Raw genomic sequence first — 115,343 nt, 5'->3', positions numbered from 1 at the left:
AACATCAACTACTATTCGGATTTCCTCTACTGCCAGTTCGGCCGGCGCTACGGGCTGGTCATCGACCATGACCGGCTGACGACCGTCAGCGCGGGCATCGACGGCGGCCAGCCCTGGCGGCGCACCTTTGGGGGCGGCAACCTGACCTACACGGACTGGCAGAAGGACAACTACTTCCATGCCGTCCGCCAGCTCATCCCCGGCGTGAAGCGGCTCGGCATCGAGTTCGACCACGTCACCATCGACACGCTGAACCTGCTGCGCTCCGAGTTCCCCCATGTGGAGATCGTGGACATCGCCCAGGCCGCGATGCGCCTGCGGATGATCAAGTCGCCCGAGGAGATCGCGCATATCGAGAAGATGACCCGCATCGCCGACCTGGGCGGCGCGGCGGTGGTCGAGGCGGTGGCCGTGGGCGTCCCCGAGCACGAGGTGGCGCTGCATTCGACCGCCGCCATGGTGCGTGAGATTGCGAAGGTCTGGCCGCACGGGGAGCTTCTGGACACCTGGACCTGGTTCCAGTCCGGCATCAACACCGACGGCGCCCACAACCCGGTCACCAGCCGCCGGATCGAGCGCGGGGACATCCTGTCGCTGAACTGCTTCCCCATGGTCGCGGGCTACTACGTGGCGCTGGAGCGGACGCTCTTTGCCGAGGAAGCCTCGGACGAGCACATCCGGCTTTGGGAGCTGAACTGCCGGGTCCATGACCGGGGCAAGGAGCTTCTGGTTCCGGGCAACCGCTGCTCGGACATCGCCAAGGAACTCAACGAGATGTACGCGGCCGAGAACCTGCTGCAGTACCGCAGCTTCGGCTACGGCCATTCCTTCGGGGTCCTGTGCCACTACTACGGCCGCGAGGCGGGGCTGGAACTGCGCGAGGACTGCGACACGGTGCTGGAGCCCGGCATGGTCGTGTCCATGGAGCCGATGATCACCATTCCGAACCACCTGCCGGGGGCGGGCGGCTACCGCGAGCACGACATCCTCGTCATCACCGAGGGCGGCAACCGCAACATCACCGGCTTCCCCTACGGGCCCGAGCACCTGATCGTGCCGCGCAAGCGCAAGGCGGCCTGAGGCGCTGCGAGGAACAAATCCTCATGAACCCTGGTGTTGCGCGGTCCGCCAAGCCTCCGGGGTAGTGCCTTCGGCGTCGCGGAAGGTTCGGATCAGGTGGGATGCGTCGCAGAAGCCGGTTTCGGCGGCGATCCGGTTCACCGAACGGTCGGTCCGCGACAGGAGGTGCCTGACCTGCGCAAGCCGGATGCGGCGGTCCGCCTCACGCGGGGTTACCCCGAGCGCCTGGTCGAAGTGCCGCTCCAGCTTGCGCCGGCTGACGCCCAAGCGTCGCGCCAGCTGCTCCACCTTGGGTGGAGCCTCCATCGATTGCTGCATGGCAAGAAGGGCGCGCCTCACCAAGGGTTCCTGGGTGGTCAGTTCCAGCGGCAGACCGGGCTGGGGCCGCTCCGCGCTCAGTTCTTCGTCGATGATCATGATGGCGAGGCTCTTGCGCGCAGCAGCCCGCCCGATGTGGCGATCCACCAGGAACGCCGCGATGTGAGCCGACGACGCCCCGCCCGAGCAGGACAACCGGTCACGGTCCACCACGAAGATCTGGTCCGACACGGGCAGGAGGCCGTCGAACTCGTGGAGGAAGTCCTCGTGGTGAAACCAGCTCACGCAGGCCTTGTAGCCGTTCATCAGGCCCGCCCGGTGCAAGATGAACGTGCCGGTGCAGACGCCCACCAGAGGCACGCCCGCTTCGGCGGCGCGGCGCAGGAAGGCCGTGTGGTCAGGGTGCAGGCGCTCGATCTCGTCCACGAGCCCGCCCACCACGACGATGTAGTCGAACTGCGTCGTGTCGCCGAGCCGGTCCTCGGGGTTGATGCGGATGCCGCAACTCGACTCCACGGGGTCCATCGTGGGGGACAGCACACGCCAGCGGCACAGGATCGGGCGCGAGCGGTCCCCTTCGTCCGCCGCCAGCCGCAGCACATCCACGAAGTTGGCAAAGGCGCAGAGCGTGAAGCGCGGCGCCAGGATGAAGCCGATGCGCAGGCGTGGGGCAGGGGGGGACATAGTGGGCTCCCGAACGAGGTGATGTCGCAAGGATACAACGCGCTTGGCGCAAGCGTACAGGCGTCGCGCATGGCTTCTGTCATGATCGTCCGATCCGGTACGCAACGGCCGAAAGCTTCCCCATGACCCAGTACTCCGCCTTCGCGCTTCTCAAGAACGCCTTGTCCGGCCACAAGAACTGGCGCGAGCAGTGGCCCGACGCGCAGCCCAAGGCCGAATACGACGTGATCATCGTCGGCGCGGGCGGCCATGGCCTGGGCGCGGCCTATTACCTCGCCAAGGAGCACGGCATCACCAACGTCGCGGTGATCGACAAGGGCTGGCTGGGCGGCGGGAATACGGGGCGCAACACCACCATCATCCGGTCGAACTACCTGTATGACGAAAGCGCCAGGCTTTACGACCACGCGCTCGACCTGTGGGAGGACCTGAGCCAGGACCTGAACTACAACGTCATGTACTCGAAGCGCGGCGTGATGATGCTGGCGCACAACGTCCACGACGTCCAAAGCTTCAAGCGCCACATCCATTCGAACCGGTTGAACGGCGTGGACAACCGCTGGCTGTCGCCGGAGGATGCCAAGGTCTTCTGCCCGCCGCTGAACATCTCCAGAGACGCGCGCTACCCCGTCGTGGGCGCGGCGCTCCAGATGCGGGCGGGGACGGCGCGGCATGACGCGGTAGCCTGGGGCTATGCGCGGGCGGCGGCGGCGCGGGGCGTGGACATCATCCAGAACTGCCCCGTCATCGCGATCCGGCGGGGCCCTGATGGTGCGGTGCAGGGCGTGGACACGGCCAAGGGCTTCATCCGGGCGAAGAAGGTCGCGGTGTCGGCGGCGGGGAACACATCGGTCGTGATGCAGTCGGCGGGGCTGCGGATGCCGCTGGAAAGCTACCCCCTTCAGGCACTGGTGTCGGAGCCGATCAAGCCCGTCTTCCCCTGCGTCGTCATGTCGAACACGGTGCACGCCTATATCAGCCAGTCCGACAAGGGCGAGCTGGTGATCGGCTCGGGCACCGACCAGTACGTCAGCTACTCCCAGCGCGGCGGCCTGCCGCTGATCGAGCACACGGTTGCGGCGATCTGCGAGGTGTTCCCGATCTTTTCGCGGATGCGGATGCTGCGGAAGTGGGGCGGGATCGTGGACGTGACGCCCGACCGCTCGCCCATCCTGGGCAAGATGCCGGTCAAGGGGCTTTACGTGAACTGCGGCTGGGGGACCGGGGGCTTCAAGGCCACGCCCGGGGCGGGGCACCTGCTGGCTTGGACCGTCGCCAAGGACGAGCCGCATCCGATCAACGCGCCCTTCACGCTGGAACGCTTCACCACCGGCCGGCTGATCGACGAAGCCGCCGCCGCCGCCGTCGCGCACTGAGGACTCCCCGATGCTCCTGATCCACTGCCCCTATTGCGACGAAACCCTGCCCGAACCCGAATTCACCTATGCGGGCGAGGCGCATGTCGCGCGGCCCGCCGACCCGATGGCGCTGTCGGACGAGGAGTGGCGGGACTTCCTCTTTGTCCGGTCGAACCCGCGCGGCACGCATTACGAGCGCTGGCGGCACATTAACGGCTGCGGGCGGTTCTTCAACGCGATCCGCGACACGGTGACGGACAAGTTCGCGATGACCTACCGCGCGGGCGAGCCGCGCCCGAACCTCGACGCGCTTAAGGAGGCTGCCGAATGACGCAGGCGTTCCGCATCCCCGGCGCGGGCCGGGTCGATCACGCCAAACCCGTCCGCTTCACCTTTGACGGCAAGACCGTGGAGGGGCGCGAGGGAGATACCGTCGCCTCGGCGCTGCTCGCGAACGGCATCCACCTCCTGGGCCGCAGCTTCAAGTACCATCGCCCGCGCGGGATCGTCTCCGCCGGCTCCGAGGAGCCCAACGCCCTTGTCGGCACCTCGCGGGGGCCCGGCCGGTCCGAGCCCAACACCCGCGCCACCATGCAGGAGGTCTGGGACGGGCTGACGGTCGAAAGCCAGAACCGCTGGCCGGGGCTCGACTTCGACGTGGGCGCGATCAACGACCGCTTCGGGCGCTTCCTGCCGGCCGGATTTTACTACAAGACGTTCATGTGGCCGCGCTCCTTCTGGGACAAGGTCTACGAGCCCTTCATCCGGCGGGCTGCAGGTCTGGGCCGCTCGCCGACCGAGCCCGACCCCGACCATTACGCGAGCCGTCACCTGCATTGCGACGTCTTGGTCGTAGGCAGTGGCCCGGCGGGCCTTGCCGCCGCGCTGTCGGCGGGCCGGTCCGGCGCGCAGACGGTGCTGGTGGACGAGCACGCCGAGATGGGCGGCACCCTCCTGTCCGAGCCCGGTGTCCGCATCGACGGGCAGGGGGCCTGGGGCTGGTTGGACGCCGCCCTCGCGGAACTACGCGGGCTCCCCAACGTCCGGCTGATGACCCGCACGACGGCCATCGGCTACTACCACCAGAACATGGTGGGTCTGTGCCAGAAGCTCACTGATCATATGGCCGCGCCTCCCGAGGGGGCGCCGCGTGAACGGCTCTGGCGCGTCCGGGCCGGGCAGGTGGTGCTCGCGCAGGGGGCCATCGAAAAGCCGCTCGTGTTCGACGGCAACGACCGGCCGGGGGTGATGCTGGCGGGCGCGGCGCGGACTTTCCTCCACCGCTTCGGCGTCAAGGTCGGCCACCGCGCCGTCGTGGTCACCAGCCATGACAGCGCCTGGCACGCGGCCTTCGACCTCGCCCGTGCGGGTGTGGCAGTCGCGGCCGTCGTGGATGTGAGGCCAGAGGTGTCCCGCGTCCTGACGGGGCAAGCCGAGGCTCTGGGGATCGAGGTATTGACGGGCCATACGGTCACGGGCACGACCGGGCGGTTGCGTGTGGCCTCCGTCCGCGTGAACCCGGTGCGCGGCGGCCGTGTGGGCGCGGGGCGCACCATCGCCTGCGACGCGCTCCTCATGTGCGGGGGCTGGACGCCGTCGCTGCACCTCTTCTCCCACACCAAAGGGTCGCTGGCCTGGGATGCGGGTGCAGGGGCCTTCCTGCCCGACCGCAAGACCGAGGAGTGCGAGATCGCCGGGGCGGGCCGGGGCCTTTGGGGCATCGCCGCCGCGCTGGACGACGGGGCGAAGGCGGGTGCCGCCGCCGCCAAGGCCATGGGCCGCGTCGCGGGCGTGGGCACCTTCGCGGTCGAGGCGGACCGGACCGGTGACGGCGTGGTGGTCAAGGAACTGCCGACCGACCGGAACGCGGGCCTCGCCAAGGCCTTCATCGATTTCCAGAACGACGTGACCGCCAAGGACATCCGCCTCGCCGTGCGCGAAGGGATGCGGTCGATCGAACACGTCAAGCGCTACACCACCAACGGGATGGCTACCGACCAGGGCAAACTGTCCAACATCAACGGGTTGATGATCGCGGCCGACGCCCTGGGCAAGGAGGCACCGCAGGTGGGCCTCACCACCTTCCGCCCACCCTATACGCCCACGACATTCGGCGCGCTCGCGGGGTACCACAAGGGCAGCCACTTCGAGGTCACGCGCAGGACGCCCATCGACGCCTGGGCCGAGGCGCAGGGCGCGGTCTTCGAGCCCGTCGCTCTCTGGCGCCGGGCCTGGTACTTCCCGCAGTTCGGCGAGGACATGCACGCCGCCGTCGCCCGCGAATGCCGGGCGGTGCGGACCCAGGTCGGCATGTTCGACGCCTCCACGCTCGGCAAGATCGAGGTGGTGGGGCCGGACGCCGCCGCTTTCCTCGAACGGATGTACACGAACCCCTGGGCGAGGCTTCAGCCCGGCCGCTGCCGCTATGGCCTGCTGTTGGGAGAGGACGGGTTCATCCGCGATGACGGCGTGATCGGGCGGTTGGCCGACGACAAGTTCCACGTCACCACCACCACCGGGGGCGCCGCGCGCGTCTTGAACATGATGGAGGACTACCTCCAGACCGAATGGCCTGATCTGGATGTCTGGCTCACCTCCACCACCGAGCAATGGGCCGTGGTCGCGCTCCAGGGGCCGAACGCCCGCACGGTGCTGGAGCCGCTGGTCGAGGGGTTGGACCTGTCGGACGCCGCTTTCCCGCACATGGCCGTCGCGGAATGCACGGTGGCCGGGTTCCCCGCGCGCCTGTTCCGCGTGTCCTTCACCGGAGAGCTGGGCTTCGAGGTCAACGTCCCCGCCCGCCACGGCCTCGCGCTGTGGGAGGCGATCTGGGCCGCCGGCCAGCCGCACGGGATCACCGCCTACGGCACCGAGACGATGCATATCCTGCGGGCCGAGAAGGGCTTCATCCTCGTGGGGCAGGACACGGACGGGACCGTGACGCCGGGCGATGCGGGGCTCGACTGGGCCATCGGCAAGCAGAAGAAGGACTTCGTGGGCAAGCGGTCGCTGCAGCGGCCGGACATCGTGGCCAAGGGCCGCAAGCAGCTCGTCGGCCTTCTGACCGAGGACCCCAAGGTCGTGCTGGAAGAAGGGGCGCAGATCGTCGCGGACCCGAACCAGCCCCTGCCCATGACGATGATCGGCCATGTCACCTCCTCCTACTGGTCCGAAGCGATGGGCCGCTCCATCGCCATGGCCCTGATCGAGGGCGGGCGCGACCGGATGGGCGAGGTGCTGCACATCCCGATGCCGGGCCGCACGTTGCGAGCCACCGTCGCAGCCGCCAACTTCGTCGATCCCGACGGCTTGAGGCTCAAGGTCTGAGAGGCACCCCATGACCGCGCAGATTCACTCCTTCCCCCCCTCGCCCGCCATCACCGTCGAGACGCTTCCGCTCGCCGCGCGGTTCTCCCTCCGCCTCCGTCCCGAACACCGGGAGGAGGCCAAGGCCGCCCTCGGGTTGCCGCTGCCCGACCGCATCGGGCGGACAGCGACCGAGGGCGCCCGCCGCGCGCTCTGCCTTGGCCCCGACGAATGGCAGATCGACGCGCCCGAGGCCGAAGCGGATGCGATCCGCCGCGCCCTGCCGCGCGGCCTGGCCCACGCCTTGGTCGAGGTGACGGACCGCGAGGTGACCTTCCGCCTGCAAGGACCTGCGGTTCTCGACCTCCTTGCCGTCGGGATTGCGCGAGATGTGTCGCGCATGGAGGTGGGGCGCGGCACGCGCACCGTCTTCGACGGCGTGCAGGCCGTGCTGGTCCGCGAGGCCGAGGACCGCTTCACCCTGGCGGTCTGGCGCAGCTTCTCCCCGCATGTGGAGGAACTCCTCCAACGCGGAGCCCGAGAGATCGCGCTCGGGCTCTGAGCCTCGTCGACCCCGAGAAGCCGGCCATCACCTCGGGCATCCGCCTCGGCAACCCGGCCGGCACGACGAGCGGTTTGGGCGAGGCCAAGTTCGTGCAGGTCGGGACGCTGATCCTTCGGGTGCTCCGGGCGTTGTCCGACAAGGGTGATGAGGGAGATCCGGCCGTCGAGGGCGAGGTCCGGGCCGAGGTGCATGGCCTTTGCAGTGCTTTCCCGATCACCGCCGACTGAACGCCGGGGCCCCACGATCTCGGTGCCCGGTCAGGATGGGCGCCGAGGCCGTGACCCGGCCAAGGTCGCGGACCCCTTCGGTCTTACCGCTGGCCCATGCGCGCGGTTCGTGGTCCGCTCCGACAGCGTGCGGGCAGTGTGTTGGCCCGTGGAGATGTGCGGCAGGGCGCGGAACATCGGGTTCCTGCCCGCGTTTCGAAGTGGCCTGCCCGAGGCGTTCATAGTTCGTTCATCATGAGGGTCGATCACCACGCGGGCCAGTAACGGCTCATTAGGTCCTATGTGCCAGTGATCATGGCAACCGCCCGACCATGATCGGGCCGTGTCTCGTGACCCAAGGACCGTCAAATGCGTCTCAACCTCAAGCTCAAGCTCGCTGCCGTGTTCGCGGTGATCATGCTCGCCGCGGGCGGCATCGTCGTGCTCGCTTTGCAAAGCCTTCAGGCTCTGGACAAGCGTGTCGACATCATCGTCGACAATGACGTCGAAACCCTGCGTCTGGCCGAGGAACTCGAGAACAAGACCCTTGTGATCCAGCGCGAGGCGCGCAATCACATCCTGTATGACGACCCGACTGGGATGAAGGCCATCGAGGATCGGATCGCTACGGCGCGCCAGGAAGCCAGCGCCATCAAGGACAAGCTTCTCACCCTTGAGGATGAGGCCGGTCGCGCGCTGATCGAGCAGTTCTGGGCGCTCAATATGCAGCTGCGGGAGATCAACAACCGAGGGACCGAGGCTTCGCGGCTCAGCACGCCCGAGGGAAATGCCCGCGCCTTCGCGCTTCTGTCCGGCGAGGGCGAAGAGCTCTGGACCCAGATGCAACCCCTCCTCAAGCAGTTGATCGACAAGGCGCGGGCCGACATGGCCGCTGCAGTGTCGGAGACGGACGCCACCTATGCCCGGTCCCGCACCCTGCTCATCGGCATCGCTGGCCTGAGCACCCTGATCGGCGTAATGGGCGCGACCTGGATCACGGTGGGCATCTCTCGTGGCATGGCCCGGAACCTGCGCATCTCCCGCGCTGTGGCCGAGGGCGACCTGTCCGAAACGACCGAAGTGCGTGGCACCGACGAGATCGCGGACGCGCTGCGCAACCAGAACGCCATGATCGAACGGCTCCGCCGCGTCGTCGGGGATGCCATGGCGAATGTTCGTCAGGTGGCGTCCGCCTCGGCCGAGCTCGCCTCGACGGCATCGCAGCTGAGCCAGGGAGCGAGCGAGCAAGCCGCCGCGACCGAGGAAGCGTCGGCGGCGATGGAGCAGATGGCCGCCAACATCAAGCAGACCGCGCACAGCGCCGCGGAAACCGAAGCGATGGCCACGCGCTCGGCCGCGGAAGCCCGTGACTCGGGGCAGGCCGTGACCGAGGCGGTCGCCGCCATGCGGACCATCGCCGAGCAGATCCTGGTGGTGCAGGAGATCGCGCGCCAGACCGACCTCCTTGCGCTCAATGCCGCCGTGGAGGCCGCGCGGGCCGGGGAGCATGGGCGTGGCTTCGCCGTCGTGGCCTCCGAGGTCCGGAAGCTTGCCGAGCGTACTCAGAACACAGCAGGTGAGATCAGCCGGCTGTCGGGCAACACCGTGCAGGTGGCCCAGTTGGCCGGGCGGCGGCTCGAAACGCTGGTGCCCAGCATCGAGCGCACCGCCCAGCTTGTCGGCCAGATCGCGCATGCCAACCAGGAGCTCGACACCGGCGCCCAGCAGGTGACCCAAGCCATCGAGCAGCTGAACGGAGTCACCCAGCAGAACACCTCCGCGTCCCAGCAGGTGTCCTCGACCGCCGAGGAGCTTGCCGGTCAGGCGGATGCACTGCAAAGCGGCATGGCCTTCTTCCGGCTGGACGGCGGAGCTTCTCGCGCTCCGCAGCCCATGCCTGCGGCCACCGTTCAAGCGCAGCCCGAACCGGTCGTGGCCTCCCCCGCTCCGCGCCAGCCGCCAGCCAAGGGGTTCGCCCTCGATCTCGGCGGCGAGGACGACCTCGACAGCCAGTTCACCCGAACGGTCCGTCGGGCCTAAGCACGGCTGCTCGTTACAGCACGAAAACCGGGCGCGGATCTCTGGAGGGGATCCGCGCCCTTACCTATTTCCTTTGTTCAAAAGCCGTCATGCGCGGGCGGGTACGGTGGACTGGGGGCTTCCACGGCAGGGTTCGGCGCTTTCCATCGCGGTTTGCGCCGACATCCGTACCCTGACGGCAGGACCAAACCCCAGGCCTGGAAACAGATCTCTGGCCTTGCCCCCAGCCCACTGACCGCCCTGTCATCGGCGGGTCTGGCATCGAAGCTGTCCCAAGCTCAGCCCAACTCGGACCCGGCACTGTGCGCGAACTCCTGTTCAGCTAACGAGCGGCCTCGCGCTGTGCGACCCTGTTGGCGACTGGCTCCCCTTGGACAGCGGCCGAACGCGGCAAGGGCGCGCCCTGACGACCCAAGCGGGTCAGTGCACGCTGCTGAGCTCAAGGGAGCATCCCAGCTGGTCGCCCTGCCGAGGGCTGGATCGGATCATCTGATCGCGTGACCGGCTGATGACAGGGGCCCGACCCGGTCCCGTCAGTCCGCAACTTCGCGAGGACCACGGGGCAGGCATGGGCGTGGGATGCAAGACGTCCAAGACCACGGACAACAGCGATCCCCCATGGAACACTTCGCCACGGGCCCTCTTCAGCGCCGTGCTTGGGACGGCACAGGCTGGGACTTCTTCCAGCGCGGAGCCATGTCAGCGCGATCGCGGACATCGGAGCTGTCACACTGGCGACTCCCCTTCGTGCTGCGACAGCGCCGATCAATGACGGAAGGCCTTCGGCATCCGGCGAAACGGAGCGCCGCAGTGCAGGTTGCCCTGGGGCGTCCGCGCCTCAATCTCGAAGCTTCATTTAATCCATTTTGCAACGTTAACTATCGCTTCATGCGGCTTGGAAAAAGCAAGGACGCATTAACACACCTCTCCTTAGGGTTTCCATGGGGTGAGTTCGTCGGCTTCCGACGTCAGAATGGCGCGCTTAATCGGTCAACGAAACATCGGGGTAATCGATGTGCAAGGATGTCCGATCATGTCGGCGCAAAACGGATCCAATTCCGAACTGATTAAATATCTCGTCGAAGGTTTCTGGCAGGATCGAGGGCAGATCGCGCGTGACTGGACTACGACTGACATCATCGAAGTCGACCTGACAGGGCTGGATCGCGAAGGGGCGGCTCTGGCGCGGGCCGCTCTTTCGGCCTGGGAAAGTGTTGCCGACCTTGAGTTCGAGGAGGTCGACGACGGTGGGCATATCCGATTCACGGACAGCGGCCTTTCGGCGACGACGTCCGGCGACCATGATGCCAATGGGCACATGAACTGGGCCACCGTGGCGATCGGTCGTTCATGGCTGGATTTCTCGGGCACGAAGGTGGGAACCTATGCGTTCCAGGTTTACCTTCACGAAATCGGCCATGCCCTTGGATTGGGGCATCCGGCTCAATACCGGGGCAGCGACAATTTCAAGGAAGCGCTGTTCCGTAATGATTCCTGGCAGCAAAGCGTCATGTCCTATTTCGATCAGGACGAAAATCCGAATGTTTCGTCAGCAGCATTTCCCTCCTTCGTCATCACGCCCATGATGGCGGATATCGCGGCCATTCAGCGGATTTACGGCGCGCCGAAAGGAGGTGCGACTGCAGGAGACACGGTTTACGGCGTCGGGACCAATCTGGTCGGTTATCTGGGCGATATGTTCCAAGCTGGAAGCAGTTCCCCGGCAAAGCTGGCTCGGAATGTCATGACCGTCTATGACGAGGGCGGCCACGACCGCCTCGACTTCAGCGATGACCCGGCCTCTCAGCGCGTGGACCTGCGGAAAGGCATGTTCTCGACCGTTTATGGCCACAAGGACTGCTTGGGCATCGCGCAGGGCACCGTGATCGAGGATTACAGCGCCGGCAGCGGAGCCGACTGGATCGGGGGAAACGCCGCGGCGAACAGGCTTCGGGGTGGAGGCGGAGCCGACGTGATCCGCGGCCGCGATGGGGCCGACACGATCGATGGGGGCTCGGGCGACGACTCTCTCTGCGGGGGTCGGGGGCGCGACCTCCTCATGGGCGGAGCCGGCGACGACACCTATGTCCAGGACTCCTCGGATCGGTTGGTCGAACGAGCCGGCCAAGGGTTCGACACGATCGTATCCCGCGGTTCGGCCCGTCTCCCGCCCGAGTTCGAGGCGTTGCGGCTCATCGGAGCCTCGGCTGCGTGGGGTACGGGCAACGACGCTGCCAATCGCATCGTCGGGAACAAGGGCTCTAACGTCCTGGCTGGTCTCGCCGGCGACGATGACCTGATCGGGGGACCGGGCCGGGACCGGCTCCTGGGCGGGTCGGGGCAGGATCGGCTCAGTGGCGGTCTGGGGCGCGACATTCTCGACGGCGGCAACGATCGGGACAGGGACGTGTTCATCTTTACCAGCGCGGCCGAAACTCTGGCCGGACGAGAAGCGGACGTGATCCGGGGCTTCGTTCCCGGCGTGGACGATCTGGATCTGCAAAGGATCGGTGCTGGTGGATCGGCAGCCCACTGGAATGGAAACCTCGCATTCGCGGACGATGGGCCCGCCGCCTACTCGGTCTGGTGGGCAGCCGGATCGGACGGGGTGACCCTGCGGGGCGACGTCTCTGGCGATGGCCGGGCCGACTTCGAGATCCGCATTCTGGGTATCGAGGCCCTGGGGGCCGGAGACATACTGCTCTGACCTTGTGGTCCCGAGGCGTGTTTGTCCCAGGGTCCGAAGGGCGACGTCCCTTACCAGAGATAGCGGGCGTCAAGGACCGCCAGGACCTCTTCGGGGCTGACCAGAGCGCTGTTGACCCCATCCTCGGCATAGGCCGATTCGCCACGGTGCAGGCCGGTCACCAGCGGCAACGAGGCCCATACACCGGCCAGGCAGTCGGCCAGCAAACGGCTGTCGCGGTCGGGATCGTAGAAGCCGCATTCGGACATCAGGGCCCGCGCGAGGAAGGTCTGGACCTCGTCGTCGAACACCAGGTCGGGGGTCAGCCCCAGCTCATCCACCAGGCGGCGCAGCGTGTCGTGGATGAACTGGTAGCGTCCCACCGCGCTCGAGATCGTGCCCATGGCCCGAACTTGGCGTTGGTAGGACAGCACCTCGCCGATCGTCATCTCCTCCAGCCGCTCGGGCGGCAGCAGGGGAACGCCGTTGAAGACGTCCCCGAACCCATCCGGCGCCTCGACGTTTCCCATCAGGTTGAGAAAGTCGACATCATTGGCGCCAAACCCTGCATCGACCTCCCCGGTATCGGAACGGGCGGTCCCGGACCAGCCGCAGAGGGTCAGGGACAGGGTCAGGGCTGCGACCCACGGTCTCATCGCAGCACCGCCCGGATCCGGACCTGGCCGGTGGAGTTGGCCGCCAGGCGGGCCTTGTCGAGGCGGATCGTGCAAGTCGTTGCCGTGCAGGCGGTCCCGGACGACGGCACAAGCAGCGCATAGGACGGATCGCTGGTGTCGAAGCCCGTGGCCGCAGCACCCATGAAGGTCAGCCCAGCCGCAAGCACGTCAGTCATGAGGATGTCGCGCGCGACGGACCCTGTCGGATTGGTCAGGCCAATCAGGTACTCGACACAGGACCCCGGGATGAAGGCCTGAACGCCGGTGTCGGGGGTCGAGGGGCGGGTGGCGCAGTTGGCTGACTGGTTCGAGAGGAGGGTCACCGTCTTGGTCGCCCGCACCATCGGGGCCTGAAGTACGAGGACCGAGGCCGAGAGAACATCGCCGGCCGTTGATGGATCCGGCTGATCCCCGATTGCGGCCGTCGTCGTGTTGGTGACCGTGGTATTGGAGGCCGCCATGGTGGCCGTACCCGTAAGCGTGAGAGTGGCCGCAGCCCCGTTGGCGAGGCGTGGGACGGTCCAGAGCCCGGTCGCGGTGTTGTAGGTGGTTTCGGCCGGAGCCGTAACGGTCACGCCCGTCAGGGTCGGGGGCATCAGATCCGTCAGTTGCACGTTGCTGGCCGCCGACGGACCGGTGTTGGTGACCGTGATCGTGAAGGTGGCCGTCTGGCCCACCTCGATGCTGGCGGCCGAGGTCCGGCCCTTGACCGTCCGGAGGTCGGTGCGCAGGCAGCCGCCGTCGCGACGCGCGCCGTAGAGCGCGGCGTAGTCGGTGACGTACTGGCGCAGGAACACGTATCCTTCGGACGGCATGGTGAAGGAGAGCACGAGATCCCCGTCTGCGTTGTTCGAGCCGGATGTTGGAGCCCGGGCGATCATGCCGCCCGCCGCGTTCTCGATGGTGAAGACATCGTGGTCCTCGTCCCCGGCATCCGACACCGTGACCGTCATGGACGATCCCGCCCGGCCAACGATGCGGGAGGTGACGACGACGATCTCGCCTCGGCTGGACGCCCCCAATGCGGGAAGCCCCAGCGTCACCTCCTCGTTCGGTTTGAACAGGGCGCCGGGAGACATGGTGATGGTCTGCGTCGTGGGGGTGCCGCTGGCGGTCATGAGCACGGGTTTGCCGTTAACGTCAAAGGAGAACGGCGAGTGGGAGATCAGGTCATACCCCGATCCGGTCTCGGTTCCGCCCGCGCCGGGGAAGGCGAAGCTGAGCACGTTCGCCGTGGCGGAACAGGTTTGGCCGGGCTGCGACGGCGCATAGGGGCTTCCGGTCACTGTCGAGGCCGGAGCGCGCTGGTTGTTGCCGAGTGTCGTCGTGCCGCCGTTCCTGTCGTTCAAGCCGCCTGTGGTCGTCGTGAAGGTAACGGGAGCGGAGGCGGGGCCGTTCGGGTTGTAGGCTGGCGCGGTGTAATCGAAGGTGCAGGTCAGCGCGGCGTCGACGGCCAAGGCGCTCCCGGGGGCGGCACCGCACACTGGGGTCGTCATCGTGCCGGCCCCCGACATGGTGACGGCACAGGTCGGGTTGCGGACGGTGTTGGGGCCGGCGTTCGTGCAGGTGGCCGTCAGACCGCGGTAAGTCTCTCCCCAAAGGAGGTCGGGGAGGGTCAGGGTGGGCACCATGTCCGCGACCTCGCCGGACAGGCTCAGGGTGAAAGCATCAACGCCGGTATTACCCCAGGCTTCTGAATCGCGGCTGCGCAGATAATGGTGCAGCACGATCTTGGTGATCGCTTGACCGCTCGCGGCAACGATTGCCACAGACCCGCAGGCGCCCCCGTTTCCACAATCGGCCCCCAGGGATGTGGCCGAGTTGCTGATCACCGTTCCACTGACGGCGAAGTTCGAAGTACCGGATAACCGGCTGAGGCTTTGTGCCCCGGCCGACTGCGCAGCGTCGAATACGAACTCCGAGGAGAACCGCTTGCCGGCGATGCCCCCGAGCCCGGCAAAGTGCAGCACTACATTGGTCATTGGGACCTGTAGCCTGATCACGAGGTCGGCTACCAGATAACTGCCTGTATCCCTCACGTCTGCAGCGGCAAGTCCCCGAGTGCGGGCTTCTACGAACCAGGCATAATTGGCGTCCACCGAGATTCCCTGCCCAGCCGTAATGCCTGGCAGCGAGGTGAAGTTGCCGCTGGCAGGTGTCCCACGCACGCCTAGGGGCGCAAGCCGGGCAAACTGGTTCTGGGCATCGCCGACGTAAACGCCATGAGTCGTGAAGTTGGTAGTGGATGAGTAGTAAAGCCTCCCCACTTCCAGGGATGCCGTGGGCGCCTCCGCCGAGATTGGGACGAATGTGGACCCGGTCGGGTTGTTGCTGTTGTTCTGCAAGGTGACAGTCACGGGTTCCAGAGTGGGGGCCGTGATAGATGTCTCCGAGCCCCCGCCCTGGGTCATTTCGGTGGATGCCTGTGCCAGGGCAAGGGCCGGTGCGAAGGCCAGGAAGGCTGCTCCGACGAGGCGAATAAGGGCCGGGCGGACTAGAGCAGGGCGGAGGGGGATCGGGCAGACGGGAGGAGGGAGGAAGGGCATCGGGATCAACGGAATGCCCTCCGGAAGCTCTCCTGGTCGAATTTCATGCGGTACTCCAGGAAGAAACCCTTGTTCGTGGTGCCGTGCTCCGAGAAGGCTTCGTCCTCGAAGCCTTCGACGTTGTAGCCCAGCTCCAGATACCCGTTCTCGAACGGTGTCATGCCCACGGACACGCCATAGCTCGACCGGGTGTTGCCCGTGCGGGCCGAGCGCATCAGCGATCCGTGGCCGCCGAGGCTCCAGGTCTCGTTCAGTTGGTGGCGGTACTCGGCCCCCAGAAGGGTCAGCGCATCGGTGGCGCGGGCGCCATCCGCCTCGGTTGCCAGCCCCTTGAGGGAGGCGCGCAGGACCAACTCGCCACGCTCGCTCAGATAACGGGAATGCAGGGCGGTCGCCTGAAGGCGCCGCGTGTCCACCCCATCGTCGAGAGAGCCTTCCGCCTCCAACTCGAACAGAGTGATCGGGGCATATCCGCCCAGGCGATGCGCGAAACTGATCTTGGCTTCGGTGTCGCGGCGGTCCTTTCCATTCTCGTCCGACACGCCGTGCTGGATTTCGGCGCCGTAGGTCCAGCCGTCGCCCAGTTCTCCGTCACCCGACAGGCGCAGGTTTGCGCGATCCCCTTCGGGGGCGGTGCGTCCCTCCACCTCGATGCCCAGCGACCAGGTGTCCGCCGTGTAGCGCAGGCCCGTTCGCGTCGCGGTGAAGGAGGACTCGATCCAGGGATTGTCGGACCCGAGCCCGAGCGGAATCTCCGAAGCCCCGAGGTCGTTCTGAGAGTCGAGGCCGAAGCTGAGCTCCAGGCCAGGCCGCATCTTCCAGGACCGGTCGAGGCCCAGGAACAGCGCCTGCCCGGACGTCCCGTCGCCATAGGCGCTGGCCAAACCCGCGCGGACCTCCCCGTCCTCGCCCCAGGCCCAGACGGCCCCGACCGACACGACGCCCGAGTCGCTCCCGTCAGTGTCCAGGGGGCTCGCGCCGTCCCAGGTCGCCGTCAGGGCGAAGCGGTCGGACAGGTCGATGGCGGCGCTGAGGAGCATCTCGCTTTCGGCGTCCGCGTCCCCCTTCTCGGACAGGGGCTCGCGCAGTTCCAGGCCATAGGCGACGCGGCCCTCGTCGGGGCTCCAGGCAAGGCGGGCGGTGGCATGAAGCGTGCCGCTGGCTGCATCGCCGGTTTCGGTGTTGTGGAAGGACAGACCCAGCGCGCTTTCGTTGCCCCCGGTCCGGCGCAGGATCTCGAGATCGCCGCTGGCCGTCCGATCGTCCTCCAGTCGGTTCCGCTCGGCATGGGCCTCGCCCGAAAGCCAGAGGCCGTCGTCCGGGTTCTCCTCGCTGCCGCGATCCAGCAGGCGCACCTCGCCCTCGGCGCCCAGGCTGTCGATCCGGCGCTCGTCCATGCTGGAGGCGAGGCTGACGTCGCCATCCTCGCTACGCAGGTAAAGGCGGGCGCTGCTCGTGCCGTCGTCGAACTCGGCATGAAGCTCGTCCGCCTTGCCGCGCATCTCGCCCTCGGGGCCGTTCCGGAGGGCCTGAAGCACCTCGGCGCCCACCGCGAGGCTGTCGCTGAGCATGACGGCAATGTCCGCCCCCAGCAGGGTGACGTCCACCATTCCGCCATCGGCGTTGCCGGCATGGACCAACGTCGCGCCCACTCGGACGCGGTCGCTCAGTTGCCGTTCGGCCCGGATGCCGGCCAGAACGCCGGACTGGATCTCCTCGTCGGTCTCGTATCCGACCTTCAGGACGAAGCGGTTCATGTCGGGGGTGAAGGCCGGGACCGGGCGGCGCAGGAACAGCCGGCCGGTGGTGGCGCTCAGGACGTAGTCCTGGCCGGGCACGAGTGTTTCCTCGGACACCACGCGCGAGATGTCGTCGCCGTCGACCTCAAGAAGGGTGACCGTCTCGGACCGCGGCACGATGTCGGTGCGGCTGAGCTCATACGGCCCCGACGTGCCGTCGAGAGCGATGCGATCCTCCACGTAGCGCTGGGTGGTCCGGGCCGCAAAGGCCATGACGCGGTAGGTGGGGGTCTCGCGCGTGACACGCAGGCCGGTGACCTGCCGCGACAGATCGACAAGGCGGGTGTCGATCTCGGCCGCGAAGTCGCCGACGAGGGTTTCGGCCTCCTCGCTCCGCAGCCGAAGATACAGGGGAAAGCGCGATGGCGCGGCGTCGTCCTGATAGGAGGCATCGCCATAGACGACATAGTCGCGCTCGGGGTCGATGGCCGAGAACGGCCCGGTCCCGTCGCGGGCAGTGTCGAGGCGCAGGGTCAGGAGCCACTTGCCCGCCACCACGCCTTCGGCGAACAGCGACACGCGCCCGGCGAGGTCGTTGCCGATGTCGCCCGAGCGCCGCAGATGCGATCGGATGGTGCGTTCGGCAAGGGTGCCTTCGGCCAGACCCACGAGGACCCAGGGCCGCTCGGCGGCCGAGATCGGCACGTCCACGACGATCTCCTGTCCCGGCGCGCGGTCGGGCGTCATGACGGTCACATGGGCGGTGCCGGTTTCGCGGACAGGGGCCAGGCGCAGGCGCACGAGCCCGTCCTCGGCCACCACGGCGGTGGCCGATGGCTGGGGACCGCGCGCGGAGCCGGGCTGGGAATCGCGCTCGACGGGGTTTTCGAAGCCATGGGGTTCCGCCACCGAGAACTGCACCCGCGTTCCGGGCCGGACCGGCCCGCCCGATCGTCCCAGGACGCGCAGCTGCAGGACCGGCGTCGTGCGCCCGTCGCTTTCGAGCACGGAACCGGCCGTGACCAGCTCGGCCCGGAACGGAATCGTTTCGTAGTACAGGATGCGCTGTTCCCGCAGGATCTCGTGGCCGTCCGCATCCTTCATCACCACGTCCAAAACATTGCGGCTCTCGCGGAGGCGCAGGGCGTGCCACCGCTCAAGGCTCGCGCCCGAGATCGGGTCCAGAATGGGCTGGTCGAGTTGCATCTCGGGCACGGGCTCGCCGTTGAGGCGCAGCTCGGTCACGGCCCCGGCGGGCTTCAGGATCACGGCATCGATGGCATCCGAGCCGGGCGTCCAGCCTTCGGCCGGGGTGAGAAGGGCGGGCTCGGGATCTAGGCCCTGCCGCGCGAGCCAGTCCCGGTCATAGATCTGGGCAGGGTCGGCGGGTTCGGGGATCTCGGCCAGGGCTGCCTCCGTCGCGGACTCGGCCGTTTCCGCCGCCTCGTCGAAGTCGACGTGGAACTCGACACGGGCCATCATGCCGGGCCGCAGGTCCACGAAGGAGGAGATCGGGCTCCCCGCGTTGCGGGTGTCGCGGCGGCAGAGGATCGGGGTGGCATGGCGGGGCAGGGTGGTCTGGTCGAGCTGGACCACATGCGGACGCGGCGCGATTCCCTGAAAATGGAAGCGCCCCTGAGAGTCGGTCACGGCCATGTCGCCCGACTCGAGCAGGATGCGAAGGCCGGACAGGTCGCGGCCGTCCGTGGGCGCACCGCAGGGTCCGGCGATCACCTGCCCGAGGATGACCGTCTCGTCGGTGCCGAAGGGGGCCTCGATGTCGATCAGGTGATCGTCGGACATCCGGGCCGAGCCGGTCAGCGCCTCGGTCACGGTGGTCGTCGTGGGAAGGCTGGCCCCTTCCGCCGCGCCGACCGACACTTGGGCCAGATAGGTCATGACCACGTCCCGGCCGTTGACGGGCACCTCCTCGATCACGAAGCCGTCCCGGACCTCGCGCGGGGTCACGGCCTTGCCGTCGAGGCGCAGGGTGCCGGGAACCATCCTGATCTCGGGCAGGAGAGTGTCCGAGATGGTGATGGCGGCGACCGGCGGGGGTTCGATCGTGACCGTGTAGGTCACGAAGTCCCCGGCCTGAGCCAGGGAGATCGATCCGTCGCGATCCACGGAGCCTTCGCCCATGCGGTCCACGGGCACGCCCAGCGCCACCGGCCGGCCCGCCCTGATCGTGAACGGCTCCCCGCGGGAGCCCAGCGTGACGTCCATGCCTTCGGGCGCCTCGGCGTTGATCTGGTCGTCCGACCGGGTCGACGGGGCCACATAGCCTTCCGGAGCCGAAACGATGATGCGGTAGGTGCCGGGCAGCACGAAGGGGAAGCGGTACTCTCCGGGCTTCAGGTCGTAATCGCGACCTGCCCCGTCCGACACGGTGCCGCCCGTGATGATCGTGGCCGGATAGGATGAACGGAGATCCTCGCCAAAGACCTCGGCGGGTTTTCCGGTCCGCATGTTGATCAAGGTGACGCGCGCCCCGTTCACCGGCGCGCCGGTGGAGCTGTCATAGACCAGGCCGTGCGGGTCCATCGGACCCACGAGCACCTGCGTCGCAAGCCGTGTGGATGACGGGGCCGCGTCCGTCCAGACGCCGTCGATGGTCGAATGCCCGCCGGTGGCGAGTCGCCCATCGCCATGCGTGGGAGAGGTGCGGCGCGTGTCGGTCCAGCCGCCGAACTGGCCCGAATCCGGGGCGGTCTCGTAGAGGCGGAGGGTCTCGCTGTCGCCCGTCAGGCGGTCGGTGACCGTCAGGATGGCCGTCTCGACCGAACTGGGGCTGCGGTTCAGGGCTTCGGCGGTGAGGACGTAGAACAGCGGCGCGCCGTAGCGGATGCGCTGGGTCCGGATCACGTCGAGCGGGCCGGACAGGTTCACCGGACCGGTGCGGTCCGCAAGGCCCGACGCATCGGCCGGCATGGCCGACCGGTGGAAGCGCCCACCCTTGAGGTAGTCGGTGCGGCGGAAGTGGAAGCTGCTGGAGGTAGGCCGGCCTTGTGCGGCCTCATAGACCCGCAGCGTGGGCGGTGCGGGCGCCTCCTGTACCACGATGGTCGCGGAAACGTCGCCGTTGGTCGAGCCTTCGCCGATATCGGCGCGCCAGTAGGCGGTGTTGGTGATGACCTGACCGGACGCCGCATCGCCCACACCGACCCGAGTGTCCGCCTGACCAGGAATGGCCTGCGTCAGGACGAGGGCGAGAAGGGCCGCCTTTGCGAAGGCGCGCCACGGGCGGGGTATTGGCATTCGGGACCAGAGTGCGGCAAGGGAACGGGGCCTGAAGGCCCCGCAAGGTGGTCCGAGCGGCAGACCCGCTCGGACCTGTGTCATGGCTTCGGCGCGGATCAGTTGCTGACGGTCGCGCGGATCGTGAAGGACGCCGTCCCGCCGGGGGCCAGGTTCGTCAGGTTCCCCGTGACGGTTCCAGCCGACTGCGTGACGGTGCTGAAGCCGCCCCGGTCCAGCCTCGCGAAGGCCACGCCAGCCGGCAGGGCGTCGGTGATCGTCAGGTTGCGCGCGGGCAGGGTCGCGGTGGCGGCGTTGCTGATCGTGATGGTGTATTCGATGCAGGCGCCCGGGATGGCAGCCTGCGCGCCGCTGTCGGGCTGGCCGTTCGCGCAGTTGAACGTGCCGTCACGGTTTTCCGAGATGACGGTCACCGTCTTGCTGGCGGTCAGGGCCGGGGCGTTGATCCGCAGGGTCTCGGCCGCCGTCTGCCTGCCGTCCGTTCCCGGGTCGGCAAAGACGGTGTCGACGCCGTTCAAGCCTTGGCCGAGCAACTGAGCCACCGCGTTCGCGGTCCCGCTCTCGAGCGCCGTCGCCGTCACGTCGAAGTTCCGCGACTGGCCACTGGCGGCGTTGTTGGCGACGTTGGCACGGACGTGAACGTAGAACTTGCCATTGGGCGCGAGATCGGCCGCGTTCACGAGGCCGTTCGCGTTGTAGACGGGCTCGTTCGCGCCGACCGCCTGGGTCGTGCCGATCGTGATCCAGAAGGTGCCTTCGGCCCCGGTCCCGGCCGGGTCGTAGGTCAGTCCGAGCGCGCCCGAGGAGGCGACGTTGATGTCGAAGCCCTGGGTGGCGTTGCCCAGGTTGTCGACCAGGAAGGTCAGCACCGGGTCGTTCGCGCCCTGTTCGGCAAAGACCGTCGCGCTGGCGTCAAGGCCGGTGACGTTCAGGTTGATCTTGCGGTCCACCCTGAAGCTCGCCGTGGCGGCGCCGGTCGTCGAGATCGTGGTCCCGCCCGAGCTGTAGCTCAGGTCGATGGAGTTGGTGACCGTCGTGCCGGGCGCGGCCTGCGCCGAGGCCAGGGTGGTCGAAAAGGCCAGAGCCGCTGCAGCGGAAAGGGCCATGTTGAAGAAACGCATTCAGTTCTTCCCCTTGTTCGAGGTTTTGAGGGTGCTTCGGAGGTCAGCGGACGACGAGGTGATAGGTCACCGTCGCCGTCTGCTCGGACGGGATGCGCTGGATCCGGGCATAAAGCCGGTCGAAGCGCTCGGGCGTTGCGGCCCATTCGGGGTTCGGAACGCTGGCGCCATCGACCTCCACAAAGAGGGGCAGGCGCAGGGTTGCGTCGGTGGTGGAGCCCAGCTCGAAGACGGCGTCGGTCGAGGCGACGACGGTTTCGGGAAGGAGGCGGCTCGCGGAAGGGACGTCGAGGCCGATCTCGATCGCCTCGGCATCCGGGCCATCGTTCACGAGTTCGGCAATGTAGCGGAACTCGTCGCCCGGCAGGAGCGACAGGTCGTAGGCCACGGGCTGGAACCCGAGGACGGGCTGGCCGCTGGCGTCGAGGACGGGTTGGCCCGACTCGTCCAGGGTGGGCTTGAGGACTTCGATCCGCAGGCCGGCCTGGACGCCTTCTGTTGCGGCCGGCGGCGCGGCCGGCGCGGGGGCGGCGTCCTGGGCATGGAGCGGAAACGCCATCAGGGCGGCAAGGGCGGTCGCGAGAAGTCGCATGGATGTCATGGGATTGAGCCTCATCGGCTGAGGTGGCCGGCCATCGGCCGGGAACCGGTGGAAACGATGCATCCGATCCAGACGATGGGCCGGACGTCGGGGGGAGGCGGATCTCTGGCCGTTCGCGGTGCGAGGTTTCATTGCTACCGGGAGGCGAGTAATCGCTCAAATTTGCCGAAGTTTGTCGCGTTTATGGTGACATTGTGACTGACGGCTCGGCTGGCTCGAACCCTTCGCCCAGGTCCGGCGTGCGCTTCGGCTGTTGGACCGGGATGCTGCAGAGAGGATGAGGAAGGGGCCGCCTTGGCGCGACGGAGGCCTGTTCGATGGCCCACCCGGCTTCTATATCCAGGCAGATCTTCCCTGAAAGGAGCGGCCTTGGTCGAGCGAGCGAGCAAAGAGGCCAAGATCGGCGTCGTGGGTCTGGACGACGTGCTGGGCGGAGGCCTCGAACGGGAGCGTGTGTTCCTCCTGGAAGGGAGTCCCGGAACCGGCAAGACGACGATCGCCATGCAGTTCCTGATCACGGGCGCCGCCGCCGGTGAGCGGGTGCTCTACATCACCCTGTCGGAAACCGAGGAGGAGTTGCGGACCGGGGGTCTGTCGCATGGCTGGGATCTCGAAGGGGTGACCGTCTTCGAACTGGTTCCGCCCGAGAACCTGCTCGACGAGGACCAGCAGCAGAGCCTGCTTTATTCCTCGGATCTCGAACTGGGCGAGACGATCAAGCGGATCCTCGATGCCTTCGAGAGGGTCCGGCCGCAGCGCGTTGTGCTCGACAGCCTGTCCGAGATCCGGCTCCTGGCGCAAAGCTCCCTGCGCTACCGACGGCAGATCCTGAGCCTCAAGCATTACTTCGCCCAGCAGAAGGCGACCGTCCTGCTGCTTGACGACCTGACCTCCGAAGCGACCGACCGCACGGTCCACAGCGTCGCGCATGGCGTGATCCGGCTAGAGGAGATGGCCCCCGAATACGGGGCCGAGCGGCGGCGGCTGCGGGTGCTCAAGTATCGCGGCCGCGGGTTCCGGGGCGGCTTCCACGACCTTGCCATCCAGCAGGGCGGCGTGCGCGTGTTCCCCCGGCTCGTTTCGGCCGAGCACAGGACCTCGTTCGTGCGCGATGTGCTGCCCACCGAGGCCACGGAGCTCAATGCGCTGCTTGGGGGCGGAGTGGAGCGGGGCTCCAGCACCCTCATCCTGGGGCCTTCGGGCACCGGCAAGTCGCTCCTGACCCTCACCTTCCTGCAAGGTGCCATTCATCGCGGGGAAAAGGCCGCCCTGTTCGTCTTCGACGAGGAGCTTGGCCTGCTGTTCAACCGCGCCCTGGCGCTGGGTATCGACCTTCGGGCGATGGTCGAGTCGGGAAGCCTGACCGTCGAGCAGGTGGACGCCGCCGAACTCACGCCCGGCGAGTTCTCCGAGCGGGTCCGCCGCACCGTCGAGGAGGGGCGCGCCCGGACGATCGTGATCGACAGCCTAAACGGCTATGAGGCCGCGATGCCGGGCGAGCACGCGCTGGTGCTGCACATGCACGAGCTTCTGCAATACCTGAACCGGCAGGGGGCCACGACGTTCCTGACCGTGGCCCAGCACGGCCTTGTCGGAGAGATGAAGGCGCCCGTGGACGTCACCTATCTTGCGGACACGGTCATCCTGCTGCGCTACTTCGAGGCGCTGGGCCGGGTGCGGCGCGCCATCTCGGTCATCAAGAAGCGCACGGGTGCCCACGAGGACACGATCCGCGAGTTCCGCATCGGCGGACGAGGGATCCATCTCGGTGAGCCCCTGGTCGAGTTCCAGGGCGTGCTGCGCGGCGTGCCGACGCTGGTCGGCGATGGTGCCGGTCTTCTGCGAGCCGAGCCGAAGTGAAGCGGATCACAGTCTCGGAGCGGGCCCTCGTCCTGACCCCGCGCGGGCGGGACGCCGCCATCGCGACCTCCCTCCTGCGCGAGGCTGGAATCTTGGCCGAGCCGTGCGCGTCGTTGCCCGACCTGATAGGGCAACTCGACCGGGGGGCGGGCTTCGTCCTTGTCACCGAGGAGTCGCTTGCCACCGCTGACCTGTCGGCCCTGTCGGACTGGCTGGCCGACCAGCAGGAATGGTCCGACATGCCGTTCGTGCTTCTCACCAGCCAGGGTGGCGGGGTGGAGCGCAATCCGGCCGCCCGGCGTTTTCTGGACATCCTGGGCAACGTGACGTTCCTGGAGCGGCCCTTCCATCCGACGACCCTGGTCAGCCTGGCCCAATCCGCCCTCCGTGGCCGTCGCCGGCAGTACGAGGCCCGCAGCCGCCTGGAAGCGCTCCGCGACAGCGAGGAGCGGTACCGGACGCTGTTCGACTCCATCGACGAAGGGTTCTGCGTCATCGAGTTCCTGGACGGGCCCCATGGGCCGCTCAGCGACTACGTCCACCTCGAAGCGAACCCCGCCTACAGCGTTCATGCGGGCTTGGCCGATGCCGTGGGCAAACGGGTGCGCGAGATACTGCCGGACGAGGCCGAAGGCTGGGTCGAGCTCTACGGCCGCGTGCTGCGGACCGGTGAGCCCGTCCGGTTCGAGCGCGAGTTGGTGGCCACGGGGCGGCATCTGGAGCTGTCGGCCTTTCGCGTCGAGCCCGCGAGCCGCCGTCAGGTCGCCGTGCTGTTCCAGGACATCTCGGCCCGCAAGAGCACCGAGGTCCAGCTCCGCGACAGCGAGGCGGCCCTGCGCAAGCTCAATGAAACGCTTGAACTGCGTGTCGAGGAGCGGACCACCCAGCTCAACCGGCTCTGGCGCCTGTCCGAGGACATGCTGGCGCGGGCCGCCTTCGATGGCATGATGTCGGCCGTAAGCCCCGCTTGGACGCGCGTGCTGGGCTGGACAGAGGCAGAGTTGCTGGCCCGCCCTTACGCAAGCTTCATGCATCCCGAGGACGCCGGGGCGACGCTTGCGGCCCTGACCCGCATGGCCGAAACCGGGGAGCCCGCGCGCTACGAGAACCGGATCGCCCGCCGCGACGGTGGCTGGACCCCCATCGAATGGACCGTCGCGCCCGAGCCTGACGGCAGCAACTTCATCGCCGTGGGCCGTGACCTGAGCGATGTGCGCCAGCGCGAGGCCGACCTGCAGACCGCGCAGGAGGCGCTTCGCCAAGCCCAGAAGATGGAGGCCATGGGCCAGCTCACGGGCGGCGTGGCGCATGACTTCAACAACCTGCTCACTCCGATCATCGGCTCCTTGGACCGTTTGCTGGTGCGGGGGCTTGGCACCGACCGCGAACGGCGGCTCATGGCGGGCGCGCTCGAATCGGCCGAGCGGGCCAAGACACTGGTCCAGCGGCTCCTGGCCTTTGCCCGCCGCCAGCCGCTTCAGGCCACCGCCGTCGATCTGCCGCGGCTCGTGCAGGGCATGGCCGACCTCATCGGCGCGACGCTCGGACCCAAGATCCAGATGCGGCTCGATGTCGTCCCCGACCTGCCGCCGGCGCGGGCCGATGCCAACCAGGTCGAGATGGCGTTGCTCAACCTCGCGGTGAACGCCCGCGACGCCATGCCGGACGGGGGCACGCTGAGCGTCGCCGCCTCGGTGGAAAGCGTGCGCGGGGGGCACCGCTCGGGCGTGAAGGCGGGCCACTACATCCGGCTATCCGTGGCTGATACCGGCACGGGCATGGACAAGGTCACGCTCGGACGTGCCGTGGAGCCCTTCTTCTCCACGAAGGGAATCGGAAAGGGGACGGGGCTGGGGCTCTCCATGGTGCACGGGCTTGCGGCCCAGCTTGGGGGCGGGCTGACCATTCGGAGCGCGGTGGGGCAGGGCACGACGGTCGAGCTTTGGCTTCCGGTCAGCAGCGAGCCGATCGCCGAAGCGGTTACCGCCTCGGCCGTGGCGTCCCGGCCAAGCACGAGAGGATGCGCGCTTCTCGTCGATGACGAGGACCTGGTCCGCATGAGCACGGCCGACATGCTCGTCGATTTCGGGTTCGACGTGATCGAGGCCGGGTCAGCCGAGGCGGCCCTGCAACTGATCGAGGACGGAGCGCCGTTCGACCTGCTGGTCACCGACCACCTCATGCCGGGGATGACCGGCGCCCAGCTTGCGCGCGAGGTCAAGGTGCGGCGCCCAGGGCTGCCGGTCCTGATCGTGTCTGGCTATGCGGAGGTCGATGGTTTGGCCCCTGACCTTCCGCGGCTCGTCAAGCCGTTCCGGGCGGCGGAGCTTGCGGAAAGGGTGGCCTCGATCCTGCCCGACGAGGAACGGGTCGGCTGAGCGCACCAGAGGAAGGCTAGGGGCGTCTGGCCCGAGGCGCTGCCCTGCGCGTCCCGCGAGCCGTGCCTGGTGCTACCGTCGTGCGGCTTGCGGCTGGGCAGGGACCATGTGCTGCGCCTCGAAGACTGGGGCCGCGCTGGGCCGGCCGAACAGGTATCCCTGGCCTTCGGAGCAGTAGGCTTCCATGAGCGCGGCCTGCTCGGCCGTTTCGATTCCTTCCGCGATGACGTCGAGGTCGAAGCCCTTGGCCAGCCGGACGATCGCCTCCACGATGGTCTGGTCCGCACGGCTGCGGTCCACGGCGCTGACGAAGGAGCGGTCGATCTTCAGCCGGGTGACCGGGTACTGCTTCAGCATGGTCAGCGAGGCATAGCCGGTGCCGTAATCGTCGAAGGCTATGCCGACCCCCATCGAACGCAGTGCTGCAAGGTCCGTCAGCATCCGGTCGTCGCTCCGCAGGATGATGTTCTCGGTGATCTCCAGCTCCAGAGCCTCGCCGGGCAGGTCGAAGTCGGTCAGCGCGTCGGCGACCATCTCGGGAAGGTCGCCAGAGCGGAACTGCGCCGCGAACAGGTTCACGCCCATCTGGAAGTCGGGAAAGCCTGCCCGGCGCCAGCGGCTGGCCTGAGCACAGGCGGTGCGCAGGATCCACTCCGCCACTGGCATGGCGAGAAGGCTGGACTCGAGGACCGGCAGGAAGGCGGCGGGCCCGACCAGCCCACGGGTTGGGTGGTTCCAGCGGATCAGCGCCTCGGCCCCCGTCAGGGTTCGCCCGGCCAGCTGAACCTGAGGTTGATAGTACAGCTCGAACTCGCGACGCTCCCAGGCTTCACGGAGGCTGGAGCTGACCGAGGAGCGTGTCCGGGACACGGCGCGAAGCTCGGGGGTGAAGATCCGGACAGTGCTGCGCCCATCGCCCTTGGCGCGATAAAGCGCAAGGTCGGCATCGCCCAGCAGGTCGTCGGGCGTCCAGGAGCCGGGCGGGACCAGGGCGACGCCTGCGCTTGCCCCGACATAGATGCAGCGTTCCTGCACCTCGATGCTCTTCTCGATGGAGGCGACCAGACGGCGGCCGAGGGCCTGGACCTTTGCGGGGTCATGCAACCCCGCCAGAAGGACGGCGAACTCATCCCCGCCGAGCCGGGCCACGAAGCCCTCGTCCTCCATGGCCTCCGCGAGCCGGTCCGCCACGTGCCGCAGAACTTCGTCGCCCGCCGCATGGCCGAGGCTGTCATTGACGTCCTTGAAGCCGTCCAGATCGAAGAGCAGCAGGGCCGCCGCCTCACCGCGATCGCACGCGGCCTGCATCCGGTCGGCCAGGAACTTGCGGTTCGCGATGCCCGTCAGATGATCGATCTCGGCCTCGCGCCGAAGTTGCGCCTCGGCGGCACGCCGGTCCGACACGTCCCGGGCGATGGCGCCGAACTGATGCGCGCCGTTCTCGATCCAGTGGGTGAGGGACAGTTCCAGCGGAAACTCCGCCCCATCGCGGCGCACCGCCGTTACCGTCACAAGCGATCCCACCAACCGTGCCCGATGGCCAGCCGCCAGGCGGCCCAGGCCGGTCTCGTGAGTGGCGCGCAGGGCGGGTGGAACGATCAGGCTCAGGGACTGGCCCAGCATCTCCTGAGCGGAATAGCCGAAGGTCGCCTCGGCCGCGCGGTTCCAGAAGGTGACGCGGTTGTTTCCGTCGGCGCAGATGATCGCGTCGAGCGACAGCGCCGCGATGGATTCGAAGCGCTTGCGGTCGTCGGACGATTCTCCAAGGCCAGAGGCTGCCGTGCCTTCGTCGACGGATGCCGGTCCGAGCGGCTTGTCCGATGCCTCGGGGCGAACCGGCTCGCCGGAACTGTCGCTTCCGGAGGTCAGGAGCACGACATCCTCCATCGTGGCGCGTTCGGCCCGGGCGTCTCGTCCGATTGGTCAGACCAGCCAGCAGCATTCCGCGGTGCAAAGACGGACAAGGAGATGCCATCCTTTCTGATCAAGGCACTTTATCGGGCTTTACAGCCTGAGACTGAAGAAATGATGACCTCGATGCTCGCCGGGCAAATCCGGGCTCGGACGATCGGATCACCGGCGCTGGGTCAGCAGGGGTCAAGTGGACGAGCCACCATCGCGGGCTGTGGAATGGCCGACCCGTCCCAGATGTGGTGAGTCCACCGTCCTGGTCGACCTGAGGCCGAGGCACCGTGAACCCGAAGAACCGGGACTGCCTGGCCGCATAGCCTAGGATACACGCAGGAGGAACTTTGCTAAGGCAAAGCCGGGCCGCAAGGGCCGACCACCTTCCCGCCTGGGACAGGTCGGCCACCCCTTCACTATGGCGCTCAGCCAACCACGGCGACTCGAACGGCTCTCAGGGCGTATGTTGTAAAGGCTTTGAAGCTGCTGTCGGGGATGAAGTCCGTTCGAGGGCCGTCACCAGCCCTGAAACGACGGATGCTTTTCAACCATCACCAACTGCACGCCACCCATCCGCTCACCCCCGACACGGGCCAGTCTTGCGCATATCGTTCGCGCGTCATCCTTCGATCGCAGGATAAAGCATCAGGTCCGGTCGGTGCGGCGCAGTTCCAGCACGAGGCGCACCAAATCGACCTGCCGGTGAACGGACGCTTTTCCCATGGCCGCGCGAATCTGGTCGCGCACCGTGACGCGGGCGACGCCCCGGCCTTCGGCGATCTCGGCCAGCGTGGCGCCCTTGGCCAGCGCGAGCGTCACCTCGGCCTCGCTCCGGCTGAGGCCCAGACGCGCCATGAGGGGGCGAGCCTCGTCGGTCAGGCGGTGAGCGGGACGCACGACCACGAGGAGGGCGGGGCTCCAGGCCCGCAGGAACGCCGGCAAGGCGAGCTGACCCAGCGTCTCGTCCGTCACCCGAGCGAGCCGCACCTCGTGGCCGCCCTGAGACCGCTCCAATTGAAAGGTCAGGTCCCTTGTCCGTGCCTGGCCGCGGAGAGCCGCCCGCAGCCGGGCGGTCGGGCTGGCTGCAACAAAGGCGAGGCGGCCGCTCCAGTCGTGGCGCAAGAGGTCTCCCTCGGCCAGCATCGCCTCGGCCCTGGCATTGGCATGGAGGATGATGCCCTCGTCGCTCAGGAGAAGAACGCCGGCGTCCTGCGGCTCGACGCCCTGACGCAGCAGGACGGCGTCGAGCCGCAGGCCCAGCAGCATCCGGTTCATGTCGAGCGCATGCATCATCTGCGGAACAAGGTCGCGGGTCTCTTGGAGCAGCCCGGCCATCCGGCGCTCGGCCACGTGCAGTTCGAGCTGGGCCGTGAACAGGAAGAACTGACCGGGGCCGCGGCTCAGGACGGTCATGGCCGCGTGCCGCAGATCGCCCTGCGGGCGGAGCCAGTCGTTGTAAAGCTCGGTCGCGAGCAGATCCGCCTCGGCGATGATCTCGAAGCTGTGGGCCACATATCCGACGGGCAGGCTGGTCCAGGCATCGAGGCCCTGAAACTGCGCCCCGTAATGCGCCGCGTAGCTTTGGACGAAGTCCGGATCATAATTGGCTTGTACGCCGGGCCGGTTGCGATGAAGGGCAGCGTCATATCCCACAAGGCCCGGCTTCAGCCCCGGAAGGCTGGCGGCCAAGCTGTCCATCACGCCCTGCCAGGCGTCGGGATCGATGGCAGCCCGGTTGACCGCGGCAAGAAGGTCGCGCCGGTATGCCCTCATGTCGCCCCATGTAGCCCCTGATCAGATCGGCCAAGACTGAACCACGGCCCTGACCTTGGCAAGGTCGGGACCTTGCGCCGTTCGGGCCGCAGGGCATCGTTCCGCTCTCCTGCCGGGAACGGAACCGGGACCGGGCCGTTGAGGCGGTCCAGCGAGCAGGAGACTTCCATGACCGACACGACCGTGACCAAGGTGAGCGGCGAGCATTCACCCCGAGGCCCCGAGGGCGAGGTCTACCTTGCCTCTGGCAAGAGCCTTGCGATGCGGCTTTGGACCAACGAGGAGCCCACGGTGGCCGCGCCGCGCCGCCGGGACTACGAAACCGTCGGCTACGTGATCGCGGGCCGGGCCGAACTCGTGACCGAAGGCCAAACCGTGCGCCTCGAACCCGGCGACTCCTGGGTCGTGCCCGCTGGTGCCGAGCACAGCTACCGCATCCTGGAGGCCTTCACGGCGGTGGAAGCCACCTCGCCGCCCGCTCAGGCCCATGGCCGCGACGAGGCCTGAGGGCGCAGTCAACCAATCGCAGGCAAGCGCCCTGGGGCAGGTGCCTCAGGCCCGGCCAGCCCCTATCCTCCGCAAAGGTCACCAATCCGAGGTTGGACCGGACCGGCGCAGCGGAACAGTTCTTGTCCGACCCCGCCTTGACCTTGCCTGCCGGAGGGCTTCGGCGTGCTGGGCGTGGCACTGATCCGGGACGCCCCGGGGTTGGCCAAGGCCATGAGCGCCGGACCCGGTCTTCCCAACGCTCACGGACGGTCGTCAGGGCGGCCCCGACCTTGTCGGGACTGTCATGGCCAGCATGCAAGCGACGGACGTGGCGGGACAGGAACCCGTCCCGCATGACGCCGCAGCCCCATGAGGTCTCTCGGGCATCGGTGTCACAGAGGTCATGGCCAACCATGAGCCGACCAGCTGCAAACGCCGCATGAACGACCCCATGGGTCTCAAGCCGCAGCCCGATCGCATGGTCCAGTTCCACCGCGCTGCCATCGGGGTGTCGGCTTCAACGGTTCGCCAGAAGCTTGAGAAGGGGCCGCGCCGGGTTGGGCCGGGGCAGGTCGGGTCAACCTGCCGTCGTCCTCGCTCCTGGTTCAGCGCCCCGCTGCAGCCAGCATCTCCGACAGGGTGGCTGCCAGCTCGACCGGGCGGAACGGCTTGGGCAGCACGGGAAGGCCCCTTGCCCGCTCGGGCGACAGATGGGCGTAGCCGGTGATCAGGAGAACAGGGAGGCTTGGCTGCTGCCGACGCAGCTCGCCGGCCAGATCGGCCCCTGTCATCCCCGGCATCATGTGGTCGGTGACGACGATGTCCGCTCGGAGGCCATTGCCCACCAACTCGAGCGCCGTTGCCGCGTTCACGGCCTCGACCACCTCATAGCCCAGCTCGCGCATGCCTTCGGCCGCCACGGTGCGGACGGCGTCCTCGTCGTCCACCAGCAGAACCTTGACCGAGCGGCCTGTCCCAAGCCACTCGTGCGGCTGCACCGCTTCGGCCTTGGGTTGCTCGTCCGCCACGGGCAGCCACAGAGCGGCGGTCGTGCCTTCGCCGGGGCGGCTTTCGAGTTCGAACAACCCGCCCGACTGCGCCGCGAGCCCATGGACCATGGAAAGCCCCAGGCCCGTGCCTCGACCTACCGCCTTGGTGCTGAAGAAGGGCTCGATCGCCCGCTTCAGGGTATCGGCATCCATGCCGGATCCGGTGTCGCTCACCATGAGGCGGACGTAGCGGCCCGGAGCAAGACCGGAGCGCGTCCTGGTCCCGACATCCATCACCCGAGCCGCAATCGAGAGCCGCCCCCCATCCGGCATGGCGTCGTGAGCGTTGAGGCTGAGGTTCAGGAGAGCGAGCTCCAGCTGATTGGGGTCCACGAGAATGGACGGCAGGTCGGCCGGCAGATCGAGGCGAACCTCGATCAAGGGCCCCAGGCTCCGCTCGATCAGGTCGCGCATGCCCAGGACCAGCTTGGCGGGCACGACGGCTTGCGGCTGAAGCGTTTGGCGACGCGCAAAGGCCAGCAGGCGCTGAATGAGGGTCTTGGCCCTGTCCGCCGACTGCAGGGCGCCTGTGATCAGCCGCTGCGCGCGGTCATCCGTGACCCGCCGGCTCAGGATGTCGAGCGCGCCCACGATGGGGGTCAGGAGATTGTTGAAGTCGTGCGCGACGCCGCCGGTGAGCTGGCCTATGGATTCCAGCTTCTGCACTTCATGGAGCTGGGCCTGGACCTCTGCCAGCGCCTGGGTTTGCGCCCGCTCGCGCGTGATGTCGCGCCCGACGCCGTAAAGCCGCCCCCCGTCCGGCTCCATGTTGAGCGTCCAGTCGATCAGCCTCCACTCGCCATCCTGTTTCAGGACGCGGTTTTCATAGCTGACCGAGCGGCCGCTGCGCTGCAATGCCTCGAGCTGATCCCGAGCCAGGTCGAGGTCATCGGGATGGATCAGGTGGACATAGCCGTCCCGCAGCAGCGTCTCGCGGTCCCAGCCGAGCAGCCGGGTCCAGCTTTCGCTCACTTCCAGGAGCCGCCCCGTGAAATCGGCCGTGACGAAAAGGTCCTCGCTCACGGCCCAAAGCCGGTTGCGCTCATTGACGGCCTCGCTCACGCGGCGCTCGAGGGTGGCGTTCAACTCGCGGATGCGCGCCTCGGCCCGCGTCCGTTCGAAGGCGTCCCAGGTGCGTTCAGCGGTGGCGCGGACCAGCTCGACCTCCTCGCGCGTCCATTCCCTTGGAGCGGGGTGGTTGACGGCCAGGATGGCCACAAGGCGTCCCTGCCGGACGAGTGGCATGTCGAGCATGGCGCGGGTGCGCATGGCCAGGGTGTCCGGCCGGGCAGCGAACGCGGCCGTTCGAGGGTCTTGGCGGCTGTCCGTCACGATGATGGGCTGGCCCCGACGATAGTGGTCGAGCGCCGGCCCCAGACCGGAGAGAGGGTAGGTGCCCGCTGCCGATGGCATGCCGGCCGCCAGATACTCGCGTGAGACGGTCAGGCTGTCCGTGGCCTCGTCGATCTCGGCATAGGTGACGCGGCCTGCGTCCAGGCTCCGGCCGAGGAGTTCGGATGCCCCTGCGCTTGCCTCCTCGGGGGTTGCGGCGCGGCCGAGCAGGTCCTCGAGAGCCAGCAGGAAGGCGTCGCGCCGTTCTCTCGCGCGTTGTTCGGTCACATCCGTGTGGACGCCCACCCATTCGCGGATGGACCCGTCCGGCCCGAGCAGCGGAAGGGCGCGGATCGCGAAGCGACGGTACTCGCCCCCCCGGGTCTTCACCCGGTGCTCGAAGATGAACGGCTCGCGGAGGGAGACGGCCCTGGTCCAGGCCATGATGCTGGGCTGCGCGTCGTCGGGATGGACTGCCGAGGACCAGCCGTAACCTTGGTATTCGTCCTCGGTCTGTCCTGTCAGGGCGGCCCAGCCCGGCTGCTCGCCCGACATCCGTCCTTCGGCGTCATTGGTCCAGACCACGCCCTGCACCGCTTGGACCGCGGCCCGGAAACGCTCCTCGCTGTCCCTGAGGCGCCGGGCCGTCGTGGCCTGCTCGGTGATGTCCTGGACCACTACCGTGACCTCGGGTTCCCCCGATTCCTCCCGCCCCGGCTGGTAGGTGACGGCATAACGCCGCTCCTGCAACTCGCCATGAGCGGGCGTCACGAGTTCGTAGCTGACCGTCTCGCCGGTTAGGGCCCTGTCCAGGCGAGGTCGGATCTGCGTCTCGTAAACCTCGGGGAGGACGTCCGCGACCCGCTGGCCGACCAGATCCCCCGTCGGCAGGCGCAGGAGGTCGGCATAGGCTTGGTTGGCGAACCGGTACCGATGGTCGGGTCCGGTGACCGCCAGGCCGATGCGAACCTGTTGGGTGACGGCCCGCAGCCGGTCCTCGGCATCGCGCAGACGCACCACCAGCTGCTCGAGCCCGGCGTCCGATGCCGGTGAGCCCTGTGTATCGCGCTGATCCATGCCGTCGTTTCCGTCTCTCGTTGCAGGTTCGCCAGGTTGTGGGGTCAGGGTGCTGCGGATCCACGGAAGGCCGGGTCGGCCCCGATCCGGCTCAGGCCCACCCTGACGAGAGCCGCTCTCAGGATTTCCAACGAACTCATGACATCCTCCAAGGACATGACTGTCCATCCTTGATCATCGTCGCGGCTCGTGGGGCCGGTCCCTGTGATCCGCGCCGTACCCCATCAGCATCTTGCAAGTAAAGGTTGTGGGGAACAATCCTGTTCCCGGACTCCGTGGCGTCGCAGTGACCATGGGCGTCTTGCGTCGGTCCGGCCTGACGCCCGGGACGGGCATCATGCGGGGCTCCAGACAGCTGCGGGTCCAGACCGCCCGGGCCGCTGTCTTGGAGAGAGTCGCGGCCGAAACGAGACCATGCATCCTGTGGATCACCCTCGACCTCGTGCGATCCAAGGACCGGGCCGTCGCCACGGCGACGAACGGTTCCGGCTCGGGCGTCCCACCAGCCGCGTCAGACGCCGTCCTGCAAGCCTGCCCTGAGCGGCATCCGGAACGTGAAGCAGGTCCGTTCGGGCGTCGAGGTGGCACTGAGCGTTCCTCCATGCGCCCGAGCGATCTGGGACGCGATGAAGAGCCCCAGCCCCAGGCCGAACCGGCCCGAGGTCGCGCGGGGAGCGAAAGGCTGGAACAGGCGCTCCTGCACGGCCGGCGGGATCGGCGCGCCCTGGTTGGCGACCGACAGGGTGAATGCCTCGTCCTCCGTGCTTGCCGTGACTTCGACCGGCTTGCTGGAGTCGCCGTGCATCCGGGCGTTGGCGATGAGGTTCGAGGCCAACTGCGCCAGCCGTTCAGGGTCGCAGGTGACCGGACGGCTCAGGTCGAGCCTGCTCTCGATGCGCGCTTCGGGATGGGCCAGCCGCAACTCTGCGATGACCTGCTCCAGCACTGGCCCCAGAAGCACGTCGGTGGCGTGGACGACATCGAGGCCGCCCCCGAGGCGCGCGCGCGCGAAGTCGAGCGTGGTCTCGATCAGCCGGGTCATCCGCATCACGCTCTGCTTCAGCATGGTCACGACAGAGGCGACGTGCCGGGGACCAGAGTCTCGGGACAGGAGCCGCAGCCCGGCGTCGAAGGCCGCGAGCGGATTGCGGAGATCGTGGCTCAGAACGGCGATGGACCGCTCGCGCCGTTCGGCCTGGTGCCGCTCATCCATCAGCTCCGAGGTAAGGCGGACATGCTCCTCCTTGATCCAGCGGCCCTGTTCCAGCAGGCGGCGCCGCATTTCCAGAAGCGCCGACACCTGCCGCGCGAGCGCATGCAGACCCGCGGCCTGGGATTGTGTGAGGCCGCCGGGTCGCGGCGCGGTGTCGATCACGCACAAGGCCCCGACCGGAATGCCCCCCGCATCGTGCAGCGGCGCGCCGGCGTAGAAGCGCAGGAACGGGCTGTCGGTCACCAGCGTGTTGCCCGCCGTGCGCGGATCGTGCCGAAGATCCGGAATGACGAGCACGTCCGTCCCGGTCAGGGCGTGCCGGCAGACGGACTGGTCGAGCGCGGTCTCGTGGCGGGGGAACCCCAGGCGAGCCTTGAACCACTGCCGGTCTTCGGCCACGAGAGTGACCAATGCCACGGGGGTCTGGCAGATCTCGCTGGCCAAGAGAGCGGCGTCGTCGAAGTCGATCTCGGGTGGAGTGTCGAGGATCTGCAGGCGGGCTAGCGCCGCCATCCGTTCGGCTGCGGTCACGTCCGAAGTCTGGGCGTCCATCATCGATCCAAACCAATCCAGAAGCCCGCAGGCCAGAGACCGTGCCAACACGGGACCGCCCATCGGGCGGGCGACCGTGCAGAACGACTGCGCCGCGTGCCCCAGGGGATGTTTTTAGGTGGGAACTAACCACGAAGCAACCTGGAACGCCGGATCGGGCGGCCCATGCGCACGAGGCGGGTCGGCCGGACCGCCGGACGGGATGGCGAGGATCCGGGCCTGGACGAGATGGCATGGGCGGATCGGCCGACCGGGGCACGGAGCCTGCCGGTCTCGGACGGGACCGGTCAGCACGCCAAATCCGCCTTTCACCGGATAGGCCGAATGGCAGCCCCGGTTCTGGCGGCTGTCCCACCTGACCATCCTGCAAGGCAGCGCAAGTCTTCTGGAGCATGAGATCGGCGACCACGCGACCGACCGCCAGACCGCCAGTTGCGCGACAGCGAGTCCCGCCTCCGCCAGGTCCTCGACGCGTCGGGGGCGGGAACCTGGGCCTGGGATGCCTTGGCTGGCACCGAGACCTTTGACGCCATCTTCCGCCAGCAGTTCCCAGATCCGACCGAGGCGCGCGCCGAAAGTGCGGGCATCGGGCCGAACGAGTTCTACGTCTGCCGCACAGGCCAGTCCCTGGCGCCTGTCACGACCTGATACAGAAGGATGCATGATGACCACGCTCTTCCGCCGCCGCTACACCGTGACGCTCTATACCAGCGAGGCCGGCCTCGACCTGCGGGACGAGATCGGGGAGGTTCTCATGGACATCGAGAACGACAGCATCGTCCGGGGCACCGTCGAGAACCAGGGCGACGAAACGGAGGTCTCCGACGAGGAATCCGAGCGGGAGCTCGACGCTGCCGAAGTGGGCTTCACCTCGCTGAGCGAGGAGGAATATGCCGAGTTGCAGAGGGACGACGATTGAGCATTCAGCCGCGCCTCATCCAGCCAGGCTGGCAAACCGCCCTGTCAGGCAGGCCGCTCACCTGCCTGCCATGAGATGAAGGATGCGGTGACAGGCTTCTGGGGACCTGACCCATGGGTTCGGCCCCCAGCGGGTGATCGCGCGATCGGAGCCTCCAGGGCGTGGCCAAGAGGCAATGACGGGCACAATCTGCGCGCCCGTCACCTCGCCTCGGACGCGCTCCAGCCCAGGGTGCTAAGGGTCCGGAGGTCGAGCGCGGTGCGGGCGCTTTGCCCGCACCCACCCGAGCATCGTCCAGGCTGGGCCGGAGAAGCGATGGCTGCGGCTCGCGGAAAAGGGAGCGCGCAGCCGCGTCGACTGCCTGGTGCTACTGGTCTGGATCACAGCAGGATCGGCGCGGTCGGGCCAGTCGCCGGCTGGCACCCCGCATACTAGGTTCGCGATCGGACGCGGCTTCCCTTGGTCTCGGCAAAGGCCTTCGTGAACTCGGCCCCGAAGAGCAGGATCAGGGAGGAGTAGTAGATCCACAGCAGGATGGTGATGATCGAGGCAGCCGCCCCGTAGCTGGAGGCGATGCCGCTGCGGCCGACATAGAAGCCGATCAGGAACTTGCCCAGCGTGAAGGCGAGGCCGGTGACCAGGGCCCCGGTCCAGACGTCCCTCCAGGCCAGTCTGATCGCAGGCAGGATCTTGAAGATCATCGCGAACAGGAGAAACGCGATCACGAAGGTGAAGGCGCTGTTGAGGATGCTCAGGATCGCGATCTCCTCGGCCAGGCCGCCCTGCAGATAGGCCCCGACAGCGTTGGCTCCGGCGTCGATGATGAGCGACACCAGGAGCAGGAAGCCGATCCCGACCACCAGTGCCAGGCTGAGGATGCGGGTGCGGATGAACGCCCAGACACCGGTGCTGGAAGACTGAACCTTCCAGATGAGGTTGAGCGAGTCCTGAATCTCCACGAAGGCCCCCGTTGCCAGCACCAGAAAGGCGACCACCCCCACGGAGGTGCCAATGATGCCGGACCCGACATCGCGGGCGCTGACGATCATGGCTTCGAGCGCCACGGCGGCGTCCTCGCCCAGAAGGCCGCCCAACTCACCGACCACGGCCCCTTGCGCGGCGTCATGACCGAAGGCCAGCCCGGCCACGCTGATGGCGGCCAGGAGCATCGGCGCCAGCGAGAAGATCGTGAAGAAGGAGATGGACGCCCCAAGGCTCATGGCACGATCGTTCCACCACCCGGCAGCGGCCATCCTGACCAGACGCGGGAAATCGGAAAATACGCGCATGTTCCTGTCCTTGTTCAACTGATTGAACGGATGCGGCTGAACAATCCATACATCGAAGGCACGGCCCGCCGGCTCCGTTCCGTTGGACCCGAGATGCGATCTAGCTCTCCCGGTCGCGTGATGTCGCTCCGAACCTGCTACCTGGGTCGCATCCCCCCCTGTATCGGCGCTGATCCGGCACCGATCTACGGCATTTTGGTCAGGCCTTAGACGAAGGGCTTCGGCGGAGGTCGCGGTCGCACCCCAGTCCAATGTCTTGAGAGCCCTTCCAAGCTCTGGGGCCAGAGTTTTGTCCGGTCCACCGCAGACGGCTGGTGCACCGTCATCAGGTATCCTGCTTGATCGGCCTTGCACCGTCGGCGGCCCCTGAGCCGTGCCTGATCCAAGGCCTGGGATCGCATGAGCTCACCGGCAGCCTACAGGGACTGAATCAAGGATTGGCAACGGCGGCCCGTCACGTGATGTCGGCCGGCCTTGATCAGGCCCAGGCTCGCTTCTTCCTCAGGCGGCGAAGGCGTTCCGACATCCAGCGACGGGACCGGATCATCAGGGCGGAAACCCCGGGCCGCAGCATCGGAAGATCGACGGCCAGCAGCAGAAGCCCAAGGGGCAGCATCCATAGCCCCAGGAACGGCAGCACCGCGAACAGGCCACCGCACATCAGCAGAAGCGCGACAGGCAGGCGGACCACCACCGGGCTATGGCGCACCAGAAGGCGGATGAGCCGCCGTGCCGGAGGCACACGGCGTTCCAGCGCTGCGAACTGACGAAGAAGGCGGCGTTTCTGGCGGACACGCGGGCTGAGAGGCATGCTGGCTTGGGTTCTGCTGCAAACGTTATTGACGTCCAACTCGGGGACCCGAAGGTTAGTTCCTGTCGCGACCCCCTGGGACATCAGGATAGGACAGTTGCGGTCGGTGTGCCCTGCAGGCGTCCTGAAAGCAACGCGCGGGATCGAAGCGGCCAGACCGTCTTGACCTTGCTTGACGGTCATCGCCCATCTTTCCTTAACGATCACAGAAGTGGTCCAAGCCGCAATCGCCGGAGCGCGGGTTCCTTTCGCTGGCAGGCCCGATGTTCACACCCACCGGCCTGTGCCGCCTGGACAGCGCCGCTTCCCAAACCTCGTCCGCTTGGATGAAGCGACCAACGGCAGGCAGATGGCAGCCTCGGCTCAGCCTGTGGCCTCAGTATGCATGAGGTACCAATCGCATGAGGGTGCGGCGAGTGGCCCGTGATCTATCGAGGGTTTAGGCGACAGGGCACTACGCGGAACGATCGCGCACGGACTGCTATCCCCATCCGCCCTTTTGGGGGCGACGGCCCGGCGCGTGCCCGTACGGACCCCAAGGACTGGACGGTCCGGCGGGACGCCAGCACGAGGCTGCGTTTCGCCCCAGATCTGCACCTAGTGCCCGCCGGACACCATACCGGATTGGGGCAGAGGTCGGGCTGTCGCTGAAGCCGGGCGCGGGCGCGCTTGCCTCGGTCGGTCGGCCAAGCTGATCCGCCGTGAGCGTCAGGTCGGAGGCAGCGACGGCCTCGTGGAGCTGCTCGACTTGGCGCGCCCACCAAGGTGGAGGTCACGCCGGGCCATGGCTATCTGCGCGGGCGGGCGGCCGCCCCCGTCGGCCACTTGGCGCAGCGCGTCGGGAAGGGCCCAGTTGCGGTCGGTGAGCTCCCTGTCGCCGAACGGGTTGACGCCGCTGAGCCGGCTGCCGGTACTTGCCCGTGAAGAAGCCGCTGGGACCGGGCTCCAGGGCCCCACAGGCATCCCCGCTTCGCATGCGATCCGCACGTGCTCCCGCTCCACATCGCGCGACCAGAGAGTACTCCACTTGCATGGTGATGGGACTGGGTTACGCGGCGCTCTGCTGCGATCGCGACCGCGTTCATGACCAACTCGGCGGGCATGTCCGAGAACCCGAAGTATCGGATCTTGCCGGCCCGAACGAAATCGCCCAGCGTTTGCAGGATTTTGTCGGCAGGGGTCACCTCGTTCCAGACGTGCATCCCCTGGATTTTCTAGGCCGCGAGAGTGCTCCGACCTTGGTGCAGGCCGTTTACACGCCGCCGTCCCGAGTCATAGGATGGGCCCACGGACCCAAGGCCGATATCCCTTGAGCCCGCTCCTGGTTCGCTTGGCTGTCGCACCCGGTTCAAACGGATCGGGGCCCGTGCAGGAAGGGCATCTGGTGGGTGAAATCAGCGCCGATCCTGAGAAGTGCGGATCACCAGCCGTCCGGCTTGCTCCAGAGTGGTCGAGCGGCACCGGCCCGCAACTTCCAGGGCGCGCCGCCCCCGATCATCGCAGTCACATAGGAAGGAGGCTCCACCATGGCCGGAACCGCGGACGTCACGGACGCACCCGACTCCAACAACGTCTGGCTGAGGACCTTGATGTGGGACACCCGATGGTCCTCACCCGGCGATGGAACGGTCATATCGGTCTATATCGCTGGGACGGATGGCCAGGAGCAGGTCGCGCTGCCTCCATTCGAGCCTTTGACCGCTGTCACCGCGCTGGAGCCCTATCCCCGAGAGGTCGCCGCCATGAGAGCGGCGATGGCGTCCTTCGAGGCCGTCTGCAACATCGACTTTCGGGCTGTCTCGTCGCAGGCCGATGCTGACATAATCTGGGCGACGGTCAGCAACTTGGATGCAGATGGAGCCGGCGGGATTGGCTACTTCCCAGGTGATTACTACAACCGAGCTGTTGGCGACGAGCAGAGCCTAATCCTCATGAACGGAGAGGCCCAGTCACCGAGTGACGATCCCGCATATCTGGCTCGGGGCGGCGCCGAGTGGTTAGTCTTCATTCACGAGTTGGGCCATGTGGTAGGCCTCGTTCACCCGCATGATGGCGGCGACGGCACCACTGTCTTTCCCGGTGTGATCCCCGAGGTGTCCGAAACTCCGGGCGCCTTTGCCATGAACCAGGGCATCTACACGATGATGTCCTATAACGATGGGTGGCACACTGGCCCCTCAGGGCCGAGCCCCGATTGGGCCTGGGGCTACCAAGCCGGGCCCATGGCGCTCGACATCGCCGCGCTCCAAAGAATGTACGGCAGGAACATGTCTTACCACGCCGGGGCGGACACCTATGAGTTGCCTGAGGCCAACCGGGGCGGGACCTACTACCTGTGCCTTTGGGATGCTGGCGGGACGGATCGCATTCTGGGGGCGGAGGCCCGCGCCAACACCATCGACCTGCGCGCCGCTACGCTGGGGTTCGAGGAAGGCGGCGGAGGGTGGGTGTCCCATGCCAAGGGCATTCATGGCGGCTTCACGATCGCCAACGGCGTGGTGATCGAGAACGCCACCGGCGGGAGCAGGGCCGACCTGATCCGCGGCAACGGGGCGGCAAACCGGCTGGACGGGCTGGGGGGCATGGACACGCTCTTGGGTGGCTCGGGGGCCGATGACCTGCGGGGCGGGTCAGGGAACGACACGCTGTCGGGGGGCACGGGCGACGACATGATGCGGGGCGGCGCCGGAGCCGACCACTTACGTGGCGACGACGGAGCGGACGATTTCGTTTTCACCTCCGTGCGCGACAGCGTCGCAGGCGAGGGGCGCGACCGGATCGCGGGTTTTGCCAAGGGGCTGGACGACATCGTCCTGACCGCCATCGATGCAAACGGCAGCGGCGCGGGGAACGGGGTCTTCCGCCTCGATGCCGGCGGTGCGTTCAGCCGGGGCGAGATACGACAGAGCGTCACGAGAGACGGCGATCTCCTGGTCGAGATGAACCTCGACGGCGACGGGCAGGCCGAGATGTCGATCTTGCTTCTGGGCCTGACAAGCCGCCTTTCGGCTGCGGACTTTGCACTCTGAGGGTTCCTGGCCGCCGGAGGGCCCAAGATCGCGCTCGGCCATCCAAGCGGAATCAGCGCCAAACCGGTGGGAATCAAGAGGCCAACCGCTCCGGTCCGCTGTTCCGTCCGCGGTCTAGGCCCGGCCGTGGCCTTGCGCTTGGGCCAGGGCGAGAAGGGGGCTGCCGTGCAAGGCACACGATCCCACCGGCCGGTCAGACTTTGCTGCGTGGTAAAGTCCTGAACATCTCGAGTGGCATGCGGCGTTGGCATTGGCAGGCACAGCTGTGGCTTCGTCTGCTCGCTGACTGAGCAAAAGCGAACGTCATGATCAGTGACGTGCGGTAGACCTTAAGCGACAGGTTTCCCGACAGCCTGCCTACCCATGATGCGCAGTGTGCGGGAGGGCTTTCCGACGTTGCTCGCCAGAGCAGGTCTATCCATTTCGTTCTAGTGAAGCGGACCTGCATTCTTTATCAGACGTTTAACAATGGCAAAATACACATCCGACCGGTCCAGCCAAGCACGTCGAATTGCCTTATAGAATATCAGCTGGGTCTTTTTCTCGATAATAAGCTTGGACGCCGCTTCCTCGGTAAGGGGTTCCTCAAACTGACCGTCAAGTGGTTGCATTCCGAGCGCACGATATGAAAGCTGTGTTCTCAGGCACTTCTCGCACGCGCCGCAGTTCGAGCCCACCCTGTTTTCGGCATTACAAACAACGATGTGCCCATCGAGCCCAATGTTCCTCAGGTGGCGGATCTTGGAGATTCTCGGAACATCGTTCCCAACGGGGAGTATCTCGAAGTCGTAGGAAGAGAAAAGGCGATCATTGCCATCTAGATTTCCCCAAGAGCCGAGGGCGAACTCTTCGGCTGCCGTAAAGTCTAGACCTACGTATCCTCCTCCGGCAACATTCGACTTCAAGCCCAAGACCGCCGAGATGCCCATGACATGCAGTATTGCATACTGACCGACGATCTTAGACCAATTGCTCTCTACTGAGTGGAGCTTTATATCCCCCACAGCCGAGCAAAACGCACTTCCCGTACCAAATGCCCTCTGATATGGCGATTTATTTTCCAAGTTATAGCCGAATCCATCTATCATTACGGCTGAATCTATCCTAGGAAACGGCGAAAGGTCGTTTTTTCGCCCATACTTCTCTATCATATACGAAGAATCGTATCCACCGCTGAATGCCGCAACAAAGCTTTGTTCGTGGTTTCCTTCGCCGTGGAGGTAGGAAGGGGCGGCAATTCGCGATGCCTTTTTGAAGCGCCACGGCCGGTACTGGCACCAAGCGGTCGAAAACTTCTCTAGGTTTCGCGCCAAACGTGCATCGACTGGAACGTCTACTTCAAGGTCGGCTCCGTCATTCATGGCCGCTCCGAAAGCCGTCCTGACCAGGAAGTTTGACATAGAATGATCGTCCAGAGCTGGCGAGAATGCATCGCCAAAGTCAAAGAAGATCTTCTCCTTTCCACTGATCTGCACTGTAATTCTGCTGCTGTCTGCCCTGGTGATCTTGGCCCTCACAGCGTTCTCCTTCAATTGCTCGCCTGTTTAACCAAGAGCCTCTCGGCCTGCTGGCTCTCAAGATCTACGATGAGCATGACGGATTTCCATTGGATAACTTGACCAGAGCCCCGGCCCCCGCGCCTGGTTGCCGATTGGCCTGCCTCTTCGCGTCGGGCCAGACCCGCCGTCTCCGCTCTTCCATACCCTAGCTCTCATGACTTCCCAACAGCCATGGCCACAGGCTCCGCTCCGACGGCACCGGTCAGCAGCGCAGTCAGACTGAACGCTTAAATCATCGGCCAGATCGAGTTGGCTGCCGGGGGGCCGTTCAGGGGCCTTCCCGGTTCTCGGGCTCCCGTGTCGGAGGGTGGTCTTGTTCGATGGATGACGTCAAGCCGGCCTACAAACCCGCTGAAGGTCAGGCGTTTTGCTGTCGGTGGGATTGTTGCTGGAGAGATCGGCACGCCGGACCTCTCCGCCTTCCGGCAAGAGAAAGGTCGACGAGCGCGGGTTCGTGATGAGATGTCTTTTCGCCCCGTCACGGCCATGTCAGGATGCAGCCGACTCATGTGCATCCCGAACGGGATCCAGGCACATGGTCAGGGCCGAGGGGTGCAAAGACATCTCCCGTGAAATGGTGGGGAGGACTTAAGACCATGATGACCAGACTGATGACGGCGACCGCCGTGCTGGCGCTCGCGACTCCGGCCTTGGCGGACACCGCCGAGCGGCGGATCGCCCTGTCCAACAACTATGCCGGTAATTCCTGGCGCCAGGCGATGCTGGAAAGCTGGGAAAAGGTGACGGGCCAAGCCGTCGCGGACGGGGTCGTGGCCGAGGCGCCCGCCTTCACGACCGCCGAGAACCAGGCGACCGAGCAGGCCGCGCAGATCCAGAACATGATCCTCGAAGGCTATGACGCCATCGTGGTCAACGCGGCCTCGCCCACGGCGTTGAACGGCGCCGTCAAGGAGGCCTGCGACGCGGGCATCGTGGTCGTGTCCTTCGACGGCATCGTGACCGAACCCTGCGCCTACCGCATCGCCGTGGACTTTCAGGAGATGGGCCGCAAGCAGGTCGAGTATCTCTCCGGGCGGCTGCCGGAGGGCGGCAACCTCCTCGAAATCCGTGGCCTCGCCGGCGTGTTCGTGGACGACGAGATCAGCGCGGGCATCCATGCGGGCGTGGAGCAGTTCCCTCAGTTCTCGATCGCGGGCTCGGTCCATGGTGACTGGGCGCAGGACGTGGCGCAGCGGGCGGTTGCGGGGATCCTGCCCAGCCTGCCGGACGACATCGTCGGCGTCGTGACCCAGGGCGGCGACGGCTACGGTGCGGCGCAGGCCTTTGCCGCCGCAGGCCGCGAGATGCCGATCATCGTCATGGGCAACCGGCAGGACGAGCTTCTTTGGTGGAAGGAGCAGCGGGACGCGAGCGGCTACGAGACGATGTCCGTGTCCATTGCACCGGGTGTGTCCACCCTGGCCTTCTGGGTGGCGCAGCAGGTGCTGGACGGGCAGACCGTCCCGCAGGACCTGATCGTTCCATTCCTGGAGATCCAGCAGGACGGGCTTGATGCCGCGCTCGAGGCGACGCCCGAAGGTGGCGTGGCGAATGTGGAGTACTCGCTGGAGGATGCGCAGGCGGTGATCGCCGGCGCTTCGAACTAACGGGCTGGACGGGAGCGGACGAATGGAGTCGGCTGCTCCCGTTGTGAGCTTGCAGGCGGTCGGGCGTGCCTTCGGAGCGGTCCGCGCCCTGTCGGACGTGACGCTTTCCATCGCTCCCGGCGAGGTCCTGGGCCTGGTAGGTCACAACGGCGCCGGCAAATCCACCCTGGTCAACATCGTCACCGGCGTCCTGCCGCCGTCGGAGGGCCAGGCGATCTACGCTGGCGGCACCCCGCGCGAGGCAGGGGTGAGGGTGGTCGCCCAGGAGCTTGCTCTGGCGCCGAACCTCACGGTGGCCGAGAACCTGCGCATCCCGCAACGCGACCTGCGGGGTCTTATGTGGCGCGGCAAGGCGCGAACCCGCATCCGGTCGGCACTGGATGAGGTGTTTCCCGACCACGGGATCGGTGCGGATACGGTGGTGGGCGACCTGCCATTGGCCAAGCGCCAGATGGTGGAAATCGCGATGGCCTTTGCGGAAGGTGGACCCGCGCCGCGCCTCGTCATCCTTGACGAGCCCACGTCCTCGCTCGACGCCAGCCGGGCGGACCAGCTGCTTCGTCACGTGCACCGTTTCCGCGAATGCGGCGGGGCCGTCATCTTCATCTCCCACATCCTCCACGAGGTCTTTGCCGTGGCGACGCGGGTCGTCGTCATGCGCGACGGGCGCGTCGTGGACGACCGCCCCGCCGGGGGCTACACGCGCACGAGCCTCGTGGAGGCCATGGGACACGTCGCGCGGGAGGGCGCGCGGGAGCGGCGCATCGCTGCTTCGGGCGTGGAGGTCGTCTCCACTCCCGAGGGGCTTCGCGCCGGGCAGGGCGAGATCGTGGGGCTCGCTGGCCTTGCCGGGCACGGGCAGGCCGAAGCCCTGGCGCGGCTTTACTTGGAGCGGACCTCGGACTGGCGGGGCAGAAGCCCGGTGCCTGCGGCCTTTGTGGCAGGGGACCGGGCCCGCGATGGGGTCATGCCGATCTGGTCCATTGCCCGGAACCTGTCGCTCGCAGGGCTGGCGATGCTTCGCCGGGCGGGCTTCGTAGATCGTGCCAGGGAAGCGAGGCTCGTTGCGGACTGGCGCGAGCGCATCGGCATCCGCACCGATGACACCGGCCGGCCCATCCTGTCGCTATCGGGGGGCAACCAGCAGAAGGTTCTGTTTGCGCGGGCCCTGGCGACCGGGGCACCGCTGATCGTCATGGACGATCCCATGCGCGGCGTGGACGTGGGTACCAAGGGAGACGTCTACGAGATGATCCGTTCCGAGGCCGCAGCGGGCCGAACAATCCTCTGGTACTCCACGGAAGCCGAGGAGATGACGCTCTGCGACCGCGTCTACGTCTTCAGGAACGGCCGCATCGCGGCAGAGCTTCGGGGCGAGAAGATCACCGAGGAGCGGATGCTCGCCGCCTCCTTCGACATGGGCGAAGCCGCCGCATGAGACGCATGGACCTGCGCCTTCTGTTGCCGACGCTGTCGCTGCTGCTGCTTCTCGGGGCGGTGTTCTGGATGCAGCCCCGGGCCATGAGCTACACGGGGCTGAACCTTCTTTTCAACCTGTCGGTGCCCATCGCCCTGGCCACCATCGCGCAAATGCTGGTCATCATGGTGGACGACATCGACCTGTCCATCGGGACGTTCGTGGGCTTCTGCGCCTGCGTCACGGCGACGTTCCTCCACGACACGCCCCTCCTTGGCGTCCTGATCCTTGGCGCAGCGGTCGCAGCCTATGCGGCCTTGGGTGCGCTGATCGAACTGCGCGGTCTCCCCGCCATCGTCGTCACCCTGGGCATGTCCTTTGTCTGGAGCGGGCTCGCGGTGCTCATGCTGCCTGCCCCGGGGGGATCCTCACCCGCCTGGATCACTGCGCTGATGAAGGCACGGCCGCCGCTCGTGCCCATGGCCATCATTGCCTGCGTGGTTCTGGCCGTCGTGGGTCACCTGCTCGTCACCCGGTCGTCGCTTGGCACGCTTCTGCGCGCGGTAGGGGGCAACGCGCGATCGGTGTCGCGCGTTGGCTGGTCGGTGGTCCGGCTCAAGGCCACGGCCTACGGACTTGCCGGGGTCTTCGGGGTGCTGTCAGGCATGGCGCTTGTCGGGCTCACCACCTCGGCCGACGCCAACATCGCGCTGCGATACACGCTTTTGTCCATCGCGGGCGTGATCCTGGGCGGCGGCGAGTTCACGGGGGGCCGGGTGTCGCCGGTGGGCGCCGTGATAGGGGCGCTCACCCTCACCCTCGCGGGGAGCTTCCTGACCTTCATCCGCCTGTCGCCCGACTGGCAGATCGGCGCGCAGGGGGTGATCCTGATCGTGGTCCTGGCCGCGCGTCTTCTCGTGCGGCGGAGGGCTGTGCGATGATGGCCACGACATGGACCCGGCCCTGGTTCTGGGCCTTTGCCGCCGCCGCGCTCGCCTTTGCCGCGACGGTCGTCCTTACAGGGGTGCAGGGAGCCGGGGGCCTCCTCGTCGCGGCGCTGACCTTTGCCTCGTTCTCGGTGTTGGTGGGGCTCGGGCAGATGGCCGTCATCACCATGGGGCCCGGCAACGTCGACCTGTCGATCCCGGCGGTCATGACCCTGGCCGGGACCCTGTCGCTCAAGCTGATGGGCGGAGCGGCGGGAACTGAACTCTGGGGGCTTCTGGCGGCGCTGGGGATCGGCCTCGGGGCGGGCGTGGCGAACTACGCCCTGATCTGGCTCCTGCGCATTCCGCCGATCATTGCGACGCTGTCGGCGTCCTTCGTGTTCCAGTCGGTGGCGATCTGGTCGAACCGGGGCCTGCGCATCAAGCCACCCGTCTCGCTCGCGGAGTTCTCGACCGGCTCGACGCTTGGCGTGCCGAATGCCGCTTGGATCGGGCTGGCTGCGGCGCTGGTGTTCTGGATGCTCATCGAGCGGACGGCCTATGGGCGCAGACTCTCGGCCATCGGGCAGAACGCGAGGGCGGCGCGGCTTGCCGGCGTTCCGGTGGAGGGGGTGAGGGCCGCGACCTACGTGCTTTCGGCCGTCATGGCGGCGCTGGCAGGGTTCCTCCTGTCGTGCTTCTCGGGGGGGGCCGCGTTGAACATGGGGGCAGAGTACCTCCTCATGTCCATCGCCGTGGTGGTGATCGGGGGGTCGTCCATCGCGGGGGGAAACTCCAACGTTCCGGGGATCTGGGGCGCGGCGCTGTTCATGTTCCTGATCGTGTCGATGCTCAACTCCTACGGGCTTGGCGCAGGTGTGCGGCTCATCCTGACCGGGGTGATCATCGTTGCCATCGTCGTCGCGGCCAGCGGTCGGCGCCTGACGCCCTGAGCAGCTCCCCGAATGCCGAAGTCTTGGCGGCATCGGACTTCAGCGCCGAAGTGCACCCAGATGCTTTGCCTTGCACGAGCATCGTCTCGGTGAGTGAACCGCAGTGCCTGGCCAAGGCGCAAGCTGCCGGAGCGACTCGGCCTTGCATCAATGGACAGCATCAAGTGGCCCTGCCGTAAAATTGGATGTGCCCTGCAAGAACAAGGCGGGAGGAGCGGGGGCGCCATGACCTCGATGTTTGCCGGGCCGATGCCTGTGGGGTCCGGTCGCACGTGCCCACGGCGCCCCGGCCACTGACATGAGCTGCCAGGCAGACTGCCGTCCGGCGATGCGGCCGATCTTCGACGCTTGGTCGCCCCTGCCGGGGCGCTCAGGAGCGGTGATCGCCCAGCTTGGCTATGGCCGGACCGGTCACGGAGGCCGACGCCCGCAGGGCGGTCCTTCGAGGCCCCCGAAGGTGAATGCCGATGCCCGGACCTTCAACTCCGATCCGGAGACCGTGGCGGGCCGATGGAGGCTGTTTCCCGGAACTCCATGGGCCAGATGGTGCGGATGCGCGGAGCGGCAGTCCGATCCTTGGCGGCGATGCTGGCGATCGCGTTCGCGACATGCTGGCCAAGTTCGTCCAACGCGAGGGCAAAGCAGGTCGGCGCGGGCGACAGGTAGCGGCAGTGGGGATTGTCCCGGAAGCCGATGACCGACATGTCCCGACCGATCCGCAGTCCCGCTTGCAGAAACTCCGAGTACAGGCCGGTCGTCATCGGCTCGGAGCAGCACATGATGGCCGTGGGCCTTTCCGGCCGGGTCAGCAGATCCCGCGCCACCATGACTCCGCCGCCTTCGCTGGGCTCGGCCCGAAGGATCAGGTCGGGTGGGCCGTCGATGCCATGTTCGGCAAGCGCGCGGACGGCGGCGTCGGCATAAAGAAAGGCCAGGTTCGCATCGCCGGTGGGGGTCACCACCGCGATCCGCCGATGACCGAGGGCCACCAGGCGATCGACCGAAGTGCGCGCCACTCGTTCGAAATCCAGGTCGATCCAGGAGTAGTCCCCAGGCGTCTCGGAGCGTCCCAGCGTCAGGAACGGCACCTTCGAGCCGAGCAGGAGTTCGATCCTGGGGTCGTTGCGGCGCGTCGCTGTCAGCACGATGGCATCGACCATCCCCCGACGGATCATCCGCCGAAAGGAGTCGAGGGGATCGGCCGCGTGCCGGGTGGGCAGCAGAACCAGATCGTAATCCTGTTCGGTCAGGACCTCCTGCATGGCATCGAGCAGGGCGAAGAAGAAGTTGTCCCCACCCAAAGCGGACGGACTTCCGGTTTCGATCACCACCCCGATTGCGCCGGTCGAACCCCGGCGCAGCGATCGGCCCGAGGCGTTGGCGAAGTAGCCGATCTCGTCCGCCATCTGCAGGACACGGGCCCGCGTCTCGGCGTTGACACCGGGGCGGTCGTTCAGCGCGCGGGACACCGTTCCAATGGAGATGTCGAGCCGGCTGGCCAGTTGTCGAATGCCGGTCATGAGCCCCTTCTGTCGCGCGGCGGACAGGACAGCCCTGCCGTAAACGTTTCCGAAATAGATGTTGACAGATCGGCCGGTCGCCTTCTAGCCTCGTAAACGTTTACGGCCGGGCTGCAAACATGCTGGTCCGGGCTTCTGGGGAGGAGCTTCCGTCGATGCTGCGCGCCGTGATGGTGGGCTGCGGAGCCATGTCCAATGGCTGGCTCCGGGCGATACGTGACACCGAGACGCTGTCCCGGACCGTGGAGATGGTCGGGTTCGTGGACCTCGATCCGGGCCTGGCCCGGACCCGCGCGGACGAGTACGGCTGGACCCAGGCGCAGGCCGGCCGTGATCTCGGGGCGATGCTGGCCGAGCTGAGGCCTGACCTCGTCTTCGACATCGTGGTGCCCCCGGCGCGGCGCGGCGTGGTCGAGACCGCCCTGAACCACGGCTGCCACGTCCTGTCCGAAAAGCCGATGGCGACCTCGCTGGCCGAGGCCGAGCGGCTGATCGACCTGGCCCAGGCGGCGGGGCGGCTGCACGGGATCGTCCAGAACCGGCGTTGGCTGCCCGGCATCCGCCGTGCCCGAAGCCTCCTTGCCTCCGGTGCTCTGGGCGATCTCACGGCCGTGCATTGCGACTTCTTCATTGGGGCCCATTTTGGCGGCTTCCGCGACGCGATGGAGCATGTGCTCCTGCTCGACATGGCGATCCACACATTCGACGCGGCCCGCTACCTGACGGGGCTCGATGCGACCGGGGTCTACTGCCGGGAGGTGAACCCCAAGGGCTCTTGGTACGCGCACGGAGCCACGGCCGACGCCCTGTTCGACCTGACCAGCGGTGCGACCATGACCTACCGGGGCTCGTGGTGCGCCGAGGGCCTCCGCACGGCCTGGGAGGCCTCCTGGCGCGTGATCGGCACGCGGGGCACCCTGCTCTGGGACGGGAACGAGGGCTTCCGGGCCGAGCGTGTCGCCGAGAACGAAGGCTTCCTGCGCGCCGTGGAGGAGGTGGAGGTGCCTCCGCTATCCGAGGCCCTGACCGAAGGGCACGCCGGCGTCATCCACGATTTCGTGGAGGCCGTCCGTCTGGGTCGCAAGCCACTGACCCCCGGCACCGATAACATCCGCAGTCTGGCCATGGTGCTGGGCGCCATCGAGAGCGCCGAGACCAGCCGGCGCGTCGCCATCGAAACGCTGAAGGAGGCCGCATGACGGACCCGCTCAAGACCATCCGCATCGGCACCATGATCCAGGCCACGGGCGGTCAGGCTGCCACCCGGATCGCCGAGATCGCCGACATGGGCTTCGAAAGCTTCGAGCCCTTCTTCTGGCAGACCACGCGGGGGCAGGACCTGGCCGAGCTGGGCAAGCGCTGCCGCGACGCCATCGGCGACCGGGACATCACCATCTCGACCCTGGGAATGTTCGGCAACCCGCTCGAGGATCAGCCCATGGACCGCGAGACGCTCCAGGGCTGGAAGGACTGCATCGACAACGCCCACCACTTCGGCGCGACCTGCGTGGCGGGCTTCACCGGCCGCGTCCGGGGCAAGTCGCTGCCCGACAGCCTGCCGCGCTACCGCGAGGTCTGGTCCGACCTGGCCCGGCGCGCCGCCGACAAGGGCGTCCGCATCGCCTTCGAGAACTGCGCGATGGACGGCAACTGGCAGACGGGGGACTGGAACATCGCCCACAACCCCGACGCCTGGGATCTGATGTTCAACGAAACCCCGGACGAGAACCTGGGCCTTGAATGGGAGCCCTGCCACCAGCTCGTGTACCTCATCGATCCCCTGCCGCAGATCCGGAAGTGGGCGTCCAAGATCTTCCACGTCCACGGCAAGGACGCGACCGTCCGGTGGCATGTCATCCGCGAGCACGGGATCTTTGGCCGCGAGCCCTTCGTGTTCATGCGCACGCCGGGGTTCGGCGACAGCAACTGGACCGACGTGATCAGCGAGCTGCGGCTCGCGGGTTACCAGGGCTCGATCGACATCGAGGGCTGGCACGATCCCGTCTACCGGGACGAGCTGGAGATGACCGGCCAGATGGCGGCGCTCCGGCATCTCAAGCAGGCGCGGGGAGGGGCGGTCCATGTGAACGCCAGCGGCGCCTACGAGGGGGGCGATCCGGCCATCGCGGCCCAGTGAACGACCCCTTGGCCGGCGACCAAGACCGGCGGCGGGGACAGACCAAGCATCAGTGGAGGAGACTGAACCCATGACCATCAAGGCGATGCTGGCCGGCTCGGCCGTCATCCTGGCGACCCCGGCCCTGGCGCAGGAGCAGGTGACGCTGGACCTGTGGACCATCGACGACCCGGGCGAGTACCACTACGTCATGGCCGAGGAATACATGGCCGCGAACCCGAACGTGACGATCAACGTCCGGACGGTGCAGTTCGAGGACATGGTGAACGACCTCGCCCGGTCGATCGCGACGGGGGACGCTCCGGACATCACCTACATCGACAACCCCGAAGTGGCGCTCTTCGCCTCCAGGGGCATGCTCCTGGACCTCACGCCCTACATCGAGGCGTCCGAGGTGGTGAAGGTCGAGGACATCTATCCCGGCCCGCTGGCCTCGGTCACCTATGAGGGCGGCATCTACGGCCTGCCCCGCGGCGCCAATACCATCGCCCTCTACTACAACGCCGACAAGTTCCGCGAAGCCGGCCTGAACCCCGACGACCCGCCCGCGACCTGGGACGAGCTCTACGAGACCGCCAAGGCCCTGACCGACCCGGAGAGCAACGTCTACGGCCTCGCCTTCTCGGCGGTCGGGACGGAGGAGGGGACCTTCCAGTTCCTGCCCTGGCTGCAGATGACCGGGGGCGACTACAACAACATCAACACCGAAGGCGCGGCCCGGGCGCTGAACCTTTGGAAGCAGTTCATCGACGAAGGCATCGCCAGCCCCGACACGCTGATCCGCAGCCAGTGGGACAGCACGGGCACCTTCAACGCGGGCAACGCCGCCATGGCGATCTCGGGCCCGTGGGAGATCCCGCGCATGAGCGAGGAAGCCCAGTTCGAATGGCGCGTGGCGCTGCTGCCCGTTCCGGAGGACGGGGCCGAGCGGGCCTCGGCGCTGGGCGAGGGGGACAACGTCATCCTGGCCAACACCGACACCCCCGATGAGGCCTTTGCCTTCCTTGAGTTCCTGTACGGCGACATGGACCGGGTCTGGAACGACTTCGGCTACCTGCCGGCCAGCGCCGTCGAAGTGACCGATCCCAAGTACCCCGAGGCCTATGCGGTCTTCGAGGAGTCGATGAAGTACGCCCGCAACCGCGGCCCCGAGTCGGACTGGCCCCAGGTCTCGGGCGCGATCCAGACGGCGATCCAGTCCACGCTGACCGGGCAGGCCACCGCCGAGGAGGCCCTGGCCGAGGCCCAGGCCGAAATCGACGACGTGCTGGGGAACTGACCCCATGCCCTCGCGCGCAGTCCCGGGCGGCCCCGAGGCGCCGCCGTCCCGGGGCGGCCGCCGGACGCGGTCCTCTCCCACCGCGTCCGGTTCCCCTGCTGCCCCCGGACATGCCATGACCTCCTCCAGATCGAGCTTCCGGGACGGGCGCGGCTTCGACCGGCTCCTGGTCGGCCTGACGCTCGGCTTCCTGCTCGTCTTTTCGGCCTTTCCTCTGGTCTACAACCTGATCATGTCCTTCCAGGAGGTGGACCTGTTCACCCTGGGCAGCTTCGACCGGCCTTGGGTGGGTCTGGAGAACTATGCCGACGTCACCGGACACCGCGTGTTCGGGCTCATCGCGACCAACACCGCCATCTTCGTGGCGGTCTCCGTCGCCGCGCAGCTGGTGATCGGCTTCGCGCTCGCGCTGTTCTTCCAGCAGTCGTTCCCCGGAGCGACCTGGCTGCGGGGGCTGTTCCTGGCGGGCTGGATCATGCCGGGCCTCGTGGTCGGCGCGGTGTGGAGCTTTATCCTGTCGGGCGACTTCGGCGTGCTGAACTGGGGGCTGATGACGCTGGGGATCACCGACGGGCGGGTCTTCTGGCTGTCGAGCCCGGACACCGCGCTTTATGCCGTCATTATCGCGAATGTCTGGCTGGGCGTGCCCTTCAACATGATCCTGCTGTCGGTGGGCCTCTCGGCGATCCCCGAGGACGTCTACGAGGCGGCCGAGCTCGATGGCGCGGGGCGCGTCCGGCGGTTCCTGACGATCACGCTGCCGCTGATGCGGGCGCAGATCGGCGCGGTGCTGTCGCTGGGCATCATCTTCACGCTCCAGCAGTTCGACCTGTTCGCGGCGCTCACGCAAGGGGGCCCGGCGAACGGCTCCAACGTGCTCCAGTACTGGTCCTGGGAGCTGAGCTTCACCGACTACCGCATCGGGCAGGGATCGGCCGTGTCGGTGCTGATGATCCTTCTCGTGGTGCTGGTCGCCGTCGTCTATGTCCGATCCACGAGGCACGAGCATGTTGCGTGACGACCGCTTTGCCCGGGCCGGGCTTCTGGCCATCGCGCTGGTGCTGGTGGGGCTCTACCTCTTCCCGCTCTACTGGATGTACGTCACGGCCCTGAAGACGGGGACCGAGATCTCGGCCTGGCCGCCGCGCTTCTGGCCCGAAACCCCGGACGTGGCGGTGGTCGAGGTCTGGGAACGGCTCCGCATGGGCACCTTCCTTTGGAACTCCCTGATCATCGCGCTGGGAACCACGGCGGTCGTCGTCCTGCTGGGCACCGGCTGCGGCTATGCGCTGGCGCGGGTCCGCGGCCTGTGGATGGACGTGGCGCTATTCCTGATCCTGATGATGCAGGTCCTGCCGTCGAGCCTGATGATCACGCCCATCTTCGTGGCCTTCAGCCAGTTCGGCCTGCTCGAATATCCCCGCCTGTCCGTGATCCTCGCTCAGGTGGCCAAGCTCCTGCCCTTCTACGTCGTGCTGGTCCGCGCCACCTTCCTCCAGGTCCCGCGCGAGCTGGAGGAGGCGGCGCTGGTGGACGGCAACTCGCGCCTCGGCGCCTTCCTCAAGATCAACGTGCCCCTGGCGCGCAACGGTATCCTTGTGGCGGCGGTGCTCATCATGCTCCAGGCGCTCGGGGAGTACGTCTACTCGCGCAGCCTGATCCAGGAGCGCGCCTTCCAGCCCGCGACCGTGGGGCTCCAGAGCTTCATGGGGCCGAACACCTCGGACTGGCAGGGGGTGATGACCTACGCGGCGATCTACGTGACGCCGATCCTGCTCTTCTTCGTGCTGCTCCAGCGGCAGATCGTCAGCGGGCTGACATCGGGGGCCCTCAAATGACCTACCAGATCGAGATCGAAGGCGTGGACAAGCACTATGGGGCGTATCACGCGCTCCGCGACGTGGATGTCCGCATCCCCACCGGGCAGTTCGTGGCCCTTGTCGGGCCGTCAGGCTGCGGCAAGTCCACGCTCCTGCGGACCATCGCGGGGCTGGAGACCATCAGCGAGGGACGCATCCGCATCGCGGGGCGCGACGTTTCCTCGGTCCCCCCACGCGAACGCGACATCGCGATGGTGTTCCAGTCCTACGCGCTCTACCCGCACATGACCGTGGCCGGGAACCTGATGTATTCGCTGCGGCTCAAGGGCATGTCGCGGGCCCAGGCGCGGGCGCGCGCCGAGGAGATCGCCGCCATCACCGGCCTGTCCGACCTCATGCACCGCTACCCGCGCGAGTTGTCGGGCGGCCAGCGCCAGCGGGTCGCCATGGGGCGCGCCATCGTGCGCTCCCCCGCGGCCTTCCTGTTCGACGAGCCGCTGTCCAACCTCGACGCCGCGCTCCGGGTCCATATGCGCTCCGAGATCCGCAAGCTGCACAACCGGATCGGCGCGACCTCGGTCTATGTGACCCACGACCAGATCGAGGCCATGACCATGGCCGACCATGTCGTCGTCATGCGCGCGGGCCGGATCGAGCAGCAGGGCGCGCCGCTGGAACTTTACGATCGGCCCGTGAACCGCTTCGTGGCGGGCTTCATCGGCTCGCCCGCGATGAATTTTGTCGAAGGACTGGTGACGGAGGACGGGCGGCATGTCCGACTGGCCCTGCCTGGCGAGCCTGCGTTGGCGTTTACCGGTCGGCGTCCTCCAGGGGAGGTGGTCGTGGTGGGGCTGCGCCCCGAGCACCTGACGCCTGTCGGTGGTGACCAAGCGGGCGGAAACCGGCTGGAGCTGCCCGTGGCCTTGGTCGAGAGGACCGGCTCGGCCAGCTATGTGGTGAGCGACACGGAACCCTCGATCCTGATCGCCGCGACGGAACGGCTGGCCGGGCTCAGGGACGGCATGTTCGCGGTCGCCATCGATCCGGCCTGCGTCCACCTGTTCCATTCCGACACGGGCCTCGCGCTTGATCGTATGGGGTGACGCTCTCGGCCCAGGCAGAACCGGGGCCGACCTCGTGATCTTCACATAGACGCGGAGCGCTGGACGACCGGGGATTGCGTGGGTCGTGGCGGTTGGCCCTTCCCATGGAACTGCGGTTCGCTCGCCGGGGTTCGCAGCAGGACCCGCCATGCAAGCCCCCGGAGCCCGTCATGACACTGGATGCGCCGCCCTCGCCGGACCCGTTCGACGCTTCCCTGGAATCACCGGCCCCGGACGAGGCCGACACCGGCTCCGCCCTGAACGCGTCCCTCCGACGGATCCAAGAGACGACGTTCACCGACTACGGCCATGCCGTGCGCAGCGTTCATGCCAAGAGCCACGGCTTGATCGAGGGTGACCTGCGCGTGCTCGACGACCTGCCCGAGGAACTGGCGCAGGGAATGTTCACCCGGCCGGGCACCTATCCGGTGGTTCTGCGCCTTTCGACCAATCCCGGCGACATGCTCGATGACAGCGTGTCGGCTCCACGGGGGCTGGCGATCAAGGTCATCGGAGTCGAAGGCGAACGCTTGCCCGGCTCCGAAGGCCACCGCATCCAGGACTTCGTGATGGCGAACGCTCCTGCCTTTGCCGCGCCCGACCCCAAGGCCTTCGCGTCGAACCTTTCGCTTCTGGCGGCCACGACGGATACGGGGCAGGCATGGAAGAAGGCCTTCTCCGCCACTCTGCGTGGCGCAGAGGCAGCGGTCGAGGCCATGGGCGGCAAGAGCCCGCTCCTGACGAACATGGGCGGCCAGCCGACTACCCATCCCCTGGGCGAAACATTCTACAGCCAGACGCCGTACCGCCATGGTCGCTATGTGGCCAAGCTGTCGCTGGCGCCGGTTTCGCGCGACCTCGCGTCTCTGAGTGGCCGACCGGTCGAGGTTCGCGGCCGTCCGAACGGCCTGCGCGAGGCGGTGGTCGCGTTCCTGCAAGAGCATGACGCCGAATGGGAACTCCGCGTCCAGCTTCGCACCGATCCCGGAGCGATGCCCATCGAGGATGCCTCGGTTCCATGGTCCGAGGAAAGCAGCCCCTACGTCGCCGTGGCCCGGATCACCGCGCCGCGGCAGCCCGCCTGGAGCGAGGAACGGGCGCGGCAGGTTGATGACGCCCTGGCGTTCAGCCCTTGGCACGGGCTGGTCGCGCACCAGCCGCTCGGGGGGATCAACCGGGTGCGCAAGGCGGCCTATCAGGAGGCGGCGGCGTTCCGGGGACAGCGAAATCGCTGCCCCATCGCCGAGCCCTCGCTGGACCTGCGCCTCGCCCAAGCGCCGGCCACGGTCTACGGGACGGCTCCGGGCCGTGAGGGCCGCCGTCCCGGCACCCCGGACGCGCGGGTCGGACGGATCGGGCAGCCCATGAACGAAACCATGCGCCACGTGGTTGCCGGGGCGGCCGGGGGCCTTGCGGCGGGGGTTCTCCTGTCGGGGGTCATCGCGGGCATGGGAGCGGCGCAAGGGCAGGCTTCGGAACTGGTGACGCTCGGGCGTCGGACGCTGCACCGGGACCAAGGTCCGGACCAGCCCGGCACCGCAACCGAGGAGGCGCTTGCCCATGGCGGTCATCTGGCGCTGTCCGCTCTCGCCGGTGCGGGATATGGAGCGGTCCACCGAGGCGGAGGCTCGTCCCTCGGCGCCGGATTGGCTTTCGGGCTCGGGTTCTGGGCCATCGCCTATGGCGTCGTCGGGCCGAGCCTGGGCATGACGCCCAAGCCCTGGCGCGATGCGCCGTCGAGCCTGGCCCAGCACGCCCTCCTGCATGGCGCCTTCGGAGTCGCCACAGCCGTTGCGGCCGATCGCATCGCGGCGCGGTTGTGATCGAAGCATCCGGAAGGCCGCGGACCCGGGTCGTCAGGTCGCGAACTCGGCTGGCGCGCTTGCGACCTGTCAAGCGTTGGGTATCGAAGACCTCATCCCCGGTACTCCTCGACCGAAGGAATGGCAGCCTGTGGTGCTCCGCAGGGCGCCGATGCCGCACCGTCCCGATATGCTCGACTGGGCGACCGGCTGGGCGGGGCGATCGGGCGTGAACCGGTCCCGGCTTGCGTGAGTTGAAGTAGTGCCTTGCGGGTCTCGTTTGTGATGGGCGAGGCTGCCGGACTGCCCAAGGGGAGCGCAATGCCCGAGAGATCCCGGTTCGATGGTGCCGCATCCTCGCTGCGGGGAGAACGCGTTCTGGTGGTCGAGGACGAATACATGCTGGCCCAGGACCTTCGCGCGGACCTGGAACGCCGGGGCGCGGCGGTGGTGGGACCGGTGTCCACAGTGGCCGAAGCCCTGGACCTGCTGGGACGCGGCCCGGCTCCGTCCATGGCCATCCTCGACATCAACCTGCAAGGCGAGATGAGCTACCCTGTGGCCGAAGTCCTGCGCGCCAGCGGCATCCCCTTCCTGTTCGCCACGGGCTACGAGCCCTGGGCCATTCCGGACGACTACGCGGACGTGCCCCGAGCCGAGAAGCCCATCGAGTTGGGGCAGGCCCTGCAGATGCTGGGGAGATGACCTGAGCCGGACTCCCTCGGCCCTCCCCAAGCTGCTCCTGGTCGAACTGGATCAGGCGCAGCCCTGCCCGCAGGGAACTGGCTAGGCGGGTGCCGGCACGGTGCTGCTCCATCGTGAAGGCGCTGTTCGCTGGCCCGAACGGCTCACGGCCCGACTTGACCGGCCGCCGGAGCGCCCCACTCCGGAGAACGGCTGGTCAGACTGTGAGCGCGACCGTGATCGACGACCGCGAAGCGGGGCTGCCGATCCGGGCGGGGGGTTGGATGTCCCGGGCCAGGTGATCGTCAGCACCCCGATAAAATCGACGGCGGCCCGAGCAGCATCGGTGTGTCTTGGCCGCAGGGCAAGCGGGCTCGGAGCGTCAGGCACAGTCCTGAAGTTCATGCAACGGCCCTTGGCGAGCGTCACGTCCGAATTCGCAGGCCCGCCAGCCGTAAGTAGTTGGAGTGTGGCGAAAGCGTGGTAAACCTTGCCAGGGCTCTGCCAATGGTTGAGCGACGTCAGGGGCAGTCACGTGTACCGGAAGTTTTCAGGGTCTTGGCTTTCCAGCCGTCCGATCTCCATGCGCAGTGCGGCGGCCCTGGCTCTGGGCGCCGTGGGGATGCTGGGAACCGTCCTCGCGACCGGCGTCGTCACCCAGGCGGCGAGCCGGAGGCTCGAGGCCCAGATCGGGGGAGAGGTCGCGGCCGCCGCCGGCTTCATGGCGGGGGAACTCGATCGCGGAATGTTCGCGCGATGGCGCGATGTCCAGGTGCTGGCCTCCCTCGATCAGGTCCGCCAGCCCGACGCTGACCAGGCCGACCGTCAGGCAGCCTTGGATGCCCTGAAGACCACGCTCCGCGATTACGCCTGGATCGGGATCGCCGACACGGAGGGACGGGTGGTCGCGGCGACGGACGGACTTCTCGTGGGAGAGGATGTCCGAAGCCGCCCTTGGTTCCACGCAGGCCTCCAAGGTCCCACCGTCCAGGATGTGCACGAAGCCAAGCTTCTGGAACGCTACCTGGGCGACGGGGGCGAGCCACTTCGGTTCGTGGACGTGGCAACGCCGCTCCGGGCTGAGGATGGCACGGTGACGGGCGTCCTGGCGGCCCATCTCTACTGGGACTGGGCGGCCGAGGTGGAACGCTCTCTCAGGAGCATGCTCCCCGTGGACGCGGAAGGCGCCGACATCTCGATCGTTTCACGTGAGGGGCAGGTGTTGCTGGGGCCCCCACCTGTCGCGGAGGACACCCCTGTGGACCTGCAGGGCGTGGCCGGACCGCGACAGTGGCGGCTCGACGAGATGCCGGACGGCGAGCGCTTCGTGGGGATCGCGTCGACGCAAGGGTATCAGGATTACCCCGGCCTTGGCTGGACCGTCCTTGTCGCGAGGGACGCGGCCTCGGCGCTGGCGCCGGTTACCCAACTGCGTCGCGAGGTGCTTGGATGGGGTTTGGGCCTCACGGCCTTCATGGCGGCCCTGGCTTGGCTTGCGGCTGGCCTGCTCACCCGCCCCTTGGCCCGACTCGCCAAGGAGGTTGCGGTCCTCACCGACGGCAGCCCCCCGAGGCTTTCGGCTGATGACCCTCGCGAGGTGCGCGATCTGCGGCAGGCCCTGTTCGACGCCGTCACCGCCTCGCGCCGGTCGCGGGCGCTCATCGACAACCTTCTCGAGCACGCGCCCGCAGCGATCTACGCGCATGACCGGGACGGACGCTACCGCGTTCTCAACGAGGTCACCGAGCAGCTGATCGGCCGCGGGCGTCAAGAGGTGCTGGGCCGTCGCCTGAGCGAGCTCTGGCCTTCGGAGGCCGCGGATCAGGTCGAGGCCGAGAACGCCGCCATCCTGGAGTCGGGCCAATCCGCCGAGTTCGAGGAGTGGGTGGCCACGTCGGCGGGACGGCGTCTGTTCCATACGGTCAAGTTCCCCCTCCACGATGCCGGAGCCGAGGGGGACCTGCTCTGCGGCCTGTCCTTCGACATCACCGACCGCGCCCAGGCCGAGCAGCACCACCGCGAGAGCGAAGAGCGCTTTCGCGGCCTGGTCGAAGCATCGAGCGAAGTGGTCTGGACGATGAACGCCGAGGGGTTGGTCGTCGAGGACTCCCCTTCGTGGCGGAGCTTCACGGGCCAAACGCTCGAGGACTGGTTGGGCGGGGACTGGCTGGCGGTCATTCACCCGGACGATCGCGAGCGGACTGCCGCGCTATGGAAGGCCAGCCTGACCGATAGGGTCGTCTACGACAATCAGTACCGCCTGCGCCTCCATGACGGAGTCTGGCGATGGGTCCACGCCCGCGCCGTTCCGCTCCTGGACGGGGAAGGTCGGGTCAAGTGCTGGATCGGCATGAACGCCGATATCACGGAGCGTAAGACCGCCGAGGTTCGGCTGCGCCAGCAGGCCGACCGGCTGGCCTATCTGGCCGGTCTCGCCTCCCACCTTGTCCTGGACAAGGACTGGGCGAATTCGACCGAGTGGCTGGGCGAGGTTTTCGCAGGACTGGCACAGACGTCGAATGTCGAGCTGTTCCTGAACTTCCTGGTCGGCCCCGAACCCGGCACGATGCATCTCGCCTCGAGCCAGGGCCTCGATGGCGCCACGCAGGAACGCTTTGCCACGCTTCGGTTCGGTGAGGGGCTGTGCGGCACCGTCGCTCGGACGCGGACACCGCTGGTCATCGAGGATGTTCCAGCCGGGTCCCGTCCCGATGCGACCGGGATCCAGGCGCTGGGGGCCATGGCCTATGCCGGCTTTCCCGTGCTTGCGGGCGATGAACTCATTGGAACCATCGCCCTCATCTCCACGTCTCGGCCCCGCTTCGGAGACGACGAGATCGAACTCATGCAGACGGTCTGCGACCTGGTCGCGGCGGCGATCGCCCGAGGGCGGCTCGAGACCGAACTGGCGCGTGCCAATGCAGAGTTGGAAGACCGCGTGGCCGCCCGGACCGCCGAGTTGCAGGACGCGAACAGCCAGTTGGCCGAGACCAGCGCGCGGTTCCGGGGCATCTTCGACTCGTCGCTTCAACTCATGGCCCTTCTCGACGGCCAGGGGCGGGTGCTCGAATTCAACCGCAGCGCGCTCGACCGGCATCAGGCCACGCGCGAGCAGGTCGTCGGGCAGCTGTTCTGGGACACGTTCCCGCCCGACGAGGAACTGCGGACCAGGGTGCGGGCCCTCATCGACGGAGCGGTTCAGGGCCGGATCATGCGGGTGGAACTGACGACCGCCCTCGAGCCCGGAGGCCGCATCACCACGGATCTGTCGGTGACACCCATCCGCGACGCCGCCGGCCGGATCATCCAACTCATCGCAGAGGCGCGCGACATCACCGAATTCAAGGCGGCGCAGGCCCAGATCCACGAGATGCAGAAGATGGAAACGGTGGGTCAGCTTACGGGTGGGGTCGCGCACGACTTCAACAACCTTCTCACGCCCATCGTGGGGGGCCTCGATATCCTCAAGCGCCGCCTGTCTGGAGACGAGCGCAACCTCAGGCTCATCGACGGCGCCCTTCAGGCAGCCGAGCGGGCGACCGTCCTCGTTTCACGTCTGCTGACCTTTGCCCGTCGTCAGACCCTCGAGGTACGCCCTGTCAGCATCGGCTCCCTTGTGCATGGCATGGCCGACCTGATCACCCGGTCCATCGGGTCGAACATCCAGGTCGCGCTCGATATCCCCTTGGCCCTGCCTCCGGCCAGGGCCGACGCGGCGCAGATGGAACTCGCCCTCCTGAACCTGTGCGTGAACGCCCGGGACGCCATGCCGGACGGAGGAACTCTTTCCATCGCGGTGGACGAGCAGGAGACGAAGGCGGGACAGGTGCCAGGGCTCGGGGCCGGCCGTTATGTGCATCTTGTGGTGTCGGACACGGGAACCGGCATGGACGCCGAGACGCTCCGCCGCGCGACGGAGCCGTTCTTCACGACCAAGGGCACCGGCAAGGGCACCGGCCTTGGGCTATCGATGGTCCATGGCCTCGCGGCCCAGCTGGGCGGGGCCTTCATCCTGTCGAGCGTGCCCGGACGCGGGACACGGGCGGAGATCTGGCTGCCCGTCGCCACCGATGGCATCCAGCCCGTGGCCGCAGGGGACGGCCAGTCTCCGGCGGTTCCGCGAACCCTCTCCGCACGGATCCTCCTTGTAGACGACGAGGATCTGGTGCGCTCCGGCACCGCGAACATGCTGTCTGATCTTGGGCATGACGTCATCGAGGCGGCCACCGGCCACCAAGCGCTCGACCTGCTTCGGACCGGTCCGGGGGTGGATGCCGTGATCACCGACCACATGATGCCGGGCCTCAAAGGGGCCGACTTGGCCCGCGAGATCCAGGCGAGGCGGCCGGGTCTGCCGGTGTTGCTCATCTCGGGGTACACAAGCCTCCACGAGGCCGAGGTCCAAGGCTTGCCGCTGCTCCACAAGCCGTTCCGCCAAGCCGATCTGGCCATCCGCTTGGCCGAGATGCTGAGCCGGGCGGCCAATGTCGTCCATCTCGATGATCGGCGCTTGCGCCAGGATCAAGGGGACTGATGCGACCTGAGACTCATTCGGCATTTCTGCGACCCCGGCCCTCGGGCGGTTGTCGAGGCGTTCATCGGACGTAGGCCCTAGCCAGCGATCACAGTAGTCCGGACGACGAGGTGCGGCACTTGCCACGCGCGTCGCGGGCATCCGCCGGCGACGGATCAGGCCAGCTTGGGCTCGCGCGTCAGAAGCGACGGCCCCAGCAGGGCCCAGACGCCGCCGCAGAGCGCCGGAAGGGCGTAGGCCACGAAGCGGAAGGCCAGAAGGCTGGCCAGGAGGTCATGCGCGTCCAGACCCGGCAGGTGAAGTGCCATGGCTGCTTCGAAGGGGCCCACGCCTGCCGGCGAGCCCGAGGCCAGCCCCGCCCCAAGGCCCAGGAGGAAGGTTGGCAGGAGAACGAGGAAATCCGGGCGGACCGCCGAGGGCAGAAGGCTCCAGAACGCCAGACACAAGGCGAGGCAGTCTACGAAGATCCATGCCGCCAAGCGCATGACCGTGGAGCCGCCCGGCTTGCGCAGGCCGAACATCGTTCGGGCAGGGAGGGCGCACAGACCCGCTCCGATGAGGGCCACCGCGACAAGGGCCGCCCGCGCTTCCCCGCGCGTGCCCGTTTCTGGGCCGAACGCGACCGCGCCCAAGGCCAAAAGCGCCAACCCTGCGAAGAAGGCCAGCGTGATCCCTGCCGAGACCGCGAAGGACTGCGGCAGGGACAGGCAGGGCAGAAGGCGCTTGCGGACGATCGCGCCCACCACAGGGCCGAAGCCGACCGTCTGCGCCACCGCGGCCGCAGCCATGGCAGCACCGAAGGCGCGCCGCGGCTCGGGTCGGAGCTCAAGATGCGCCATCACCGCCCGCTCCTGGGCGGCTGCCGCGATGTAGGCTGCCAGCGTCGCCGCCAAGCTGCAAAGCCATTGTGCGGCCGAGAGATCGCGCAGGCTGTCCGACAGGTCCATGACGTTGATCTGCATGACCTGCTCGCCCCCAAGCCAGACGAGCACGGCCAGGACCGCGACAGGGATGGCAAGTCGGGCCACGAACGAAACTTGACGGCGCCGGTGGCGCGAGATCGTGAACACGAAGGAAACCCCTGGGCCGACGGACGCCCATCACACTCCCTCGTCGGCGTTGACAGGGTCTTAAGACCGACCGTCCCAAGACCGGCATCGGGGCCCGTGGTTGATGCCCCGTTTACCGGACCATCGGCTCAAGGGTCGCGCTCTCCTGGATCGCAGTTCCGATTCGCCGGAAGGCGGCCCGTGACTCGGGCGTCCAAGTGGCGGCCATGTAGATGTGGATGCCGCCCGGCACCTCGACGTAATCGATCGGATGGCCGGCCACTTCGGCGCGGTACGCAAAGCTGCGGGCATCCACGGCAAGGAGGTCGCGGGAGCCCTGGAAAAGCTGGATGGGCGGCAGACCCTGCAGGTCCGCATGCAGGGGGCTGAGGTATGGTGAGCTCGGGTCCGCGCCATTGGCCCAACGCTCGCCGTCCTGGCGCAGCGTCTCGATCCGGAGCATCGCATCCATAGGCTCGACGTCCCGGACCGCAGGGTCCGTGAGCGTCAGGTCGAGCCACGGGGAGAAAAGGATGAGGCGGCTCGGAAGCGGCTGGCCCGTGTCACGGAGCTTGAGAGCCAACCCGAGGGCCAGCCCGCCACCCGCCGAATCCCCGGCCAGGATGGGTCTGGCGTCCGGCTTTGTCCGGAGCATCTCGGCATAGGTCGCGAGCAGGAACCGGTAAGCCTCCCGATGGTCGCTTTCTGGCGCAAGCGGATAGTGGGGAACGGAAACGGCACTGCCCGTGGCCCGGATCAGCCGGTCCACGACCCACCAGTGGGGGCGGATCAGTGGTCGACTGTAGGCGCCACCATGGAGATACAGGATGTGCGAGGATGCCCGGCCGGTCCGGGGCCGGACGGTTACGACGGCTCGCCCTTGGATTTCATGGCGCGAGACGTCATAACGGGCCCGCATCCAGGGGGATGGTCCAGCCTCGGCACGCTTGGATCGCGAAGGCACCCGGTCCGACAGGCGGTGACCCCGGAGCCGCAGCACGCCTTCCGTGATCCGCATGACAAGGCTTGCCTGGTCATCGGGAGCAGGCGCGCCGTTTGGGCGCCAGAGGGTGGACGTCAGCGGAGCCACGGTGCACCTTTGGACATGGCCCCAAGGATGAGCGCATCGGGACAATCGAACAAGCATCGTTCTGCCGCCAAGGTGAACGCCGGGCTCCGTCAAGCCCAGCTCGATCCCTGCTTCGTCGCTGGCCGATATCTGTCGGCTTCGGGATGAGGGGGCTTTGTCGCACTGACGTCGGTGCAGCAGACCGGTTGCCGTCTCCGGCACAGGGATCATGCGTACGTCCCGGAGGAGCAGGGCCGGGGAATACCGTGGCCCCCGCGCTTCCCTCTCTTTCAAGGGCGCGCGGGGGCCAGGTCGCTGCCAGCGTCAGGACTCGGCTCGAGCCTGGAGGCTTTCAGGGGAAAGGACCGCGACCAGCCCTCAGTGATGCAACACTGGCAGGGCATGTGCGTTCCATCCTGGCGCTTTTTCTTCTCCCTGTTCCGACGGGCCCGAGGCGTTGGGCCTGTCGGCGTGCCCGGCTATTCGTTAGACTGCGGCGAGCGTTGGGCCGCAGGGAGTGTAGCCTTGAAGCCTTGGTCAAGGTTGCTTGAACGGGGCACCGAACACGCTCGCCGGAGCGAGCCGGGCGGCTAGGTGGCGACGGGGCGTCCGCACCCGCCCAGTGACGTCAGTCGGAGGACACCCACCATGCCGCCCCAGGTTCCGCTCAAGGGTCTTCCCGTCCCGTCAGGACGGTTCGCGCGTCTGGCCCGCCTTGGAGGTCTGGCGGCGGGGGTGGCGGGCGGGGCGCTGGCGCAGGGGGCCCGGCAACTGGCGCAGGGCGAGCGCCCGAGCCTGCCCGGCCTTGTCTTCAGCCCCGGCAACGTCCTGCGCATCACGGAACGGCTCTCCGAGATGCGCGGCGCCGCCATGAAGATGGGGCAACTTCTGTCAATGGATGCGGGCGATCTCCTGCCGCCCGAAATGGCCGAGGTCATGGGCCGGCTGCGCGCCGACGCCCGACCCATGCCGCCCCGCCAGTTGGGACAGGTCCTCGACGCCGAATGGGGGCCGGGTTGGCGGGGACGCTTCGTTGACTTCACGACGCAGCCCATGGCCGCGGCCTCCATCGGGCAGGTCCACCGCGCCCGCCTGCGGGATGGGCGCGAACTGGCCATCAAGGTTCAGTATCCCGGGGTGGCTCGCAGCATCGACAGCGACGTGGATAACGTGGCCAGCCTTCTGCGCCTGTCGGGTTTGGTGCCCGAAGGCTTTGACGTGGCACCACTTCTGGCCGAAGCGAAGCGGCAGCTGCACGAAGAGGCGGATTACCTGCGCGAAGCGGGGCATATCAACCGATTCTCGGGCCTTCTCCGTGACGATCCGGGGTTTCGCGTGCCCGATGTCGTTGCCGACCTGTCCTCCGCCCGCGTGCTGGCGATGTCCCATGAGGCGGGCGAGCCGCTGGAAGCTGTGGGGGCGGGGCTGCAGGACCTTCGCGACGGCGTTGCGTCACGCCTGCTGGAGCTTGGGATGCGCGAGATGTTCGAATGGGGCTGGATGCAGACCGACCCGAACCTTGCCAACTACCGGTGGGATGCAGGGCAGGGCCGGATCGTGCTGCTCGACTTCGGGGCGACGCGCGAAGTGCCGCCTGCAATCGTTGCCCGCTACCGGGCGATCCTGCGCGCGGCGTTCAACCGGGACCGCCCGGCTGCCCTGGCCGCCCTGGAGTCGTTTGGTGCGCTGGACGCCCGCACCCCGGCTGCGGTTCAGGCAGAAGCTCTTGCGCTGTTCGACTTGGCGTCCGGTGCGATGTTGCACGAAGGGCCGTTCGACTTTGGGCGGAGCGACCTGCTCGCGACCCTGCGCCAACGCGGAATGGCGCTGGTCCAAGATCGCGATACCTGGCGCGCGCCCCCGCCCGAGACTCTGTTCGTACAGCGCAAGCTCGGTGGGCTTTATCTGCTGGCGGCGCGTCTGCAGGCGCGTGTGGACCTGCGCAGGCTCGTCACGCCCTATCTCTGAGACGGACGCGACGGCCAGCGATCCTTGGCCGAAGCAAGGCCGAACTGCAGGAGAAGTCCGGCCCCCAGCATCCCCGAGTCGAGCAGCAGGTTCTCGCCCGTCTCGGTCTTGATGCCTTGGAACAGGAACGCCAGGATGGAACCCAGCGCAAAGACGGGCAGGGAGTAGCGCCCCAAAAGGCCCAGGGGTGCGGCCCAAGGCGACGCGCAAGCTCGCCGCACGACCGGCAGGGCCGAGACCACATAGGCCAGCGCGAGGATATGCAGCAGGCGCGGGGCGGTTTCCCAGACCTTTTGAAAGGAGGTCAGAACCCAGGGCACGCCTGCCTGGTTCAGGAGCCACAGCCCATGGTTCATCACATCCGCGACCGGAGTGATGAGCCGCCACGCCAGGGACAGGATCAGGAAGCCGGAGGCCAAGGCGACCAGCCATCCCCGGAGCGGGACGAAGCGGCGTCCTTCCTTGAGGCGGATTCCGGTGAACAGTCCCAGCACGAAAAGGATCTGCCAGGAAAAGGGTGAGAACTGCCAGCCGCGCGCCACGGGCCAGGTCGGCACGTTCAGCTGCAGTTGGCCCGACACGAACCAGAGCGCCACGGATCCCAGCAGGAGCGCCAGCGGCCAGCGCCAGGCCGCCCAAAGAAGGAACGGCGCGACCATCAGCAGCGAGCAGTAGAGCGGCAGGATGTTGGCATAGCCCAACTGGTCGAACAGCAGGGGAAGCGCCACCATGGTTTCGAGAGGGTAAAGGTAGATCGAGTCGATCCCGTTCAGGTGCAGAAGGCCGGGGATGCCCGCCCACAACGCCAGGCCCGCGGCGATGGCGAACGCCATCGCGGTCACGAGCAGGTGCACGAGGTACAGCGTCCAGACCCGGTTCCAGACCCTGGCAAGGCCGCTCCAGGCGTCGCCTCCGGGCCGGAACGCAGGGCCGTAGGCCAGACCCGCCGATACGCCGGACATCAAGACAAAGGCCTCGGCCGCGTCCGAGAACCCCCAGTTCCGCAGGGTCAGCGCCTCGTAGGCGTTGCCGGGGACGTGATCGACAAAGATCGTGACCAGGGCCGCCCCGCGCAGCACGTCCAGCCTTGGGTCGCGAGGCGTGCGCAGGCGAGTGGCTGGCTCGGTGACGACGGGCTTGGCCACGACCGGCTTGGCGGGCTGCAGATGCTCGGGTGCCATCTCAAGCATGATGCGCCCGCTTGGCCTTTGCTGTCGAGCGGAGGAATGGGAGACGATCCGGCGCGGACCAGCGCGCCCGCTCCGTTGCGGCGCGTCGGATCACGGTCGGCACGGAGAGTTCTTCGGGGGTCGTGAACAGGCGCGATCGCGCGGGCCGCGATGTCCACGTGATAATCAGGGGCGCCAGGACCATCGGCCCCGCCAAGGGCAGCAGCCAGGGGAGGAGATGCACCGCAAGGCTCCAGGCCGCCAGCAGGAGGCCCAGGCCCCACAGGGTGATCCACCACCCCGCCCGCCAGCCGTCGGCCCAGCCCAATGCGCCATCCCCCCTGGTCTGGGCGGGCCAGCCGCCATCGCGGCCCATCACCACCTGAAGAACCGAGCGGGCCTGGAACATCAGCAGCACGGGGGCCACGAAGCTGGACTGAAGGGTTTCCGCGACGACCGAGGCGAGTGCCAGGGGCCATCCGCCAAAGCGTCCCACTCGACCGCCGACCGTTGCGGCGACCAGGAGTTTGGGGAGCAGCAGAAGCACCAGCACCAGCACGGCAAGCCCGAGCGTTCCCTGGGTCTGCGAGCCCCCGGCGAGACCGAGCAGCACGAAGGAGAGCCACAGCACCGGCACGAAATAGGCGAAGATGCCCTGGGCAAAGACGAAGCGGCTCCAGGGGTGGAGCCCGGGAGCCATCAGGATGCGAAGGTGCTGAAGGTTGCCCTGGCACCATCGCCTGTCGCGCTTGGCATGGGAAAGGATGTTCTCGGGGCCTTCTTCGTAGGAGCCGCCGAGATCGGGGTCGAGCCGCACGGTCCAGCCGGCCCGGGCGAGAAGCGCGGCCTCGACGTAATCGTGGCTCAGAACATGGCCGCCGAAAGGCGGTGGTCCTGACAGTTCGGGCAGGCCGCAGCTTTCCGCGAAGGCGCGGACACGCACGGCCGCGTTGTGACCCCAGAAGGGCCCCGCCCGTCCTTGCAGCCTTGCTAATCCCCGCGCGAAGACCGGGCCGTGGAAGGCCCCCGCGAAGGCCATCATCCGCCCGAAGCGCGACTGCGCCCCGATGATCGATGGGGCTGTCTGCAAAAGGCCCAGACGGGGTTCGGCTTCCATCCGGCGCAGCATCCGCCCGATGGTATCGGCCGTCATCAGGCTGTCTGCATCCAGGATCACCGCATAATCGTAGGCCCCGCCCGAACGGCGGATGAAATCCTCGATGTTGCCGGCCTTGCGCCCGCGGTTGCTGGTGCGGCGCCGGTAAAAGAGCCGGCCCTCACCCGAGGTTTCGACCAGAAGGCGCAGGAACAGGCGCTCTTCCTGATCGGCCAGATCCTCGTTCCGGGTGTCGGACAGGACGGCGATGTCGACACGCCGCCAAAGCCCAGCTAGATGCAGGTCCGAGTCCATGGCCGCGATGCGGGCGAAGATGTCGGCGGGATTCTCGTTGTAGACGGGGATGAGCAGGACTGCCCGTCCCCGAAAATCGGCCTCGGGGCGGGGGGCGGGGCGCGACACGAGGCCCAGCACCACCAGAACCGTGCCGAAGGCGAGCCAGAAGGTTGCGACCAGCACTGCGATGGCCTGGATCAGGCTTATGGCTTCGGTTCCCTCGCCGCGCAAGAGCAGCCCAAAGGCGACGACGGCCAAGGCCGCCGCCGTTCCCAAGGTCACGGCGCGCAGGAGAGCAGTTCGGTCCATGGTCAGCGGGTGCGGGGGATCAGCAGGGTCAGCCAGCCCCGATACGCCGGGCTGGGCCGGCGTTCAAGGACTTGCGGAGGCATGGCCAGCGGAGCCTCCGGCGGAAGGAGCCGCACGACGTGCTGCGCCTCCTCCTCCAGAAGATAGGCCAGGTTGCTGTCGTCAAGCATCAGACATTCACCCACTGATAGGCCCAGGTCTCGGTCAGACGCTCGTCGAAGCCCGCGATGTGGAGCGTGATCTCCACCACGGCCTCGCGCTCGGCCGCGACATCGAGCACGACGCGCCAGTCGCTGCTTTCGGGCAGCCGCTCGAGGACCGAGGACACGACATGCCCTCCGGACACCGTCACCACGGGCTGCAGCGAAGCATCGCCGGGCAGGGACGCCAGGCGCCCGCCGCGGAAATCCACGGCAAACTTGCGCGCATTCTCCAGGGCCGCGATGCCGGCCACGCCGGCAGCGCCGGCCCGCGTCTCGACGACCATGGCCAGCGGGCCATCGAAGTCGGGCGGCAGTTCGCCCCAGCGGAGCGTGTAGGAGAACTCCCGGGCATCCCCGGCAGCGACGGCTCCTTCGGGAACCCAGAAGGCCACGATGTTGTCGTTGGCTTCCAGGGCCGAGGGAATCTCGACCAGACGAACGGCGCCCCGGCCCCAGTCGCCCTGGGGCACCACCTCTATGGAGGGGCGCAGATCGTAGCGCGCGCCGGGATCCTCATAGCTTTCGAACTCGCGCTCGCGCTGGAAAAGGCCAAAGCTGCGAAGCGACGGCTCGCCGAAGTAGGACGAGGCCAGCTTTTCCGGATTGCCAAGCGGACGCCAGACGGGGTCGCCGTTGGACCGGACGATGCGCAGGCCGTCGCTGTCATGGACATTGGGCCGGTAGTCGTCGAAGGCAGCGCGGTTCTGGCCTGCGAACAGGAACATGGAGGTGAGCGGCGCGATCCCCAGCTCTTCGACCGCGTCACGGAAGAACAGGCGGGCGGTCACGTCCATCTCGGTCACCGCGCCGGGTCGGATAGCGAAGCGGTAGGCTCCGGTCACGCTCGGCCCTTCAAGGCACGCGTGAACGATGGCGCTGTCGCCGTTGCGGGCGACATAGAACCGGGAAAAGCGCGGAAACTCCTCGGGTCCCTTGACCCAGGTGTTGAGAGCGAGGCCGCGCGCGCTGGCGCCGTAGACGTTGTCGCGTCCCAGGGCACGGAAGTAGCTCGCCCCTACGAAAGACACGACCTCGTCGAGTCGGTCGGGCCGGTTCAGCGGCCAGTTGAGCTTGAAGCCCGCCACGCCGGGCAGATCTCCGTGGGCGGGAACCTTTGCGGCCAGGTTGCCGAAATACTCGAAGTCGTCGGTGGAGAACCCCAGTTCGGTCACGTTGCCGTCGGTCACGTCGAAAAGACGCACCGGCTCGGGGAACAGCCAGCCCATGTGGAAGGCCAGAAGCCGCCAGTCGTCCGGTCCGTCCTGCCAGCGGGCCTGATCGTCGCGGAACCGGATCAGGCGGTAGCTGTCGTAATCGAGATCGCCCCACCAGGCTTGCGCCGGCTCGGCGGGGGCCCAAGGCTGGCCTGCAGCGGCGTGCATCTCCTCGGAAAGGGCGTCGAAGGAAAAGGGCTGACGCTCCTCGGCCTTTGCCGGACGCACAAGGCGTGGCAGAACTGCGGTCAGCGCCGCAAGCTGAAGAAGGTGCCGCCGCGAAGGGGTCAGTGGGGAATTCAGACGCATGGATCTCTGGTTTGTCGCAGGACGGGCGCAATCCGCCCGCGCGGATCAGTTGCTATATAATGCTGCACCTGCAAGAGGGCTGCGACGGAACACCATAGCTCGACATCGGTTCCGCCCGATCTATACAGTTGAAAGAGGCGGGAATTCGCTTGCCGCCGCTTCAGCAGTCATTCGGCGGATGCATGCCGGTTATGCACTGGAATGAACCGGATGCGGACATAGAGGCTCCGGACGACGGTGGTTCCGTGCGGCTGATTCTCTTTCCGGGCGTCGACAAAGCCTCAAGTAACAGATGCTTAACCATGCTTGGTGGCATGTCCATGCGATCGGTTAGCGGTGCATATCAGGGCAGCCTGTTCTTTCCTGCGCTGACTGGCATCACGAATGGACAACCAGAGATTGTTTATTGGCCGCTGGATTGAGCGGAAATGAAGCGCGCGTCGGATCGAATCTGAAACCAAGATGTGATGTGTTGTTTCTTAACGGCCCTCGACCCCGGCAAGCCTTGACCAAAGAAAGCCCCTTGATAGCGTCGGGCTACAGGGGACAGCCAAGGACATGTCGCAATGGACCTGATCATCCGCAACGCCCGCCTGCCGGACGGGCGCGGACCCCTCGATATCGGCATGGTGGGCGGGCGGATCGCGGCCCTCGCGCCTGGGCTGGGTGCGCAGGCCGCGCGCGAGATCGATGCAGGGGGACGGCTGGCCAGTCCGCCTTTCGTGGATCCGCATTTCCATATGGATGCGACCCTGTCCCTGGGTCTTCCCCGCCTGAACCGCTCGGGCACGCTGCTCGAGGGGATCGCGCTTTGGGGCGAACTGAAGCCGATGCTGACGCCCGAGGCCGTGATGGAACGCGCCTTGCGCTACTGCGACCTTGCGGTGTCGCAGGGTCTCCTTGCGATCCGCACCCATGTGGATGTCTGCGACGACAGCCTGACCGCCGTCGAGGCGCTGATCGAGGTCCGCGCCCGCGTGAAGCCCTGGATCGACCTGCAACTCGTGGCATTCCCGCAGGACGGTCTTTATCGCTCCCCCAATGCCGAAGCGAACCTCCTGCGGGCGCTCGACATGGGTGTCGACGTGGTGGGCGGCATCCCGCACTTTGAGCGAACCATGGAGGATGGGGCAGCCTCGGTGCGTCGCCTATGCGCCATCGCAGCCGACCGGGGACTGCCAGTGGACCTCCACTGCGACGAGAGCGACGACCCCCTCTCCCGTCACATCGAAACCCTGGCCAGCGAGGCGACCCGGCTGGGCCTCGGTGGTCGCGTCGTGGGCTCGCACTGCACGTCCATGCACTCGATGGACAACTACTACGCCACCAAGCTCATCCCCTTGATCGCCGAGTCGGGCATCCACATCGTCCCCAATCCGCTGATCAACATCACGCTCCAGGGCCGTGCCGACACCTACCCCCGCCGCCGCGGCCTGACCCGCATCCCGGAACTGCGCGCCGCTGGGGTCAACCTGGCCTTCGGGCAGGACTGCTGCATGGACCCGTGGTATTCTCTGGGCTCGGCCGACATGCTGGATGTTGCGCATATGGGGGTGCACGCCGTGCCCATGACCTCGCGCGAGGCGATGCGGTGGGCTTTCGACGCGGTCACCGTGAACGGCGCGGCGGCCATGGGACTGCCCGATCCAACGCTGCGCGAAGGCGGCCCGGCCAGCCTCGTGATCCTTCAAGCCCGCGACTCCATCGAGGCCGTGCGCCTCCGGGCCACGCGGCTTTGCGTCATCCGCGACGGCAGGGTCCTCTCCGAGACCGCACCCCGCACCGCCCGCCTCTCGCTCGAGGGAAGGCCCCCGCTCGTGGACGCTGCCGCCTACGCGCCCGACGCTCTCGACTGAACAACAAGAACCGACAGGGAAGATCCCAGATGCTCCGCACCAATCGCCGTCACCTCCTCCTGGCCGCCGCCGCCTCGCTGGCGCTGCCCACGCTGCTGCGTGCGCAAGGCACGCCCGTCCGGGTCGCTGGGGTCCACGCCTCCCCCGTGGAGAACGCCTGGAACAGCCGCGTCCACCTCGCGCTCCAGCAGGCGGCCGAGCAGGGCCTCATCTCCTACGAGTTCTCCGAAGGCATCGCCGCGACCGACTACCCGCGCGCCCTGCGCGAATACGCGGAGTCCGGCGCCCAGCTTGTGTGGGGCGAGTCCTACGCCGTCGAGAACGAGGCCCGCGAGGTCGCCGCCGACTACCCGGAAACAGCGTTCCTCATGGGCTCCTCGGGTCAGCCCGCAGGCGACAACTTCGGCACCTTCGGCACCTACAACCACGAGGCGGCCTATCTTGCTGGCATGCTCGCGGCCCACATCTCGCAGACGGGGCGCTTCGGCTCGGTCGGCGCCTATCCGATCCCCGAGGTGAACCTCCTCATCAACGCCTTCCGCGCGGGCGTGCGCGAGGTGAACCCCGAGGCCACCTTCTCCAACGTCTTCATCGGCGCCTTCTTCGATCCCGCCAAGGCCAAGGAGGCCGCGGTCGCCCAGATCGACGGCGGCGCCGACATCCTGTTCGGCGAACGGATCGGGACGGCGGACGGCGCGCAGGAACGGGGGGCCAAGGCCATCGGCTCGCTGGCCGACTACGCCTCGCGCTACCCCGAGACGGTCTTCGCCAGCGCCGTCTGGAACTTCGGGCCGACCGTCGAGGCCGTCGTGGCGGACATCCAGGCGGGGAACCCCGTGGGCCGCGACTACACAGAGTATTCGTTCATGCGGCACGGCGGGAACGAGTTGACCTTCGATGCTGCCCAGGTTCCCGCCGACGCGATCCCGGCAATGGAAGCCCGACGCGAAGAGATCGTCTCGGGCGCGTTCGAGGTGCCCATCGACGCGAGCGAACCGGCCTGAGCAGGGCCTCCCGGCGTGGTCCCGCCCTACGGCGCGGACCACGGCCTCCGCTGCCCTTGAAAGGTGCGCCCCTCATGACCCCCGTCCTCGAACTCGAGGCCATCACCAAGCGCTTCGGCCCCCTCCTGGCCAATGACGGGATCAGCTTGTCGCTGGGCGAGGGCGAGGTGCTGGCCTTGCTGGGCGAAAACGGGGCGGGCAAGACGACGCTGATGAACATCCTGTTCGGGCACTACCGGCCCGACAGCGGCGAGGTGCGGGTGATGGGTCGCCCCTTGCTGCCCGGACGACCACGCGCCGCTCTCGCGGCGGGGGTGGGAATGGTCCACCAGCACTTCACGCTGGCCGGGAACCTGTCGGTGCTGGAGAACGTGATGATCGGCTCCGAGCCGCTGCTCCGCTTCCGGTCCCGCCGGGCCGAGGCGCGCGCCCGGCTCCTGTCCCTGGCTGAGCGCTTCGGCTTGCCCGTGACTCCCGAGGCGCGGGTGGGCGACCTGTCCGTGGGAGAGCGGCAGAGGGTCGAGATCCTCAAGGCGCTTTATCGCCAAGCCCGCATCCTGATCCTGGACGAGCCGACGGCGGTGCTGGCCCGCCCCGAAGCCGAGCGTCTGTTCGAAACGCTTCGCGGCATGGCGCGCGAGGGCCTGTCGGTGATCTTCATCAGCCACAAGCTGCACGAGGTCATGGCAGCCTCGGACCGCGTCGTGGTGCTGCGCGCGGGGCGCATGGTGGCGGAGCGGGCCACGCGGGACACCACCCCCGCCGAACTGGCCGAACTGATGGTCGGGTCGCGCGTCGTCCGGCCCCGTCGCGACCGCAGGGCCTCCGGCGACGTCGTCCTGGAGGCGCAGGCTGTCACCCTGCGCGAAGGCGAGACGACGCGGCTCGACTGTATCGACTTCACCCTGCGCGCGGGCGAGATCCTGGGCATCGTCGGCGTGTCCGGCAACGGGCAGGCTGCCTTGGGCCGACTTCTGTCGGGGCTGGCCCGACCGACCGAGGGGCGTCTGCTTCTCGACGGGCAGGACCTCTCGGCCCTGGGACCCCGAACGCTCGGGCGCGCGGGTCTCGGCCGTATCCCCGAGGACCGCCATGCCGAGGGCGTCATCGGCGATCTCCCCGTCTGGGAGAACGCCACGCTGGAGCGCCTGCGCGAGCCCGCCTTCTCTTCGGGCGGGTTCGTCCGGCGCGGGGCGGCCCGGACCCATGCCCAAAGCCTGATCGAGCGGTTCGACATCCGGGGCGCGACGCCCGACACACGCACGCGGCTCCTGTCCGGGGGAAATATGCAGAAGCTGATCCTGGGGCGTGTCCTCGCCTCCGGGCCGCGCGTCATCGTCGCCAACCAGCCTACGCGCGGCCTTGATGAAGGGGCCATCGCCTCCGTTCACGCCCGGCTGCTCGAAGCCCGGGCGCAGGGGGCAGCGGTGCTGCTGATCTCCGAAGAGCTGGAGGAGGCGGTGGGCCTGTCCGACCGGCTCCAGGCGATCGTGAAGGGTCGCCTGTCCGCACCCATCGCTGCCGAGGAGGCAGACGCCCGACGGCTCGGGCTCATGATGGCCGGAGTCTGGGACGCACAGAATGCGGCTTGAGCGGCGCAGCCACGTCCCCTTGGCGCTCGCGGCCACGACCCCCCTCGCGGCGGTCGCGGCGGCCCTGGTTTTGGCTGGCGCGTTCATTGCCTTGGCCGGGGTGAGCCCGCTCACCGCCTATGCGGAGATGCTGCGGGGGGCGCTGGGCTCGCGCCTATCGCTGACCGAAATGCTGACGCGCGCCACGCCGCTGATGCTCACGGGACTGGCCGCTGCCGTGGCCTTCCGGGCGCGGGTCTGGAACATCGGGGCCGAGGGCCAGTTCTACGCCGGTGCGCTGCTGGCCGCCTGGGCTGGGCACTCGCTGCTGGCGGGTTGGCCGGCGCCGTTGGCCATCGCCCTGCTGATGCTGGGTGGGATGGTCGCGGGGGCGCTACTGCTTCTCGGGCCCTTGGCGTTGCGGCTCGGCTTTGGGGTGGACGAGGTGGTCACGACGCTGCTCCTCAACTTCGTCGTCGTGCTGTTCGTGGGGCTGATGATCGAAGGGCCGCTGAAGGACCCCATGGCATTTGGCTGGCCGCAGTCGGTCCCGGTGCCGGGCGACCTGAGGCTGCCCGACCTTGTGCCCCGGTCGCGGCTGCATGTCGGGCTGCTCGTGGCCCTGGCCGCCGCAGCGGTCGTTTGGCTGATCAACGCCCGCACCGTCTGGGGCCGGGAGATGAAGGCGGCGGGGCTGAGCCCCCGCGCGGCAGCCTTCGCGGGCGTGTCCCTGCCGCGCACCCTGGTGGGCGTGGCCCTGCTGTCGGGTGGCCTTGCGGGACTGGCGGGCGCGGTCGAGGTGCTGGGCAGCACCGGCTATGTCACGACCACGCTGTCGCCCGGCTTCGGCTATGCGGGGATCGTGGTCGCCATGCTGGCCGCGCTCCACCCGGCCGGGGTCGTGGCCGCAGCGGTCTTCGTGGCGACCATCTTCGTGGGCGCCGACGCCATGAGCCGCGCCACCGGCGTCCCCAGCTTCATCGCCGATGTCATCATGGCGCTTGCGCTGCTGTCCATGCTGGTCGCGCTCCTCTTCACCACCCACAGGATCGCGCGATGAACGACCTTCTCGGCCTGTTTCTGACCGCGAGCCTTTGGGCCGCCGTGCTGAACATCGCCACGCCCCTGATCTTCGGCACCCTCGGTGCGCTCTTGTGCGAACGGGCGGGGGTGCTGAACCTCGGGATCGAGGGGATCATGACCATGGGGGCCATGATCGGCTGGCTGACCGTGTATGGCGGGGGCGGGCTCTGGACGGGTCTCCTGGTTGCGGCAGCGGCGGGGGCGCTGCTGGGCCTGCTGCATGCGGGGCTCACGGTGCCGCTCGGGCTGTCGCAGCACGTGGCGGGGCTGGGCATCACACTCCTGGCCTCGGCGCTGGCCGCGTACCTCTACCGTCTCCTGGTCGAGATCGGAGATCTTCCGCCCACCATCGTGCCCTTCCAGCCCCTCCGTATTCCCGGACTGTCCGACATTCCCTTCCTGGGCGAAGTGCTGTTCTCGCGGACGCCCCCCACTTACCTCGCGCTGGTCGCGGCGCTGGTTCTGGGCCTCGTGCTGGCGCGAACGCCGCTGGGGTTGGCGGTCCGCATGACCGGAGAGAACCCGCATGCGGTGGAGGCGCAGGGGCTCGACCCGGTGCGCATCCGCATCGGGGCGGTGGTGGCCGGATCGGCGCTGATGGGCGTCGGCGGCGCCTTCCTGACCACGGCGGCCTTCAACAGCTTCTTTCCGGCCATGGTGCAGGGGCGGGGCTGGATCTGCATCGCGCTCGTGGTCTTTGCCTCGTGGCGGCCAGGGCGGGCGCTGCTGGGGGCGCTGCTGTTCGCCCTGTTCGATGCCTACCAGCTCCGGCTTCAGGCGGTGGTGCCGGGCGTCCCGTACCAGCTCTTCCTCATGGCGCCGTATCTGCTGTCCATCCTTGCCCTGACTGTCGTGGCCCGCCGGGCCCAGGTGCCCGAGGCTCTTATGGCCCCTTACCGCCGCGGCGAACGCTAGCAAGCGACGGCCGAACGCCCGGTCCGGCGACGTTCCGTCAAACGGAGCGATCTTGGTTGGCGGGTCGCACGCATTACCTTAAGCAACGACGGACCGTACCGCTGGCGACTGCCCCATCCGGCGGGCCCAGGACGATGGGCGCTGCAGGGGGAGCAAGGAAGAGTCGCTTGAAGAAGCCTATCGGACGCATTTCGGCGGGGGAAGCGACGCTCGACGCCGAGCGGATCCTTGCCGTCATCGGGGGACTCGACGAGGGCACGGATCCGTTCGTGGCGGCGGTCCGAGCGACCCGCATGCCGATGATCATCACGAACCCCCGGTTGCCGGACAATCCCGTGATCTTCGCCAACGACGCGTTCTGCCGTCTTACGGGCTACGGCCGCGACGAGATCCTGGGCCGGAACTGCCGCTTCCTCCAGGGACAGGAGACCGATCCGGCCGTCCGTAGCCGCATCCGCGAGGCGGTGAACGGCGCCCGGTCCATCGAGGCCGACATCCGCAACTACCGCAAGAACGGCGAGCCGTTCTGGAACCGCCTCCTGATGGCTCCGGTCTGGGACGCGAACGGCGACCTCGCCTACTTCTTCGCGAGCCAGGTCGACGTCACCATGGAGCGCGAGAGGCTCGCGAACCTCGAGACCAGCAACGCGGCTCTGCTGGCCGAGCTCAGCGGCCGCCTTCTCGACCAGCAGGCCCGAGAGGAAGAGTTGCGCTTCACCCTCGAAGCCGGACGCTTCGGGGCCTGGAGCCTCGATCTGACGTCCGGGGCGTTCGTGTCGTCGCCGACCTGCCGGGAGACGTTCGGCCTCGATCCGGAGAGGCCCTGCACCTATGCCGAACTTCAGGAGGCCGTGCATCCTGCCGACCGGCCCCGGCTGGAGGCCGCCACCGCCCGCAACCTGGCCCAACGGACAGACTTTGAGATCGAGTTCCGCGTCCTCAGCCCCCAAGGCGACGTGCGCTGGGTGGCCGTCCGCGGTCGGCCAGCGATCGCCGAGGACGGCACGCTGCTGCGCCTGACCGGCGTGTCGCTGGACATCACGGACGGCAAGCGGGCGCAGCGGATGCGCGAGGCCCTGGTCCGGCTTGCCGACGCGTTCCGCGACCTCGACGATCCTACCGACATTTCCTACATCGCCGGCCGCATCCTGGGCGAGACGCTGGACGTGGACCGGGCGGGCTATGGAACGGTCGATCTGGTGAGCGAGACGATCCTGGTCGAGCGGGACTGGAACGCTCCGGGCATTGCCAGCTTGGCTGGCCTGCTCCATTTCCGCGACTACGGCTCGTACATAGATGACCTCGCTCGGGGCGAGATGGTGGTGATCGAGGACGCCGAGACCGATCCGCGTACAGTCGCGACGGCTGACGCGCTTACGGTCATCAATGCCCGAGCAGTGGTCAACGTGCCGGTGGTGGAAGGGGGGCGCACGGTCGCGCTGTTCTACCTCAACCATTCCCGGAGCCGGTCCTGGCTTGTCGAGGAACTGGCCTTCCTGCGCGACGTGGCCGAGCGGACGCGGGTCATGGTCGAGAGGCGCCGCGCCGAGCAGGCCCTCCGGCTCGGGAGCGAGAGGCTGCGCTTCCTCGATGCGCTGGGCCGCGAGACGGCAGCGGCGCCCGACGCCGATGCCGTGATGGCCATCACCACGCGCATGCTGGGCCTCCACATGGGCGCGGCGATCTGCGCTTACGCTGACATGGACCCCGACGAGGACGGTTTCACCATCCGGGGCGACTGGGCGGCGCTGGGGTCGAAAAGCATCGTCGGACGCTACAAGCTCGCGGCCTTTGGAGAGACAGCCGTGCGCAACCTGCGGGCGGGCCTTCCCCTGGTGGTGGGCGACGTCCAGGCCGAGCTGTCCCCGGACGCCGCAGCGACCTTCGGCAGCATTGGCATCGCTGCCACGATCTGCATGCCGCTGGTCAAGGAAGGGCGGCTGGTCGCGTTGATGGCCGTTCACCACGCAAGGCCGCATGGCTGGGCCGCGGCCGAACGTGCCATGGTCCGTGACGTCACCGACCGGTCCTGGGCCCATGTCGAGCGGGCCCGCGCCGAGGCCGAGCTGCGAGCCAGCGCGTCGGCCCTGCGCGAACTCAACGAAACGCTGGAACAGCGCGTGCAGGAGCGGAGCAGGCAGCTCCTTGAGGCCGAGGACGCCTTGCGCCAGTCTCAGAAGATGGAGGCCGTGGGCCAGTTGACCGGTGGGCTGGCGCATGACTTCAACAACCTGCTCACCGGCATCGGCGGCAGCCTCGAGATGATCGGCGCCCGGATCGAGCAGGGGCAGCCCCATGCGGTCCAGCGCTATCTGACCGCCGCGCAGGGCGCGGTGAAGCGGGCGGCGGCGCTGACCCATCGGCTCCTGGCATTCTCGCGACGGCAGACGCTCGATCCCAAGCCCACGGACGTGAACCGGCTGGTGCGGGGGATGGAGGAGCTGATCCGGCGCACCGTGGGGCCCTCGGTATATCTGGAGGTCGTGGGAACCGGCGGGCTCTGGCCGACGCTCGTGGACCCAAATCAGCTCGAGAACGCCCTGCTCAACCTGTGCATCAACGCCCGCGACGCGATGCCGGATGGCGGACGACTGACCATCGAGACGGCGAACCGCTGGCTCGATCCACGCATGGCCTCGCAACTCGACCTCGGGCCGGGCCAGTACATCTCGCTCAGTGTGAGCGACACGGGAACAGGCATGTCGCCCCACGTCGCCGCCAAGGTCTTCGAACCCTTCTTCACCACCAAGCCCCTGGGCCAGGGGACCGGGCTTGGCCTTTCGATGATCTACGGATTTGCCCGCCAGTCGGGCGGGCAGGTCCGGCTCTACTCGGAGGAAGGGCAGGGCACGACCGTGTCCATCTACTTGCCCCGCCATGCCTCCGAGATGGAACTCGAGGTGGACCTGGACGGCGACCGGGACAGGCCCGCCTCCACCGGCGATGGCGAGGTGGTGCTTGTCATCGATGACGAGCCGACGATCCGCATGCTGGTGCGCGAGGTTCTGGACGAGGCCGGCTACGCGGCGCTCGAAGCGGCCGACGGGCCGTCAGGACTTCGGATCCTGCAGTCCGACGCACGGGTGGACCTGCTCATCACCGATGTGGGGTTGCCGGGCGGCTTGAACGGACGGCAGGTCGCGGATGCGGCCCGTCTGGTCCGGCCCGAGCTCAAGATCCTGTTCATCACCGGCTATGCCGAGAACGCGGTGATCGGCAACGGCCAGCTCGACCGCGACATGTCGATCATCACCAAGCCGTTCCAGATGGAAGCCCTGACCCGCAAGATCCGCGAAAGCATCGAGGGCTGACGGATGGGTGGCAGGGCCGCGCCGTCCCCCTAGGTTCCCCGATGACCGACGGCGGGCTTTGCGTCCAGCCCGGCGCGCGAAAGGGCAGGGACGCCGGATGAGCCGATACCACATCGTCACCACGTGGCGCATCGAGGCGTCCTTGGAGGAGGTGGCCGCGATCCTTTCGGACATCGCCGGCCTCACGACCTGGTGGCCCTCAGTCTACCTGGCTGTTGAGGAAACGGCCCGTGGCGATGCAACGGGCGTCGGCAAGGAAGTCGCGCTCCTTACCAAGGGCTGGCTCCCCTATACCCTGCGCTGGAGCTTCCGGGTGATCGAGGTGGACCCGCCACGACGGGTCGTGCTGGTGCCCGTGGGGGATTTCACCGGGCGCGGCGAATGGACCTTTGCGCAGGAAGGTCCGGTGGCGGTGATCCGTTACGACTGGGAGGTCGAGGCGCGCAAACCCATGCTGCGGGCGCTGACCTGGCTTCTTCGCCCGGTCTTCACCGCCAACCACAACTGGGCCATGCGCAGGGGCGAGGACAGCCTTCGGCTGGAGGTGATCCGCCGCCGCGCCGGCACCGCGGCCGAGCGGGCACGCGTCCCGCCGCCGCCCGGCCCGTCGCGCTTGACCTTCCGCCGGGCGATCAGGTCGGTCGGCGCAGCGCGAGGGAGCCCAGGAAAAGGTGCAGCATGAGGGGGTCGAGCGGCTTGTAGAGCGTCTCGACCCCGATCCGCTTGGCTTGGGCGGCCAGCTCGGGCGCGCGGTTCGCGGTCACGATCCGGGCGGGCACCCGGCCGAGCCTGCGACGTAGCGCGCGAATGGCCTGCACGCCCGTTTCCTCGTCGTCGAGCTGGAAGTCCACCAGCAGCGCATCGGGCCGCAGGCCTGTCTCGTCCAGCCGCTCCATGGCTTCCTGCTCGGAGCCCGCGTCCAGGACCTTCACGCCCCAGCTGCCCAACAGAAGGCCCAGGGCACGGCGCATGTCGAGGTCGTTCTCGATGACCAGGACGGTCAGGCCCTCGTGGCGCCACCCTCCGCCGGACGCCCGCCGGGGCGCGGCGGGAAGGTGGCTGCTCCGCTCGGCCAGCGGCACCGTCACCGTGAACACCGTGCCCCGTCCCGGCTCGGAGGCCAGGGTCAGGGGATGGCCCAGCATGGCGCAGGCGCGATCCACGATGGCAAGGCCGAGGCCCAGCCCTTCGCTGGCCGACGCGCGGCGGCCCAGGCGATGGAACTCCTTGAAGACGCTCTCCTGCTCCGCTTCGGGGATGCCGGGGCCGGTGTCGTGGACCCCGATCCGCACGGAACCACCGACCCGTCGCACCCCGACAAGGACGCGCCCACGGTCCGTATACCGGATCGCATTACCGATGAGGTTCTGGAGGATGCGCCGGATATAGGTCGGGTCGGTCGTGATGCGGAACGCCGACGGGCGGATCGTGAGCTGTAGCCCCTTCAATGCCGCAGCCGGCGCGAACTCGTCCCGAAGCTGCGTCAGGAGAGCGCCCAGGTCCACCGTGCGGATGTCGGCGGCGGCGCGCCCGGACTCCAGCTTGGAGATGTCCAGCAGCGCCTCGATGATGTCCTGCACGCTGCTCAGCGCGTTCTGCGCCTTGTGCACCACCTCGCGGTGATAGCTGTCGGACAGTTCCTCTCCGATCGAGGACAGGTAGAGCTTGGCCGCCGAGAGCGGCTGGAGCAGGTCGTGGCTTGCTGCCGCGACGAAACGGGTGCGCGAGGCGTTGGCCCGCTCGGCCACGGCGAGCGCGTCCTCCAACTCCAGCGTCCGTGATGTGACGCGCGCCTCCAGGAGCTCGTTGGCCTCGTGCAGGGCGCGCGCGGCTTCCCTTTCGGCGCTGACATCGGTCAGGCTGATCACGAAGCCGCCGTCGGGCATCTCCTCAGCGAACACGTCGAACCACTGACCCTCGCCGCGCCTGATCTCAAAGCGGAGCGGCTTGCGCCCGCCGTCCTGACGGACCCAGGCCAGGACGTCCTTGGGCGAGACGTCGGGTCCGAAGCTCGTGCCCGACTGGAGCCGGCTCAGGATCAGGTCGAAGTCCATGCCGGATCGCAGATGGGTGAGGGGCAGGCCCAGGAGCGAAGCCATTCGCCGGTTGACCCCGGCCAGCCGTCCCCGAGGGTCCACGATGCAGACACCCTGCACGATGTGTTCGAGGGTCGCTCGGATCAACCGCGCCTGGTCATCGAGGACCTTACCATGCTCTTGCCGCTCGGCCCGGATGATGTCGGACACGTCGGTCTGCATGATGACCGTCTGCCCGCCCGCCATCCGGTGCTCGCTGACCTGGACCCAGCGTTCTCCGGCCATGCGGACGTTGAAGATGACGTGCATCTCGCCATGGCGGGCCATGCGGTCCACGGACCATTCGGCTCGCGTCATCCCGGGCGGCAGGTCCAGATAGGCGCTGCGGCTGACCTCCTCGACGTAGCCTGCAAAGGTCAGGCCCGGCCGAAGCGCGTGCCGGATGTCGGGCAGGTGCATGGCAAAGCGCGAGTTGCACAGCACCATGCGGTCGTCGGGGTCGAAAAGGGCAAACCCCTCTTGGATCGTCTCGATCGCGTTGGCGAGGTCCGAGCGCGCCCGCTCGGTCTCTCGGCTGGCGGTGGCAAGGCGGGCGTTGGACTCATTGAGGAGATCCAGCGCGTGCTCGAGGTCGCGCGTCCGCTCGCGCACCTGATCCTCAAGAAGGACGGCGCGCTGGAACTGGCTGTAGGCCACGCCACGGTCGTCGTCGATCTGCTCCACCCGCTTCATCAGCGCCTCGCAGATGCGCAGGAGCTTGTCGTTCTGCCGTTCCAGCGGTTCGGACGGGTCGATCAGCGCATTGGGTGGCATCCGTCAGGCCGGCTCGCGCGGTGGGAAAATGGCGACGCCGGTCATGGTCTGGTTCACATGCATGCCGTTGATCTGTTCGCCATAGGTGGAAAAGCCCACGACGCGGTGCTTGGCCAGGATCGACGACAGGGCGCGGGTCTGCTGGGTTTCCTGGGCCTCGACGCGCCGCAGGATGCAGTCGCAGGCCCAGATCGCCTCGGGCTCGCGGCCTTGGCGGATGCGCGACAGCTCTCGGTCAAGATGCTTGGCCATGTCCTCGGCCTCGGCCAAGGTGAGCACCAACCCCTCGTCGATGGCCGAGAAGAAGACGAGGTCGCCGTTGTCCAGCACCTGCTGGATCGCGCGGACATGGTGCGTGCCACCAAAGCGGACCACCACCGGATGAGCCGCGAAGGTCATGGGGGTGAGCTGGTCCGGGTCCTTGCCCAGCACGCGGGCGTATTCGCGGGCAGCGGGCTCGGCATTGATCTGACGCACGATCCGGCGGGCGGGATCGGCCTCGGTCACGACCATTCGGGTTTGCGACGGCTGCAGGTGATCAAGGCTGAAGACCTGCACCTCGCAGTCGGTGCGGATCATGCACAGCACGGCCGCATGGCGGCGCGGCTCGGCCCCCAGGGCCACGAAGGTCTCGCGGAAGTGGCTGCCGTCGCCCGCCGATCCGCCAAACAGCGGCACGGCCCCCGCCCCGGCTGCCAGGGCCGATACGAGTTCGTCCTCGCGGACAGACAGCCCGTCGACTAGCAGGAAGGCGAACTCGGTGGGCCAGCGCGGCTCCTGCGCCATGAGGGCGGTGCGGGCGCGGATCATGTCCGCCACCAGATGCTCGCTGTTGATGGCATCAAGGTCGGGGATGAGGATCGGGGCCGCGATGAAGTTGCTGCGCGGCAGCCCGACGGCAACGATCGCCCCTTCGGCATAGCCCTGGCCGCCGAGCTCGCCTGCCGTGGTGCAGCCGACGGTGACCGCGCCGGGAAAGCGCCGGACCGCTTCCGCCATCACCGCGGGGAAATCCGCATCGGGGCTGACGAACAGCGCGACGAAGGCCAGGTCCGGACCCAGGTGCTCGGAAAGGCGGGTCAGGGCTTCGGGGTGGTCATGCGCGACCTGCGCCGAGCGAACCCGCGGCATGTCGGGGCACGGCGCCAGACTCAGGGCCTCGCTCCCTTCCATCGTTTTCCTCCCCAGCGGACCTGTTATGATTGTGGTCCGGTCCGGGGGGGATCGTAGCGGCTGCCGTATCAGTCGTGCAAGATCGTTGAAAAGCTCACCTCGCGGGCCAGCAGCACGGCCTGGGTCCGTGTCTGCACGCCCAGCTTGCGCATGATCGCCGTCACATGCGCCTTGACCGTGGCGTCCGCGATCGAGAGTTCATACGCGATCTGCTTGTTCAGCTTGCCTTCGCAGATCAGTTCGAGGATCCGCGCCTGTTGGCGCGTCAATTGGGTCAGGCGGCGGATGACCTCCTCGGGGCCTGTGGCGGGGCTTTCGCTTTCCAGCACGACACCTTCGGGCACGAAGACGTGACCGGCCGCGACCTGGGCCAGGGCGCGCCGGAACACGTCGCGCTGGCTGTGTTTGGGCACAAAACCGGCCGCCCCGGCCTGGATGGCGGCCGCGATCATGCGGTGGTCCGTCAGCGACGACACGATCACAACCGGCACCTCGCCCGCAGCGGCCTTGAGCCGGATCAGGCCGTCGAGCCCGCTCACGTCCGGCAGGTTGAGATCGAGCACCACGAGGTCGATCCCGTGCCCCGCGTCCATTCGGTCCAGGGCGGCCGACAGGCTGTCCGCCGTTTCGGTCCGGGCCACGCCCGCCACGGCGCGCAACGTCATGGACAGCGCGTCGCAAAAGAGCGGGTGGTCGTCCACCACCAGCGCCGTTTCGAAGGTCCGGGGCAGAGAGGCGAGAGGGCTGGCCTGCATGATGGGGCGTCCGGAGGGTTGAATCGTCCCAAGGTTAGCAGCCGACCTCCTGCCCGGATATGCCCACAAAGGTCGGAGACCGGAAAACGGAACCGGCGCGCCCTTGGGGACGCGCCGGACAGTGTTCTTGGCTGGCCGAGTTACTGGCCGAGTTACTGGGCCGAGGCGAGCTGCTTGGGCAGGCGGAACGTCCAGACCATGCCGCCCTGGTTCAGGTAGTTGACCCGGTTGGCGACCTCGCCGCCCCAGAGAGGTACGGCGCCGCCCCAGCCGGAAACGACCGTGACGTACTGCTCGCCGTCCTGCTCCCAGGTGACGGGCTGGCCGACGATGCCCGAGCCGGTCTGGAAGGACCACAGGGTCTCGCCGGTCTCGTCGTCCAAGGCCAGGAACTCGCCTTCCGGTGTGCCGAAGAACACGAGGCCGCCTGCCGTGGTCATGACGCCGCCCCAGAGCGGCGCATCGTTGTGGTACTCCCACTTGATCTCGCCGGTATCGGGGTCGATCGCCTTGAGCGCGCCGATGTGGTCCTCGAAGATCGGCTTGATGGTGAAGCCAGAGCCCAGATAGGCCGCGCCTTCGCGGTAGGTCACGGGCTCGTTCCAGATGTCCATGCCCCATTCGTTCGAGGGCACGTAGAAGTTGCCCGTGCGCTGGCTGTAGGCCATGGGCATCCAGTTCTTGCCGCCCAGGAAGGAGGGCACGGCGAAGACGGTCTCGCCCTTCTCGCCTTCGGCCGCGGCGGCCGGGTCGCCCGGACGGTTGTCCTCGTTGTAGATGGGGCGGCCGGTCTCGTCCATGCCGCTGGCCCAGGTGATGTTCTGGACGAAGGGCGTGGCGCGGAGGAAGGCCCCGTCTTCGCGGTTCAGAATGTAGAAGAACCCGTTCCGGTCAGCGGTGGCGAGGCGGCCGTTCCCTTCGCGGTCGGTGTAGGGCACGACCTCGTTGACGCCGTCGAAGTCCCAGCCCTCGCGCGGGGTGGTCTGGAAGTGCCACTTGATCTCACCGGTGGCGGGATCCAGGGCGATGCGCGAGGCGGCGTACAGGTTGTCGCCGGTGTTGCCCTCGGCGGGCTTGCCCGCGCCGCGCAGGTGGCTGTTCCAGGGAGAGGGGTTGCCCGCGCCGAAGATCAGCGTGTCGGTTTCCGCGTCATAGGAGCCGCCAAGCCAGGTCGCGCCGCCGCCCGTCTGCCACATGTCGCCCGGCCAGGTCGCGTTCAGCGTCCCGGTCATGGTCGAGGGCTCGCCGTTCAGCGTGCCCATGTGGCCTTCGATGGTGGGACGGGTCCAGACGATCTCGCCGGTGTTCACGTCGCGGGCCTGCACCTCGCCCACGATCCCGAACTCGCCGCCCGAGTTGCCGGTGATGACGAGGCCGTTCACGATCAAGGGCGCGGCGGTGTAGCTGTAGCCCGCCTTGTAATCCGCGATCTCCTTGTTCCAGATCACGTCGCCGGTCTTGCGGTCCAGCGCCACGAGCCGCGCATCCAGCGTGCCGAAGATCACCATGTCGCCGTAAAGAGCCGCCCCGCGGTTCACCACGTCGCAGCAGGGCAGGATTCCTTCGGGCAGGCGCGCGTCGTACTGCCAGATCTCCTTGCCGGTCGCGATGTCGATGGCATAAAGCCGGGAGTAGGATCCCGTGACGTACATGATGCCGTCATAGACCAGCGGCTGCGTTTCCTGCCCGCGCTGCTTTTCGCCCCCGAGCGAAAAGGCCCAGGCGGGCACGAGGTTCTGGACGTTGGTGCGGTTCAGCGTTTCGAGGGGGCTGTAACGCTGGAGCGTCTGGCCCATGCCGTTGGTGACGATGTCGCCCGTGGTCGTCGCGTCGTTGGCGATGTCCTCTTGCGTCACCTGCGCCTGGGCCGCGCCGACCGCCAGCAGGCTGACCGTGGCGGCCAGCATCAAACGTCTCATGTGATCCCTCCCGATTGTCGTAACGGCCTTGTCCGGCGCCCTTGCGCAGGCGGGCCTTGGCTGCACTATCCGGGGGGCGACGGGGGCGGCATATTGCACGTTGGTCGTAAAAGGGGTGTCGCGGGCCTGCGGCTTTGGTCGTATACCGGGCCGGGGCTGGGCTGGTAGGCTTGCCCCGAAGCTTTGGGAGGAGCGTCATGACCATCCGCCACGTAGCCTTGGGTGCGATCAGCGCCGTATGCCTGTCCACCGCCGCTTTCGCCCAAACGCCGACGCCGGTCCTGAAGGCTGGCGTGCAGGCCGCGGGCACGGTGATGTGGGAGCTCGACACCATCGAGCATAACGGCTTCGACGCCGCCAATGGCTTCGACCTGCAGATCCAGGAGCTGGCGGGCGCGCCGGCCACCCAGACGGCGTTCCTGGCCGGCGAGGTGGACATGATCGTGTCCGACTGGCTTTGGGTCGCGCGCCAGCGGGCGGCTGGCATGGACCTCGTGTTCCTGCCCTACTCCAAGGCGGTGGGTGGCCTCATGGTTGCCGCCGACAGCCCCGCGCAGTCGCTTCAGGACCTCGCGGGGGGGAAGATCGGCATCGCGGGCGGGCCGGTGGACAAGAGCTGGCTGATCCTGCGGGCCTTCGCGCAGCAGGAGTACGGCATCGACCTCGCCGCCGAGACCGAGCAGGTCTTTGGCGCGCCGCCCCTGATTCACGAGACAGCGCTGTCGGGCGATCTCGATGGCGCGATCAACTTCTGGCATTTCCAGGCCAAGATGGAGGCCGCGGGGATGCGCGAGCTTGTGTCCGTCGAGGATGCCGCGCAGGCGCTGGGCCTCGACCCCGAGACGCCGCTCCTGGGCTATGTCCTGCACGAGGAAACGCTGGACGCCCATCCGGGTCTGGTGGATGGGCTGGCGGCCGCATCCCGCGAGGCCAAGGAGCTGCTGGCCAGCGACCTGGGCGCCTGGGAGCGCATCCGTCCCATCATGAACGCCCAGAACGACGAGGAGTTCGAGCAACTCCGCGAGGGGTTCCTCGCGGGCACGCCCGCGCCCGGCCCCGTGGACGAGGCTGCGGCCGACAAGATGCTCCGCCTGATGGCCGAGCTGGGCGGCGAGGAACTGGTGGGCAACGCCACGACCCTGCCTGAAGGCGTGTTCGTGGGCACGGGCGGCTGAGGCCGCCCAGAGCCCTGTCTTCGATCCCTCCGACAAGCCGATCGCCCCGAGCGGCATCCGCCGGGGCGTCGCTGCATCAGAACAGGGGCGCGTACTTCCAGTTATCCGCGTCGGGGGTCACGACGTCGAGGTCGTAGCCCGAGCCCACTAGGCGCTGCGCGTCCGTGACCCCCTCGGCAGCGGCCCGGTCGATCAGGTCGCGTCCCCGCTCCTCGTCCAGCGCGGTCCCGTGGCCGCGCAGGAGGTCGAGGCCGTGGTTGAACATGCCGATGGGGTCGCCCGCCTCGGCCGCCCGACGGTTCCACTCGGTCGACGCGTCCGGGTCGTAGTCGCCGCCGAAGCCGTTGTCCTCCAGGTAGCTCATCCAGGTCATGGCGCCGGTGTAGCCTGCCTCCGCGCAGGCCTCGAAGGTCTCGCGCGCGATGGCGTGCTGGCCGGACTTGGTCATCAAGTACCCCGAGGCGCAGGTGGTCATGTCCACTTCGCCGCGCCGGGCGTTCTCGACCATGCGGTTCAGGGTCATCTCCTCGGGGTTGGTGGTCCCGTATTCGTCGGCAAGCGCCGGGGCGGCGAGGAGGATCAGGGCCGTCGCGCGGAGGATCATGGCAGGCTCCTTGCCGGAAGGGGTCGCGTGAAGGGTAGGGCGAGCGGCCCCCTAGGTCACCACGCTTATGGTCGTAGATCGCGCGAGCGCCTGTGCGTCAGGGGCGCAGCGCCGCCCCCCAGGGGAAACGGCCGACCTTGATCGACCGGCGCGCCTCGCGCGAGGCAACGTCGATCACGGTCACGTCCCCGGAGACGCCATTGGTGGTGAAGAGCTTCGTGCCATCCGCGTTGAACGTCATGTGCCAGACGCGCCGCCCGACCAGGATGTAGTCCTCGACCTCGTAGGTCTGCGCGTTCACGACCGCGACATGGTTCGACGGCCCCAGCGCCACGAAGGCCACGGATTCGTCCGGCGTGAAGGCGAAGCCCACCGGCTGGATCTGGTCGGGATGCACGCCGGTGATGTCAAAATGCAGCTTCGCTTTCTCGGCCTGGGTCGCCACGTCGAGGACGGTCACCGTGCCGCCGATCTCGGACGAGACCCAAAGCTCCTTGCCCCCTTTGGTGAACTCCGCATGGCGGGGCCGCGTGTCCACGAGCGTGTTCGCGAAGGCCTCGTGGGTCGCGGTGTCGATCCAGTGAGCCATGTTGGTCGTCTCGGAGGTCGTGATGGCGATCGCGCCATCCGGCGAGACGGCCATTCCTTCCGGCTCGATGCCCACATCGATCTGGGCGACGACACGACGGGTTCTGACATCCACCACGGTGGTGATGGCGTCGTCCTCGTTGGCGATCCATAGGTGCTGGCCGTCGGGCGCCAGCGCGAACTGCTCCGGATCTTCGCCGGACGGGAGGTCGTGCAGGATCTCGCCCGTTTCGGGGTCCATGACCTGCACGGCGTCGCTGTCCGAGGCGCAGATGTACACGACGCTCCCGTCATGGGCGAAGGTGATGCCGCGCGGCCTCTCGCCTGTCTCGATGGTGCGGACGACCTCAAGGCTTTGGGCGTCGATGACGCTGATCGTGTCGTCGAGTTCGTTGGTGACCCAGATCTCCTCGGCCATGACGGGCGGGGCGAGGAGGAGCAGGGGGAGGATCAGGACGCGCATGGGATCACCTCTCAAAGGCGCTGCAGCCGCTCTCGGGCCGGTCGCGGCCCAGGGTGTCGAGCTCGTTCACCTGGTGGAGGAAGGGCTCGAACGGGGCCATGCCGATCATGGCGCGCGGTTGCACGACCGCGATGGGCTGCCGCAACTGGCCGTCCCAATCGCGAAAGGACAAGGGCCGGCCCTTGAAGCCGTCGAGTTCGAAGTCGGGCGACAGGAGATAAGCCCGCAGATCCGCCGGATCCGCGGAGCCGGTGCGGGTGACCCCCTCGCCGATGCTGCGGACGGCTGCCCAGGCGGCGTAGTCGGCCGGGCGCATGGGGCGCCCCGCAAGGTCCGCGAACCGCGACTGGAGCTGCGATGCGCCCCAGTTCTCCAGCACCGGGGACCAGGCGACGGGGGTGATTCCCTCGGAGCCGCCGACGGGACGCGGCTCCCAGGTGTTGAACAGCACGTAGCGGCCGAAGTCCCCGATCTCGTCCGCCACAAGCAGGACGTCGTGGTCCGCCAGGTCCTGGGTGAGAAGCGGAATCTCGGCCTGCGCGGTGCGGCCGAGGTCGCCCTGGAACTCCCAGGGGCGGTCGTCCTCGAGCGACAGCCCGAACCTCTCGGCCGAGCGGCGCAGCGCCTCGGCCCAGGCCTGGTCGGCAGGGTAGGGGCCTGCGAGCAGCGCCACGTCCGTCCACCGGCGCAGCTGGAGGAACTGCGCCAAGGCGTCCGCCCGCATCCCCAGCGATGGGACCGTATGGAGCACGTTCGCCCGGCAGTCGCCGTCCCGCAGAGCATCGTCCGGCGCGCCGACGTTGAAGATGAGCGCGCCCTCGGCCTCGGGCAGGTCCGCCACAGCGAGGAGGTCCAGGGCCGGGGCGTCCAGCACGACGAGCCGCGAGAGGGCCAGAGCCTCCCGCGCGGACTCGAGGACGTTGCCGCCCACAGGCACGTCAAGCACGGTCAACTGGTAGTCCTGCCCCAGGAACCGCCCCGTCGTCGCGTTGTCGTCCCGCCCGAGCGTCGCTCCGGCGATGCCCTCGTCCTCCGGCACGGGGTCGAGGTCCGAAAGGACGGGAGGACGCTCCACCTGCTGACGCAGATAGACGATGGGGACCGGCAGGTCCTCGGCCCTTGCATGAGTCGCGCAAGCCAGGACGGCCAGCAGGATGGCTCCCGCCGTCGCGTATAGCATGGTGTCCTCCTTGGGCCGTCAGGATAGCGGCTGCCCGGTCCGGGCGAACCGCGACCATGGTCGGAGCCCCGAAGCGCCGCGATGCCACCAAGGTCGAATGGCAGCATCGCTGACCCGCCGGGTAATCTGGATGCAACGGCGCCCCGCACGAAGGCACCCCCGAGGAGGACGACACCATGACCATCACCACCGCTCGCTGGCCGCTTTCGGCCGGGCTGATCCTTGCCGCCGGCCTCGCCTTTGCCCATGGCGACGTGGCCCCACAGCCTGTCAACACCGATGCCCTCCCGGATGTGGGCGAAGAGTGGCTGACCGAGAACCCCTACCGCTCCATGGAGCCCGAGGTCTTTCAGGCTGCCATCGAGATCGGGGACTCGGGCTTCAACCAGAACTGCGCGCGCTGCCACGGGCTTGGGGCGATCTCGGGCGGTCTCGCGCCCGACCTGCGGTTCCTCGAGGCCGAGGAGTACGGCGACGAGTGGTTCGCCGAGCGGTTCCAGCACGGCATGACGCAGAACGGCATCACCAAGATGCCCGCCTTTGGCGAGATCCTGGGCCAGAAGGCCGCCTGGGCGATCCGCTCCTATATCGAGACGCGCCCCGACGACAGGCAGGTGGCCGAGGCGGCGCCGGCCCTGACCGCGATGCGCGACAAGCTCGCTTCCTTGGCCGAGGATCCCGCAGGGGCGAATATCGACGCGCTGAAGACCGAACTCATGGACATCAACGCGGGCTTCGAGACGCTGTCGGGCGCTCCGGTCGCCGACAGCGCCGCCGCCGCCGCGGCCCGGCTCATCGATGGCACGCCGGCCGCCTTCCACGAGGCTGCCGAACTCCTGACCGTGTCGCTGTCGGCCGCTCACTGAGATCATGCGGAGGCGCGCCGCCTTTCTTGGCCTTCTGGGTGCTCTGGCCCTGCCCGGCGCGGCCCTCGCGCGGTGCGAGGGGGTCGTGCCGGGGCAGCGCGTGCAGAACGCCGATCGCGACTTTGTGGGCCAGGATCTCGATGAGATCGTGGAGCGGGGCTGGATCGAGTTCGCCGTCTACGAGGACCTGCCGCCCTATTCCTGGGAGGAGGGGGGCGAGCCGCAGGGCATCGACATCGGCCTGGGCCGCATCATTGCGGAAGCCCTGGGCGTGGAGCCCCGCTTCCGCTTCGTGACCTCGGGCGAGAACCTGGAAGCGGACCTGCGCTACAATGTGTGGCAGGGCTTGCCGATGGGCGGGGCGGACAACATCGTGGCGAACGTGATGCTGCACGTCCCCTATGACAGCACCTTCGCTTGCCGGGTGGAGCAGGTCGTCTTCAGCGGTCAGGCCTATCGGGAGCAGGTGGCGATCGCCTACAGGCAGGATGTCTACCCCGAGGATGTGCCCACCCCCGCCTATTTCCGCTTCGACCTGGTGGCCGTCGAGAACGACACCATCGCGGATTTCTATCTCGCGTCCTTTGAGGGCGGGCAGATGAACGCGAACATCCGCCGCTTCCCGTCCATGGCCCTGGCGATGGAGGCCCTGAACCGGGGCGACGTGCCCGCCGCCATGGGCCCCCGCGCGATGCTTGAGGCTGGGGCTGGTAGTGGCGTCCTGGTAGCCACGCCGCCCCTGCCGGGCCTTGCGGTGGGCGCCTGGACGGTGGGCATCGCCGTGCATCACTCGCACCGGGATCTCGGCTACGCGGTGGACGATGCCATCGCGGCCGCCTTGGCTGACGGCCGGGTTGCCGCCCTGTTCGAAAACGCGGGGCTAAGCTTCACGCCGCCCGAACGCTGAAATCGGTCCGTCTCCTCCCTGTCGGGCCCACCTTGCGCCCCGGAGCTCCTGGCCCGGGGCGTTTCTTCACAGGGTGAGAAGCTCGCCGTGGCGGCTTATGGCCGTGGCGCGCAGGCCGGGCCCGCAACGATCGAGGATGCCGCGCGCGGCCTCGGCCGTCGCGAGGCAGAGGGCGGTGGACAGGCCGTCAGCCAGCGCAGCTGTCGGGGCCGCGACCGTCACGCTCGACCAGACCGGCGCCCCCCCGGCAGGGTCGAGGATGTGGCCAGAGCCGTCGGGCAGCACCATCGCCTTCGGGCTTGATGTCGCGCAGGCGCGGTCCGACAAGGTTAGCTGGCCCAGCTGGCCGAACTCCGGATCCTCCACGCCGAGCCGGAACGGACCGGACAGGGCGCGGAACTCTCCGATCTCGACAAGCGCGTGATGCAGTCCCTCTTCCGCCAGGACCTGGGTCACGCGGTCGGTGGCATAGCCCTGCGCGATGCCGTTCAGCGTCAGGGCCTGCCCTGGGCGCAGGGTGATGGCGTCCCGGCTGACGGTCACCCCATCCCAGCCCAGCACGGCACGGGCCGCCGCGACATCGCCTCCCGTGGCGTGGGCAAGCCAGAGAGGCTGGACTGTCGGATCGAACCGGCCTCCGGTCGCGTCGTGCAGGCGGTCGGCCATGACCAGCACCTCGACCAGTTCGGGCGGAGGTTCATCAAGGCGCCCGGTGGCGTTCAGGCGCGACAGGACCGAGGCGGGGTCATGCAGGCTGAAGATCCGCTCGATGCGCGCCATCTCGGCCCAGGCACGCGCCCGCGCCCGGGACGTTATCTCCGCTGGGCCGTACAGCGTCATTCGCGCCTCGGCCCCCAAGGCGATGCGGGTCTCATCGGACCGGGCCGCGGCTGGGGCGAGGACCGCTGCCGCGAGGATCTGGAGCAGGCGACGACGGCGCATCAGGCGGCCTTTCGTTGCGGGATGCTGCGCGACCCGCGCGCTTCGAGGATCCGGGGCACGCACTGCTTGGGATCGTCGAGGATCTGGACGCAGTCTAGGCACTGGAAACATTCGGAATAGTCGATCCGGCCCGCCGCCTTGATTGCGCCATAGCGGCAGCGGACCTTGCAGAGCTGGCAGGGCGAACCACACTCGGCCCGCCGCGCGATCCAGTCCCGTCCCCGGAGGAGGCCGCCGATCGCCATCACCGCGCCCAGCGGGCAGACATAGCGGCAAAAGCCCTTGAACAGCACCATGCCCAAGCCGAGCCAGACCCCGGCATAGACGACGTAGAACCAGTCGCGGACGAAGAAGGTGGTGATCGCCGTCTTGAACGGCTCTACCTCGGCCGCCTTGTCCACGTGGTCTGGGCTGATGAACACGGTTGCGACCAGTCCCGCTAGAAGCACGTACTTGATCCCTTTCAGCCGCCGGTCCCAGAGGGCCGAAGGCTCCCATTGCGGCAGCCGCAGCGCGCGGCCCAGATGATGCGCGAACTCCTGCAGCGCGCCAAAGGGGCACAACCAGCCGCAGAACAGCCCGCGTCCCCACAGGACGAAGCCCAGGATGGTGACGCCCCAGACGAGGAGCGAGAACGGATCGTAGAGCAGGAAGGCGAAGCTTCCGCCGTCGGCTCCGGTCCTCAGGGCGCCCAGCACGGTCACGATGGACAACTGCCCCTGGCCCCACCAGCCGACGAAGCCTAGGACCACGGCAAGGACCGCCAGACGAACCGGCGCGAGCCAACCTTTCCGCGCCACCTGGTGCATCAATGGCCCGACCAAGAGCAGGACTGCCCCGAGAAGCATTCCCAGGACCGCGAGATCCCAGGCCCGGCTCCGCAAAGCCTCGACCGCCGGAGAGAGTGGCTTCACCTCGCCTTCGCGCAGAAAGAAGCGGTCCGGCGTCGCATGCTCGGTCGTCAGGGTCACGCGACCGATCTCGGGTTGGAACATGCCATGTTCGCGCACCGCATCCACATCCAGCGTCCAGGGCCTGGAGGGGTCGAAGCCCAGCCGGCGGTCCGTCCGCAGGATCATGGCAGTCCCCTGGGGCACCCCCTCCCGCAGGTCCACCGTGATGTCCGCATCCCTCAGGGCTACCGGTAGCCCGTCCTGTGAGGCGGTCAGCCGGTCGGGTGCCGTGTTGCGGACGAAATCGTCCGACACGAGTCCATGGCGCCCCGCGTCGATCACGAGGATCGGCTCCTCGTGGGGCGACATCTGCAGAAGACGCGCGAGCCTGTCCCCGGTCTCTTCGCTGAGAACGGCGGCCCGGATCGAGGGCGGGCCGATATCCACGACCCAGAGGTCCAGATAGACGCCTTCGGGGTCCGCCTGCGCCTCGGCATCGTCCGAAGCCCACAGGGTGCCCTGAAAGGCGGCGTCGATCTCGGCATTGGTGACGAGCTTGCGCGAGGCGATGCCCTGCGCCACGAGGTCGTCCCAAACCAGCGTCTCCTCGTAGGCCGGGTCGGGCGAGGCGGGCGGAGCAGAGGCCACGCCCTGCATCCGTTCCCGCGCCACCTCGCGCGTGGCGGCCAGAAGCGACTCGTGGGCGATGCGGACCGAAGCCGTCGCTTTGGTGACACCGTCGAGGTAGACGAGCGCCGAGCCAGCGCCTGCACCGCCGTAGGGCGTGCCCACGACCATCGGCTGTGAGATGGACAATCCCCGGTACTGCTCCAGAAAGGCGCGGAACGGCCCTTCGCCCAAGCCAGAGACGAAGATGGGCTCATTGTGCGAGATGAGCTTGACGTCGATGAAGCGCCCCTCGAGGTCGAGGGCCACGAACAGGTTGATCGGTGCGCCCGAAAATCCGGGGATCGGCGCCATGGGCTCGGTTTCGAAGACGTAGCCGGCCAGGGCGCCGCCCGAGTTCAGCAGCTCCCAGACGCCGTTGTCGCCGCCGGGCTCGCCAATGGACATGGGCGGGCGGACGAACGCCCCCAACGCCTCGCGGTCAAGCACCTCCGCACGGGCCTGCGACCCGAGCAGCAGGACCAGAAGGGCGAAAAGGCGAAGGATCACAGTCATGCGCGGCAGGATATGGAGAGGGCCCGCGCCCCGACATACGACCTATGTCGCGGCGGACTTAGCGGCCTGCTCCGGACCCCCGCCCCCGGTACGACCAATGTCGTGGCTGACCGGGGGTCTTGTTCATGCGACCTTTCCCTGGGGCCGCGAGGAGGCGGCGCAGGGAGAAGAACATGAACAAGGTTGAACATTTTCGCGTAGCGGCCTCGCCCTACAAGACGCGTTATGACAACTTCATCGGCGGCAGGTTCGTCGCCCCCGCCGCTGGCCGCTACTTCGAGAACACCTCGCCCGTCACCGGCCAGGTCCTTTGCGAGATCGCCCGTTCGGATTCCACGGATATCGAGGCCGCGCTCGACGCCGCCCATGCCGCCAAGGACGCCTGGGGCAAGACCTCGGCCGCCCACCGTTCGGTGATCCTCAACAAGATCGCCGATCGCATGGAGGAGAACCTCCAGCTTCTCGCCACCGCAGAGACCTGGGACAACGGCAAGCCCATCCGCGAGACGATGGCCGCCGACCTTCCGCTCGCTATCGACCACTTCCGCTACTTCGCTGGCGTGGTCCGCGCCCAGGAAGGCGGCATCTCCGAGATCGACCACGACACGATCGCCTACCACTTCCACGAGCCGCTGGGCGTCGTGGGCCAGATCATCCCCTGGAACTTCCCGCTGCTCATGGCGACCTGGAAGCTCGCGCCCGCGCTGGCCGCCGGCAACTGCGTGGTGATGAAGCCCGCCGAGCAGACCCCCGCCTCGATCATGCTCTGGGCCGAGCTGATCGCCGACCTGCTGCCCCCGGGCGTGCTGAACATCGTCAACGGTTTCGGCCTCGAGGCCGGCAAGCCGCTCGCATCGTCGAACCGGATCGCCAAGATCGCCTTCACCGGCGAGACGACGACCGGCCGGCTGATCATGCAGTACGCGTCGCAAAACCTGATCCCTGTGACGCTCGAACTCGGCGGCAAGTCCCCGAACATCTTCTTCAAGGACGTGGCGCGCGAGGACGACGACTTCTTCGACAAGGCCATCGAAGGCTTTGTCATGTTCGCGCTGAACCAGGGCGAGGTCTGCACCTGCCCGTCGCGCGCCCTGATCCACGAGTCGATCTACGACCAGTTCATGGAACGCGCGATCCGTCGCGTGGAGGCCATCGTCCAGGGCGACCCGCTCGACCCCGCCACCATGATCGGCGCGCAGGCGTCCAGCGAGCAGCTCGAGAAGATCCTGTCCTACATGGATATCGGTCGCCAGGAAGGCGCCGAGGTGCTGACGGGCGGCAGTCGGGCCGAGATGATGGGCGACCTCGCGGGCGGCTATTACGTCAAGCCGACCGTGTTCAAGGGCACCAACAAGATGCGGATCTTCCAAGAGGAGATCTTCGGGCCGGTCGTGTCCGTGACCACCTTCAAGGACGAGGACGAGGCGCTCCACATCGCCAACGACACCCTGTACGGGCTGGGTGCGGGCGTGTGGTCGCGTGAGGCCAACACCTGCTACCGCTTTGGTCGCGCGATCCAGGCCGGCCGCGTCTGGACCAACTGCTATCATGCCTACCCGGCCCACGCGGCCTTTGGTGGCTACAAGCAGTCGGGCATCGGCCGCGAGAACCACCTCGACATGCTCGCCCACTACCAGCAGACCAAGAACATGCTGGTCAGCTACTCGCCCAAGAAGCTCGGCTTCTTCTGAGCAGGGCCCTAGGTTCCAAGGCGCGGGCGCGCGGGGCATTCCCCCGCGCGCCCTTTCCCGTGATAGGACCAGCCATGAACGACATGACGACCGGGACCGAGGCTCTCGACAAGGTCAGCGCCACACCCCAGGCTCTCCAACTTCTTGCCGAGATCGTGGCCGACCATGGGCCGGTGATGTTCCATCAATCGGGCGGCTGCTGCGACGGCTCCTCCCCCATGTGCTACGCGCAGGGCGATTTCATTGTCGGGGATCGCGACGTGAAGCTGGGCGAGATCGGCGGAATGCCCTTCTACATCTCCGAGTCGCAGTACGAGGCCTGGAAGCACACCGATCTCGTGATCGATGTGGTGAAGGGCAGGGGGGGCATGTTCTCTCTCGACAACGGGCGCGAACGCCGGTTCCTCACGCGGTCCACCATCTGCATCCGGCCGTGACTGCCCGTCCGGGCAGTAGGCGGTCCAGCCCTGGTTTCCTAGGTCTGGGGTAGCTCCCAAGGAGGACGCCATGGCCGACCTGTCCGAACTGTCCCGCAGCATCGCCTCCCTCACGGCGCGCGTCGCGCCGAGTGTCGTGGGTATCCTGGGCGCCCGCTCGTGGTCCTCGGGCTTCGTCTGGCGCGACGGCCTTGTCGTGACCGCCGACGAAGCGCTCGATGCCGAGGGCGAGGTCACCGTGATCCTCCCCGACGGCGCGCGCCTTTCCGCGACCGTCGCGGGGCGTGACCCTTCGACGGATGTGGCGCTGCTGCGGGTTGAGGGGCCGCTGCCGCCGCCGGTACCGCTGAACGATCAGGTGCCCGCCTTGGGCGAGTTGGCCCTTGCGGTCGGCCATGGCGGCGAAGGACCGGTTGCCGCGCTGGGGATCGTCGGATCTGTCGGACCAGCCTGGCGCAGCCTGCGGGGCGGCAGGATCGACGCCCGCATCGGCCTCGACCTGCGGCTGCCCCGTGCGGCGGAGGGGGGCCTTGCCATCACGGCCGAAGGGCACCCAATCGGGATGGTGGTCCTGGGGCCGCGGCGCTCCACGCTGGTCATTCCTGCCACCACCATCGCGCGCGTGGCATCCCGTCTGGCGCAGCACGGGCGCATCGGGCGGGGCTACCTCGGCCTGGGGCTCCAGCCCGTCCGCTTGGAGGGGAGCGATGAGCAGGGCGTCATCGTCGTGAGCGTCGATGCCGACGGACCCGGACGCCACGCAGGCGTTCTGCAAGGCGATGTGATCGCCCGCTGGAACGGCGAAGTGCTGCGCGGGATGCGCTCGGTGATGGCCCGGCTTGGACCCGACAGCGTCGGCCAGACCGTCGATCTGGGTCTTCTGCGTGGGGGCCAGCCGCTGAACCTGGCCTTCACGATTGGCGAGCATCCATCCTCGTGAGCGACCCACTCGCGCTCTCCCTGCGGGTTTCAGACCCCGAACTGGCCGAGCGGCTGGCCGAGGTTCTGGCGGGCGTGCCCGGCCTGACGCTCGTGCGCGACGGCGAGCCTGCGGATGCCGTCATCGCCGACCCGGCCCCTGTCACGCCGACCGGTGAAGGCGGGCTCACTGCGCGGGAACGCGAGGTGCTGGCCATCCTGACGGAAGGGGCCTCCAACAAGGAGATTGCGCGCCGGCTGGGCATCTCGGTCCACACCGCCAAATTCCACGTCGGGCGCGTCATCGACAAGCTGGACGCCACGGGGCGAACAGATGCGGTGGCCCACGCCGCGCGCACCGGCGTCATCCACCTCTAGTCACGGCAGTCTGGCCAAGCTTCTCGCATCCGAGGGTAGAGCGCCCTTGCCGCCGCGTCCTCCATGCTGGTCGGAACCCCCCTTCGTTCCGGAGGTTGAACAAGACGGCGGCGGGCCTCGCCCGGCGCATCCTTGGAGGAAGGGACATCATGGCACATGCAAGCCGTAAGCATTTTGGACCGGGAGCCCACGGCAAGGGCGACGGCACGGGCGCGTTGACGACGGCCGATACGGCCGACATCCCGGACAACATGATCCTTTCGAACCGCGACAAGGCGCAGCACTCGGATCAGCGCGGCCTCGACAGCAAGGCGGTGCAGACCGAACAGTATCGTGACCACGCGTCCAACCGGCGCATCGAGGACGACACCGTCGCCAATGGCGGCGCGGATCTCGATGACGGCGAAGAGGACGCCTGAGGAGCAATCCCATGAGCAGCAAGTTACCCCCCATTCCCCCCGCGAACCAGAGCGACAAGGGCCCGGTCTCGGCCGCGCATCCCGAGGACCACGGCACCCATGTCGGCGACCCCCAGAAGCAGAACCCCGACAAGATCGGGCAGGCGGGGAACAGCAAGGTCAACACGACCAACCAAGGCCTCCAGCAGGATCGGTGACCCATGTCCACCTCTGACAAGAGCCCCAACACCATTCGCCAAGGCGGCCCCGGCGCGTCCCACGAGAACGCGAAGGCCCCGCTCGACCCCAAGAAACCGGGCGAGGCGGCCGACAACCATCGCAGCGGGAAATCCAGCGGCGGCGGCGAAAAGGACAGCCATCACACCCATGATGCGAAGCTGAAGTAGAAAGCCGCCGATCAGGCGATCCGGACGGGGCCCGCGCAAGCAGGGCCCCGTTCGTCGTTTCCGGGACTGGCTGCGGGGGCAGGGCCGCCTTATCTGGTTGCGGACGTGCCGGGCGGGACGGCTTTTCGGGTCCCCTGCGATCGGCTGTTTTGTGCAGGAAGGATGGAATCAGCGCCATGGCATCGGGATTGTTCGCTCTCTTGGACGATGTGGCCGCGATCGCGAAGGTCGCTGCGGCCACGCTCGATGACGTGGCCGCGCAGACGCTCAAGGCCGGGGGCAAGGCCGCCGGGGTCGTGATCGACGATGCCGCCGTGACGCCCCGCTACGTCGTGGGCTTCGCCGCCAACCGCGAGCTGCACATCGTCTGGCGCATCGCGCTGGGGTCGCTCAAGAACAAGATCATCTTCCTCCTGCCCGCCGCGCTCCTGCTCAGCGCCTTCCTGCCCTCGATCATCACGCCCATCCTGATGATCGGCGGGGCGTATCTGTGCTACGAGGGCGCGGAGAAGCTCCTGCACCTCATCCTCCCGCACGAGGACCACGCGGCCGAGCGGGTGGAGCATATCGTCCAGACCCCCGAGGAGCTCGAGCAGGAAAAAATCTCGGGCGCGATCCGCACCGACCTGATCCTGTCCGCCGAGATCATGGCCATCGCGCTCGCCACCATCGAGGCGCCCGACATCCTGACCCAGGCGGTCGTGCTGGGGGTGGTGGGTCTCCTGATCACCGTAGGTGTTTATGGCGCCGTGGCGCTGATCGTGAAGGCCGACGACATCGGCGCCGCCATGGCGCGGGGGTCCACTGGGCTGGGCCGTGCCGTGGGTCGGGCGCTGGTCGTGGGGATGCCCACCTTCCTCTCGCTTCTTAGCGTCGTGGGCACGGTCGCCATGCTCTGGGTCGGCGGCGGTATCGTGATCCACGGCTTGGCCGAATTCGGCTGGCACACGCCCGAGGACATCATCCACGGGTTTGCGCACAGTATTGCCGCCGTGACGGGCCCCCTGAAGGCCGCCTTCGACTGGCTCCTGCGTGCGCTGGGATCGGCTGTCGTGGGCTTTGCGCTGGGGGCGGCGATCCTTGGGGCGCTTCGCATCGTCCGGCCCGCACCGGCGCATGGATGACGGAGTTCAGGGGCCAGGGTAAACCTTGAACGCCTCGGCATGGTCGGGGTGCCAGCGTGACAGGGCAGGGCGGCCTTCGGTCAGGTCGCCTGCGCCCCAGGCGATGCGCTTGCGGTCGGCCTCCCAATCCACCTCGTTGTCCTGGCAGATGATGTAGAACGCCCCTGAGCCTATCCCGTCGATCATGCGCTGGGCCACCTGATCGGCGGTCCAGGCCCCTGCGGGCTTCTCGGTCGCGCCGCCGGCGGTCATGCCGGTGAAGGTGAAGCCCGGCACCAGCAGATGCGCCGACAGGCGGGCGCCCTCGATCTGCCGGAACTCCCAGGCGAGCTGCTCGGTCACGACCTTCACGCCCGCCTTGGACACGTTGTAGGCCGCGTTTCCAGGCGGGTTGGTGATCCCCTGCTTCGAGCCGAGATTCACGACCGCCCCTTCGCGCCCCGACTCGATCATCCCCGGCACGAAAGCCTGAAGGCCGTTGATCACGCCCCACAGGTTCACGTCGAGCGTGCGTTTCCAGGCCTCGCGGTCGGACCAGGGCTTGTTCGGCATGCCGATGCCAGCGTTGTTGACGAGGAGGTCCACCGGGCCGTGCATGGCCAGCGCGACTTCGCGCAACGCCTCGACCGAAGCTGGGTCGCTGACGTCGCAGACCGCATGGGCCACCCGGCCCGAGGCGTCCGCGGACAGGGACACGGCGGCCGCCTCCAGCTTCTCGCCATGGTGGTCCGCGATGGTCACGCGCATTCCACGCGCAAGGCAGGCCCGCGCGATGGCAAGCCCGATGCCCCCTGCCGCCCCGGTGATCACGGCCGACCGGCCCTCCTGAAGCACGCTCATCCTTGCCTCCCTCTGTCCACCCCGCGCTTTGGCGGGTCACAGGGCAACCTATTCACGAGGCCCGAGGTTTCCAGGGACCTTTCGGGCGGCTTTGCTGTTGTGCCAGCGCAGGACCCAGGAGACGCCCATGGCCACGGACCAGACGAACCGCGTCGCCTATTCGCCGCTCAACACGCTCAAGCCGGTAGCGGACGGGATATGGATCGTCGATGGCGGGCCCATGCACGTCGCCATGATCCCGATCCCGATCCGTATGACGGTGGTCCGCTTGGCGTCGGGGCAGGTCTGGCTGCATTCGCCCGTCCCTTACAACGCGCGGCTCCGGTCCGAGATCGAGGCGCTCGGCCCCATCAGCCATCTCGTCGCGCCGAACATCGCGCACTGGTCCTTTGTCAAGGATTGGCAGCGCCAGTTTCCCGAGGCCACGACCTGGGCCGCACCGGGGCTGCGCAAGCGGCGGCAAGTCAAGGCATCGGGTGTGCGGTTCGACCGCGACCTGGGGCATGTGCCGCCCGAGGAGTGGGCGGGAGATCTGCAGCAGCGTCTTCTCGAAGGCGGGCTCGGCTTGGCCGAGGCGGTGTTCCTGCACCGCGCTTCCCGGACGCTGATCCTGACCGACCTCGTGGAGAACTTCGAGGCCGAGAAGCTGAGCCCCGCGCTTCGCCCGCTGGTCCGAGCCGCCGGAGCCATGGAGCCGCAAGGCATGGCGCCCCCGCATTACCGGCTCGCGACCAACCTCCGGCGATCCCAGGCCAAGGCACTGGCGCAGGAATTGGTGGATTGGGGGCCCGAGCGCGTGATCTTTGCCCATGGCAAGTGGTTCGACCGGGACGGGACGGCGCAACTGCGCCGCTCGCTCCGGTGGCTGCTCGGATGATGCCCGCCGGATGAGCTGGCTTGTCCAAAGCCGGCTGGTGAACGGGCCGTTCGGCGATCCGGGCGTCTACGTGGACTTCCTGTTCGGACGGCGCGCCATCCTGTTCGATCTGGGCGACCTGTCGCCGCTCGCCCCGCGCGAGGTCCTGAGAGTGTCGGACGTGTTCGTGTCGCATCGGCACATGGACCATTTCGTGGGCTTCGACCGGCTGCTCCGCCTTCGGCTCAACCGGCCCGGCGTGCTGCGGATGGTGGGCCCGCCCGGACTGATCGGGGGCATCCGAGCCAAGCTGGATAGCTACGACTGGAACCTGCTGGGCGAGGGCTCGGTCGATTTTGGCATCGAGGCTGCCGAGTTCGCCGAAGGACGCCTGGGCCCGTGGACCGGGTTCCGCGCCCGTGACGCCTTCCGGGCGTGTCCTGTGGCACGGGCCGAACTGTCCGAGGGCGTGGTCCTAGCCGAGGACGACCTGACCATCGAATGCGCGGCGCTGGACCATGGGGTGCCCTGCCTCGCTTTCGCCTTGCAGGAACGGGCGCAGGTCAGTGTCCTTCCTGAAGGTTTGGCGCAGCTTGGTCTTTCGGTCGGCCCGTGGCTCAAGGCGGCCAAGAGCGCGGTGCGCCGTGGCGAGCCGGATGACTGGCTCATCGACGCGGGCGACGGGGACACCCGGCCGCTCGGCCTTTTGCGCGAAAAGGCCTTTCGAACCGCGCCAGGCCAGCGCCTGGCCTATGTCACGGATACCGCGTTCCATGATGCCAATGCCTCCCACATCAGGAACCTGGCGCAGAACGCCCATCAGCTTTACATCGAAGCGGTCTTTCTGGACGAGGACGTGGCCGAGGCGAACCTTCGGCGTCACCTGACGGCCGGCCAAGCCGGGCGGCTCGCCCGTGAGGCTGGGGCCCGGCGGATCACCACGTTCCATCACTCGCCCCGCTATCTCGACCGGCCCGAGGCCCTGGCGACCGAAGCCTGCGAAGCCTTCGAAGGAACGTTCCCCCCCTTGGACTGAAGGGGGTCGCTCGCTTGGCGTTCGCCCTGGCGAATGCCATAAGGAACCAACGGACGGCACGGGAGACGTTGCGTGGGCGGACGGCCGAACAAGGCGGCTGCCGGTCCTGTCCTCATGAGCGACGGAATGCGATGAGACGACTGCTGAACTACCTCACAGGCCGCGGCACCGTGGCGCCCGTGGTCTTCGATGCGCCGCTCGCACCGGACGAGCCCTTTGTGGCCATCGGCGACGTGCATGGGCGCGACGACCTGCTGGCCCAGCTGATCGACCGTATCGAGACGGAGGCACCTGGGTGCCGGATCGTTCTGGTGGGCGACTACATCGACCGGGGGGAACTCAGCGCGGGCGTCCTGGCGCGACTGGCGTCCCGGCCCGACCTCGTCTGCCTCATGGGCAACCACGAGGCCATGTGCCTGGGGTTTCTGGAGGACCCCGTCCGGGAAGGTCCGCGCTGGCTGGCCAATGGCGGGCTCCAGACCCTCGCGAGCTACGGGATCGGCGGCCTGACCCCCGGCTCAAGGGCGGCGGCGTTGGATGTGGCACGGGACCGCCTGAGGGACGCGATGGGAGACGGCCTGATCGACTGGCTTGCCGCGCGGCCGCTCTTTTGGTGGAGCGGAAACGTCGCGGTGGTTCACGCCGGAGCGAACCCCTCGCTACCCATGGAGGAACAGGAGGAGCGGACGTTGATCTGGGGCCACCCCCGCTTTTCTTCGCAGGCTCGGGCCGACGGGATCTGGGTGGTCCATGGCCATACGATCCAGCCTGCTCCCAGCGTCGAGGGCGGGCGGATCGGGATCGACACCGGGGCTTACGCGACCGGGCGGCTCACGGCGGCGCTGATCGCCCCCGGAGAGGTGGAGTTTCTGTCCACCTGAGGCCCGCCGTTCAGAAGAACTGGGTGATCTTGCTCGTGTTCTTGAGCACGAGCGCGCCTACGCCACCCGCCTTGTTGGTGCGGAGCGCCCGAAGATCCTCGCGGCTCTTGCGCAGGATGCGCTCCACCGACCGGTTGCTTTCACCGCCCACGCGCATGCGGACGAAGACCTTGGGCACATGGACGGCCTTGAACCCCGGCTGGCCGAAGTAGCGCAGGATCGAATCGTAGTCGGCGGCAATGCGGTAGCTCGTGTCGTAGACGCCATGCCGCTCGATGACGCGGCGGCGGAGGAACAGCGTGGGGTGGGGCGGCATCCAGCCCCGCCGCAGGAGAGCGGGATGGAAGGGCTGCGAGGCCCAGGTGCGGATCACCTTGGACGGGTCGCTGCGCGAGACGTACAGGAGATCCCCATAGACCGCATCGACCGAAGGGTCCTCGAACGCCTGCGCCACGGAAGCAAGGATGTCGGGCGCGGCCAGAAGGTCGTCCGAATGCAGCAGGCCCACGACCTCTCCGGTCGTCCGCGCCAGCGCTCGGTTCAGCGCGTCGTAGATGCCCGAGTCCCGCCCGGTCTGGAGTCGTGTCCGCTCGTCCGCGAGGCCGTCCAGCACCTGGAGCGTGCCATCCGTCGAGCCGCCGTCCTGAATGACGTGCTCGTAGTCCGTCCAGGTCTGCGCCCGCAGGCTTTGCGCCGCGTCCCCGACCGTGTCGGCCCGGTTATAGATGGCGGTGATGATGGAGATGAGCATGGTGGCTCCTTTCAGGGCGAAAAAGGGGACCAGGGGTGATTCGCCCCAGCGAGGGCGAGTCCCCGCTAAAGTGGTTTGCGGCCCATTAGGAAGATTTCAGGGCAAGCGGAAGACTGCATCCCCCTTTTCCTCGGGCAAGGCTGGCGCAGCGCCCCCTCCCGCAGGCCTGCCCCGCCTCCCGCGGAAAGGGGTGACGCAACGCTCGATGCTCTTCGAAGCGCCTAATCCCTCTCCGGCAGGTCGGGGGCCTGTGGATAGGGTTAAAGAAGGCGGGTCCTCGCCGGCTTGTGCGGGCTGCACCACCTCCCTTGACCCCGCCTCCCCTGCGCGAGGTGAGGGGCGAGGTCGTCACACGAGGAGGATATCGTTGTAGGCGAGTGTGATGCCGTCCTGCAGGTCGGCCAAGAGCGTGAGCCCGCCCTTGAATTTGCCGTTGCTGTCGAACCAGAGTGTCTCGTCGGTGGTGCGGAAAACGAAGCGGTCGTTGCTGTCCTGCGCCACGTTGTCGGCGCGGACGCGGAACTGCGAGGCGGCAAGCGCCCCCTCGTCGAGCCCGCCTCCGAAGCTCGAGGCATCGATGTGGAAGTGGTCGTTATCGCCTTTGGCGCTGTGGAAGTCGGTGACTGTGTCGCCGGCCTCCTTGAGGCTGGCGAACACGAAGACGTCGTTGCCCAGGCCGCCGGTGAGCTTGTCCTTGCCCGCGCCGCCCGTGAGCTGGTCGTTGCCGCCGTTGCCCAAGAGGGTGTCAATGCCGTCAAGGCCGTTGAGGATGTTGGCCCAGCTATTGCCGGTAAGACTGTTCGCCACGCCGTTACCGGTGCCGCTGAGGTTGCCCGAGCCGGTGAGCTCCAGCTTCTCAAGGTGAGCGCCCAGCGTCCAGCTTACCGCCGCCTTGACCAGATCGGTGCCACCATCCTTGGCTTCCACCACCACGTCCTTGGCTACAACGTAAGTGTCGTTGCCCTTACCACCCTCCAGTCGGTCGTCGCCAGCCCCGCCGTCGAGGGTGTCGTTACCTTTGCCTCCGAAGAGGTGGTCGTTGCCACCGACGCCGAACAGCCGGTCGTTCCCATCGCCCGATAGCACAACGTCTGGAAGCTTAGATCCAACTACAAGATCCGAAAGAATAGACGATGTAAATTTTCCCTCGTTACCAGAGAGTTTATACTTGTAGAAGAAGTCACCTGCGCGCATTGCGTCAGCGACTGCGTCGCCTAAGCCATTCAACCAAGACTCGTCGGAGTAGTATCTTGGGTGCTCCCAGATTGCGACTGTGTCTGTGGATCTTGCCAGCTGTGTCAGTTGCGCTTGAAAAAAGTCTCGCTCAATCGGAAGGAAGCCCAACTCCGAGTTGCTATCATGATAACGCGGCCAGAGAAACGGGACCACGGGCTTGCCGTAACGTTCAGCTGCATCCATCATAGCGTCTGCGTAGACGCTCCATCCGTCCGGGTCGTTGTAAAAGGTATAAAGAGATGGGAATATAATGTCTACCTTGTCTGCGAGGCGCTTCAGGTCTGCATTTGCTGCCTCAAGTTCAATCAACTTTGCTACATCGTTGAGATTGTATGCCCAATAATCCCGAATAGGTGCAACACCATAGAAACCTACCTGTGCGTTAGGCACAGCAGCTTTTACAGCATCTAAGACCGTCAGATACTTATCAATGGATGCCTCTCTGTCGTTTGCGGGCACATCTGAACCGACATGCCAGCACTCAATATCTAGAACTATCTTGCCCGCGAAGCTCGGATCAAGCTCATTGCTGAAACTTTCAAATATCTGTTGCCAGTTGGGCTGGTCGCGAGATGCTTCGTCCCCTAAGATGAATGACTCATAGTATATGCGGAGATTTCCTGCTAAACTTTGTTGAAGAACATTGTTTTCAACAAGGCCCGAGGACGTCCATAGTACATTTAGCGCTGTCATAGCCTCAACCTTCCCCGCTGCTGCCGATCTCAGCGTGAGATGAAAGGGTTGAGTATCTATTAGTATCTAAAGTTGTGGCTTCTCAAAATTAAGAAGTTCTGATTTGTCGAAGCGCTCGAACTCGATCGGAATGAGCCCTGACGGATTTCTTTCCGTCGTCGGCTTGGCTGCAGTTCATTTTTAAGCGCGTTTATACAAAAGTCGAGCCGAGGCTGAATTCGCCTTTTCTCCTTAGGTTCAATCGGCGGACACGATCTCGGCCCGGCCCAGGGCCGAAAAGTGGTTCAGCAAGGCTGCGCGGGTGTGGATCTCGGCGGCTTGGCGGTGGGGGTCTCGTAAAGCGACGCAATCTCCGACTGACTCAAGGCGGAGCTTCTGAGCCTCAATCCGACTACGGGCGTGATACCCGGTCAGCCGTTGCCAGGGGACTCGTCCGAAGTGCCGGGTCGTGCGCAGGATCTCGTTTCTTGCTTGGGCAGTGGGGCCATCCGGTTTCAAGGACGGCCGTTCTTGCGGATCGGGATAATGGCCGTGCCACCATGCTCGGGGATGACGGTGTGACAGGTTCGACTGTCGTAAGCTCCATCGGCCGTGACAGTGCCGATCGGCTGGTCGGCCGGGATCTGCGCCAGCAGGTCCGGCAGCACCGGGCTGTCGCCGATCTGGCTCGAGATGACCTCGACTGCTCGGATGCCTCCGGTAGCCATATCTATCGCGAAAGGCATCTTGTGCCATTGCCGCCAGCGGCTCGGACCGTGCTTGCGCACCCGCCCCTCGCCTTCCTCGCGCACCTTCACCCCGGTGTTGTCGACCAGCAGATTGAGAGCTCCCCCTTCCCAAAGGGGATCTGAATGGTGACCGTCTTTTGCTTACGGCAGGGCGTCAAGTAGTCCGGCTCGGGCCCGTCCTCGAGGTCGGTCATCTTCAGCAGACTTGCGATCATGCCGATCGCCTGCCGCAAAGCGAGCCCGAACGGGACCTTGATGCTCAAACTAAACTGTATGGCCGCGTCCGAAATGGTCTGGGTCAACCCGAGCGACCACTCGGGCTCGCAAGCCACTCCATCGCTCGGTCCAGCCAAGCCAGCAGCGAGCCGCGACGACGTCGCGCGGCGTTGTAGGCGGACCAGTTCGTCGTGCGATAGCGGGCAGGAACAGGCTTGCTCATAGCGAGCCAGCCAGACAGAGGCCAAAGCCTCTACGCGAGCACCGGCCACAAGGTTGTACGACAACGCCCTGTTAAACCAACATGAACCATTTAAGCTGCAACGTGACGACCGTCAGGCCACGAGGACGTGATGAGCACGGACCCTTATACCATCTTGCTGCAACAGCTGATCGACGCGATCGAGACTATGTGCCGATGTACCGAACACGCGGGCCGGACCCGGGCGGTCAGCATAGTGGAGCATAGCGTCATACGGATCCGTCTGCTCCTTGACAATGAGGAGGAAGCTGAATCACGACATAAGCAACGCGAGTTGTCGGACAAGATTCTGCTCCGATTGCTCATGGAGGCTCAGACCATTACTGGAGCTTCAGAACGAAGAGGTCTGAACTGAGGGCTGGTCTCGGCTCTGGATTGGCGCTCGCCTTGAACCCTTCTCGACTACCAACGGCATTGATGCTGTAGACGCCCGCGACGGCCTTGATCTGCCCATGTGGGATCCTGAACCACCGTTGGAGGGAGGGCGTCATGAGCGCAGTCAGCGTGATCGGGTTGGATCTGGCCAAGCCTGTGTTCCAGGTCCACGGGGCGGATGCAGCAGGGCGGGTTGTGCTGCGCAGGAAGCTTCGGCGGGCGCCAGTGCTGGAGTTCATTGGCCACCAGCCCCGGTGCGTGGTGGCCATGGAGGCTTGTGGCGGCGCGCACGTTTGGGGCCGAGAGATCGGGCGACTGGGGCATGAGGTGCGCCTGATCCCGCCGACCTATGTCAAACCCTTTGTGAAGCGCCAGAAGAGCGACATGGCCGATGCAGAGACGATCGCGGAGGCGGCGCAGCGCCCGACCATGCGGTTCGTGACGGTGAAGAGCGAGGAGAACCAAGCGGCCGCGGTGATCTTCCGCACCCGCGACCTTCTGGTCCGTCAGCGGACACAGCTCATCAACGCGCTCCGCGGCCACATGGGCGAGTTCGGGCTCATTGTGCCGCAAGGGGCGGCTCGGGTGAAGGAGCTGATCGCCGCGGCGACCGATCCCGACACGCTGGTCCCGGGGGCAGCGCGGCCTGCCTTGCAGGTCTTGGTGTCTACCCTTGAGCGGCTGGACGCTGAGATCTGCGGCCTTGAGGTGGAGAGTGTGCGGCGAGCCAAGGAGGATGCCACCGCCCGTCGGCTAATGACCATCCCTGGAGTGGGGCCGCTGATCGCGACCGCGCTGGTGGCCTTGGCGCCTCCACCCCAGACCTTCCGGCGGGGGCGCGACTTCGCGGCCTGGCTGGGGCTCACCCCGCGCCAGCACTCGACCGGGGGCAAGCAGCGCCTCGGCGCGACCACCAGAATGGGCGAGCGCTCGCTTAGGCGGCTCCTGATCATTGGAGCCAACAGCGTGGTCATCAAAAGGCACGTCCACAAGGAGGCGCAGCCCGGCACGTGGCTGGGCAGCTTGCTTTCGTGCAAGCCGCCGATGCTGGTCAGGGTGGCCTTGGCGAACAAGATGGCGCGGATCGTCTGGGCGCTCATGTCCAAGGGAGAAGTTTACAGGGCTCCGGCCGTGGCCGCGTAAGAGGCCACAGTCGCGAGGTCGTGGGCGCGAGGGAAGGTCAGAAGAACGGTATGGCGCAACGGTCGTGAGATAGGATCGGGAGAACCAGAGCTCAACAGAGTGCCTCATGAGCACGCGGCTTTGATCTGGACCCGACCCGCGAACACCTGACAGACCCGCGGCATCCCAAGGCCGCAGCAAAGGCCGGACAGATGTCAGCACCCGACACGCGTCATGCCAGCACCGAAGGTCCCTCTTGCGTTCAGGGCGTCTACAGATGTTGCGCAGCTCCGCTTGAGGGCGAGCTGCCCCTAATCTTGTTGGCTAAATGAAAAGCGCTTGGTCTCGGGCGTGCCGGGGGCGGTGAAGCGGTTGAGGAGGGCGGCACGGATCTGAGGCGCAGCGGTCTGGCAGTCTGGAGTGAGGGCAATGAGGCGCTCGCCCAGCAGCTTCAGGTCGTGCATCTTGTTTTTCGCCCTACACCGGGCGTGATAGCCGCTCCACCTCTTCCGTAGGTCTCGACGCGAGCGACGGGTGGCGCGAAGAGTTTCGTTGCGCGCCTGTGCCCCTGGTGTGGTCTCCTTCCAGAACCGCCCATTGCGGCGAACCGGAATGACGGCGCAGGCCTGTCGGGCGACAATGGCTGCATGACTAGAGCGGGTGGCGTAAGCGCCATCAGCCGTCACAGCGCCGATCCGTTCTTCGGCCGGGATCTGCTCCAGCAGCTTCGCATAGGAGCGTCGCCAACCGGCTGCCGGTCACCTCGATGGCGCGGATCTCTAGCGTTTCCGCGTCGATGCCCAGTTGGACCTTGCACCATTGGCGTGGCCGGAAGGCGCCATACTTGCGGTCCACCACTTCCCTTCGCCCATGGCTTTGATGCCGGTGCTGTCGATGAGAGGGCGCAGCGAGCCCGTGCCCGGGCGGGCGGGGATCGTCACGGTCAGATCCTTCTGGCGCCGGCACAGCGTGCTGCAGTCGAGCACGGGCCAATCCAGCTTCGCGAGCCCCGAAAGGCTCGCCACCAGCCCCGCTACCTGCCGCAGCGGCAGCCCGAACAAGGCCTTCAGCATGGGGCCGGGCTGGACCGCCGCATCTGAGAAGGTGGCCGGGGGACTGCGTCTGCCGCTCGGAGACGCCAGCCACTCCACCTCCGGATCAAACCAGACGAGCAGCGATCCGCCCTGCCTCGGGGCGGCCTTGTAGGGGCGCCAGTTAGTCGTGCCGTAGGTCGAGGGTGCAGCCTTGGCCCTGCCCAGCCCCAAGCCTGCTCAGACCACGAGGGGCATCCCACCGGATCTGCTTAACAAAGTGGCTCCGAGCCGTGGATGCAGAGAAGGGGGTCGCGCACTGAACCTCCGTCGAGGGCCGCTGGCCCCCAACGACGCACTTCCCCCAGTGGAGGTCACCATCAAGGGTTTGGGCTCGGCCAAACTTCCAGAGCAGGTCGCGCCGCCGCCCTTAGGCAAAGGAAGGCTCGTCCGGATGCTAGCCAACTTGTGCCCGCCCTTTCCAGGCTGTCACCTCATGGTCTGAGCCGCAAGATGGCGCCCGCCGTTAGCTCATTGCTTGATGGGCTCGGATAACGGTAGAGCGCTCCGGGCAAGCGTAGCTGTCCTGATCCGCACTCGGCTCGCTCCATATGGAAGGTCTTGCGCATGCCGGGCGGGCCATCTGTGGCGCGGTGCGAGCACCGGCTGGTGTTCTGGTCAGCGGTCGCGGCAGGAGATCGCGATCCTCAGCGTTGGCGGGCACAGCATACATGAGATCGCCCTTCGGCTGGAGCAGTTGCCCCCACGATCTCCCGCGAGTTGCGCCGCAACTTAGCCACTCGAGGCAGCAGCCTGGAGTACCTGGCCAGAACCGCGCAGTGGCACGTGAATTGGTCCGCCTGTCGTCTCAGCCAGCGAAACTGGCAGCGAACACGAAGCTGCGCACCTATGTGCGGGATTGGCTTGCCAGCAGGATCGTCCATGGGCTTAAGTTTGCAGCCTGCAGCGGATCGCTAATCGACTCAGGTCCGAGTCTCCGCGGACAAAACCATGGGTATCAGCCACGAGGCTGATTCTCGCCTGCTTCGGCTGGCACGTCTGATACGCTCGAGCGGGGAGCGAGGAAGGTCATCCGATAACTAAGACTAGGCGGGAGTTCAGCTCCAGTGAAGTACGACGCTATGATAGATAGCTAGCGCAGACACCACAATACCGTCCAGCCCTACGCTATCTTGGGCTACAAGCTGCCCGCTCCGGATGAGCTCATCCCAGCCCTCGCCGGCGGTGTCCGCCAGTCTAGCCCGTTCCGCTGGCCAAGCTCCCGATGGAGCCACATTAGTGCTGCACTACCATTCACGTCGGGGGCACTCAGGGAGGGCCGGTCAGTTGCTCGCGTCGGTGATCACGTTGTAAGTGCGAACCTGCAATCACAGCTTGTGTGACGGGTGTCCCGACGATAACAGGCCGCAGAGATGGCCCATCGAGAATCGATCCATGACGCCAAGACTGATCTTGAGGCCTGGCAAGGTGGCGTTAGTGACTGCCACTATCGGGATTTCAGCAACTGCCGTGCTGCTGAATGGGCAAGCTGCTCCATACTTCCTCTGCGTTGGCCTGACAGGCGCATGTGCCTGTATCTCACTAGAACGCCGTAATCTTCTCTTCAGTCAAACCTGCCTTCTTCCTTGGATTGTCTTCTTCTGGCTGGTGCTAGCTACAACTATTCGATATGCACTCAATTCGAACGTATCTCTCGCTAGCTTTCCAGTCGATCCGTTCTCTGAACTAACAAAAATAATTGCTATCCTCATTATTCTTCTAGTAATTATTTCGGCCGGCATCATGTCGGAATGGGTATTTCAGAGAACAATGGCCCTTGTAGCGTTGCTCCACGGGGTACTCTTATTGTATGGCCTCTCGAACGGGCAGGCCACCCTCCGCATACTTGCAAATACCGAAAGTGTCACACGTTTCTCTGGCGCGGATTTCAAAACGGCTGCTTGGGCCGAAATCGCCTTAGGCACTATAATGGCAGCGACCTTGAGCCGCCGCTTATGGGTAGGTATCACGATTATTCCGATCGCACTCTACACCATCTTGGCAGCCGATATGCGGACGACCCTTCTGGCGTCTGTAGTGATGATGCTAATTTTGCTCGTTGGACGCATAGGCCGCATCAAACATGGTAAGCAGCGCCAGTTGGTCTGGGTCGGGTCTGCGATCTTTATCATTCTCATTGGGCTTGCTTACCGAGACCATATCGTTGCAGCTGTTTCCGATATTTTGCTTCTGAACGACCGCCACCGGGGGATCAGTAGCGGGTTCTCAGGTCGCTTTGATAATTTCGCCCATGGGTGGGCGGCCTTTCTCGAGCACGTGATCCTAGGCGCAGGCTTCAACAATCCCATTGTTAATTATACGCATAGTGGCTACATATTAACGTTTGCGCAGATGGGAGCGCCTCTCGCGCTCCTACTGCTGCCACATTTGTTTCTTGCTGGAACTAGAGCTCTTCGCTATGGCGACTTCGTCCTCTTATCGGTCATTACTGGGCTGTTGTTCTTCTATTTGGGTCAGCCTCGCAACATCAACTTCCAAGTTTGCCCATTACTTGGCTTAGTGGCGTGTGCGAGAGTACTGCTGGGGAACATAGTAAGGCGTCCAGCCAAACGGAAAGTTGCTCAATACGAATATGCATCGCTCAACCCCGTTTAGGGTGATAGATTGCCTGTCCTTTGAAATCAGGCCTACTTAAATTAGAGTTCTAAGCTTGTCGGAGTATGGAGGATTGCCCCAGATCGGAGCCGTACTAGGTGTTTAGTCCCGCCATCAAGTGGCACGGCTCCTCGTGGAAAAGCTCGGGCCTGGACTGCCATTCTTT

General features: G+C 67.2%; 83 protein-coding genes and 2 pseudogenes (1 of these 85 running past the window's edge). 51 read left to right on the top strand and 34 right to left on the bottom strand.

The genetic code is table 11. The features are described from left to right. A protein-coding gene (locus tag FHG66_RS02195; protein ID WP_139075058.1) for an aminopeptidase P family protein crosses the window boundary here: on the top strand, positions 1 to 1,080 show its 3' portion. It extends 150 nt beyond the left edge of the window; 1,080 of the gene's 1,230 nt are visible here — the last part of the coding sequence; its start codon lies beyond the left edge, outside the window; it ends in the stop codon at positions 1,078 to 1,080. A 21-nt stretch (positions 1,081 to 1,101) separates the two neighbouring features. On the opposite strand, the gene FHG66_RS02190 is transcribed toward FHG66_RS02195, so the two are convergent. Beyond that, positions 1,102 to 2,082 carry a GlxA family transcriptional regulator gene (locus FHG66_RS02190; RefSeq protein WP_139075057.1) on the bottom strand — a complete coding sequence of 327 codons (981 nt, stop codon included), beginning with the start codon at positions 2,080 to 2,082 and terminating at the stop codon, positions 1,102 to 1,104. A gap of 122 nt (positions 2,083 to 2,204) precedes the next feature. Between FHG66_RS02190 and FHG66_RS02185 the strand changes: the two genes are divergently transcribed. The 7 genes from FHG66_RS02185 to FHG66_RS02160 all read left to right on the top strand — a co-directional run bounded on the left by FHG66_RS02185 (position 2,205) and on the right by FHG66_RS02160 (position 12,264). Further along, positions 2,205 to 3,458: a sarcosine oxidase subunit beta family protein gene (locus FHG66_RS02185; RefSeq protein WP_139075056.1), complete on the top strand. Its 1,254-nt coding sequence runs from the start codon at positions 2,205 to 2,207 to the stop codon at positions 3,456 to 3,458. A 10-nt stretch (positions 3,459 to 3,468) separates the two neighbouring features. After that, entirely contained in the window at positions 3,469 to 3,771 is a 303-nt protein-coding gene (locus FHG66_RS02180) for a sarcosine oxidase subunit delta (RefSeq protein WP_139075055.1), read from the top strand. Beyond that, entirely contained in the window at positions 3,768 to 6,767 is a 3,000-nt protein-coding gene (locus FHG66_RS02175) for a sarcosine oxidase subunit alpha (RefSeq protein WP_139075054.1), read from the top strand. The genes FHG66_RS02180 and FHG66_RS02175 overlap by 4 nt, the downstream gene beginning before the upstream one ends. A 10-nt stretch (positions 6,768 to 6,777) precedes the next feature. Next, positions 6,778 to 7,308 (top strand): sarcosine oxidase subunit gamma, encoded by a 531-nt coding sequence (locus tag FHG66_RS02170; RefSeq protein WP_139075053.1) that lies wholly within the window; start codon positions 6,778 to 6,780, stop codon positions 7,306 to 7,308. Positions 7,309 to 7,382: 74 nt separating this feature from the next. Continuing rightward, a complete protein-coding gene (locus FHG66_RS21450; protein WP_176556090.1) occupies positions 7,383 to 7,538 on the top strand; it encodes a hypothetical protein in 156 nt (51 codons plus the stop codon). Positions 7,539 to 7,886: 348 nt separating this feature from the next. Next, entirely contained in the window at positions 7,887 to 9,557 is a 1,671-nt protein-coding gene (locus FHG66_RS02165) for a methyl-accepting chemotaxis protein (protein WP_139075052.1), read from the top strand. Positions 9,558 to 10,590: 1,033 nt separating this feature from the next. After that, a complete protein-coding gene (locus tag FHG66_RS02160) occupies positions 10,591 to 12,264 on the top strand; it encodes a M10 family metallopeptidase (protein WP_176556089.1) in 1,674 nt (557 codons plus the stop codon). A gap of 50 nt (positions 12,265 to 12,314) precedes the next feature. On the opposite strand, the gene FHG66_RS02155 is transcribed toward FHG66_RS02160, so the two are convergent. The 5 genes from FHG66_RS02155 to FHG66_RS02135 all read right to left on the bottom strand — a co-directional run bounded on the left by FHG66_RS02155 (position 12,315) and on the right by FHG66_RS02135 (position 22,185). Next, positions 12,315 to 12,899 (bottom strand): lysozyme family protein, encoded by a 585-nt coding sequence (locus FHG66_RS02155; RefSeq protein ID WP_139075050.1) that lies wholly within the window; start codon positions 12,897 to 12,899, stop codon positions 12,315 to 12,317. Beyond that, complete coding sequence (locus tag FHG66_RS02150) at positions 12,896 to 15,277, bottom strand: DUF11 domain-containing protein (RefSeq protein ID WP_176556088.1); 2,382 nt, start codon at positions 15,275 to 15,277, stop codon at positions 12,896 to 12,898. Before FHG66_RS02150 ends, FHG66_RS02155 begins: the two co-directional genes overlap by 4 nt. 194 nt (positions 15,278 to 15,471) lie before the next feature. Further along, entirely contained in the window at positions 15,472 to 20,463 is a 4,992-nt protein-coding gene (locus FHG66_RS02145) for a carboxypeptidase-like regulatory domain-containing protein (protein WP_139075048.1), read from the bottom strand. Between the two features lie 98 nt (positions 20,464 to 20,561). After that, complete coding sequence (locus tag FHG66_RS02140) at positions 20,562 to 21,584, bottom strand: DUF11 domain-containing protein (RefSeq protein ID WP_139075047.1); 1,023 nt, start codon at positions 21,582 to 21,584, stop codon at positions 20,562 to 20,564. Positions 21,585 to 21,627: 43 nt separating this feature from the next. Continuing rightward, complete coding sequence (locus FHG66_RS02135; protein WP_139075046.1) at positions 21,628 to 22,185, bottom strand: hypothetical protein; 558 nt, start codon at positions 22,183 to 22,185, stop codon at positions 21,628 to 21,630. Between the two features lie 369 nt (positions 22,186 to 22,554). On the opposite strand from FHG66_RS02135, the gene FHG66_RS02130 reads away from it, so the two are divergent. Then, positions 22,555 to 24,045 (top strand): ATPase domain-containing protein, encoded by a 1,491-nt coding sequence (locus FHG66_RS02130; RefSeq protein ID WP_139075045.1) that lies wholly within the window; start codon positions 22,555 to 22,557, stop codon positions 24,043 to 24,045. Next, complete coding sequence (locus FHG66_RS02125) at positions 24,042 to 26,423, top strand: PAS domain S-box protein (protein WP_218013776.1); 2,382 nt, start codon at positions 24,042 to 24,044, stop codon at positions 26,421 to 26,423. Before FHG66_RS02130 ends, FHG66_RS02125 begins: the two co-directional genes overlap by 4 nt. 72 nt (positions 26,424 to 26,495) lie before the next feature. Here the strand turns inward: FHG66_RS02125 and FHG66_RS02120 are convergent, their stop codons facing one another. Next, positions 26,496 to 28,298: a putative bifunctional diguanylate cyclase/phosphodiesterase gene (locus tag FHG66_RS02120; protein WP_176556087.1), complete on the bottom strand. Its 1,803-nt coding sequence runs from the start codon at positions 28,296 to 28,298 to the stop codon at positions 26,496 to 26,498. A gap of 675 nt (positions 28,299 to 28,973) precedes the next feature. Beyond that, on the bottom strand, positions 28,974 to 30,101 hold the full coding sequence (locus FHG66_RS02115) for a helix-turn-helix transcriptional regulator (protein WP_139075043.1): 1,128 nt from the start codon (positions 30,099 to 30,101) through the stop codon (positions 28,974 to 28,976). 168 nt (positions 30,102 to 30,269) lie between these two features. Here FHG66_RS02115 and FHG66_RS02110 point away from each other — a divergent pair, with 168 nt between their 5' ends. Next, positions 30,270 to 30,608: a cupin domain-containing protein gene (locus tag FHG66_RS02110; RefSeq protein ID WP_139075042.1), complete on the top strand. Its 339-nt coding sequence runs from the start codon at positions 30,270 to 30,272 to the stop codon at positions 30,606 to 30,608. Positions 30,609 to 31,195: 587 nt separating this feature from the next. Here FHG66_RS02110 and FHG66_RS02105 read toward each other — a convergent pair. Continuing rightward, positions 31,196 to 34,048, bottom strand: a complete 2,853-nt coding sequence (locus FHG66_RS02105) for a PAS domain S-box protein (protein WP_176556086.1) — start codon at positions 34,046 to 34,048, stop codon at positions 31,196 to 31,198. A gap of 511 nt (positions 34,049 to 34,559) precedes the next feature. After that, positions 34,560 to 35,813 carry a sensor histidine kinase gene (locus tag FHG66_RS02100; RefSeq protein WP_176556085.1) on the bottom strand — a complete coding sequence of 418 codons (1,254 nt, stop codon included), beginning with the start codon at positions 35,811 to 35,813 and terminating at the stop codon, positions 34,560 to 34,562. A gap of 432 nt (positions 35,814 to 36,245) precedes the next feature. On the opposite strand from FHG66_RS02100, the gene FHG66_RS02095 reads away from it, so the two are divergent. Next, complete coding sequence (locus FHG66_RS02095) at positions 36,246 to 36,461, top strand: hypothetical protein (protein ID WP_139075039.1); 216 nt, start codon at positions 36,246 to 36,248, stop codon at positions 36,459 to 36,461. A 13-nt stretch (positions 36,462 to 36,474) separates the two neighbouring features. After that, positions 36,475 to 36,732 (top strand): hypothetical protein, encoded by a 258-nt coding sequence (locus FHG66_RS02090; RefSeq protein ID WP_139075038.1) that lies wholly within the window; start codon positions 36,475 to 36,477, stop codon positions 36,730 to 36,732. Between the two features lie 431 nt (positions 36,733 to 37,163). Here the strand turns inward: FHG66_RS02090 and FHG66_RS02085 are convergent, their stop codons facing one another. Then, complete coding sequence (locus FHG66_RS02085; protein WP_139075037.1) at positions 37,164 to 38,021, bottom strand: YihY/virulence factor BrkB family protein; 858 nt, start codon at positions 38,019 to 38,021, stop codon at positions 37,164 to 37,166. A 478-nt stretch (positions 38,022 to 38,499) separates the two neighbouring features. Further along, positions 38,500 to 38,832, bottom strand: a complete 333-nt coding sequence (locus FHG66_RS02080) for a tryptophan synthase subunit beta (protein ID WP_139075036.1) — start codon at positions 38,830 to 38,832, stop codon at positions 38,500 to 38,502. Positions 38,833 to 40,358: 1,526 nt separating this feature from the next. Here FHG66_RS02080 and FHG66_RS02070 point away from each other — a divergent pair. Next, positions 40,359 to 41,861 (top strand): M10 family metallopeptidase, encoded by a 1,503-nt coding sequence (locus FHG66_RS02070; RefSeq protein WP_139075034.1) that lies wholly within the window; start codon positions 40,359 to 40,361, stop codon positions 41,859 to 41,861. Positions 41,862 to 42,289: 428 nt separating this feature from the next. Here FHG66_RS02070 and FHG66_RS02065 read toward each other — a convergent pair whose 3' ends face one another. Then, positions 42,290 to 43,378: a hypothetical protein gene (locus FHG66_RS02065; protein ID WP_139075033.1), complete on the bottom strand. Its 1,089-nt coding sequence runs from the start codon at positions 43,376 to 43,378 to the stop codon at positions 42,290 to 42,292. 638 nt (positions 43,379 to 44,016) lie between these two features. Between FHG66_RS02065 and FHG66_RS02060 the strand changes: the two genes are divergently transcribed. From FHG66_RS02060 to FHG66_RS02045, 4 genes are read left to right on the top strand one after another with little or no spacing between them, the layout of a single operon-like run. Continuing rightward, positions 44,017 to 45,027: an ABC transporter substrate-binding protein gene (locus tag FHG66_RS02060; protein WP_139075032.1), complete on the top strand. Its 1,011-nt coding sequence runs from the start codon at positions 44,017 to 44,019 to the stop codon at positions 45,025 to 45,027. Positions 45,028 to 45,049: 22 nt separating this feature from the next. Continuing rightward, the gene (locus tag FHG66_RS02055) at positions 45,050 to 46,465 is read left to right on the top strand and encodes a sugar ABC transporter ATP-binding protein (RefSeq protein ID WP_139075031.1); all 1,416 of its coding nucleotides are present in this window, start codon (positions 45,050 to 45,052) and stop codon (positions 46,463 to 46,465) included. Further along, the gene (locus FHG66_RS02050) at positions 46,462 to 47,385 is read left to right on the top strand and encodes an ABC transporter permease (protein WP_139075030.1); all 924 of its coding nucleotides are present in this window, start codon (positions 46,462 to 46,464) and stop codon (positions 47,383 to 47,385) included. The genes FHG66_RS02055 and FHG66_RS02050 overlap by 4 nt, the downstream gene beginning before the upstream one ends. Further along, entirely contained in the window at positions 47,382 to 48,323 is a 942-nt protein-coding gene (locus FHG66_RS02045) for an ABC transporter permease (RefSeq protein ID WP_139075029.1), read from the top strand. The genes FHG66_RS02050 and FHG66_RS02045 overlap by 4 nt, the downstream gene beginning before the upstream one ends. Positions 48,324 to 48,802: 479 nt before the next feature. Here the strand turns inward: FHG66_RS02045 and FHG66_RS02040 are convergent, their stop codons facing one another. Continuing rightward, complete coding sequence (locus tag FHG66_RS02040; protein WP_139075028.1) at positions 48,803 to 49,843, bottom strand: LacI family DNA-binding transcriptional regulator; 1,041 nt, start codon at positions 49,841 to 49,843, stop codon at positions 48,803 to 48,805. A 155-nt stretch (positions 49,844 to 49,998) separates the two neighbouring features. On the opposite strand from FHG66_RS02040, the gene FHG66_RS02035 reads away from it, so the two are divergent. From FHG66_RS02035 to FHG66_RS01995, 9 genes are all read left to right on the top strand, one after another. Next, positions 49,999 to 51,042: a Gfo/Idh/MocA family protein gene (locus tag FHG66_RS02035; protein ID WP_139075027.1), complete on the top strand. Its 1,044-nt coding sequence runs from the start codon at positions 49,999 to 50,001 to the stop codon at positions 51,040 to 51,042. Further along, a complete protein-coding gene (locus FHG66_RS02030) occupies positions 51,039 to 51,980 on the top strand; it encodes a sugar phosphate isomerase/epimerase family protein (protein WP_139075026.1) in 942 nt (313 codons plus the stop codon). The genes FHG66_RS02035 and FHG66_RS02030 overlap by 4 nt, the downstream gene beginning before the upstream one ends. 70 nt (positions 51,981 to 52,050) lie before the next feature. Next, a complete protein-coding gene (locus FHG66_RS02025) occupies positions 52,051 to 53,259 on the top strand; it encodes an ABC transporter substrate-binding protein (RefSeq protein ID WP_139075025.1) in 1,209 nt (402 codons plus the stop codon). A gap of 115 nt (positions 53,260 to 53,374) precedes the next feature. After that, on the top strand, positions 53,375 to 54,277 hold the full coding sequence (locus tag FHG66_RS02020; RefSeq protein WP_139075024.1) for a carbohydrate ABC transporter permease: 903 nt from the start codon (positions 53,375 to 53,377) through the stop codon (positions 54,275 to 54,277). Then, positions 54,267 to 55,097 (top strand): carbohydrate ABC transporter permease, encoded by an 831-nt coding sequence (locus FHG66_RS02015; RefSeq protein WP_139075023.1) that lies wholly within the window; start codon positions 54,267 to 54,269, stop codon positions 55,095 to 55,097. The genes FHG66_RS02020 and FHG66_RS02015 overlap by 11 nt, the downstream gene beginning before the upstream one ends. Further along, on the top strand, positions 55,094 to 56,182 hold the full coding sequence (locus FHG66_RS02010; RefSeq protein ID WP_139075022.1) for an ABC transporter ATP-binding protein: 1,089 nt from the start codon (positions 55,094 to 55,096) through the stop codon (positions 56,180 to 56,182). Before FHG66_RS02015 ends, FHG66_RS02010 begins: the two co-directional genes overlap by 4 nt. 170 nt (positions 56,183 to 56,352) lie before the next feature. Beyond that, complete coding sequence (locus FHG66_RS02005; protein ID WP_218013775.1) at positions 56,353 to 58,005, top strand: catalase family protein; 1,653 nt, start codon at positions 56,353 to 56,355, stop codon at positions 58,003 to 58,005. Between the two features lie 300 nt (positions 58,006 to 58,305). Next, positions 58,306 to 58,689, top strand: coding sequence for a response regulator (locus tag FHG66_RS02000; RefSeq protein ID WP_139075021.1), 384 nt, complete (start codon positions 58,306 to 58,308; stop codon positions 58,687 to 58,689). Positions 58,690 to 59,203: 514 nt separating this feature from the next. After that, complete coding sequence (locus FHG66_RS01995) at positions 59,204 to 63,202, top strand: PAS domain S-box protein (RefSeq protein ID WP_139075020.1); 3,999 nt, start codon at positions 59,204 to 59,206, stop codon at positions 63,200 to 63,202. Between the two features lie 155 nt (positions 63,203 to 63,357). Here the strand turns inward: FHG66_RS01995 and FHG66_RS01990 are convergent, their stop codons facing one another. Both FHG66_RS01990 and FHG66_RS01985 read right to left on the bottom strand, forming a co-directional pair. Further along, the gene (locus tag FHG66_RS01990; RefSeq protein WP_176556084.1) at positions 63,358 to 64,230 is read right to left on the bottom strand and encodes a lysylphosphatidylglycerol synthase domain-containing protein; all 873 of its coding nucleotides are present in this window, start codon (positions 64,228 to 64,230) and stop codon (positions 63,358 to 63,360) included. A gap of 154 nt (positions 64,231 to 64,384) precedes the next feature. Then, complete coding sequence (locus FHG66_RS01985) at positions 64,385 to 65,269, bottom strand: alpha/beta hydrolase (RefSeq protein ID WP_176556083.1); 885 nt, start codon at positions 65,267 to 65,269, stop codon at positions 64,385 to 64,387. Positions 65,270 to 65,968: 699 nt separating this feature from the next. Between FHG66_RS01985 and FHG66_RS01980 the strand changes: the two genes are divergently transcribed. After that, a complete protein-coding gene (locus tag FHG66_RS01980; protein WP_139075017.1) occupies positions 65,969 to 67,288 on the top strand; it encodes an ABC1 kinase family protein in 1,320 nt (439 codons plus the stop codon). Here FHG66_RS01980 and FHG66_RS01975 read toward each other — a convergent pair. Genes FHG66_RS01975 through FHG66_RS01965 form a run of 4 tightly spaced genes read right to left on the bottom strand, consistent with a single transcriptional unit; the run spans position 67,279 to position 71,885 of the window. Beyond that, positions 67,279 to 68,478 (bottom strand): OpgC family protein, encoded by a 1,200-nt coding sequence (locus FHG66_RS01975; RefSeq protein ID WP_246082429.1) that lies wholly within the window; start codon positions 68,476 to 68,478, stop codon positions 67,279 to 67,281. The two genes, FHG66_RS01980 and FHG66_RS01975, sit on opposite strands and share 10 nt — an antisense overlap. Further along, positions 68,471 to 70,159 carry a glucans biosynthesis glucosyltransferase MdoH gene (gene mdoH, locus FHG66_RS01970; RefSeq protein WP_139075016.1) on the bottom strand — a complete coding sequence of 563 codons (1,689 nt, stop codon included), beginning with the start codon at positions 70,157 to 70,159 and terminating at the stop codon, positions 68,471 to 68,473. The genes FHG66_RS01975 and mdoH overlap by 8 nt, the downstream gene beginning before the upstream one ends. Positions 70,160 to 70,161: 2 nt before the next feature. After that, positions 70,162 to 70,329: a hypothetical protein gene (locus FHG66_RS21445; protein ID WP_176556082.1), complete on the bottom strand. Its 168-nt coding sequence runs from the start codon at positions 70,327 to 70,329 to the stop codon at positions 70,162 to 70,164. Beyond that, positions 70,329 to 71,885, bottom strand: coding sequence for an OpgD/OpgG family glucan biosynthesis protein (locus FHG66_RS01965; protein ID WP_139075015.1), 1,557 nt, complete (start codon positions 71,883 to 71,885; stop codon positions 70,329 to 70,331). The genes FHG66_RS21445 and FHG66_RS01965 overlap by 1 nt, the downstream gene beginning before the upstream one ends. 566 nt (positions 71,886 to 72,451) lie before the next feature. Here FHG66_RS01965 and FHG66_RS01960 point away from each other — a divergent pair. From FHG66_RS01960 to FHG66_RS01930, 7 genes are all read left to right on the top strand, one after another. Continuing rightward, the gene (locus FHG66_RS01960) at positions 72,452 to 73,741 is read left to right on the top strand and encodes an amidohydrolase family protein (protein WP_139075014.1); all 1,290 of its coding nucleotides are present in this window, start codon (positions 72,452 to 72,454) and stop codon (positions 73,739 to 73,741) included. 29 nt (positions 73,742 to 73,770) lie between these two features. Next, positions 73,771 to 74,745: a BMP family protein gene (locus FHG66_RS01955; RefSeq protein WP_139075013.1), complete on the top strand. Its 975-nt coding sequence runs from the start codon at positions 73,771 to 73,773 to the stop codon at positions 74,743 to 74,745. 74 nt (positions 74,746 to 74,819) lie between these two features. Beyond that, positions 74,820 to 76,337, top strand: a complete 1,518-nt coding sequence (locus FHG66_RS01950) for an ABC transporter ATP-binding protein (RefSeq protein WP_139075012.1) — start codon at positions 74,820 to 74,822, stop codon at positions 76,335 to 76,337. Beyond that, positions 76,327 to 77,376, top strand: a complete 1,050-nt coding sequence (locus FHG66_RS01945) for an ABC transporter permease (protein ID WP_139075011.1) — start codon at positions 76,327 to 76,329, stop codon at positions 77,374 to 77,376. The genes FHG66_RS01950 and FHG66_RS01945 overlap by 11 nt, the downstream gene beginning before the upstream one ends. Continuing rightward, positions 77,373 to 78,314, top strand: a complete 942-nt coding sequence (locus tag FHG66_RS01940; protein ID WP_139075010.1) for an ABC transporter permease — start codon at positions 77,373 to 77,375, stop codon at positions 78,312 to 78,314. Before FHG66_RS01945 ends, FHG66_RS01940 begins: the two co-directional genes overlap by 4 nt. Positions 78,315 to 78,481: 167 nt before the next feature. Continuing rightward, entirely contained in the window at positions 78,482 to 81,625 is a 3,144-nt protein-coding gene (locus tag FHG66_RS01935) for a PAS domain-containing protein (RefSeq protein ID WP_218013774.1), read from the top strand. Positions 81,626 to 81,722: 97 nt separating this feature from the next. Continuing rightward, on the top strand, positions 81,723 to 82,307 hold the full coding sequence (locus FHG66_RS01930; protein WP_139075008.1) for an SRPBCC family protein: 585 nt from the start codon (positions 81,723 to 81,725) through the stop codon (positions 82,305 to 82,307). On the opposite strand, the gene FHG66_RS01925 is transcribed toward FHG66_RS01930, so the two are convergent. From FHG66_RS01925 to FHG66_RS01910, 4 genes are all read right to left on the bottom strand, one after another. Beyond that, on the bottom strand, positions 82,258 to 84,474 hold the full coding sequence (locus tag FHG66_RS01925) for a hybrid sensor histidine kinase/response regulator (RefSeq protein ID WP_139075007.1): 2,217 nt from the start codon (positions 84,472 to 84,474) through the stop codon (positions 82,258 to 82,260). The two genes, FHG66_RS01930 and FHG66_RS01925, sit on opposite strands and share 50 nt — an antisense overlap. Before the next feature lie 3 nt (positions 84,475 to 84,477). Further along, positions 84,478 to 85,647 carry an FIST N-terminal domain-containing protein gene (locus tag FHG66_RS01920; RefSeq protein WP_139075006.1) on the bottom strand — a complete coding sequence of 390 codons (1,170 nt, stop codon included), beginning with the start codon at positions 85,645 to 85,647 and terminating at the stop codon, positions 84,478 to 84,480. A 68-nt stretch (positions 85,648 to 85,715) separates the two neighbouring features. Further along, positions 85,716 to 86,402, bottom strand: a complete 687-nt coding sequence (locus FHG66_RS01915) for a response regulator transcription factor (protein WP_139075005.1) — start codon at positions 86,400 to 86,402, stop codon at positions 85,716 to 85,718. Positions 86,403 to 86,554: 152 nt separating this feature from the next. Further along, positions 86,555 to 88,321 carry a PQQ-dependent methanol/ethanol family dehydrogenase gene (locus tag FHG66_RS01910; protein WP_139075004.1) on the bottom strand — a complete coding sequence of 589 codons (1,767 nt, stop codon included), beginning with the start codon at positions 88,319 to 88,321 and terminating at the stop codon, positions 86,555 to 86,557. A 197-nt stretch (positions 88,322 to 88,518) separates the two neighbouring features. Here FHG66_RS01910 and FHG66_RS01905 point away from each other — a divergent pair, with 197 nt between their 5' ends. Beyond that, a complete protein-coding gene (locus FHG66_RS01905; RefSeq protein ID WP_139075003.1) occupies positions 88,519 to 89,496 on the top strand; it encodes an ABC transporter substrate-binding protein in 978 nt (325 codons plus the stop codon). A gap of 76 nt (positions 89,497 to 89,572) precedes the next feature. On the opposite strand, the gene FHG66_RS01900 is transcribed toward FHG66_RS01905, so the two are convergent. The 3 genes from FHG66_RS01900 to FHG66_RS01890 form a co-directional block, all read right to left on the bottom strand. After that, positions 89,573 to 90,100 (bottom strand): tetratricopeptide repeat protein, encoded by a 528-nt coding sequence (locus FHG66_RS01900; protein ID WP_139075002.1) that lies wholly within the window; start codon positions 90,098 to 90,100, stop codon positions 89,573 to 89,575. Positions 90,101 to 90,197: 97 nt separating this feature from the next. Beyond that, positions 90,198 to 91,151 carry a YVTN family beta-propeller repeat protein gene (locus FHG66_RS01895; protein WP_139075001.1) on the bottom strand — a complete coding sequence of 318 codons (954 nt, stop codon included), beginning with the start codon at positions 91,149 to 91,151 and terminating at the stop codon, positions 90,198 to 90,200. 4 nt (positions 91,152 to 91,155) lie between these two features. Then, positions 91,156 to 92,331, bottom strand: coding sequence for an ABC transporter substrate-binding protein (locus tag FHG66_RS01890; protein WP_139075000.1), 1,176 nt, complete (start codon positions 92,329 to 92,331; stop codon positions 91,156 to 91,158). A gap of 176 nt (positions 92,332 to 92,507) precedes the next feature. Between FHG66_RS01890 and pedF the strand changes: the two genes are divergently transcribed. After that, entirely contained in the window at positions 92,508 to 93,197 is a 690-nt protein-coding gene (pedF, locus tag FHG66_RS01885; RefSeq protein WP_139074999.1) for a cytochrome c-550 PedF, read from the top strand. Positions 93,198 to 93,201: 4 nt separating this feature from the next. After that, complete coding sequence (locus FHG66_RS01880; protein ID WP_139074998.1) at positions 93,202 to 94,104, top strand: substrate-binding periplasmic protein; 903 nt, start codon at positions 93,202 to 93,204, stop codon at positions 94,102 to 94,104. A 66-nt stretch (positions 94,105 to 94,170) separates the two neighbouring features. On the opposite strand, the gene FHG66_RS01875 is transcribed toward FHG66_RS01880, so the two are convergent. Continuing rightward, positions 94,171 to 95,046 carry an FAD:protein FMN transferase gene (locus tag FHG66_RS01875; RefSeq protein ID WP_246082428.1) on the bottom strand — a complete coding sequence of 292 codons (876 nt, stop codon included), beginning with the start codon at positions 95,044 to 95,046 and terminating at the stop codon, positions 94,171 to 94,173. Then, positions 95,046 to 97,121: a 4Fe-4S binding protein gene (locus FHG66_RS01870; RefSeq protein WP_139074997.1), complete on the bottom strand. Its 2,076-nt coding sequence runs from the start codon at positions 97,119 to 97,121 to the stop codon at positions 95,046 to 95,048. Before FHG66_RS01870 ends, FHG66_RS01875 begins: the two co-directional genes overlap by 1 nt. Before the next feature lie 173 nt (positions 97,122 to 97,294). Here FHG66_RS01870 and adh point away from each other — a divergent pair, with 173 nt between their 5' ends. The 8 genes from adh (at position 97,295) to FHG66_RS01830 (ending at position 102,474) form a co-directional block, all read left to right on the top strand. Further along, on the top strand, positions 97,295 to 98,812 hold the full coding sequence (gene adh / locus FHG66_RS01865) for an aldehyde dehydrogenase (RefSeq protein ID WP_139074996.1): 1,518 nt from the start codon (positions 97,295 to 97,297) through the stop codon (positions 98,810 to 98,812). 74 nt (positions 98,813 to 98,886) lie between these two features. Continuing rightward, a complete protein-coding gene (locus FHG66_RS01860) occupies positions 98,887 to 99,249 on the top strand; it encodes a DUF779 domain-containing protein (protein WP_246082427.1) in 363 nt (120 codons plus the stop codon). Between the two features lie 70 nt (positions 99,250 to 99,319). Beyond that, positions 99,320 to 100,189, top strand: a complete 870-nt coding sequence (locus FHG66_RS01855) for a S1C family serine protease (protein ID WP_139074995.1) — start codon at positions 99,320 to 99,322, stop codon at positions 100,187 to 100,189. Then, positions 100,186 to 100,545: a response regulator transcription factor gene (locus FHG66_RS01850; RefSeq protein WP_139074994.1), complete on the top strand. Its 360-nt coding sequence runs from the start codon at positions 100,186 to 100,188 to the stop codon at positions 100,543 to 100,545. Before FHG66_RS01855 ends, FHG66_RS01850 begins: the two co-directional genes overlap by 4 nt. A gap of 149 nt (positions 100,546 to 100,694) precedes the next feature. Further along, a complete protein-coding gene (locus tag FHG66_RS01845) occupies positions 100,695 to 100,964 on the top strand; it encodes a hypothetical protein (RefSeq protein WP_139074993.1) in 270 nt (89 codons plus the stop codon). An 11-nt stretch (positions 100,965 to 100,975) separates the two neighbouring features. Further along, complete coding sequence (locus tag FHG66_RS01840) at positions 100,976 to 101,161, top strand: hypothetical protein (protein WP_139074992.1); 186 nt, start codon at positions 100,976 to 100,978, stop codon at positions 101,159 to 101,161. Between the two features lie 3 nt (positions 101,162 to 101,164). After that, positions 101,165 to 101,350: a hypothetical protein gene (locus tag FHG66_RS01835; protein ID WP_139074991.1), complete on the top strand. Its 186-nt coding sequence runs from the start codon at positions 101,165 to 101,167 to the stop codon at positions 101,348 to 101,350. Between the two features lie 176 nt (positions 101,351 to 101,526). Beyond that, complete coding sequence (locus tag FHG66_RS01830) at positions 101,527 to 102,474, top strand: DUF808 domain-containing protein (protein ID WP_139074990.1); 948 nt, start codon at positions 101,527 to 101,529, stop codon at positions 102,472 to 102,474. 6 nt (positions 102,475 to 102,480) lie between these two features. Here FHG66_RS01830 and FHG66_RS01825 read toward each other — a convergent pair whose 3' ends face one another. Further along, positions 102,481 to 103,314 carry an SDR family NAD(P)-dependent oxidoreductase gene (locus FHG66_RS01825; protein WP_139074989.1) on the bottom strand — a complete coding sequence of 278 codons (834 nt, stop codon included), beginning with the start codon at positions 103,312 to 103,314 and terminating at the stop codon, positions 102,481 to 102,483. Between the two features lie 127 nt (positions 103,315 to 103,441). Here FHG66_RS01825 and FHG66_RS01820 point away from each other — a divergent pair, with 127 nt between their 5' ends. The 3 genes from FHG66_RS01820 (at position 103,442) to FHG66_RS01810 (ending at position 106,087) form a co-directional block, all read left to right on the top strand. Next, positions 103,442 to 104,191 carry a DUF4336 domain-containing protein gene (locus tag FHG66_RS01820; protein ID WP_139074988.1) on the top strand — a complete coding sequence of 250 codons (750 nt, stop codon included), beginning with the start codon at positions 103,442 to 103,444 and terminating at the stop codon, positions 104,189 to 104,191. Between the two features lie 10 nt (positions 104,192 to 104,201). Beyond that, positions 104,202 to 105,206 (top strand): ribonuclease Z, encoded by a 1,005-nt coding sequence (locus tag FHG66_RS01815; protein ID WP_139074987.1) that lies wholly within the window; start codon positions 104,202 to 104,204, stop codon positions 105,204 to 105,206. Between the two features lie 131 nt (positions 105,207 to 105,337). Continuing rightward, positions 105,338 to 106,087, top strand: coding sequence for a metallophosphoesterase (locus FHG66_RS01810; protein ID WP_139074986.1), 750 nt, complete (start codon positions 105,338 to 105,340; stop codon positions 106,085 to 106,087). Between the two features lie 10 nt (positions 106,088 to 106,097). Here FHG66_RS01810 and FHG66_RS01805 read toward each other — a convergent pair whose 3' ends face one another. The 3 genes and pseudogenes from FHG66_RS01805 to FHG66_RS01795 form a co-directional block, all read right to left on the bottom strand. Then, entirely contained in the window at positions 106,098 to 106,838 is a 741-nt protein-coding gene (locus tag FHG66_RS01805) for a glycosyltransferase family 2 protein (RefSeq protein WP_139074985.1), read from the bottom strand. A gap of 348 nt (positions 106,839 to 107,186) precedes the next feature. After that, positions 107,187 to 108,767, bottom strand: a complete 1,581-nt coding sequence (locus FHG66_RS01800) for a calcium-binding protein (protein WP_139074984.1) — start codon at positions 108,765 to 108,767, stop codon at positions 107,187 to 107,189. Positions 108,768 to 109,004: 237 nt separating this feature from the next. After that, positions 109,005 to 109,934: pseudogene (locus FHG66_RS01795) on the bottom strand (IS5 family transposase). Between the two features lie 528 nt (positions 109,935 to 110,462). On the opposite strand from FHG66_RS01795, the gene FHG66_RS01790 reads away from it, so the two are divergent. Then, a complete protein-coding gene (locus tag FHG66_RS01790) occupies positions 110,463 to 111,491 on the top strand; it encodes an IS110 family RNA-guided transposase (protein WP_139074983.1) in 1,029 nt (342 codons plus the stop codon). Positions 111,492 to 111,781: 290 nt separating this feature from the next. Here the strand turns inward: FHG66_RS01790 and FHG66_RS01785 are convergent. Beyond that, positions 111,782 to 112,729: pseudogene (locus FHG66_RS01785) on the bottom strand (IS5 family transposase). 1,269 nt (positions 112,730 to 113,998) lie between these two features. Here FHG66_RS01785 and FHG66_RS01780 point away from each other — a divergent pair. Then, entirely contained in the window at positions 113,999 to 115,177 is a 1,179-nt protein-coding gene (locus FHG66_RS01780) for an O-antigen ligase family protein (RefSeq protein WP_139074982.1), read from the top strand. Positions 115,178 to 115,343: the final 166 nt, after the last annotated feature.

The organism is Rubellimicrobium rubrum (assembly GCF_006152115.1).
In the GTDB taxonomy this organism is placed as follows: Bacteria; Pseudomonadota; Alphaproteobacteria; order Rhodobacterales; family Rhodobacteraceae; genus Rubellimicrobium; species Rubellimicrobium rubrum.
Note: the sequence above shows the minus strand (reverse complement) of the source record. Positions and strands in the feature narration are given on the sequence as shown.

What these genes read in the sequence shown, in the direction of transcription:
- FHG66_RS01985 (WP_176556083.1), bottom strand. Translation starts at nt 65,269, where the DNA reads ATGCGGATCACGGAAGGCGTGCTGCGGCTCCGGGGTCACCGCCTGTCG.
- FHG66_RS02000 (WP_139075021.1), top strand. Translation starts at nt 58,306, where the DNA reads ATGCCCGAGAGATCCCGGTTCGATGGTGCCGCATCCTCGCTGCGGGGA.
- FHG66_RS01880 (WP_139074998.1), top strand. Translation starts at nt 93,202, where the DNA reads ATGCGGAGGCGCGCCGCCTTTCTTGGCCTTCTGGGTGCTCTGGCCCTG.
- FHG66_RS01890 (WP_139075000.1), bottom strand. Translation starts at nt 92,331, where the DNA reads ATGCTATACGCGACGGCGGGAGCCATCCTGCTGGCCGTCCTGGCTTGC.
- FHG66_RS02155 (WP_139075050.1), bottom strand. Translation starts at nt 12,899, where the DNA reads ATGAGACCGTGGGTCGCAGCCCTGACCCTGTCCCTGACCCTCTGCGGC.
- mdoH (WP_139075016.1), bottom strand. Translation starts at nt 70,159, where the DNA reads ATGGACCGAACTGCTCTCCTGCGCGCCGTGACCTTGGGAACGGCGGCG.
- FHG66_RS02165 (WP_139075052.1), top strand. Translation starts at nt 7,887, where the DNA reads ATGCGTCTCAACCTCAAGCTCAAGCTCGCTGCCGTGTTCGCGGTGATC.
- FHG66_RS02160 (WP_176556089.1), top strand. Translation starts at nt 10,591, where the DNA reads ATGTCGGCGCAAAACGGATCCAATTCCGAACTGATTAAATATCTCGTC.
- FHG66_RS02110 (WP_139075042.1), top strand. Translation starts at nt 30,270, where the DNA reads ATGACCGACACGACCGTGACCAAGGTGAGCGGCGAGCATTCACCCCGA.
- FHG66_RS01960 (WP_139075014.1), top strand. Translation starts at nt 72,452, where the DNA reads ATGGACCTGATCATCCGCAACGCCCGCCTGCCGGACGGGCGCGGACCC.
- FHG66_RS01875 (WP_246082428.1), bottom strand. Translation starts at nt 95,046, where the DNA reads ATGCGCCGTCGTCGCCTGCTCCAGATCCTCGCGGCAGCGGTCCTCGCC.
- FHG66_RS02010 (WP_139075022.1), top strand. Translation starts at nt 55,094, where the DNA reads ATGACCTACCAGATCGAGATCGAAGGCGTGGACAAGCACTATGGGGCG.
- FHG66_RS01905 (WP_139075003.1), top strand. Translation starts at nt 88,519, where the DNA reads ATGACCATCCGCCACGTAGCCTTGGGTGCGATCAGCGCCGTATGCCTG.
- FHG66_RS02025 (WP_139075025.1), top strand. Translation starts at nt 52,051, where the DNA reads ATGACCATCAAGGCGATGCTGGCCGGCTCGGCCGTCATCCTGGCGACC.
- FHG66_RS02185 (WP_139075056.1), top strand. Translation starts at nt 2,205, where the DNA reads ATGACCCAGTACTCCGCCTTCGCGCTTCTCAAGAACGCCTTGTCCGGC.
- FHG66_RS02005 (WP_218013775.1), top strand. Translation starts at nt 56,353, where the DNA reads ATGACACTGGATGCGCCGCCCTCGCCGGACCCGTTCGACGCTTCCCTG.
- FHG66_RS02045 (WP_139075029.1), top strand. Translation starts at nt 47,382, where the DNA reads ATGATGGCCACGACATGGACCCGGCCCTGGTTCTGGGCCTTTGCCGCC.
- FHG66_RS01825 (WP_139074989.1), bottom strand. Translation starts at nt 103,314, where the DNA reads ATGAGCGTGCTTCAGGAGGGCCGGTCGGCCGTGATCACCGGGGCGGCA.
- FHG66_RS02085 (WP_139075037.1), bottom strand. Translation starts at nt 38,021, where the DNA reads ATGCGCGTATTTTCCGATTTCCCGCGTCTGGTCAGGATGGCCGCTGCC.
- FHG66_RS02105 (WP_176556086.1), bottom strand. Translation starts at nt 34,048, where the DNA reads ATGGATCAGCGCGATACACAGGGCTCACCGGCATCGGACGCCGGGCTC.
- FHG66_RS01950 (WP_139075012.1), top strand. Translation starts at nt 74,820, where the DNA reads ATGACCCCCGTCCTCGAACTCGAGGCCATCACCAAGCGCTTCGGCCCC.
- FHG66_RS01830 (WP_139074990.1), top strand. Translation starts at nt 101,527, where the DNA reads ATGGCATCGGGATTGTTCGCTCTCTTGGACGATGTGGCCGCGATCGCG.
- FHG66_RS01920 (WP_139075006.1), bottom strand. Translation starts at nt 85,647, where the DNA reads ATGGAAGGGAGCGAGGCCCTGAGTCTGGCGCCGTGCCCCGACATGCCG.
- FHG66_RS01895 (WP_139075001.1), bottom strand. Translation starts at nt 91,151, where the DNA reads ATGCGCGTCCTGATCCTCCCCCTGCTCCTCCTCGCCCCGCCCGTCATG.
- FHG66_RS02090 (WP_139075038.1), top strand. Translation starts at nt 36,475, where the DNA reads ATGATGACCACGCTCTTCCGCCGCCGCTACACCGTGACGCTCTATACC.
- FHG66_RS02035 (WP_139075027.1), top strand. Translation starts at nt 49,999, where the DNA reads ATGCTGCGCGCCGTGATGGTGGGCTGCGGAGCCATGTCCAATGGCTGG.
- FHG66_RS02080 (WP_139075036.1), bottom strand. Translation starts at nt 38,832, where the DNA reads ATGCCTCTCAGCCCGCGTGTCCGCCAGAAACGCCGCCTTCTTCGTCAG.
- FHG66_RS01840 (WP_139074992.1), top strand. Translation starts at nt 100,976, where the DNA reads ATGAGCAGCAAGTTACCCCCCATTCCCCCCGCGAACCAGAGCGACAAG.
- FHG66_RS01945 (WP_139075011.1), top strand. Translation starts at nt 76,327, where the DNA reads ATGCGGCTTGAGCGGCGCAGCCACGTCCCCTTGGCGCTCGCGGCCACG.
- FHG66_RS02190 (WP_139075057.1), bottom strand. Translation starts at nt 2,082, where the DNA reads ATGTCCCCCCCTGCCCCACGCCTGCGCATCGGCTTCATCCTGGCGCCG.
- FHG66_RS01815 (WP_139074987.1), top strand. Translation starts at nt 104,202, where the DNA reads ATGAGCTGGCTTGTCCAAAGCCGGCTGGTGAACGGGCCGTTCGGCGAT.
- FHG66_RS01910 (WP_139075004.1), bottom strand. Translation starts at nt 88,321, where the DNA reads ATGAGACGTTTGATGCTGGCCGCCACGGTCAGCCTGCTGGCGGTCGGC.
- FHG66_RS02135 (WP_139075046.1), bottom strand. Translation starts at nt 22,185, where the DNA reads ATGACATCCATGCGACTTCTCGCGACCGCCCTTGCCGCCCTGATGGCG.
- FHG66_RS01855 (WP_139074995.1), top strand. Translation starts at nt 99,320, where the DNA reads ATGGCCGACCTGTCCGAACTGTCCCGCAGCATCGCCTCCCTCACGGCG.
- FHG66_RS01800 (WP_139074984.1), bottom strand. Translation starts at nt 108,767, where the DNA reads ATGACAGCGCTAAATGTACTATGGACGTCCTCGGGCCTTGTTGAAAAC.
- FHG66_RS01965 (WP_139075015.1), bottom strand. Translation starts at nt 71,885, where the DNA reads ATGCGTCTGAATTCCCCACTGACCCCTTCGCGGCGGCACCTTCTTCAG.
- FHG66_RS01980 (WP_139075017.1), top strand. Translation starts at nt 65,969, where the DNA reads ATGCCGCCCCAGGTTCCGCTCAAGGGTCTTCCCGTCCCGTCAGGACGG.
- FHG66_RS02170 (WP_139075053.1), top strand. Translation starts at nt 6,778, where the DNA reads ATGACCGCGCAGATTCACTCCTTCCCCCCCTCGCCCGCCATCACCGTC.
- FHG66_RS21445 (WP_176556082.1), bottom strand. Translation starts at nt 70,329, where the DNA reads ATGCTTGACGACAGCAACCTGGCCTATCTTCTGGAGGAGGAGGCGCAG.
- FHG66_RS02115 (WP_139075043.1), bottom strand. Translation starts at nt 30,101, where the DNA reads ATGAGGGCATACCGGCGCGACCTTCTTGCCGCGGTCAACCGGGCTGCC.
- FHG66_RS01805 (WP_139074985.1), bottom strand. Translation starts at nt 106,838, where the DNA reads ATGCTCATCTCCATCATCACCGCCATCTATAACCGGGCCGACACGGTC.
- FHG66_RS02055 (WP_139075031.1), top strand. Translation starts at nt 45,050, where the DNA reads ATGGAGTCGGCTGCTCCCGTTGTGAGCTTGCAGGCGGTCGGGCGTGCC.
- FHG66_RS01915 (WP_139075005.1), bottom strand. Translation starts at nt 86,402, where the DNA reads ATGCAGGCCAGCCCTCTCGCCTCTCTGCCCCGGACCTTCGAAACGGCG.
- FHG66_RS02100 (WP_176556085.1), bottom strand. Translation starts at nt 35,813, where the DNA reads ATGGACGCCCAGACTTCGGACGTGACCGCAGCCGAACGGATGGCGGCG.
- FHG66_RS01835 (WP_139074991.1), top strand. Translation starts at nt 101,165, where the DNA reads ATGTCCACCTCTGACAAGAGCCCCAACACCATTCGCCAAGGCGGCCCC.
- FHG66_RS02020 (WP_139075024.1), top strand. Translation starts at nt 53,375, where the DNA reads ATGACCTCCTCCAGATCGAGCTTCCGGGACGGGCGCGGCTTCGACCGG.
- pedF (WP_139074999.1), top strand. Translation starts at nt 92,508, where the DNA reads ATGACCATCACCACCGCTCGCTGGCCGCTTTCGGCCGGGCTGATCCTT.
- FHG66_RS01860 (WP_246082427.1), top strand. Translation starts at nt 98,887, where the DNA reads ATGAACGACATGACGACCGGGACCGAGGCTCTCGACAAGGTCAGCGCC.
- FHG66_RS01930 (WP_139075008.1), top strand. Translation starts at nt 81,723, where the DNA reads ATGAGCCGATACCACATCGTCACCACGTGGCGCATCGAGGCGTCCTTG.
- FHG66_RS02050 (WP_139075030.1), top strand. Translation starts at nt 46,462, where the DNA reads ATGAGACGCATGGACCTGCGCCTTCTGTTGCCGACGCTGTCGCTGCTG.
- FHG66_RS02060 (WP_139075032.1), top strand. Translation starts at nt 44,017, where the DNA reads ATGATGACCAGACTGATGACGGCGACCGCCGTGCTGGCGCTCGCGACT.
- adh (WP_139074996.1), top strand. Translation starts at nt 97,295, where the DNA reads ATGAACAAGGTTGAACATTTTCGCGTAGCGGCCTCGCCCTACAAGACG.
- FHG66_RS02070 (WP_139075034.1), top strand. Translation starts at nt 40,359, where the DNA reads ATGGCCGGAACCGCGGACGTCACGGACGCACCCGACTCCAACAACGTC.
- FHG66_RS01790 (WP_139074983.1), top strand. Translation starts at nt 110,463, where the DNA reads ATGAGCGCAGTCAGCGTGATCGGGTTGGATCTGGCCAAGCCTGTGTTC.
- FHG66_RS01810 (WP_139074986.1), top strand. Translation starts at nt 105,338, where the DNA reads ATGAGACGACTGCTGAACTACCTCACAGGCCGCGGCACCGTGGCGCCC.
- FHG66_RS01820 (WP_139074988.1), top strand. Translation starts at nt 103,442, where the DNA reads ATGGCCACGGACCAGACGAACCGCGTCGCCTATTCGCCGCTCAACACG.
- FHG66_RS02030 (WP_139075026.1), top strand. Translation starts at nt 51,039, where the DNA reads ATGACGGACCCGCTCAAGACCATCCGCATCGGCACCATGATCCAGGCC.
- FHG66_RS02040 (WP_139075028.1), bottom strand. Translation starts at nt 49,843, where the DNA reads ATGACCGGCATTCGACAACTGGCCAGCCGGCTCGACATCTCCATTGGA.
- FHG66_RS01900 (WP_139075002.1), bottom strand. Translation starts at nt 90,100, where the DNA reads ATGATCCTCCGCGCGACGGCCCTGATCCTCCTCGCCGCCCCGGCGCTT.
- FHG66_RS02015 (WP_139075023.1), top strand. Translation starts at nt 54,267, where the DNA reads ATGTTGCGTGACGACCGCTTTGCCCGGGCCGGGCTTCTGGCCATCGCG.
- FHG66_RS02140 (WP_139075047.1), bottom strand. Translation starts at nt 21,584, where the DNA reads ATGCGTTTCTTCAACATGGCCCTTTCCGCTGCAGCGGCTCTGGCCTTT.
- FHG66_RS01940 (WP_139075010.1), top strand. Translation starts at nt 77,373, where the DNA reads ATGAACGACCTTCTCGGCCTGTTTCTGACCGCGAGCCTTTGGGCCGCC.
- FHG66_RS01925 (WP_139075007.1), bottom strand. Translation starts at nt 84,474, where the DNA reads ATGCCACCCAATGCGCTGATCGACCCGTCCGAACCGCTGGAACGGCAG.
- FHG66_RS01955 (WP_139075013.1), top strand. Translation starts at nt 73,771, where the DNA reads ATGCTCCGCACCAATCGCCGTCACCTCCTCCTGGCCGCCGCCGCCTCG.
- FHG66_RS01975 (WP_246082429.1), bottom strand. Translation starts at nt 68,478, where the DNA reads ATGCTTGAGATGGCACCCGAGCATCTGCAGCCCGCCAAGCCGGTCGTG.
- FHG66_RS01845 (WP_139074993.1), top strand. Translation starts at nt 100,695, where the DNA reads ATGGCACATGCAAGCCGTAAGCATTTTGGACCGGGAGCCCACGGCAAG.
- FHG66_RS02180 (WP_139075055.1), top strand. Translation starts at nt 3,469, where the DNA reads ATGCTCCTGATCCACTGCCCCTATTGCGACGAAACCCTGCCCGAACCC.
- FHG66_RS02175 (WP_139075054.1), top strand. Translation starts at nt 3,768, where the DNA reads ATGACGCAGGCGTTCCGCATCCCCGGCGCGGGCCGGGTCGATCACGCC.
- FHG66_RS01870 (WP_139074997.1), bottom strand. Translation starts at nt 97,121, where the DNA reads ATGACTGTGATCCTTCGCCTTTTCGCCCTTCTGGTCCTGCTGCTCGGG.
- FHG66_RS02145 (WP_139075048.1), bottom strand. Translation starts at nt 20,463, where the DNA reads ATGCCAATACCCCGCCCGTGGCGCGCCTTCGCAAAGGCGGCCCTTCTC.